Genomic DNA, 115,343 nt, shown 5'->3' with positions numbered 1-115,343 from the left:
TGAGGTAGTGCCATCTTATAAGTTTTACTGGCAGATAGCTTTTCTCCTTTAATGTACCAGCCATCATTTCTCTTTTCTGCGTTGGCTAACTGTAAATAGCCGCCAATACCAATATTCGTAATTGTTCCTGTTTCCAATACTCTTTCAACTACATCTCCTTGCAGGTCTACTAATGAAATTCCACCACCAAACGGGAAAGATCGGAGAATGTCATATTCGGTAATGGTTCCAGTCAGAATATCGTCCAAGCGAATAGATCCTGAATTGAAAATGGCTAAGTCTGCCTCTGGCGCCACAAAAAGGAAAGATTCTGCAGTCATTATTGGGTAGTTGGTTGGCTTGTAGCGAATGCTACTTTCACGGCCGTCCAGAGTGTCTTTAGTAACCATCACTATTTCATCTGGTTGGTAGCCCATATTAGCCATGCTCTCGTTGCTGATGTTTACCCATTTGTCTACTACTTTTTTTACAGTAGGGTCTTCAGCTATGGTCTCATCAATACTTACCAATTCTGATTGGATGGTTGTTTTACCTGTAGCCTTATTGTAGCTCACTCTGTGTACATAAACGGTTTTTGCATTAGCATCGGCTTTGGTCATTATCACATCTCCGTACTGATGCTTCATGTTTACATGGTCATGGCCTCCTAAAATTAGGTCTAGCTCAGGTACGAAATAGGTGGCTAATGAGTCGTCCATGTCTTCCTCTAAATGAGTTATGCCAATGAATACTTCCGCTTCGTCTTTTAGCTTTTCATAAGTGGCTTTTACAGATTCATATTTGTCTGTGTAACTCACATATTCTTTTTTATTGAAGGGAACCGTAGAGCCAAAAAAGGCGATGTCAACACCATCTATTGAATAAATTACATGGTCAGGAAAGGGCTTTCCATTCTGTTCCCAAGGCACAATTTTTCCGTCTACCTTATGAAAGCAGTTTGTTGTAATCCACTGGAAATCTGATTCAGCAATTCTTTTCAGATGTTCATCTTCCTTAATGTCATATTCGTGATTACCAGGAACTACATAGTCTACGCCAAGGGCATTCATTACTTCAACCATCTGCTTTCCTGCAATTTTCTCTCCTTGGTAAGTGAGTGTGCCGATTAACGAAGGGCTTACAAAATCGCCAGAAAGGGTGGTGATTACATGCGGATTTTCTTCGAGAAGCCGATTTCTCAGTGTGGCTACACGTGCCATTCCGCCAGCTTTGCCGCCTTCTACAGGGGCTATTTCATATACATCGTTCATTTGTAGAATAATGAATTCTACGGGTTCATTTTGCTTGCATGAGAAAATGAAAAGAACAAGAAAACTAAGGCTTAATATCTTTTTCATAAGAGAGGTGTTTATGGCTGGAAAGTTAAGAAAGAAGGGCGGAAAAGCACTTCACAATGTCTTAACCATTTCAAAATATACTTGAGACAGTGCCGCATATCTCCATTATCTATCTTCGTAAAGTATTCTCTTTCGATCACTTTTTATTTTTAGAACCATGCCTCTTTCGTTTAGAAAGCTCTTTTTTACTGTTTTGCTAATTGCTCCGCTGTGTGCCTTTGCACAGAAAAAACCAACATTTTTGGTCTATCCGTTTCTACAAGATGCTCAACCAAACAGCATTGTTATCAAATGGGAAACATCGTTTGGTGAAGAGAGTGTGGTGGAATGGGGCGAGACCAACCGTTTAGGAAATAAAGCCAAGGGCAAGGCTGAAAGCATAAATTTTGGCGAGTCGAGAATTCATGAGGTGCAGCTTACTGGGCTTGAAAGGCTGACTACCTATTACTACCGAGTAATTACCGATGGGCTGAGATCAGATATTTATCAGTTCAAAACGCCTCCTTTTCCTAAAGACGATATTTCGTTCAATATGGTGGCTATGAGCGACATGCAAAGAGACCATAATGAGCCAGAAAAGTTTGCTGAAATGGTGAATGAAGGAGTGCTCAAATACATGAAAGATACTTATGGAGGTGAGGTGCCCGAGAATTTAGCCTTAGTTATGATTCCGGGCGATTTAGTGGTTACAGGTTCTGTTTATTCTCAGTGGCAAGAGCATTTTTTTAAACCTGCGAAAGATTTATTTACTCAAGTTCCAGTTTATCCGGTTTTGGGTAATCACGAACAGAACTCACTGTTTTACTTCAAGTATTTCAGCTTACCAGAAAATGGAACTGGGGCCTATGCTGAACATTGGTGGTTTAAAGATTACGGAAACACCAGAATTATTGGTTTAGATTCTAACGATGGTTACCGCGATATTGGTCAGCAATTGAGTTGGCTGAAAAATGTGCTGGCAGAAACAGCTAAGAATGACGACATCGATTTTGTTTTTGCTCAAATGCATCACCCACATAAGTCTGAGTTGTGGATTCCGGGCGAAACTGATTTCTCCGGAAAAATTGTAAAGATGCTAGAAGATTTTTCTACCGCAACAGGTAAGCCGAGTGTGCATTTCTTTGGTCATACTCATGGCTATTCTAGAGGGCAATCTAGAGACCATAAACACCTTTGGATAAATGTTGCTACTGCTGGTGGAGCTATTGATAATTGGGGCGAATTTGAAGGAAGGGACTACGATGAATTTACAGTTACAGAAGATGAATATGGTTTTGTAATGGTAGAGGTTGAAGGAAATGCAGACAATCCAAAATTCACAGTTAAGAGAATTAGCCGAGGTAATCAGGAAAATCCAAAAGACAATGTGCTCACAGATAGTGTAACTGTTTTTAGGTTGAGCGTTAAACCTCAGCAGCCTTCATTAAACTTCCCTTCTGAAAGCTCAAGTGTAAATCCACTTAATTTAACTTTGAAGGCTTCTCAATTCCAAAGCGATATGAGCGAAGCATTCCATGCGGCTAGTAATTGGCAAATTGCTGAGAATACAGGCTTTGAAAGAGTGGTTTTCGATAGTTGGAAGCAGCATGAAAACTGGTACTACAAAGAGAATAGACAAGAAGGGGATGATCTAACCGATGAAAAGGTAACTGAGAGATTAAAACCTAATACTACTTACTACGTGCGAGTTCGATACAGAGATCAAAACTTAAACTGGAGCGACTGGTCTGAAGTGGTGAGTTTTAAGACTTCAGAAACTAGCTCGAAACGCCCATAGTTGCATGCCTGGCTTCGGTGGCAAGCCTTGGGTCGTGAATGTACTGCAGCTTTCGCATGGCTGTAATTTCCATGCTGAGGAAGTCGAATTCTTCCACAATTTTTCCTTTGAGCTCATAAATACCCTTTCCTCTAAAAGGATACTTAGCAGCTATTGGGGGGAAATGAGTGGTGTCTATAAAATGCCCTTCTCGGTCTAGCCAAGTACCAAACTGCATACGCTTGCCGCCAGAAGTGTTGGTGTTTTTAATGTGGATGAGGTAACCAACCATTGTTACTTCCTTGTTTTTATGTAGCCCCATTTCTCGAACCATTACTTCTTCTTCAGGCCGATCTTTAAGCATATCGAAAGGGTTACCAAGCGGAAAACCAAGGAGTTCAATCTGATCGAAAGCGTCTTCTAGGTGGTCATAGCTGAGTTCGGGAATTTGGAAGCGCTTCACCCCAAAGTCGAAAAGCATTTTCTCAGGGCGTGATTTTTTGCCATTCCCCAACCTAAAGTGAGCGTCCCAAAGCAGCTCTTTTTTGCCAATGCCCGTAAAGCGAAAGGCATTGATGCGTATTAGTAGGCTGAGCTGATCTAGAGAAATGGGTACTCGTTTCATAAAGTTATCGAAGCTCATGAATACACCATTTTCAGAACGCTCTTCAAGTATAGCCTCCATGGTGCTGTGCTCTAATTCGCTAATAAAGGCAAAGCCCATAAATATGCTTTTGCCATAAATAGTGCAAAGCTGTTCGCTTTGGTTTACGCAAGGTGCCTGTATGTCGGCTCCATGCATAAAAGCTTCGTGAGCATAGAGTTCTACCCTATAAAATCCACCGCCATTATTAATAGTGGCTACCATATATTCTAGCGGATAATAGGCTTTGAGGTAGAGGCTTTGGTAGCTTTCTACGGCATAGCTGGCTGAGTGCCCCTTGGCAAAAGCATAGCCAGCAAAGCTTTCAATTTGTCGCCAAATGTCTTTTGCTAGCTCAAGTGAGTAGCCTTTTTTCTGGCAGTTGACAAAGTACTTTTCCTGAACCTTTTGAAACTCTGCGCGCGACCTGTATTTGCCAGACATGCCTCTTCTCAATACATCGGCTTCGGCTAGAGTGAGGTCGGCAAACATGTGGGCAACTTTTATTACATCTTCCTGATAAACCATTACGCCATAAGTTTCTGGCATAATTTCGCGCAGCTTAGGGTGAGCTTCGTTTCTTCTTTCAGGTTCGCGAAAGCGGAGAATATATTGGCGCATCATGCCCGATTTTGCTACTCCGGGCCTAATCACCGAACTGGCTGCCACTAAGCCCAAATACTCATCTACTCGGAGTTTTTTCAGCAACATCCGCATGGCGGGCGACTCCACATAAAAACAACCAATGGCTTTCCCTTCTTTAAGCATGGTTTTTACGCGTTCGTCTTTCTTGAATTTGGCGATGTTATGTATATCTATCGCTTCATCTTCAGGGTGGTTTCTAGCGATAATGTCTAGACTGTCTTTGATTTTGCCCAAGCCTCGTTGACTCAGAATATCGAACTTATAAAGGCCAATATCTTCAGCAATAATCATATCGAAATGGGTGGTAGGGAAACCCTTCGGGGGAAGATCTGTGGCGGTGTAATAATGAATGGGTTTCTCGGAAATGAGAATGCCTCCGGCATGAATGCTGAGGTGGCTAGGGAAGCCCTCGATGTACTTTCCGTAGCGAAGCACCAGCTTTTGGGTTTCGTCTAGCTGATTGTAGCTGGTGGCCTGAATATGTTCAATTTCATGGGCGGGTAGGCCAAGTACTTTTCCTAGTTCGCGGATAACTGCCCTAAACTGAAAAGTACTATAGGTAGCAAGGAGCGATACATTTCCGCCTTCTCCATGCTGAAATTCTTTAAAGATGAACTGCGTAATATCTTCTCGGTCTTTCCATGAGAAATCTATGTCGAAATCGGGTGGGTTTTGGCGATAGAGGTTGATGAATCGCTCGAAATACAAATCGAGCTCAATTGGGTCTACATCGGTAATGCGTAATAGGTAGGCGACAATGCTATTAGCGCCACTGCCTCGGCCAACGTAGAAATAGCCTTTCTCTCGAGCATATTTGCAGAGTTTCCAGTTAATGAGAAAGTAAGACATAAAGCCCTGCCGCCTGATTACATCCAACTCCGTTTTAATTCGGGTTCTAATTTTTTCAGATGGATTAGGGTATCGGTAGGGAAGCCCTTCTTCACAGAGCTTCTCCAGTTCTTGGTAGTCTTTCTCTGGCGATTCGGTAAAAGACTTGAGGTTCTTATTTAGGTTCTCTCCTTCAAAGTCGAAGTGAATGTGGCATTGACTAAGTAGCTCTTCCGTATTCTCAAGCATATAGAGGTGGGCGGAATAAACCTCCTTCAACTCCTCAGTCGGGTAGATGAAATCTCCCGGGTCGGCCTCTTCGGTTTTGGGTAGTTTACTCAACAAGGTGTTCTTGTCGATGGCCCTTAGCAGACGATGGGCATTGAAGTCGCGTTTCATAACTACACGTTCTCCTGTCTCCTTATCTATTTTACTGCGAAAAGTAGCAGTGGGCATGGCTACCAATTTCTGTTTATCCATTTGGTGAGGCGGGTAAACCAACTTGGGTAGGTCTTTGGGTTTTACTCCAATGAACTCTAATTTTTTTAGCTCAAAGCCTGTGTACTTGCTAAAAGGATAAACCACAAAAGCATGCTGAAATGCTGGAGCTCTCGGAGGAATTTCTTCCTTGCTGTGCAGATATTTCGACAAGTAATCATTCAGTTCTTTGAAGCCTTCATTGTTCTGCGCAATAGCTACAAAAAGCTGATCTGCCCCATTTCTAAAGTCTATTCCTAAAACCGGCTTAATCCCAAACCTAGGAGCTAGTCGGACAAAGTTGATGCTAGCGGCAGTGCTGTTAATATCGGTAAGGGCAAAAGTATTTACCTCTGCTTGCTGCATAATTTCAAGCAGTGATTTGGTATTTATAGTGCCGTATTTAAAGCTGTAATATGAGTGGGTGTTGAGGTACATAATCAATAAACTACAGCCCAATCTTCATTCTTAAGAGGTAAGTATAAGCTCTCATAATGGGAGTCACCTATTTGACTGTACAGAATGGCAATGTCGTTTACTCTAAATTTTTTAGAATAGACCTGTCTTTCAAATTCATAATATGCTTCCGAAAACTGCCTATGGCTAAGAGTTCTTCCTATAGTCATATGAGGAGAAAAGCGATAGCGACCTAGATATGAAATCGGTTTAATCATCTTAAGCTGTGTTGTGATGAGCCGTTGAAGGTTTGCTAAGTGAGAACTCTCTTCTATAGAGACAAAGAATGTGTTGCTCTCGAAAAAGAAATCATAATTGTTAAGGTGTAAGTCGAACGTGTAATAAGTAGAGAGTTCTTCTTTTAAGCGGTTTATAAATTTCTTGAGTTCTTTACCATCTAAAAACTCACGATTTAAAGTGATGTGAGCTGTTGATCCATAGCCCCCATACTCTCCATGCTTAAGCTTAAAACTTCTTTTAATAGCCTTAATGTCTTGACAAATCTGATTTTCAGGATTAATGACAATCAGGCAATAGTATATGGATGAATTCGAAATCAAAGCGCGTAAATTTTTATCTAAATTACTAATAAAAATAGTAAACTAAAATAATTAGATTTGGGTTCTAATTCTGTAACAACCTAAGCAGTGGAGAATACGATTTTACATCTGGATCTCGACACATTCTTTGTGTCGGTTGAGCGGTTATATGATAACCGTTTGGTAGGGAAGCCTATACTTATTGGTGGAAGTTCCGACAGGGGAGTTGTGGCTTCATGTAGCTATGAAGCACGAGCTTATGGTGTGCATTCTGCAATGCCCATGAAGCGAGCTAAGGAGCTGTGCCCCGATGCTATACAAATTAGAGGGAATTCGGGTGCTTACACTAAGCATTCTGAAGCCGTTACAGAAATTATTAAAGAAACTGTGCCTCTTTATGAAAAGACCTCCATTGATGAGTTTTATGCAGACCTTACGGGTTTAGATAAATTTTTCAGTAGCTATCAGATGGCTAAAGAGCTTAGGGTGCGAATAAAAAAGGAAACGGGTCTTCCTATATCTTTTGGTCTTTCTAGGAATAAAACGGTTTCGAAGGTGGCGACTGGAGAAGCAAAGCCCGATAATGAAATTAGGGTAGACAATGGCTTGGAAAAGCCCTTTTTAGCTCCCCTTTCTATTAGTAAAATTCCTATGGTGGGGCAAAAGACCCAACTGACTCTTTACAGTCTTGGTGTTAAAAAGATACAAACCATTCAGGAGATGCCTGTTGAGCTGATGGAAAAGGTGTTAGGTAAAAATGGTGTGAGCATCTGGAGAAAGGCTAATGGACTAGATAATTCTCCTGTTATACCATACAGCGAGCGTAAATCTATTTCTACAGAAAGAACTTTTGATAAAGATACTATTGATGTTCATAAACTGAAGGGTATTCTGTTGGCTATGGCAGAAAACTTAGCTTTTCAGTTGAGGAGGGGGCTTAAACTTACGGCTTGCGTAACGGTGAAGGTTCGTTATTCCGATTTCAATACTTACACCTTGCAATCGCGCATTCCTTACACTTCTGCAGACCATGTACTGATTCCTAAAACATTGGAACTCTTCAATAAGCTTTATAATAAGCGATTGTTGGTGCGCTTAATTGGGGTGCGCTTTAGTCATTTGGTGGAAGGAGGTTTGCAGATTAACCTTTTCGAAGACAATGAAGAGATTATCAACCTTTACCATGCCATGGATAAAATCCGTGACAAACATGGTGACCGGAGTGTGCTTAGGGCCTATGGTATGGAGGCAAAAACCATCAGCCGATTTAACCCTTTTAATGGAGAGCCGCCACCGTTGTTGGCGAATAGAAGGCGGTAAGATTAATCTACCTCAATGTAATCTTTAAAAACCTCTTGAACGTATTGAATATTAAGGGTAGTATTTTGGGTGTTTAGCAAAAAGTAGCCGCTAATATTTTCATCTGTATAGTGCTCCCAGTCAATAGGGTTATAGTGTCTTGCTGCGTAGAGGAGGTAGACCAGAAACCGCTTGGTTCTGTACCTAGGCTCCCCAATCCTAGGCTCTCCTAGAAAACCAAATGATGCTCGAGGGGATAGATTCAGTATGTGACCAGCAATTGATATGCATGTGTCAAGCACTCTTTTGGCATCAAAATCATTAGCCATTAGTCTAAATCTATTCTTGGAGTGTCTGTGGTTCTTTAAAAAGAATTTGACAATGAACATTTCACTGTCAAATTCATCTGCGTAAACAATATAGGTTCTATTGTATTTAGTTTTGAAACTAAACTGATGCCGGACGAACTGTTTTTCCTTCCGTTTTCCTGTGTGTGTAAATTCGTAAGGGTAAAGCAAGTATTAGAATGTATAAGGATAAGCCGAACTTCTATTGGCCTCTACTTCTCTTTGTGTGAGTTTTTTTAGAGTAAAAGTCTTAGAGTTCTTTGAAGCCTTGCTTGATGGGCTGTTTGTTCTACTAGATTTTTTACTCGTTACTGTTTTCATGGTAAACTGCTGTGCTATTTATAGTTACGCAAAGATAGTGTAATTGTTTGAATAAGGGGATGTTACTACTTCCACTTAATATTGCAGCCCAAGCTTGGGATTTGCGGAGCGGAAACTTCTTTGCCTTCCAATATTTCATCTAAAGCGGCTCGCAGGTCTTTGCCTGTAACTGGCTTGTCATTGCCAGGACGTGAATCATCTAACTGACCACGGTAAGCACATTTTAAATCTTTGTCGAATACGTAGAAATCTGGAGTACAGGCAGCATCATAAGCTTTGGCTACTTCTTGGGTTTCATCGTAAAGGTAAGGGAAGGTATAACCCACTTTTTCCGCTTCTTCCTTCATTAACTCAGGAGAGTCTTGCGGATAGTTCTCCACATCGTTTGAGCTGATGGCAATAACAGAAACTCCCTTGGCTTGATAATCTTTAGTTAGCGATACAATGGCCTCATCTACATGCTTTACAAAAGGGCAGTGATTGCAGATAAACATAATCACCGTTGCTTTGTCAGACTTCAGTTCATCCAGACTCACCGTTTTGCCAGAAACAGTATCAAGAAGAGTGAAATCAGGTGCCAGAGTGCCCAGCGGTAGCATATTAGAAGGAGTACGTGCCATGGGTTAGTTAATTTGGTAGTTGGTTGATTAGTTAATCAGTTAATGATGTGTATGGTTCAAGCGTTTTTAAAAAAAGTGGCTCAGGCAATGGGTTGTACCCATACTGTCAAGGTTCTTCTGAAGAATCGGATATTATTTTAAATATTAGGCAAAATTAATGAAGATGCAGTTGCTTACAACAATTGTATCGGATGGATAAACGCTCTAATCATGAGTACTAGTTTTTAATGATGTATTGAGTATTCATAAAATAGTATATTTGTATACTCATGTAATCATTATTGTTATGAAGACTCCAGTGTTAACACCTAAACTTGAAAGACTATTAGAGGGTGTTGGTGAACAGATAAAACTTGCCAGGCTTAGAAGAAAGCTAAGTAGTGAACAGGTAGCAGAGCGTGCCGGAATTAATAGAGGAACACTTGCTAAAATTGAGAATGGGTATCCTGGGACTTTAATTGGTAATCTTTTGAATGTACTCAAAGCTTTGGGATTAGAAAGTGACATTCTACACTTAGCAAGTGATGATGAATTGGGTAGAAAAATTCAAGATGCTAATCTTAATGTAAAAAACAGAGCCCCAAAACGATAAAAATGCCAGCTTCCACATACCATAGAGAAATTTTGGTTTATGCCGATTGGGAACCCTTGGGAGAGCCTCAATTCATGGGGGTATTGAGCTCTGATCGGGTACGGGGCAATGAAGTATTTTCATTTAGTTATCATCAAAACTGGCTGAGCAACCCGTATGCTCAGGTGATTGATCCTGACCTACAGCTTTTTGCAGGCCGGCAATACCTAGCAGAAGGTACTAAACCCAACTTTGGGGTATTTACAGATTCGTCACCGGATCGTTGGGGGCGCGTATTAATGCGCAGGAAGGAGGCGGCTATCGCCAGACAGGAGAAAAGGCCTTTCCAAACGCTCTTTGAAACGGATTATTTACTAGGGGTGTATGATGAGCATAGGATGGGAGCTTTGCGATTTAAGCTGTTAGATGATGGCCCTTTTTTAAGCGATGATAGAAATCTGGCATCTCCTCCATGGACTTCCATTCGACAATTAGAAGAGATCAGCTTAAAACTGGAAGAGGATGATGCGGTTGATGACCCTGATTATCTTAATTGGTTAAATATGCTGATAGCACCTGGTTCTTCCTTGGGGGGTGCCAGACCTAAGGCTAGTGTAGTCGATCCAAATGGACATTTGTGGATAGCTAAATTCCCCAGTAAATATGATGATGAGAATACGGGTGCATGGGAATGGGTAACCTATCAATTAGCAATTGAATCAGGGATCAACATGGCAGAAGCTCAGGCCAGAACATTTTCATCGCAGCATCATACATTCTTGGCCAAGAGGTTCGACAGAACAGGTCAGGGACAGAGACTGCACTTTGCTTCCGCCATGACTATGTTGGGGTATGCAGACGGGGCATCTCACCAAGAAGGGGTTAGCTACCTTGAATTGGTAGATTTTATTACTGCTTCAGGGGCAAAGGTTAAAGAAGATCTGGCGGAATTATGGAGAAGGATTGTTTTTAGTATTTGTGTTTCCAATACTGACGATCATCTGAGAAATCATGGTTTTATGTTGACAAATTCTGGCTGGATTTTATCTCCGGCCTATGATATCAACCCAGTAGAAACGGGCACCGGACTAAAATTGAACATCACTGAATACGATAATGCCCTAGATCTGGATTTGGCTATGGAAGTGATCCCTTATTTTAGGCTGAAGGAGAATGAGGCCAAGAAAATTATTGATCAAATCAAAGGGGCAGTAAGTAATTGGCGACTAAGGGCTGAAGAAATTGGCATATCGAGAAATGAAATTGAATTAAAGGCTAACGCCTTTAGGTTAGTGAACTAATAAAAATCATTGAGCAATATTTACTAAAGTTTCTGTTCCTTATTTTACTTCCTAAGAAACTCCCTTGGCTTGATAATCTTTAGCTAGTGATACAATGACCTCATCTACATGCTTTACAAAAGGGCAGTGATTGCAGATAAACATAATCACCGTTGCTTTGTCTGACTTCAGTTCGTCTAGACTCACCGTTTTACCGGAAACAGCATCAGGAAGTTTGAAATCGGGTGCCTGAGTGCCCAGCGGTAGCATATTTGAAGGAGTACGTGCCATGGGTTAGTTAATTGGGTAATTGGTTGATTAATTAATGGTCTGTTATACCAAATAGTTCGGATTTATATTCAAACATCAGATAAGACTGGTTCCCTAATTACTCTTATCCAAGTCCAAATCTTCGGGGTAGACAATATATTTTGAGGTTTCATTTTCCTTTTTCCAGACCCTCATTGATAGACCTGCTGACTTACCTTTCGAAGTGATTACTTTATCATCAACTAAGCCTAGTGATTTAATCTTTTGGTCAAAATCAGACTTAGAGATCCCAAGCTTCTTGGAAAGCTTTGTTGCAGATAGCTTGCCAGTAGGTAGGTTGTCTTCAATAATTACCCCATTCTCTTTTTTAAACTCTGGTTTCGAGATTCTAAACAAATGTGGCAACTCTTTGAATGGGTCGACTCCAATTTTAGTTTTACCTAAGAGCTTTCTTGAAATTAAATCTGCAGTATCCGTTGCTATTTCACCTAAACTCTCAATAGGGTTTCCAATGATTCCCTTATTATTATAGCCAATCTTAACTCCAAATTCAATATTATGAAGTATAGAATGAGAGTATAGATTCATGCTAGTTATAAGTATATCGAAATCATTTACATAAACTTTCGCATGAAGATTTTCATTGGATCTAATTTCAATATTGGGTAGTTCACAAAATAATTTCTGACTTTTTAGAGCGAAGTCTTTTTCCTGTACTGACCTACACAAAACCTTAACTTTCCAGTTACTTGAGTCTATTCGCTTTCTTAGGGCGTATTCAAATCTCTGATTAAGGTTTATATATGGTGTAAATAACCACAATTCCTTTTTTGACTCAATAATTAGTTTCTCTAGTTCATTCACTAGTTCATTTTGTGTGAAAAAGAAAACATCATCCCTTGCCATTCTAATACTTTTAGGTTTAAAATAACTCAAGCATAAATTAGCACTTTTGTCAGGTGAATCCTTTTACGTGCTCACTACTAATGTCAATTTAATTCCCTCACACCAAATAGTTCATCGCTGCACCGGCAAATGTTAGGGCTAGGAAGAAGCCTAGCATATCGGTAATAGTGGTTAGAATTGGACCTGAGGCTAAGGCAGGGTCGGTATTCATCTTCTTTAAGAAGAGAGGAATTGTACCCCCAATACTAACTGCGACAACGGTGTTAATTGCTAAAGCTCCTCCAACTACCAGGCCGAGATAAGCATTGCCCATGTAAATGTAAGCCGCTATACCAATCAAAATACCGAGCACGGTTCCGTTAATTAGTCCCACTTTAACTTCTTGCCAGAGTACACGAGCTAGTTCATAAGGCTTTACCAAGCCCAGCGAAAGCTCTCGCAAACTCACTGCTACGGCCTGATTTCCTGAGCAGCCACTCATGTCTGAGATTACTGGAAGGAAAACAGCTAATGCAATTACTTCTTCCAAAGTATCTTGATAAAAGGCGATAACACTGGCAGCTATAATATTGAGTAAGATGTTTACCGAAAGCCACGAAAGTCTCCTTTTCGACCTCAGCAAAACAGGCATAGAACGCAGCTCTTCACCACCAACAATACCTTGGGTTTCTAGTAATTCTAAGTTCGATCTTTCAGATTCGGCCTCTCTTAGATCTTTCCTAAGTACTATTCCTAAAAGCTGATCTTCACCATCTACAATGGGCACGCCAAAAAAGTCGTACTTATCGAAGAAGCTAATGAGGTCTTCCAAGCTTGCTTCAGGAGGCATAGAAAAGGCATTTCTAATCACAATGCTAGAAAGCTTGGTATTAGGGCGAGAGAGCAGTAAATCTCTCATTTGAAGCACACCTGCAAACCTGTTGTTATTAGTTACATAGATGTATTGCACATGATAGTCTTCATATTCTTCGGCTTTTTCTTGCAGGTGCTTAACGGTTTGTCCAACCGTCATGTCAGACTCAAAGGCCAGATACTCAGTGACCATTAACCCACCAGCAGACTCAGGATCATACTGAATCAGTCGCCTTACGTTTTCCGCTTCTGCCGGAAGCATTTCATCCAGGATGGCCTCCGCATCTGTAGAATCTAGCTCGGCAAGAATATCTACTTGGTCGTCACTATAAAGCTCATTTAGGATGGAAGCTGCTGTTTCAACTTCTGCGTTTTCAATGGCTTCAACTGCCTGGTTCTGTGGGATTCTCTCAAGGAGAGTGGCGGCATCTTCAGGGCTCAAAAGGTTGATTAAGGAGGCCTGGTCATCTTTTGAAAACCTATTGTAGGCATACACCAAGTCTTCAGTTTTTAGACGCTCTATTAAGTCGTGTAAGGCTGCTTCATTCTTGTCTTTAATGAGACCTAACAAATCTTCTAAAAGTGTCGCTTCCTTTTCCATCCTTCGTATTATTTTTTTCGCTTCCTGCTTTTTGTCTCGATTCTATGAGTCAAAAAAGCACATCCCTTTCAACCTAATGATTATTTGTTAACTCCTATGTGCATAATAGCATCGCCCTGATGCACAATTGGATTGTTGTTGAGCCCGATGACATAGCCGTTTGCGGGACTCTTAACTTTATGCTTGAACGAACCAAATGGCTCCGCTACGTAGCCGATGATTTGATTCTTTTCTATTAGCTCTCCCGATTTTACTTGAGATAAAAAGATACCTGAGTATTTAGCCCTTACCCAAGAGGAATGATATATAACTTGTGTTTTGTGCAGAGGTTCAGGAGCTCTTTCGCGCATGCCTAAATGTTTCATTACTCGCATAGCACCATTAACTCCTACCTGAATGGCATGTTCATCGAATCGGGTAGATTCACCTCCTTCGTATACCAAAATGTGCTTACCCATTCTAGCGGCTGTTTGCCTTAACGATTTTGATCTAAATGGTGAATTCAGAATAAATGGAGGCTCAAATGCTTCTGCAATCGCTCTGTTCTTAGGGTCCTTCATTACACACCTAATCTGCGGATAGTTAGTCCTTTCAGCACCACCTGTATGAAAATCTATACCCACATCTATTTTAGGAATGATGTTATTAGTGAGGTAATGGGCAACTCTGGCGGCCAAAGAGCCATTCTTGTTTCCAGGAAATGAGCGGTTTACGTCTTTTCCATCGGGCACGTATCGGCTAAAGTTGATGAAGCCAAACATGTTGATGATGGGGATGCAGATTACTGTTCCGATTTTAGGCTTGTGCTGATCTTTTTCAATGATTCGCCTTACAATTTCTACTCCATTTATCTCATCTCCATGAAGCCCACCGCTGAGCAATAAAGTTGGGCCATCTTCTACGGCTCGGGCTACAGTAATTTTCAAATTGATATCTGAATGGGAAGGTAAACGTGCAATATTCACATTGATTACTGCTTCTTCGCCAGGCATAACTGGCTTCCCGCTTATGATAAATGGTGCTCTCAATATTTATGGTAATAGTTCGGGATAAATCTACGCACAAAGCGCGAATGCGCTTAGTCCAATTTAACATTTCCTGCCTTTAGCTACTCGCAAACCATTGCATAGAGCGATTGAACTAGCAAGGAAAGGGGGAGTAGGTCAGATGTTTAATAGCTGTTTTTATCTGCTTGAAAATTTATTTGAAGATGGGGGTGGGGTTATTCCAAGTGAGCCGGATTTAAAGACAAACCCAGCGGTCTTAATGGCTTAATTTCTGTTGATTATGAGGAAAAACCGACCAAAGAAGGAGCGTTTATGCTAATTCTTAGTTACTCAGTTAACAATAATAAATGCGGTAAGATCTGTGGGTTTTAGTCAAAGTAGAACTAAAACTTATGTGGATGAGAAAGAAATGGATAATAATGCTTTTGGCCAGCGCATCAATGTTTGCTTGTCAGCAAGAAGGTGAAGATCTTGATCTAGATAGTGATTTTTCAGAGGTGATCAGCTTACCAGATGAGCCCTACAACTACTCCAATATAGACTTGCCAGCTCATTTTGTAACTAATGAGGTTAGAGCGATTGATAATACTCCTGTCGATAATCTGGTAACAGACGCTGGTGCTACCTTAGGGAGAGTGCTTTTTTATGATAAGGCTTTGAGTGCAAATAATACTGTAAGCTGTGCGTCTTGTCATGTTCAGTCTAGCGGATTTTCGGATAATAGAACCTTAAGTCTAGGCTTTGAAGGTGGAGAAACAGGAAGAAACAGCATGGGCTTAGCCAATGCGAGGTTCTATGATAACGGCCATTTTTTCTGGGACGAAAGAGCTGGTAGTTTGGAAGAACAAGTTTTGATGCCTATTCAAGATGAAGTAGAAATGGGACTGACTTTAGATGAACTGGTTTCGAAAATTCAAGATCAGACATTTTATGAGCCTCTTTTCCTGGAGGCTTTTGGAAGCGAATCGGTAACCACCGGCCGAGTTGCCAATGCGCTCGCTCAATTTGTTCGCTCCATGGTGTCATATCAATCTCAGTTTGACGAAGGTTTGGTCGCTGTAAATGGCAATGAAGAGATTGACTTTCCAAACTTTACGGAATTAGAAAACCTGGGCAAAGACCTTTTCTTTAGTGGGAGAACACAGTGTTCTGCTTGCCATGAAACAGTTACGTTTAGCGGAGATGAAGCACGTAACAACGGCCTAGATGCAATGAATATTGATTTAGGCTTGGGCGCTGTTACTGGCATTGTGCGCGACAATGGAAAGTTTAAAGTTAACTCTCTCAGGAACATTGCACTCACTGCTCCTTATATGCATGATGGAAGGTTTGAAACTTTAGAGGAGGTCCTCGGGTTTTATGACCGTGGAATTCAAGACAATCCCAACCTAGACCAAAGATTAAGGGTCAATAATGGTAATGTAAGGCGAATGAATTTGAACCCTCAAGAAAGAGCTGCTCTTGTAGCGTTTCTTAGAACACTTACTGATGTAGAATTTATCACTGATGTGAAGTTTTCAGATCCATTTAATGAAGAATGAATTTATAGTTAAATACTATATATTTTGGTTGAAGAATGAGGGCTCATAAGGAGTCCTCATCGTTTTTTGAGCATAAAAAAAGCCACGTCCGAAGTACGAACATGGCTCTGTATATCTGTGAAATAGGCTGCTATTCTGCAGAACCTTCTTCCTCTTCTTTCTTCTTAGAAGACTTTCTCTTTTTCTTGATCTTGATAGTCAGCTCTGTGGCATCTTTCGTGTGATCTGCCAAAAGTGTATCGCCTTCATTGATATCTCCTTTCAGAATCTCTTCAGCAATTTGGTCTTCCAAATATTTCTGAATGGCCCTGTTCAAAGGCCTTGCACCATACTGCGGGTCGAAACCTTTGTCTGCCAAGAAGTCTTTTGCAGCTTCAGTCAACTTAATTTCGTAACCCATTGCTTCAATTCTGCTCAATAGCTTCTTCAAAGAGATATCGATAATCTTATGAATATCTTCTCTAGAAAGTGAATTGAAGATGATTACATCATCAAGTCTGTTAAGGAACTCAGGGCTGAAGGTTTTCTTCAAGGCCTTCTGAATGGTGTCCTTAATCATAGCATCCTCATTGTCACGCTTCAGCTGTGTTGAGAACCCGATTCCTGTTCCGAAATCTTTCAGATCTCTTACACCAATATTTGAAGTCATGATAATGATGGTGTTTCTGAAGTCTACTCTTCTTCCAAGGCCATCGGTCAAAATACCATCATCCAAAACTTGGAGAAGTATGTTGAATACATCTGGGTGAGCTTTTTCAATCTCATCAAGAAGCACTACAGAGTAAGGCTTGCGTCTTACTTTTTCAGTAAGCTGACCGCCCTCTTCGTAACCAACATAGCCTGGAGGCGCTCCAACCAATCTCGATACCGAGAATTTCTCCATGTACTCACTCATATCAATTCTCACTAAAGAATCTTCTTTGTCGAATAGATAAGTAGCAAGCACTTTGGCTAATTCAGTTTTACCAACACCAGTCGGTCCAAGGAACACAAATGTTCCAATTGGCTTAGCTGGGTCTTTCAAACCAACTCTAGTTCGTTGAATGGCTTTGGTAAGTTTCTTAATCGCCTCTTCTTGGCCAATCACTTTACCGCTCAATTGCTCAGACATGCCTACCAACTTGGCTTGCTCTTTCTGAGCAACGCGTTTAGTAGGAATACCCGTCATCATAGCAATTACCTCAGCAACATTGTCTTCATCGACAACATATCGCTTCGATTTGCTTTCTTCTTCCCAACGAGCTTTCGCTTTGTCTAGCTGATCGATTAGCTTCTTCTCTTTATCTCTAAGTTGTGCAGCCTCTTCATACTTCTGACTCTTCACAACTCTGTTCTTTTCTTTCTTAATGTCCTCGATAGACTCTTCGAGCTTCACAATTTCTTCAGGAACGTGAATGTTGTTGATGTGAACTCTGGCTCCAGCCTCATCCAGAACATCAATAGCCTTATCTGGTAAGAATCTATCAGATATATATCTGTCAGATAAAGAAACACACGCTTTGATGGCCTCCTCAGTGTAATTTACATGGTGGTGGTCCTCATAACGCTCCTTAATGTTATCGAGAATCTGAATAGTTTCCTCAGGAGTGGTAGGGTCTACCATTACCTGCTGAAACCTTCTGGCCAAAGCACCATCTTTCTCAATGTACTGACGATACTCATCTAGGGTAGTAGCACCAATACATTGAATTTCGCCCCTAGCTAATGCTGGTTTGAACATATTAGAGGCGTCTAAAGAGCCTGATGCTCCGCCTGCTCCAACAATGGTGTGTAGCTCATCAATAAAGAGAATCACTTCTGGAGATTTTTCTAGCTCGTTCATTACGGCCTTCATTCTCTCTTCAAACTGACCTCTGTATTTTGTTCCTGCTACAAGCGAAGCTAAATCAAGAGTTACTACTCTCTTATTGAAGAGAACTCTAGATACCTTCTTCTGAATGATTCTCAGGGCAAGACCTTCAGCAATGGCTGACTTACCTACACCTGGTTCACCGATTAGAATAGGGTTGTTTTTCTTTCTTCTCGAAAGAATTTGGCCCACTCTCTCAATTTCTTTTTCACGACCTACAATTGGGTCGAGTTTATCTTCTTCTGCATACTTGGTAAGGTCTCTACCAAAGTTATCTAGTACAGGAGTTCTAGATTTCTCTGAACCTTTACCAGAAGATCTTTCAGAAGAACCTCCTCCAGAACCACCGCTGCTGAACATTCTTGAAGAATCATCATCAGGGTCTTCTGTATCTGAAGAAGCTATTGGGTTGTCAGTCTGATATTCCAACATTTCTTTCACTACTTCATAATTCACATCGAATTTCTCAAGAATCTGAGTGGCAATATTGTCTTCATCTCTTAAGATTGAAAGCAATAGGTGCTCAGTTCCGATTAATTGACTTTTGAAAATTTTAGCTTCTAGGTAAGTGATTTTCAAGACCTTTTCAGATTGTCTTGTCAGTGGAATGTTGGCCAAGTTTTTAACATTATGATTGGCCGTTCCTTTTGTAGCACGCTCAACTGCTTCTCTCAACTCCTCTAAAGAAGTTCCGAGTTTCTTGAGTATGCTCACTGCTACTCCTTCACCCTCACGTATCATCCCCAAAAGCAAGTGCTCTGTTCCTATATAGTCGTGGCCTAAGCGCAAGGCTTCTTCCCGACTCAAGGAGATCACTTCCTTTACTCTATTAGAAAATTTTGCTTCCATTTAACGCCTTTCTATTGGTCTAATGTTTGGCTATTAAACCTCAAATCAATATAACAAGATAAGCCCGAGATTTAATAGAAAACGCTTTCAAAAACCTATTGTTTCTTAGAATACACCTGATTTCTTTAAAACCACTAGGGAATCGGGTCCCATGCAAAACAATAAATCCAGAATGCTCATGTTAGGTACAAAGTCTTTGCCAAAAACCTGATAGTACGTTTCTGGCCGAAACCATGCCAGCTGTTCAGTTTCCTTTTTAGGATGAATAACCGACCTGTAATCAAAAATGTCTTTTGCTGGAGTTAAATCATACTTTTCAGTAAAATTTAATTTGTTCTGCAGCCCGAGCATTTTAAGACATAATGTCAGAAGCCTCTGATTTAGTTCAAAAATGGTTTCTGAGGGTTTGAATAATTCTTGGTGAATATAATCGGAATAGTAGTCAAAGAAGGGTGCCTTTCCATAGGCCGATTGAATGGACCGCCAATGATTGTTCACCCATTTTTGCCTATGGTCTATTCTCATTTTTTGAATTGGCAACCCACTATTGGCCAAGTAAAGTGGAACCGAAAGACGCTGAATGTTATTCGCTCCCAAAATCTCACACCTATTGCGGTAAGTCTGTTTTTCAAAACTCTCATGTGCCTCAATCCATACCTGTTCGGAATGTACTAAAAGAGTAAAATATGCCACTGATGGCAGGTATTGAGATTCAATCAGAATATCCATTACATGTAGGCTTCAATGTCTCCCAAACCTTCGCGAAGTACTTCAAAGTAATCGCCAGAACAGTCCACGACCGTAGAAGGCACATTACCGCCATATCCACCATCAATGACAATATCCACTAGATTTTCATACTTCTCGTAGATCAATTCAGGATCAGTAGAATATTCGATCACCTCATCTTCATCTCTAATTGAAGTGGTAATAATTGGTTTGCCGAGCCTCCTTACTAACTCTCTGGGGATATTGTTGTCTGGCACCCTAATACCAACGGTTTTTTTCTTAGCGTTCAAGGTTTTAGGAATGTTGCTATTAGCCTCCAAAATAAAAGTAAACGGCCCCGGGAGCGCCTTTTTCATCACCTTAAAAACAGGAGTATTCAGGTGTTTTGTGTATTCTGAGATTTCGCTCAGGTCATAGCAGATAATTGAAAGCGAATTCGGCTTAGTGTTTTTAATCTGGCAAACCCGCTGAACAGCTTTGGAATTACTAAAATCACAACCAATACCATATACAGTATCGGTAGGGTAGATGATTACACCTCCATCTTCCAGAACCTTTACAATTTGGTCTAGTTTATGTGATTCAGGGTTTTCCGGATACAGTCTTATGTACTCTGCAGACATGAATTCTAAATAAAACCGAAGTTAGGACAAATTCACTATTTTTGTGCCCTTATGAAGAAAAGAAAGCGTTTTGTGCTGGGTATGGTCATCTTTTCTGTGTTGTTGACCTCGTTTTCATTTTATTTCTATCAACTCTTTTACGGAGCTAATATTCTTACTGAATCTGAGCCTAGAGAGATTTTGGTAGACTATGATGATAACTTTGATTCGCTAAGAAACTACTTATATAATGAAGGGGTAATTGAAGATGCTCTTTCATTCAGTTTTGTTGCGAAGGTCCTAAAATACCCAGACCTTATTAAGCCCGGTGTTTACCGTTTGGAGTCTCAAATGACAAACCTTGAGGCTATTAGAAAACTTAGATCTGGTGATCAGACTCCGGTAAACATCACTTTCAATAATGTAAGGTTTAAAACCGATTTGACCGAGAAAATCACAACAGGTATCGGCCTTAAATCTGAGGAATTCGAGGCCCTGTTGAACGATGATGATTTTCTGGAAAAGTATGGTTTCAACAGTGACAATGTCATGGCTATGTTCATACCGAACACCTACGAAGTGTATTGGACAGTTTCTGCAGAATCACTTTTCGAAAGAATGAATAAGGAATACACTTCATTTTGGACCCCTGAAAGAAAGGCCAAAGCGGAGGAAATTGGTTTGACACCAGTAGAAGTATCCGCCTTGGCTTCCATTGTTCAAGACGAGAGCATAAAAAGTGAGGAAAAGCCCACAATCGCAGGACTGTACATCAACAGGCTAAATAAGAATATGCTGTTACAGGCAGATCCCACAGTAAAATATGCTCTTGGTGACTTCACAATTCAAAGAATCCTAACTGCAGATACCAAAGTGGATAGCCCTTATAATACATACCGTTACAGAGGGCTGCCTCCTGGGCCAATCAACCTGCCGTCAATAAGTTCTTTGAATGCAGTTCTCAATTATGAAGACCATTCTTATATTTATATGTGCGCCAAAGAGGACTTTTCTGGTTTTCACCGTTTTGCCAAAACTTTGTCAGAACACAACCGAAATGCACGGCTTTTTCAACAAGCCTTGAACAACAGAAGAATTTACAGATAGTATGTATGTAGCCGAAACTCAAGTTCGAGTTAGATATGCTGAAACCGATCAGATGGGGTATGCATATTATGGCAACTATGCTACCTATTATGAGGTAGGTAGGGTTGAAGCGCTGCGTCAGCTGGGTTTTCAGTATAAGGAGATGGAAGAAAATGGCATTATGATGCCTGTTACTGACCTGAAGTGTAAGTTTCTTAAGCCTGCCAGATATGATGAGCTTATAACTATTCGCGTAATCATCAAAGCCCTTCCTTCGGTAAGGATGTATTTCTACTATGAAGTTTTAGATGCTGATGGTAATAAGCTGAATGAAGGCGAGACAACATTAGTGTTTGTCAATATGTCTAGCAATAGACCTTGTAAAGCCCCAGAGTATCTGCTTGAGAAGCTGAGCCCTTATTTTGAATGAAGCATCGAATAATCAAATATGTAACGAGTCACCCTATCTTTTTAAGATTAGTGTCTTTTCTGCAGAAGATTAAGCTGGGAAAAGAAAAGGTAGGGCTATATGATGCAACGGTCATTTTTATTCAAAAGATAGGTGACGATGAAATTCTAGGTAGAGCAAATGCAGTAGCCTTTAGTTTTACAATGGCTATTTTCCCTGCTATAATATTTCTCTTCACTTTGGTGCCATACATTCAGATGTTCTTCCCCGATATCACAAATGAAGAGATAATTGGGTTCATGGAGAATTTGCTGCCTGCCAACCTTTACGCTGCTGCAGATACAACCATTCATGACATCATTAACAAACAAAGAGGGGGCTTACTTTCTTTTGGTTTTATTCTTACGCTCATACTCTCTACCAATGGTATGAGTTCGCTAATGGATGCTTTCAATGCGTGTTATAAGACGAAAGAAACGCGTGGGTTTCTGAAAATGCGTTTTATAGCCACTATGCTCATTGTTATTCTATCGCTCTCAGTGATAGTGTCTATAGCGCTATTGGTGGTGGGGCAGCAATTATTGCAGGATAATAAGGTAAGAGAATTCATTCAGGATGTTATTTCTTTAGATCTAATCATTGTTTTACGGTTTGTAGTACTGTATTTGGTTTTCCAGATAGCAATTTCATTTATTTATTATTTCGCACCAGCAGTTCATGAGCGCTGGCATTTTTTTAGTGCTGGTTCTATTTTTTCTACTCTGGCTTGTTTGGCTGCTTTCTTCGGTTTTTCATTCTATATCAACAATTTCGGCACATATAATAAGCTTTATGGGTCCATCGGGGCGCTAATTGTGCTCATGCTTTTGTTATTCATTCTGTCGCTTATTTTGCTAGTGGGCTTCGAGATGAATGCTGCTTTGGATAAGGCCAAATTCGAAAAATTAAAAACTGAAGATAATATTTGAGCGAACTTGCTTGCAAATAAAAAAGTTACACTTACCTTTGCAATCCCAAACGGGAGATCACATCCAGAGGAGTGGCAGAGTGGTCGAATGCGGCGGTCTTGAAAACCGTTGTACCGCGAGGTACCGGGGGTTCGAATCCCTCCTCCTCTGCAATATCTGGTCCGTTCGTCTAGGGGTTAGGACGCCAGGTTTTCATCCTGGTAACAGGGGTTCGATTCCCCTACGGACTACGAAAAGCTCAGCAGTTTTGCTGGGCTTTTTTCGTTTATAGCTTTTTCAAAGCTTGTCTTTCTTCAATCGATTGCATGTGATTCGGGCTGATTGACTCTGCTACATCTAAGGGAATAGAGTAATTTTGGCTATACTTAACCAACTATGGCAACTGAGATTAAGAAAATTGGAGTCCTAACCAGTGGGGGAGATGCCCCAGGAATGAATGCCGCGGTTAGAGCTGTTGTTAGAGCTTCTATCTATTACGGAATCGATGTTTTTGGAATTTATAAAGGCTATGATGGCCTAATTAACGGAAACATGGAGCAGCTGTATGTAAGGTCAGTTTCAAATATCTTAAGCCGTGGAGGTACTTTCTTGCTTTCGGCTAGAAGCAAGGAGTTTAGAACGAAGGAAGGCCGAGCTAAGGCCTACGAAAACTTCAAAGCTAACGGCTTAGATGCTCTAGTGGTGATTGGTGGAGACGGTTCATTTACTGGTGCAGATATCTTCAGTCAAGAGTTTGATGTGCCGGTTATCGGTATTCCAGGTACAATTGACAACGACCTTTCTGGAACAGATTTTACCATTGGTTACGATACTGCCTGCAATACAGCCAGAGAAGCCATTGATAAAATTAGAGACACTGCTTCTTCACATGAGAGGCTTTTCTTTGTAGAGGTGATGGGCCGAGATGCTGGGTTTATTGCACTCAATTCTGCTATTGGTGGGGGTGCTGTGGCCATGATTGTTCCTGAGCATAACTGGAGTATTGATGCTTTAATTAGTAGGTTGAAGAAAGGTGCGGCCAACCAGAAGGCTTCCAATGTTGTGATAGTTGCTGAAGGCTGTCACTTAGGTAGTTCTTATGATATTGCTGAAAAGGTAAAAGAACATATTCCGCATTATGATATACGAGTAAGTGTTCTTGGGCACTTGCAACGTGGAGGTTCTCCAACTACTCTTGATAGAGTATTGGCCAGTAGAATGGGTGTCGCGGCCGTTGAGGGGCTTCGAGAAGGTCAATCTAAAGTAATGGTTGGGGTAATTAACAATAAGATTTCCTACACTCCGATTGGCGAGGCTATTAAGACTATTAAGCGATTGGATGATGATGAATTTAGAATAGCTAAAATTCTTTCAATCTAAGTTTTTTGGTCAATCTCCAGCGCCTCAAATAGTAGGGCACTCATTTTATCGAACTCTATTTCTTGAGGCTTCTTAAAGATCTTTGTTCTTACATACTTTCTTTTTCCAGTTTCCAAATAACCATCATGAGATAGTAGGTGACCTTGAATAAAACCGAACTGAACACCTTTAAAAGTTCCTCCCCATGGAACTGAACCTGGCCAAATGAAGCAGATGTTCCTTTTCAACCTAAAGAACGGAACATTATAACTTAGTTTTTCCTGAACTTCAGGAATACAATCATAAACTAGATTTCTAAGCACTTTGACTAGTTGCAGTTCTTCGTCTGGTATAAACTCAAAAAGATCGTCTAAGTCCTGAAAACCGATAGGCTGAAAACGGTTCATGGTTTAGCTATTAGCATCGTAGGCCTTTTGTAGCCATTCCTGAACTCCTTCTAGGTCTTCGAGTTGAGTAGCTTTTACTCTATGAGAAACCATTGAGTTCCAACTGCCCGCTGCTTCTACTTTTCCTTCGGGTTCCACACCCTTCAGGTTCAATCCAATATCTACTCTAGTTTTGGTGCTTGGCTGTAATAAAGCGAATTGCTTCCTTGGTGTGCGTAAACTGATATAAGTCTTTTTATAAGAGAATTCAACATCACCATCTATCGCTTCAAACATGGCTTTGGCTTTTTTGAATACCGGCATCATGTCCTCTTTTCCCTTAAGTAATTCATCATCTAAAGAGTCTTCAGATGAAGTCTTTGGAGCCATTAGTTCTGGCTTCAGGTATAGTTGAGCGATAGTGTTGGCGAAACCATGACTTACCCCATGGTCGCCTTTTAACACTTTCATGAGCTCTCCGTGCTTTTTAAAACCGGTAGCTTTTAAAGCAATGTGCCATTCTTCTAAAGACTTTCCAGTTTTTTCTGGCATGTTACTAATCATAGTTTTTAGTATTTCTTCTGGTGTGGCCATAGTGCTCTAATATTTGGATTGAATTTGAAGATAGTGAAGTGGTGTGCAACTCTCCACTTTCAGTGAGAAAATTAACTATCTTTCAAGCGTGAGAGTGCCATACTTAGATTTAAAAATCATACATGAATCGCTTCAAACGGAGCTTCAGACTATTTATTCGCAGGTAATAGATGAGTCTTATTTTGTCTATGGCAAGCAGGTGACTGAGTTTGAAAATCTTTTCTCAAATAAGCTCGGTATAAAATACTGTTACTCCACTGGCAACTGCACCGATGCACTTTTTATAGTGCTAAAGATGCTTGGGGTTGGTCCCGATGACGAGGTGATTGTTCCCGCTATGACATGGATAACAGATGCTGAAGTGGTTTCTAATTTGGGTGCTAAACCAGTTTTTGTAGATGTAGATTCAACAACTTATTGCTTAGATCCGAAGGCATTTGAACAAGCAATAACTCCACGCACAAAGGCTGTAATTCCTGTGCATCTTTATGGCCAATTGGCTGATATGGAGGCTATTTCGGAAATAGCAACTAGGCATAATTTTAAAGTGGTAGAAGATTGTGCTCAGGCACACTTTGCTAGTCATAAAGGAAGGTTTGCCGGTAGCTTTGGTGATGCCGCGGTTTTCAGTTTTTATCCCACCAAGAACTTAGGAGCACTTGGCGATGCTGGTGCTCTTGTTACCGACAATAAGGAACTTTATAAGGCCTGTAGAAAAATGGCCAACCATGGAGCTGCAGATAAGCACACGCATGAATTTCCTGGAATGAATAGCAGAATGGATACGCTTCAGGCAGCTGTACTTTCTTTAAAATTGAATTTCATTGACGAATGGAATGGGCAGAGAAACGAAATTGCTAAGAAGTACTCGGAGTCTTTGTCGGGCTGTGGCGATCTAGTTCTACCGAAAACAGCTGGGGGTAACAATCACGTTTTTCACATTTATAATGTGTTGACTTCAAGAAGAGATGAGTTGAAAAGCTTTCTCAATGAAAATGGCATTCAAACCCAAATTCACTACCCGAAGGCTCTTCCTTTTACTAAGGCTTATTTAGACTTCGGCCTTGAACCAACAGATTTTCCTGTTTCATTTAAACTTCAAGAAGAGGGACTTTCATTACCGATTTTCCCCGGAATGACTGATGATCAGCAGGAGTATGTGATTGATAAGGTAAGAACTTTTTTCGCTCGTTAATGAAATCTGCGAGCTTAACAGAGGTTTCCGTCAAGCTCGCAAAAGTACATTGGCTCCTACAAATCATACATGACTGTAAAAAGCCAGTAACGTTTCTGAATAAAGTATTCATAAGTGCTAATCAGACTTTCAGAAAACGAATCTCTTCTAATGCCTGTGGTGTTGAACAGGTTCATTCCTTCAACTTTGAACTCCCATGCTGAACCCTCTTTTCTATATCTTAACTCTGCATCCATCAAATCGAACTGTTGCGTAGGGTTTGTTTGAGATACATAGCTGTTGTATTCATAGTCTACTTCTAAAGAGAAGCCTTTCAGGAAGTTAAATTCTAGATTGGCAAAAGGTTGATGATTTTCAAATTTGCTGGAAGTGTTATTTCCTTCATAATTACTCAGAGAAACAGAGTAGCCGAAATCTAAGAATAGCTTTTTAAACAAGGTAGTACTGAGTTTGGCTTTGTAACTCTCCACAAAATTGATGTTCTCATTAGGGGTGTCGCTAATGATATTGTTGCTAATGCTTCTGCTCCAATTTGCATTAAGACTTGCTCTAAAGTCGTCAAAGCGCTTTTCTATATTGGCGTAGCCTGTTACGGCTTCGTTGGTAGTGTTAATATTGGTTGGGGTGTTTACTCTTTCTAGGTTATTGAATTCTACAATATTGGTAACATCATCTAGCCTTTTTGCATAGTTCAGCCCTCCATAAATATTGAGGAAGTTGTACATGTTAAAGTTGAAGTAGTTGATGTTTACTGTATGGTAAAGGCTATTCATCACGTTCACGTTTCCTCTAAAAAGTGAGTTGTAACTTCTTACAATAAGACCTTCGGCATAGTTCTGAATGTCGGTAAACTGAGCAGCTACATCGTAATTAAGTGTAAGTGAATGAGAGCTTCTGAAGTTATACTTTGCGTTTAGAGCAGGCAAAAGCATAGTTTTATCGAAGCCACCAATAAAGTTGTTTTGATCTGCATTTACCTGATACCTGTGTAGGTTTAGTGATGGAGTAAGTACAAGATCGTTGAACTTCGTTTTGTATAATAAGCCCACGTAGTAATCTTCAAACGTGTAGTCTACCATATTCATTAAATCAGTCTGATTGAATGTATTGGTAGTTCCATCGGCCAATCTTTCGAACATGCTTGAGGTCAGGCTCTGGCTAGAATATGTGTTTCCGACCTTCAGGTTGATGTGATTGGTCTTATTCAGTACACGATAGTAGTTGAGGGCAGCTTCTTGTTTATTGGTGGTTACCTCTTTTAGTTGAGTAAGGTCATACGGACTATTTCCTGTCATTGGAATAATTGAGGAGAAAGGCTGACCAGAATTAATAAGGTTATAAGTCGGGTCTTGAACCTCTCTCTGGTATGATCCTTCGAATGAAAAAATATTCTTCTCATTCTGTGCCCAAAATGCCCTCAGTTGTTGTTCAATGGAGTAGGGTTCCTGAGTGGTGTTTCCTTCAATGTCATTTGATTGATTGCCGAATGTAGAGTTCTGAGAACTGTAGTTTTGAATGTCTGCTATTCGGCCGAAGGCATTATAATCTACCTGCAAATTGGGGCTTGGAGTGTATTTTACCCCAGCTTTAAAGAGTCCGGAAGAGCTTTTTACTCTTTGCTCTGAGGTTAACACCTCTTGGTTGGCGTTAGGTTGAAGAATATAGGTTCTGTTGGAAATTGACCCCATGGTGTTATCTACACTAGACCCTATAGCAAAGCCAGAAATGTTCCATTTATTGCTTGGGGCGAAATTGTAATTAAGGGCAGCGAGCTCGTTTTTTAAACTTTGTGCATTGTTTCTTTCAGCCATAGGAATGCCTAATGAGTTGCTAGAAACCTGAAATGATGAGCCAGCTCCTCTAGCAAAACTTCCAAAGCCACCAGTAAACCTGAAATAGTCATTCATGGTAAATGCCAGTTGACCAACATTGTTGGCATCGGCAATCAGGTTGATGTTGGTTTTAGCATTATAAAAGAATGAATTAATGTGGCCTAAATACCTTTCTTCTGGGCCAGCGCCAGCTCTTATATCTCCAAAAAGTATGTTTTTCTTGTCTTCTTTAAGTTGAATGTTCAGTGCCAATTGCTCGCTGTTGTTTACACTGCTTAATGGACTGATGTTGTTGTAGTTTTGCAGTACTTGTACCTTGTCTACCACATTGGCTGGGAGGTTTTTAGTGGCTAGTTTTGTATCGCCTTCAAAGAACTCTTTGCCATCTACCAGCACCTTGTTAACTGATTTGCCTTGAATTTTTACACCACCATCTTCATCTACTTCAAAGCCTGGTAAGTCCTCCAAAACATCGCCTAGCTTGCGCTCATTGCCTTGGGTAAAAACCTCTGTTTTGTAAGTAATAGTGTCACCCTGAATGAGTACTGGCATTTCACTGACCACTTCCACATCTCCGAGGTTTTGGCTGTCTGCTGAAAGCTGAATGGAGAAAGGAACGGTATTGGTTTCTTTAGCTTCATAGAGTTGTTCAAAAGGCAGAAAGCCTACAAAGCTGACCTTGATGTTGTAGACTTTTCCCTTTTCTAATGGTATTCTAAAGCCTCCTTGTGGATTAGTTACGCTGAATCCGGCCATTTTTTTACTTAGGGTGTCAATGGCTAAGACATTGGCGTATTCTAAAACTGCGCCTTCTGAATCTCTGACTTCACCGCTAAAAATTACTTTTTCTTGAGCTAAACTCATGGTAGAGAAAGCAAGGCAAAGTGTTAAGAGTAGTATAAACCTTTTCATGTTGTGAGTTTTTGACCTTTGGACTAATTAATTGCCTCCTACTTTAATGCTGATGCCTCCTTTTCCATTGCTGAATTTTTCAGTCATTTCTGCGGTTTTGGCATCAATTTCTTCTCTCAATTCAGTACGGGTTACTTTCTTTCCTTTGGAAGGCCTTTTGATTTTTACCTCTTCTTCTGGGTTTAAAATTACCTTGGTGCAGGCGTAACTCATTTTGCCATCACTAACCTCAAGAATTAAACCTGGAAGTCCCCAGTATTCATCTGGTCCTTGAGAAACAGGAATTTGAGGGGTGTACCAAGCTTCTATTTTTATAGTGTCCATTTTAACCTCTGGCACCACTTCTTCATCGGTTTTCTCACCATCACTTTGGCTGTTGAATGAGATAGTTCGGCTTTCTCTCACATCTGTGAAAACTGCTTTGTAGGCTTGGTAATTGCCTATGGTTTTTTTTTCGTCTGTAAGCTCCCACTCTCTTTTACTTAGTGTGTCGTTTACTAAAAAAGGCTTGCTGAAAACCTCGGTTTCCTTCAGATAGAGATTCTCAGATGTGTTTTTGTAGGTGGTACTTCCTCCCCCTGCCATTCTTATTACTAAACCTCCTGCCGAAGCTGTTGCAGGTCCTCCATCTAGACTCTCAACTTCCGACCAAATAGATTCCTTAAGGTTGAATTTTAACTCATACTCTTTCTGGAATTGCTTTTTCATTTGCTCCTCTATTTGTGCTTGCATGGCGGGAGTCATCTGGTCGCTCTTAATAGAAAAGCCATTCATTTTCCTTGATGATTGATAGGTGGCAATACCCTGAAAGTTTTGGGCTGTTACGGAAATAAGGGTGGCTATCATTATTCCGATAGCTAGAACGAGTTGTCTTTTGAGATTTTTCATTGGAGTGATTTTAATACCCTACAAATCTGAATTGAATAGAGAAAACAATGAGTTAACCAGTGTTAACGTGTGTTAAGCTGCCAATCAACTGATGTTGAAGTCCGTATATTTGAAGCGTGAATGCATTGAAATTCAAGCGAATAATTTATGTGATAGCTGCTACCGCCATAGTTACTATTGGGGCGCAGGTGTACAGAAGTATTCAGAATTACCAGCTGAATAAGGAGCGTTTTGTTAATGATATGCAGCAGTCTTTAGATGTAAGCTTGGAGGCCTATTTTGCTGAAATAACCAAAGATCAACTGGGGCTTAAAGTGCAGAGACTAACTGGTAATACCGGGTCAAATCTTATGATTAGAGGTGCTTGGTCTACCAACAATGGAGCTCAAGATGTAGATAAAGTTGTGCATTATCTTAACAATAGAGATTCTATAAGAGGAGCTGTTCAAAAGATGGTAGACTCTAAATCTGTATTTGCTTTTGATACAGCCTTGAACCCCTCAATGATTGAGTCTATAAGCATTTCTAGTGTGGTGTCAGACTCCAGTTCTTTACCAGAAAACCATACATATTCCAAAAGCATGGAGATTGGCTTTACAGACTCTCTGAAAAGCCTAAAAGGCTTTGCTCAGAAAATAGTACTGTCTTTATCTGGCAAGGATATTAAGCTAGATACGCTAAACAACCTTCTAGAAGAGGAATTAGATAGACGGGATATGAAGGTGAGGCATGTATTGGTGTTGTTTACCAATAAACTCGGGCCGCTGGAGGTGAAGGTAGGGTTTGACGGTAATCAAATTATGGCTTTTAAAGAGGAGAGAGATACCGTCTATTCCGAACCAAACTTTAATAGCTCTGACTATCCGCTTACGGTTGAATCTAACAATACTTTTCTTTCGAAAGATCAGCGGATAGAACTCAGATTTGAGAATGCCTCACTCAATATTCTTAAACGAGGAGGGGTAGATTTACTCATTTCATTAATAATTACCATTGTGGTGATTGGGACCATGATGTATCTGTATGGAATTATAACTGAACAGAAACAATTGGCTGAGATTAAGAATGATTTAATCAGCAACATCACGCATGAATTCAAAACGCCAATAGCCACAATTTCAACGGCTATGGAGGGAATCTCCAACTTCAACCAAATGAATGATCCTGAAAAAACTGCTAAATATGTTGGAATCTCGCAGGGGCAATTGAAAAAGTTGAACGGAATGGTTGAAAAGCTGTTAGAAACAGCTTCACTAGATTCTAACGAGCTAGAAATAGCCAAAGAAGACGTAGAAGTAGTTGGCTTTACGCGTCAGATATTTGAGAAGTTTCATGTGATTAAGGGGAGTAAAAAACTCTCTTTTCAAACCGATTTAACAGAGCATTGGCTTGAGATAGATCCATTTCACATGGAAAATGCCATTGGTAACTTGGTAGATAATGCCATTAAATATGGAGGTGATGAAGTGCTCATTAGCTTGTCTAAAACCAAAGGGCAGTTAGTTTGGCAAGTAAAAGACAGTGGAGGTAAGATTGGTAAGCAGGAGCAGCAGCGCATTTTCGACAAGTTCTATCGAATACCTACCGGTAATGTGCATGATGTGAAAGGTTTTGGCATTGGCCTTTATTACACCAAAACTTTGGTAGAAAAGCACGGTGGTAAAGTTGGGCTTTCTGTGGAGCCTAATTCAACTCTTTTTTCAATTGAATTTAACGATGACAAAGCATAAAATTCTGTTGGCTGAAGATGAATTGGCCTTAGGGACTATTGTTAAGGAAAGTCTGGAGACCCGGGGCTTCGAGGTAGTTTTCTGTGCCGATGGAGAAGAGGCAAAGCTAAAGTACGAAGAGGAAGAACCAGAAATTTTGGTGCTCGATGTAATGATGCCAAAAAAAGATGGGTTCTCCTTGGTTAAAGAGATTAGAAGGAAAGATGATCGTATTCCTATCATCTTTCTGACGGCCAAAAGCCGTACTGAAGACGTTGTAGAAGGGTTCGGCTATGGGGCTAATGATTACCTCAAAAAGCCCTTCTCTATGGAAGAGCTCATTGTTCGTATCAAAGCATTAATTGACCGGAAAGGAACAAACGGAGCTTCTGAAACGGTGGGAATCGGGAAATACTCATTCAATTACTCTAGGCAGGTTTTGAGCTTCAATGGTACTGAAGAGTCTCTTACTCATCGTGAGGCACAATTACTGAATGAGCTTTACCTACATAAAAACGACCTTACAGAACGTACGCTCATTTTAAATACGCTCTGGGGAAGTGACGATTTCTTCAATGCCAGAAGTATGGACGTATTCATTACAAAGCTGAGAAAGAAGCTATCGAAAGATGATGCCATTCAGATACTTAATGTTCGGGGCTATGGCTATAAATTGGTCTGTTAAAAGGGTGCTTTAAATAATTCTTTCCGCAGGTTAAAGCAATAAACCTCCACCTGTCAGAGCAGTTGTAATTTATTGAACAGATGTTTTTACATTCGTAATGTTCCAAGATGAAGCAACGCTCGCGTAAAATATCATCCTTTCTTTTGCTAATGTGTTTTATAGCACCATTGGGGTTTACTTTTACCATTCTAAAAGTGAAACAATGGCAAGTAAGAGAGCAGATAGAGCGCGAAATTCTACAAGGAATGGACAAAGGTGAGCTTGTTCAGTTTACCTTCTCCAAAGCAGAGGCCGAGGCCCTAGACTGGGAGCATGAGCGGGAGTTTATGTACAACGGCCAGAGTTACGATGTTGTGGAGCAAGAAGAGGTTGGAGATTCTGTTACCTATTATGTTTGGTGGGATAAGGTTGAGACAAAAATCAAGAATAAACTGGCAGAGTTAGTAGCTATGGCAATGAACCAAGATGCCGATCAGCAACAAAATCAAAACCAACTCGAAAAACTTTTAAAATCGCTGCATTACAATGGTGGTGCCCCAGAAGAGCAACCTTTTATTTTTATAGAAAATAACTCGTTCAACGAGTATATCAATTCATATACATCTCTTCGTTGGGCTCCTCCAGTTCCTCCTCCATTATTTGTTTAAACATATTCTTACTACGTGTCTCTCAGTTCTTCTGAGTAGGCTCAAACACGTATTTTTTAATGTTTAAATAGATAATCTTAAATGAAGAAATTAATTTTTCTGCTCCTGTTTCTCATGAGTTTTTTCATGGCTCAGGCGCAGGTAATCACTGTTCTTGATCAAGAAAATGAAGCCCCATTAGAGTTGGTCATGATTGTCAGTGATAGAGATAATGTGGTGCTTACCACCAACGCTCGAGGTCAGGCCGATATCTCAGAATTTGGTGGCGCAGACTCCATTCAGATTCGAATGATTGGTTATGCCACCGTTACCATGAGTTACTATGAGCTAGAGAATCAAGGCTTTCAGGTTTACCTAGTGCCAAATTCTTTAGAGCTAGATCAATTTGTGGTTTCGGCTACAAAGTGGAATCAATCTAGTGCTGAGGTTCCGCAGAAAGTGATTTCAATTACTCCGAAAGACGTGGCATTCATGAACCCGCAGACTACCGCAGACTTACTTAGCGTATCCGGTCAGGTATATGTCCAAAAAAGTCAGCAGGGTGGAGGAAGTCCTATGATTCGCGGCTTTGCAACAAACCGGCTGCTTTACACTGTAGATGGTGTGCGCATGAATACCGCCATTTTCAGAGGAGGGAACATCCAAAACGTGATTTCTCTAGATGCTTTTGCTATTGAAAGCACCGAGATATCTTTTGGTCCGGGCTCCGTAATCTATGGAAGTGATGCCATTGGCGGTGTTATGAGTTTTCAAACGTTGAAGCCAAAACTCTCAGTTACCGATCAGTTAGAGGTAACTGGTAAGGCTAATATGCGCTATGCTACAGCCAATAAGGAGAAAACTGTTCATGCAGATTTTAACATTGGGTTAGACAAGTGGGCATTCGTAACCAGTTTTAGCGGGAATATTTTTGACGACTTACGCCAGGGCAGCAATGGCCCAGAAGATTACCTGAAGCCTTACGTAGTACAAAGGGGTGGGGGTGAGGATTTGGTGTTGGAAAATGAAGATCCGCGAGTACAGAATCCTAGTGGCTACACTCAATATAATATTATGCAGAAGGTTCGCTTTAAGCCGAACGAGAATTGGGATTTTCAGTATGGGTTCCACTATTCTCAAACTTCTAGTTACGGTAGGTATGATAGGCATAATAGAATGAGAAATGGACAGCCAAGGTATGGCGAATGGAGTTATGGCCCTCAGATTTGGATGATGAACAACCTTAATGTTTCTCATAACTCCAGTTCGGTCTTATTCGATGAGATGACTATAAGACTAGCTCAGCAACATTTTGAGGAAAGCCGCAGAGATAGAAGCCTTAATAGTACAGAAAGGGCAGTGAGGACAGAAGAGGTAGAGGCCTACTCAGCCAATCTAGATTTTATCAAATCGCTTAGCGCTAGAAGTAAACTGTTCTATGGTTTAGAATGGGTGTTGAACGATGTTACCTCAACAGGGATAGATCAAAACATCAGTACCGGAACATCGCAGCCTGGTCCTTCTAGATATCCGCAAGCAGATTGGGCGTCATACGCAGCCTATGTTACTCAAGAGTATAAAGCTTCTGAGATTTTGACATTGCAGGCTGGGCTCAGGTACAATCAGTTTACGTTAGATGCATCTTTCGACACTAGTTTTTACCCCTTTCCTTTTGAAACGGCAAACCTTAATGAAGGTGCACTAACAGGAAGTTTTGGAGCAGTATTAATGCCTTCTTCTTCGTGGGTGATCAATGCCAATTTAGCTACGGGGTTTAGGTCGCCAAATGTTGATGATGTAGGGAAGGTATTCGATTCTGAACCTGGTTCAGTGGTGGTGCCAAACCCTGACTTGGAAGCTGAAACGGCTTACAATGCAGACTTTGGAATAGCTAAGGTGTTTTCTGATGTGCTAAAGGTTGAGCTGACAGGCTTTTATACCTACTTGAATAACGCAATGGTAAGAAGAGACTTTCAGTTGAATGGCATGGATGAGATAATGTATGATGGTGAGCTCAGTAGAGTTCAGGCTATTCAGAATGCAGCAAATGCCACAGTTTATGGCTTTCAAGTGGGGGCAGAATTGAAATTGCCTGCTGGTTTTAGTTTTTCAACCATGTATAATTATCAACATGGTGAGGAAGAGCTAGACAATGGAGATAAAAGCCCGATGAGGCATGCAGCACCTGCTTTTGGTGTTAGTAGGCTAAATTATTCTGCTTACAAATGGAGGCTTAGCTTATATGCAGATTATCATGCGGAGGTATCTTTTGAAGATTTGCCAGAAGATGAAAAGGGGAAAACCGAGATTTATGCAGCCGATGCCAATGGAAATCCGTATGCTCCTTCGTGGTATACTTTAAACTTTAAAGCCCAATATTTACTGAGTAACACTTTTACGGTAACTACTGGCGTTGAGAATATAACAGATCAAAGGTATAGGCCATATACTTCAGGTATTTCTGGAGCAGGGGTCAATTTTATAATAGCATTAAAGGCTAATTTCTAGTCAATTCTGAGCTCATCTGGACGTTGTTCGGGTGGGCTCTCTTTTTTTCAAAAAAATGCTCTGTTTTACACGTAGTTCAGAGGCATAATTTTGAATCTGACCACAGATTTTGAGTTCAAAATTCTTCGGGTTGTCAAGTTTTTTGACAGCAGCTATGTGTTTTTAAATACATGAATAAGTAAGTTCTTACTAAAAATTGTCCGTTTGCACTTAAAATGCTCGGAATTACAATAAAATCGCCTCTTATCCATTAGGATGTTTTCTTACATTCTATTTATATTTGGATACCTAACACCAGAAGAACTAACTTATTTTGACTACGTGTAGCCCCAGACATAGGAGGTCATTCTCCTTTATGGTTAGCGCTAGCTGTATACTTCTTTGTCTGATATTTGCTCAAGCTAAAATTCAGGCGCAAGAAATTGCAGCGAGTGGGCTCACTCTCCAATTTATCAAATCCCAAACTAGTGGTTCTGTAGATGAGGTTGCCTCCAACGTTCTGAAGGTGGTTAATCGCACAGGTCGCAGATCGGTCTTTAAGATAGAAATAGCTACTCCTCCCAATTGGTCTAGAGTTCGTGCAGAAGATAGAATGTACAATGTGGCCAATAACGATAGCCTCTTTATTCCCATAAGAGTAGTGCCAGAGAAATCGGCAACAGGAAATGTCAATTATTTTATTAATGCTACTGCCTTAACAGGAAATGGAGTTCCGTTGGCTTCAACTCCATGGTCTATGCAAGTGGTTAAGGTGTCTAGGTGGTACGCTTCGCTGGTTAAATCGGAAGTTTATTTTCCGGCAGACAAAAAGGAGGCTCAATTTCAGCTTAAGTTGAGAAATGATGGGAATTCGGCCGAAGACGTTGTGGTTTTGTTCAACCCGAATGTGAAGGTCAAAATTTTAGACAATCAAGGCAATCCATTTGCAGACAATGCATTGCCTCTTAAGCTTCCCGTAGATATAGATACTACGCTAACTTTTACCGCTCAGCTTGACGAAGAGGCTAAGAAGGAAAATTTCTTTACTGCAGGGGCTATTGATTCAGAAGAAACAAATCAATCCGAATACAAAGTAAATATTCAAGTTAAAGATGTAGCTGGACAAAGGGCTAGCTGGGGAGGAAGAGTAGATTTTAAAAGGCTAGAACAAGAGCACAAGTTTAAGTCTGAGTATGGCGAATCTAGCATTCCCATCAACGTAGAGTTTAACACATACAATGTTTTGTCTCAATTTACAAATTTCAGTCTAGATCTCAGCGGGGAGGCCGATCTTGGAGAAGATCGCTTCCTTCGCTATTACTATCAGACTATAATTTCTAGTAATAGCATTGCTGGTACGCAGTTTTTGGGCTCCTATCGCTTTGCAGAATACAGAACACCAAAGTATGCCGTATCGGCAGGAGATATTGGCCAGAATATGGAGTTGTTACTCAATGGTACTGGTGTTAAAGGCTCTTATTACTTCGATAAACTGGGAGTTTCTGCCATCTATGTAACCAGGCCGCAAAATGGCAATGTAAACAATGACTTGAGCAGTATTGGAGGTTCGGTTCGCTATAGAGTTATGCAAGGCCTAAATGCTACAGCAGAGATAGTAAACCAAGACGATGAGTTCAATCAGGTAAATAGAAACTTAGCTACCTTCAGAGCTAATTACAGGTTGCCAAACCAAAGTATTTTAGATGTTAAGCTGGGGTACTCCATGGAAGATCATCAGCCAGTGAGTGGAGATGCCTTTAAGACCCCAGGTTTTGGTGCCACAGCCCGCTATACTGGCAGAATTCAAGGGGTAAGTATTTCTGCTCAAGGCCGATATAATTCGCCAAACTACTCTTCACAGTTTAGAGGTTCAACGGACTTTAACACCAATGCACGATACAATTTAACTGATAGTAAATTCTTAGGATTAAGGGTGAATATGAACAGCCGAAACCCTGAGATATATAGTAAAGGGATACTTTTTCCGAGACGTTATTTTGCCAGAAATTCTTTTGAAGGACAATTTGGTTGGTCTACAGAAAATGGAAATTTTGTGCTTTATCCTCGCTTTCAGTACGATGAAGTATTAGATCTAAGAACCACAACAACAGGTATGGGGCTGAGCTTTGCTACCAATAAAACGCAAGAGGCCAAGCTTTATACTAGGTTCTTTTCGGGCTTTACTAAAGCGCTAGATTATGAGAACAAGCCCTACATGGTGGCGAGATGGGAAAACACTTTACGCTACAAGAACCTGAATCTTTCTGCAAGATATTATTACGGCCCTTTTAATGTATTAGACAATCTGAGGGTGGTAGAAGATGGCATTAATCCTCAATCTTTATTCCTCAGCGCTTTTGCCCAGCTTAATTTCACTAAGGCTCGTGTATCGGTTCGGCCTATGGTAACAATGGCATACGAGTCGGTTCTGGCTAGGTGGAGAATGAATATGTCTCCTCAAGTTACCTACTTCTCTAAGAATGGTCTTGAGTTTAACATGACGGTAGAATACTTCAGTATAAAACAAGGGGAGAGTCCGTTGGCTAGTGTCAATGAGTTTGGTACTCAAGCGTTCAACCCTTTCAACCAGAGCAATGCGTTTCTGCGCTTAGGGCTTAAAAAGCAGTTCAACATTAAAAAGCCTGGTAAGAAGTCGCACGACTTGGAGGTGGTGGTCTTTAAAGACTTGAATGGAAACAATAAGAGAGATCAGGGAGAGGAGTTTGAGAAAAATGTAATTGTTAGAGTGAATGGGCAGGCGCTGATGACAAACGAGGAAGGTGTGGTTTACTTCAGAAACCTTCCGGAAGGCAAGTACTTGGTAGAAAATGAATTGTTAACCAATGCTGAAGGCTGGTTTAAGTCTAAGGGCATTGAGGTTGACATGAACTCTGACCAAGCAGTTTATATCCCGCTGAAGAGAGGCGTGCAGATTGTTGGAAATATACTACTGCAGAAGGCACAATATTCAGCTTTAGGAGAAGGAGGGATGAAGCTGAATGGTATTCGTGTAACGGCTACTGATGGTAGTGGAGAAACTTATACCAGCTTGACAGATCTCTCTGGTCAGTTCAGGCTCTATGTTCCTTTCGGTACTTACACCATAAGAGTAAATGAGCAGGCTATAGATAGTCAGTTTGAGTTTGCCCAGTCGTCTTACACCTTAGATGTAAATAATTTAGGAGGAAACTACCAGTTGGCTTTCTACCTGATTGAAAAGAGAAGGCAGCTGAATATCAAGAAGTTTGATAACAACAACGATAATAAGTAATAACGATCAACATAAGAATGAAAATTAATTATCAACACAATCGAACGAGGGGGGCAGCAGTAATTGTACTGCTGATGTTCCTATCATTTTTTGATGCTTTCGGTCAGAAAATCTCCACTTCGCCAACACGGTTGAACTACAAGGTAAGCCCGGGTGGGTCCTCGACTGGACTGATTACGGTGACGAACAATGCCGAACGTAGACAAACCTTTACGGTAGACTTTGGAGACTTTGATGCTTCACGTGCAGGTAAGAGTAAATTCCTTTCTAAAGGAGAGATGGCTCGATCTTGTGCAGATTGGTTAAGTGCCACACCGGCTTTATTTGAATTAGATCCGGGAGAGTCGCAACAAATTAGAGTTGTGATGGATGTTCCCCAAGATTCTACTGCTTTAATGGCTCGCTGGGCTGTAGCCTATATTAGGCTTAGCGAAGAGAGACAAGGGCAGCAAGAAACTGGTGATGGTCTAATTGTAAATTTAAATCAGGCGTATCGTTTTGGCGTTTATGTTTTCCAAACGCCTCCCAATGCTGTATATGCAAAAGGAGAGTTGATAGACTTCAAGCAAGACGAAGATCAGCTGATACTTAGGCTTAGAAATGTAGGAGAAACATTCTTGAAATGTAATTCTTACGCTGAGTTTACCAATCTGCAAACAGGCGAGATTAGCCGTCTTAAACCGAGAAACTTTACCGTGTTACCTGCTAGTAATCGCGATGTCACCTTTTTAATTCCTAAAGATTATCCACCGGGCAAATATTCTGTTCTGGGTGTGTTGGATTATGGAAATAGGGATGAAGTGGCGGCTGCGGAAATAGAAATAGAAATTAAAGAAAAAAGTAAAGAATAGATGGGCGCACTTGAATTTCTCATATGGCAGTTTTCAATACTACTCACTAAAAAAGGAGACGAAAAAACTGAGAAATTTCTAAGTGATATTTGTATATATGAATATAAGTCCATATATTCACATGTCTAAACTTTTAACCTAAACATTAATACTCATGAAAAGATTACTAAACATTAAGGCGTTTGCCGTAGCGGCAGTTCTTGCCCTAGTTTTATCGAACAGTGCAAACGCACAAGTTTTACCAGACGATAACGAATTCGTTTATGTAGCTATGGATCTTCAAGGTGTGTTGGATCTAACATTGGCTACAGACCCTAACGTTGAATTCACTTTCAACACTATTCCTAGCTATGTAAATGGTATCATTAAGCCAAACGTAACTGAACTAAGAGTAGAGTCTACTGTGCCTTGGGATCTTTACGTTCAGGCTGAGACTGCTAACTGGGCTCAGTTGCAAGCATTCTCAAGTGCTGGTACTTCTACAGTTCCTTCTACTTTGTTAGAAGTAAGAGTAATTGATGGTGCAGGTACTTCTGCTCTTCCAAACTTTACTGCTCTTACTGATACAAGATTGGATATTGTAGGTACTGTTGCTGCTGGTGACGGTGTTGCTGCTGGTTCTTACCTTACAACTCCTGATTCTCACTTCTTCAGAGTAGACTACAGAATTATCCCTACTTTGACTGCACAATATCAGGCTGGTTACTACGGTTTGAACGTGATTTACACGCTAGCTGAAGACCTTTAAGAATTTTAAGAAATACAGATTTACTAAGACGTAGTAAATAAGTTAGTTCGATTTATGTTGATTGGTAAAAGGGATAGCATCAAATGTTATCCCTTTTTATATATTTATATTGCTTAATTTCGCATATGATCAGAAGGTTGCTCCTTCTTACTGTCTTTCACCTTTTTGCCTCTTATTGTTTTGCCCAGTCATTGGACATTTCTATTACAAGAGGTACTGACTTAGACTTTACCTTTACCACAATACGCCAATATACCAATGGTGTTATTAGGCCAAATGCCACAGAGTTTAGAGTTGAGTCTTCTGCTGAGTGGGACCTTTACGTTGGTGCTCAAACTACCACCCCAGGTCAGTGGGATCTACTCACGGCTTATTCAAGCGCAGGTTCTTCAACCGTACCGGTTTCTATTTTGGAAATAAGAGCGGTAAGCCCTGGCGGAACCTCACAACAAAATAACTTCTTTCAACTCAGGGATGTATCTAACCCGGTTTACCTCATTGGTTCTGGAGCCGATGATGCACTGGTTAATTCGGGTGTAGGAACCAATGCCCCTGGTGATGGCTCTAATAATCCTTTCACCCACCGATTTAGAATTGATTACAAACTAACCCCTGGAATGGGCTATCAGCCAGGTGTCTATTCTCTGACTGTAGTCTTCACTATAGCTGAAGATTTGTAGTTCCCTCTTTCAAACACCTTTTACAAGCTTTATATTCGGCCATAAATCTAGAAGGAAGAAAAATCTCTGGATTGTATTTAAACCATAAAGTTGTTTTCATTGCTATAGGTTTCAACCCTAACCCTAAAGGGAAACCCAAGCCTATTGAATTGCCCCCTTTAGGGAATAGAAGGGTTGCTGCTTTCAACTTTATGGTTCGAATTTGTTGAATAGAACTTAATTGCATTAAAACTATGGCCATTAATATCTCTTTGTTAAAACGAATCTGTGAAGTTGCCGGTGCTCCGGGTTATGAAAAACGTGTTCGTGATTTGGTGATTCAGGAAGTGAAAGATCATGTAGATGAACTTCGTGTCGATAATCTGGGTAATGTAATTACCATTAAAAGAGGTAATAACAACCCTGAAGGAAAGAAAGCCATGGTGGCCGCACACATGGATGAGATTGGCTTTATTGTGACCCATATCGATGATAAAGGCTTCGTACGATTCCATACGCTAGGTGGCTTCGACCCGAAAACCCTAACCGCTCAACGAGTGATCATTCACGGTAAAGAAGATGTAATAGGTGTAATGGGTAGTAAGCCCATTCACGTAATGAGCCAAGAAGAGCGCCAAAAGGTAGCGAAGACCTCAGACTACTTCATAGACCTTGGAATGTCTAAAGAAGAGGTAGAGGCTGTTATTTCTATTGGCGATCCAATAACTCGCGAGAGAGAGCTAATTGAAATGGGTAATTGTGTGAACTGTAAGTCTATAGATAATAGGGTTTCTGTCTTCATACTCATTGAGGCACTGAAGAACCTTCAAGATCAGCCTTACGATGTTTATGGTGTATTCACTGTTCAGGAAGAAGTGGGAATAAGAGGGGCAAATGTTTCTGCTCACAGTATTAATCCTGATTTCGGTTTTGGTCTAGATACCACCATTGCTTTCGACTTGCCAGGAGCTCAGCCTCATGAAATGGTGACCAAATTAGGTGAAGGTGTAGCAGTGAAGATCATGGATGCTTCTACTATTTGCGATTACCGCATGGTAGATTTTATGAAGAAGACAGCGGATAAGAGAAATATTCAATGGCAGCCGGAGATTCTTACTGCAGGTGGTACAGACACTGCGGGGGTTCAAAGAATGGGCAAAGATGGAGCCATTTCAGGCGCTATTTCTATTCCAACACGCCACTTGCACCAAGTAATAGAAATGGCCGATAAAGATGATATTCAAGGAGCTATTGATCTACTGATTGCTTGTCTACAGGAGTTGGATGGGTATGATTGGAGTCATTAGTTTTTAATCAACTCAAGAATATCGTCTGTAGTTGAGTTCAAGTAATGTTGGATAGTAAGTAAATTATTCAGGATAAGTTCAGATATATTCTGAGTGGTGAGGTTTCCTGTATTCAGATAAATGACTTTGGGAGGTGTCCCATAAAGAGCATTCAAGTCCACAAAATCCGAATCGAATGTAACTACAGCAAAACCATTTCTTTTTGCATGTTCAAAGATTTTTAAGTCTGATGAATCTTCCAATCCTACAAATCTTACTTGAGTGCATTCCGAGAAATCGTTAGGGAGTTTCTTAAGGATTTTTGGTGATATGTTTTGATCAAAAAGGAGCTTCACTTAACCGAGATCAGTCTTCTTTCTTTATCTGCAGCGTAAGCCAGACATGCATCTATCATTTTGTCACTGATCTCTTCAAAATCAGACTTGATGTCTTCTCGGCTCATTCCATTGGATAACCAGTTGAGTACATCATAAACCGATATTCGAGTGCCCTTTATAGTGGGTTTACCAAATCGCTTATCTGCTCTGATTTCTAAAAACTCTTGATAGTTCATGTTAGTGAAAATACGAAATCTAATCTTAGAAGTTAATATAAAGTATAGATAACCTTGCTGTTAGGTTGCCTGCCTGTAGGAGTTGGATCAGTATAATTGGAGTCATTAAGATTTCCCCAACTTCAAGCCCAAATAAGCTAATCCCATTCCTACCATTACACTTAGTCCGATGTAGAGAATAGCTTGTATTGGTTTTTGCTCAAGTAGTAGGTTGTTGCCTTGCATGGCGAAAGTAGAGAAGGTGGTAAAGCCACCGCAAAAGCCTGAGATAAGGAGTAGATTGGTGCTTTCGGTCAGGTACTTTTCGCCCTGAGCCCAGCCCATAAATAGGCCAATAAGAAAACAGCCAAGCATGTTAACTGCAAAAGTGCCGTAAGGAGAAAAGTTGAGAATTTGCTTATGAAGTGCTTCTTGAACGAGAAACCTTAAAGCGCTGCCAAGTCCACCGCCAAGAGCCACTAAAAGCACATTCTTGATCATTCTTTTACCTCTAATTTAGGCGCTTTCTTCTTAATGTATTTATACACTTTATCGTAATCACTGTTTTCTTGGTTAGTGATTTTCACAAAGCCTTTGTTCTTGAAAACAAGCTTCAACTCTTTGAACTGAGTCTTGTTGGTTTCGATAATTACTTCTTGCCAGGCTCCAAGTTCTTTAATACCCTGAACCGACTTATAGAATCTGAAAGGATAATAAACATGGACCTGATCGTGACTGATCTTTAATACTTTATAGTTGAATAGCAGTTTGTAAAGTAAGACAGATGTACCTAATAGTAGAACGCCAAGCACAATGTACTTCCATGTGGCTGGTTCTTCTAGTACATGACGCATTAAATAAACGGAGCCCATTCCGCAGATAAGTGTGCTGGTTATTAAGGCGAAAATGGTTTGGCGTTTAGGGCGCGAGATAATCATAGCTTCGAAATAATTAAATCTTCCCTGAATTGGGAAATATGCGGCTGAATTTCATCAAAGAACTGCTTAAACTCTGCTTCGAACTCATCGTAGTGAGCCACTAAGTCTTGAATGGCCATTTCAAGGTTAGACTTGAATTTGGTCCTTCTCGATAGTCCAGTAAGCGCTCTGTGAAGACCTTCCTTTTTGGCGTAATTCGTCAACCAGTCTCCCCTAATCATGTAGGGGAGCATGTTCTGGCCACGTGGAGGAATTAAGTCCCAGTGGTTTTGCAGAAGCGCATACTTCTGTTGAGCAAACTCATTCAGCTTAAGAGAGTGATATTTATTGAAGTTGATAGCCAGAAAATGATCGTAGTACATGTCTACAATTACCCCAGCATAATGCCTGTATTTTTCGCGAAGCTTGTCTTTGCTTTTAAGTACTATGGGGTGGCTATCCGTATAGCTATCTATTTCTCTGTGAAGAATCACCCCTTTGGCTACCAATTCAGGTAGATAGTCTAACTGACTGCCTTTAACAAAGTCACCCATAAAGTTGCCTACGGTGAGTTCTTTATGGTTGTCTGATAAATAGAGGTGAGCTAAAAAATTAATATCTGAGTCTTTTGTTGATTAAGATTTTCGGAACACGTTCCTGATCTTAAGATAGTCAACAAAGTACACCATTCTTACAGTTATTGTATCAAAGTTTGATGCTGAAAATGTATTGCTGAAATTATTGAAGAAATCTAAATGAGTGTTTAGGTCGTCTGTGCCAATGGCTCTCTTCCAGATTACTCGAATTTCACTTCCTGGAAGAAACTGCCAATTATACTCCATATCTATATTAAACTGATTGAAGTTTCTGTTGTGCAAAGGATCTCCTGTTGTGGCATCAATTCCAGTATACTCAATGTCTCTAAGTTCATCATCTTCCGTGATTTCTAAGAAGTCGTTATACTCCACTCGGCTCCAATAGTGTCTCAAGCGGAAGGTTAGGCCCATTCTGTTGGTGAAAATATAGCTAGAAGAAAGTGTGTTGGTTAAGTTCCTAACATCTCTTACACCAATGACTACATTTTCAAGATTGCCACTATTATCGTATAAACGAGTTACGTAACCTCTTTCATTAGCACGGTTAGAGAATTCTATGTTGTGGTCTATCTCTGCTCTTGTTCCAATTCTTACTCTGCCTGAAATATTTCCGAATTGATCTGTTTGGTTCCAGTCTGGACGGTTCCAGTATCTATATCTGGTAGAGATCCGTACATTTTTACGACTGTCTGTGCTCAATCTGCCTCCTACTGAAAAGCTCTCTGGTCTTTCAAATACATAGCCCTCTTGTCTTGCTTCAAAGAAATCATAAGAAGTAGTTGGGGTAGTATTAGCATCTAAAGACACGCTCCAGAAGTTTTTAAACGTACCATTGAAACCACTGCTTATTTGGAATTCGGCAAACTGACTTGGGTTATATAGCCTGTTATGTTCAAACCTTAAGCTGTAGCTATAATTATTGAAAGCCCCTTTTGGCTCAAATTGAGTGTAAGAAAGCCTGGCATTATGTTCTAGTCTATTCGCTCTTCTTAAAAAACCTAGGTCATTAATGTCATAATCGTCTGTCTCTAGGTTTCTGCTTATGTTGAATTGAAAGTTGCCTCTTGTCTTTGAGAACTGTAGGTTGTATTTATAGCCAGTTTTGCTGGAGGTTGCACCGGTTTCTAACCCGTAAGAATTAATATGACTATAGGCATAGAAACCTCTAAGCCTCCATGTAAGTGTTTTGTCATTAAGGTTAAGGTTCACGCCAGTTACATTCGCATCATCAGCATTTTTGCCTCTCATTACGTTAGTATTAGTCAGCGTTACACTAGAGTTGTTCTTAAGGTTCTGGTCTAGAACAATCACATTAAAGTTGGTAAGTGGGTCGGCTTCAACTTCTCTAGTTTCGCCAGTCTCATTATTTTCAACCGTAACATAGGTTCTGTCTGAAATGGCATTGAAGAAGCCAATACCTAGTCCACCATTTGTTCGACCTGTAATTTTCGAGGCATTGATTAGTTGTGCTGCTTGAGGACGACTAATAATTGATTCGTTATCGTCAATCTTTTCCGTGATGTTACGAAAGGTACTTCCTATTCTTCTAGAATAGAATAGCCCCGCCTTGTTGAAGAGCTCTACTCCCTCTGTGAAGAACTGGCGGTTTTCATTGAAGCGTACTTCGAAGGGAGAAAGGTTCAGTACTTGGTTGTCTGATCTTACACCGCTAAAGTCTGGAATCAATGTAGCATCTAGAGTGAATGCATCATTAATGCCGTACTTAATATCCATTCCACCATTTAGTTGTGGGTCTACAAAACCTGTTTCAGAAGTTCTGCTGAACACTGTAGATACATATGGATAAAAGAATAGACGAGTTGGAGTTTCTATGTTCTTAAGGTTAGTAACTGAACCAGCTTGATTTAGGTAGCCATCAATCTGAGGGTCGATAGGGTTCCAAAATGAGTCTTCATTTAAGAAGGTAGATTTTCTCATGAAATTAATTCCCCATTGCTGGATTTCATCTGAGTTGAATCGAAGAACTGCATAAGGTATTTTGAACTCAGCTGTCCAGTGGTCGTCATTAATTTGGGTATTCGAAAGCCAAACGGCATTCCAGTCATTATCATTTCCCCAGACTCTTTCATTTCCACCGTTAGAGTAAAGTGCATCATATTGTACACCAGCAACGGTTACAAATAAACCCACACCGTTAAGTCCTGCCTGAAAGGGGTCTATGGTTACCCCAAAATAGTCTGAGTTACCGATGTTGTCTCTATTGGTTAGGAGGTTGAAGACTTGGTCGCGCTCCTCATATATTTTAGCTGCTATGTAAAGAGCTTCATCATCGTAAAGCAATCTTACTTCTGTTTTTCTTTCAGAAGGCTGGCCAGGGTTTGGTCTTCTTTGAATAAAGTCTCCAAGTATCGGAGCTTCGGCCCATGCAGCCTCATCAAATACCCCGTCTATTTTAATGTTGTCGGTCGTTCTTACCGCTTCAAAGGTCTTTTTTACCTGCTGGGCAGTGGCCTCTAAAACACTTAGACAAACAGCAATTAGTATTAGTAGTTTTTTCATTTTTCGTTCAGCGCATCCTATCAAGTAACAGGCAAAAAACGTATTTGTTGATTGCGCACAGAATTACATTTATCCAAATCGGTCAATTTACGGTTTGAATGGTTGCCGTTCATGTAAGTGTCTGTTATACTGATAATTAAGATTTAGCAGATGTGAGTTGCTTAATTCAGTTGAATCGATTGCAAATTGTACTTTTCCTTTTCTTATCACTGGACTCTTTTATTTAGTGCCGAATATTGTTTGGGCTGAAGAGCAAGGAAAAAATCAATACTTTTGCCCAATATTTATGATGGACGTTTACAGCAAAGCTCTGGCAGATTTTTACGCTGGAAAAACAGAAGATGGTTTATGGCTCAATACTTCTTATGGAGACCCAGAAGAAATGCCTTTGTGGTATTTTTTTAGATCTTATGAGGAAATGCCAGACTTAGAAAAAATGGCGCTTTCGGTTTGTGAAGGTAGAATTTTGGATGTTGGGGCTGGTACGGGCTGCCATTCTTTGGTGCTTCAGCATTTTGATAATGAGGTAACAGCTATTGATACAGCTGCTCATGCGGTGTCAGTAATGAAAGAGTCCGGTCTTAAGAATGTATTGCATCAAGATTTTTTTGAACTAGAAAATCAGAAGTTCGATACGTTGCTCTGTTTGATGAATGGACTAGGTTTTATAGGGAAGTTAGATAGGCTTGAGTCTTTCCTAAATAAAGCTGAAGAGCTGCTCTCCGAAGAGGGACAGGTTATTTTAGATAGTAGCGATATTTCTTATCTCTATGAAAATGCTCAAAAACCATCGGATAGATATTATGGTGAGGTAAGCTTTCAGTATGAATATAAAGGAGAAAAGGGAGAGTGGTTTGATTGGCTCTATTTAGACCAAAATACGTTAGTTGATAAAGCCGATAAGTTGGGCTGGCATACCTATATACTTCACCAAGATAACGACCAGTATTTAGCTAGATTAATAAAGAAATAGCGATTTCATTCATTTAGTGAAATCGCTAAATATCTATTTTACAGTGTGTTAAAAATCCTGTGGAGGTGTTCTGCTTAGGCGTTCTCCTCTTGCTTTAACTGTTTTTCGTAAAGCTCTTTGTACACCCCTCCTTTAGCTAATAAGGATTCATTGGTGCCATGCTCAATGATTTTACCTTCATCTAAAACGATAATTTTATCGGCAAGCTTAGCAGAGGAAACACGATGGGAAATAATTACCGTTGTTCTGCCCTTCATTATTCTAGATAAGCTATTCAGAATAGTGTTTTCGGTATTTGTGTCTACTGCAGAAAGTGCATCATCTAGAATAAGCACCTTTGGATTTCTAACAATAGCTCTGGCTATGGAGGCTCGTTGCTTTTGTCCGCCAGAAAGTGTTATCCCTCTTTCTCCCAAAATGGTTTGTAGCCCCTTAGGGAAATCAGTTATGTTGTCATAGAGGTCTGCATCTTTGGCGGCTTGTTCCACATCTGCCAAACTAATGTTGTCACTTCCAAAAGCAATGTTGTTCTGTATAGTGTCTGAGAATAAGAAGACTTCTTGCGGTACATAACCCATCTGACTTCTCATGCTTGAAATATCGAAGGCCTTAATGTCTTCTCCATCTACTGTAATAGAGCCAGATGTTGTGTCATACAGCCTTAACATTAGGTTGGCTATTGTGCTCTTGCCCGACCCAGTAGTTCCAATAATGGCAATTGATTCTCCAGCCTTTACACTAAAGGAGATTCCATCTAATGCTCTAATGCCAGAATCAGGATAGTCGAAAGATACATTGTTGAAGGCTACATCTCCTTTTAAGTCTCTTTCTAAGTTCTGAGTGCTCTCAATGTGATTCTTTTCTTTTAAGAACTGATTGATTCTTTTTTGAGAGGCTGCCGCTCTTTGGTTAATACTGGTTATCCATCCTAGGGCAGTCACAGGCCAAGTGAGCATGTTTACGTAAATCACAAATTCGGCAATGTTTCCATAGGTGATTTCTCCTTTTATCACTTGGCTACCGCCTACATATATGGTTAAGAGAATGCTTAGTCCTATTAGCGCCATTATTAGAGGAAAGAACAGCGAGTTCACAAAGGTGAGCCTTAATGATCTGTATTTGTACTTTTCACTTTCGGTAGTAAACTTTTCGGCAGAGTCTTTTTCACGAACAAAGGCTTTTAATACTCTTATGCCCGAGAATGCTTCCTGAACGTATGTTGAAAGATCAGACAAGCTCTCTTGAATTTTTTCAGATCTTTTGTTGATTACATTATTTACAAAATAGATACTGAGTGAAAGTATAGGCAGTGGAAGTAAAGCATATATGGTTAGCTCTACATTTACCTTCAACATTTCATAAATAACCATGGGGAACAACACCAATAGGTTAATGCCGTACATGATTCCTGGGCCTAAGTACATTCTTACCTGACTTACGTCTTCAGAAATTCTGTTCATCAAGTCGCCCGTATTGTTCTTTCTGTAGAAGCTCAGCGGAAGGTTTTGATATTGTTCGAAAATCTCATTTTTCAGATCATATTCTACCTTTCTACTCATTACAATAATGGTCTGGCGAACTAAAAACAGAAAGAATCCCCTTAAAAATGCCATCAATATCATAATGGCTCCCAGAATGAGAACACCAACTTCTAGCCTTTCAAAGACAGATTCACTTAAGCTTGTGCCTTCGTATAATCGATAAACTCTGTAGCTATCGGTAACATAGTCAATGGCGTAGCGCACCACTTTGGCAGGCCAAACTCCAAAATAGTTGGAGATAACCAGAAAAATAAAGCCCAGAATGAGTAGGTGCTTGTATTTGTAAAGGTACTTATTAAGGTGTCTGAGTTCTTTCACGATATTCTTAACAGCAGTGTTCCGTTAAAGGTTGCCTCGAATCAATATCCTTAGAAGATGTTAATCTTTTGGTTACTTTTGCGGCTGTGGCTAAAAACCGTAGCCGCGGCAAATATAAAGTAAACTATGTTATGAATGTAATGGAAGAAATTAAGGCCGAGGAGCAAGTCCGAAGTGTCTCAATTTTCAAAGAGGCAGCTAGTTTAGGGCACGAACAATTAGTGTTCTGTAACGATGAAGCTACTGGATTGAAGGCTATCATTGGTGTTCACAATACCGTTTTAGGACCAGCTTTGGGAGGAACAAGGTTCTGGAATTACGCATCTGAAGAAGAGGCTGTGATAGATGTATTGAGGCTTTCTAGAGGAATGACTTACAAGGCAGCGGTATCGGGTCTTAACCTTGGAGGAGGTAAGGCTGTGATTATTGGCGACCCTAAGAAGCTTAAGAATGAAGCTTTCTTGAGAAGGTTCGGAAAGTTTGTAAATAACCTGAATGGTAAATACATCACGGCAGAAGACATGAACATGAGTACCAATGACATGGAGTATATTGGTATGGAAACTAAGCATGTTACAGGTTTGCCAGTAGAAATAGGCGGAAGTGGAGACCCTTCTCCTGTTACAGCATATGGTGTTTACATGGGTATGAAGGCCGCAGCTAAAAAGGCATTTGGTTCAGACTCTTTAACAGGTAAGAAAATCTCTGTTCAAGGAGTGGGCCAAGTAGGAATGCACTTGGTAGAATACTTGGCTAAAGAAAATGCTCAGGTGTTCATTACAGATATTAATGAAGAAAGACTAGCCAAAGTGTCTAAAGATCATGGCGCTACAGTAGTAGGTATGGATGAAATCTACGATTTAGATGTAGATATTTATGCGCCATGCGCTATGGGAGCCACCATCAATGATGATACATTGAATAGAATAAAGGCTCAGGTGATTGCAGGAGCTGCCAACAACCAGTTAAAAGATGAAAATATTCATGGAAAAATGTTGGTTGAAAAAGGTATGGTATATGCGCCTGACTTTGTAATCAATGCGGGTGGAATTATTAACATCTCTTCGGAGCTGAAGGGAAGTTACAATAAGCCACAAGCGTATAGTTGGACCGAAAAAATATATGATACAACTCTCAACATCTTCAGAGTTTCTGAAGAAGAGGGAGTTCCAACTCAGCAAGCGGCAATGAAAATTGCAGAAAAACGCATCGCTGATGTCGGAAACGTAAAACTTTCCATTTAAATAACAGTGAGTGGTTGGAAAAACCACTCACTGCTGTTTATTTTAACATTCAGACACCTTGAAATGCTCAACCGGAGATCTCTTAGAGTAAAAGTAATGCAGACCTTGTTCGCACTCAGTCAGTGCAAAGAGGCAAATTTTAATATCGGACTGGCCGAAATTGAAGAGGCTTTTCAGCCCGATCTTAATTCAATGGAGCCACAAGACAAGGTTCAATTAAAGGCAGATAGCAAGCAGGCCAAAAGCATCCTTAATCATAGGGTGAATGGAGCTCCTCTTAAAGATTCAGAAGAGGTTTCTCCTAAAGTGGAGGCCGCTGCAGCACTTGCCTACAAGAATTATATTGAGAATTCTAAAAAAGATCTTGAAAGACTCAAGAAGGACATGTTCCTAGATGCGGAGTCTTTGATAGATTATTTTCTTTGGGTGATTGGCCTTGTTATCACTTGGTCCGACCAAAGCAAAATTGAAGCAGACAAAAAGCAAAAGCTTTCTCCAGAAAGATTGCTAAGCGGAGATTTCAATCTATCCAAAAACAGAGTTATAGACTTCTTCAGAAAAAGCTCCAAGGTTCAAGTAGCCATGGTTAAAAAGAATATTAGCTGGGAAGAGGAAGAAGATAATTATAAAAATTGGTACAAAGAGGTAGTTAAGAAAGACGAGACCTTTAGTGCTTACCGTAGAATTGCTAACCCTTCATTTGAAGAGGATAAGGAGTTGGTAGAGTACTTGGTGAAAGATCTGATTTTCAAGACAGAGGTTATTCTTTCTTTCTTTGAGGAGAAAGACATTCATTGGAAGGAAAACAAACCAATTGTAAGGAGTTTGGCAGCAAGATCTATCAGAGATGTTGAGGCAGACTCTGATCATAAAGATTTTGAGCTTCCAGACTTCTCCAACAACTGGGACGAAGACAAAGACTTCTTCGAAAAGATACTCGACAGCACTGTAGAAAGTGATAAAGAGTTTTCGCAGATGATAGCTGCCAAAACCAAAAACTGGGAAGTAGATAGGTTGGCAAATACCGATCAGATTATACTGAAAATGGCCATTGCAGAGATGTTGAATTTCAGGAATATCCCTGTTAAGGTCACCATTAATGAGTATATTGAGCTCTCAAAGAATTATAGTACCCCAAAGAGTAAACAATTCGTTAATGGTATTCTAGATGTTATTTCGGCAGAGCTGAAAGAGAAAGGGGAACTTAAAAAGACAGGAAGAGGACTCATAGATAATAAGTAATATGAACAGAGGTTCTAGCAATTTATTGGCGTTTGTTCTTGGTGCAGCAACAGGTGCCGTTATAGGTATTTTGTACGCTCCAGACAAAGGGTCGAATACGAGAGATAAGCTTAGCTATCAGTTAGATAAGTATAAAAAACAACTCGAAGATTTATTAGAAGACTTAGTGAATGGTAAAATCGAGGTTTCATCTATGGCAAAAGAAGAAAGCCAAAAGGTGGTAACTGATGCCAGAAAGAAAGCTGAGCAGTTGTTGACTGACGTAGATGACCTAATAGGCCAAATTAAATCAGGTGAAAAAGCATAAACTTTTATAAGATGAAAACTAAAATTTCTATTCTAAGCTTGGTAGCATTTGTATTAATGCTTTCTGGTTGTGGTAATGCAGAAATGGACAAAAGATTGGCTAACCTAGAAAGAAGAGTTAACCAATTGGAAAATGGAAACGTAGCCAGAGGAACTGTTTCTACTCCATCAACTACAGCTTCATCTCAAGCAGTTGAAAGCAACTTAACTTCAAACGCTTCATTTCAGTGGGAATCTACAGTACATAACTTTGGTACTATTGCCCAAGGAGAAGTTGTGAATTACACTTTCAAATTCACAAACAATGGAACTGAAGATTTAAGAATCCAGAGTACTTCTGCTTCATGTGGATGTACCGTTCCTAACCACACTAAAGAGCCTGTACCTCCAGGGGGAACTGGTGAAATTGTTGTTAGGTTCGATAGTAAAGGTAAGTCGGGTCAGCAGAGCCCTGTAATTACTGTAGTGGCCAACACAAATCCTAAGCAAGTAAGGTTAAGCTTAAGAGGTTTTGTTCAAACCAACGCAGTACCTCAACCATAATTTTTAATGATTTATAGCATACTTGTACAGTCACAGACACCACAAGGTGGGGGTTGGGTGCAGCAGTTGGTTTTATTTGGTGGAATTGCTCTTGTATTCTATTTCTTCATGATTCGTCCGCAACAGAAAAAGCAGAAGGATCAGAAGAACTTTATCAATGAGATTAAAAAGGGAGACAGTGTAGTAACCATTGGTGGTATGCACGGAAAAGTGTTTGCTCTTACTGACGATACTGTAACAGTGGAGGTAGATAAAGGAGTGAAGCTTACGTTTGAGAAGTCTTCCATTTCATTAGAAGCTAGTAAAAGGGCCAATGAGAAGGCATAGTCTTGAGCAAGGCTGAAGAAATACTAGAAAAACTTAAAAGGTCTTTCAATACACCAAGTAAGAAAGACGAAAGATTGAAGGTGGTATTGATATGTGTTTTCATATCTACCACCTTTTGGTTTTTTAATGCGCTCAATAAGAGCGACTATGTTACTCGCATTAATTATCCGATATCAATAGAGTTTGATGAGGATAGTTACGTGGCTACAGCACCACTACCTACAAAAATTCCTGTTGAAGTTACAGGCGGAGGTTGGGATCTAATGGCCCGTTATTTTGGGTTAAAAATGAATGCGTTAGAGGTTAGGGTAGAAAGACCAAGCGAGAGCAGTTACGTTTTGGCTTCTAGTATACGTCCTGAAATTGCACCTAACTTGGAGCCTATTGTCATCAATTACTTCCTTCAAGATAGTATCAAATTTCAAATAGAAAGAAAGGTTACCAGAGAAGTTGTACTGGCATATGATACTGCTCAAATCTCGTTAGATGAAGATTTGGTTATGGCATCTAAGGTAGAGCTGTCTCCTCCAACAGTTGAGCTTACTGGGCCAGAATCTATGCTTAATGACTTAGGAGATACTTTATTCATTCAAGAAGAGATAAGCGATGTGTCAGAAGATTTTCAACGTTCTGTGAATTTGCCAGAATTACCAGAGCTAGTGTCTACTTCTTTGAGTTCAGTGGAGGCTAGCTTCTTGGTGGTACAGTTACTTTCTATAGATGTCTCTATTCCTTTAGAAAAGAGAAACTTCCCTAATAACTGGGAGTTATTACCCACTAGAGCTCAGGTTTATTACAAAGTTCCAGAAACTAGTTTCGATGTAGCCGATACCACAGGGGTTCGGGTTTTTGCTAATTTCCGTCAGATGGAAGCAGATTCAACCATTGCAATAGAATTTCAGGTGCTAAATAAAGAGTTTCGAGAGGTTCGTGTATTCCCTAAAACGGTTAAAGTAAAGAAGAATGAGTAAACCTGTTTTAGTAGGGATTACCGGAGGTATTGGCTCAGGGAAATCAATATGCAGCCATTTGTTTCAGTTATTGGGAGTGCCTGTATATAATTCAGATAATCAAGGCAAAAGGCTAATGGTAGAAGATACCCAGCTGATTGACTCTATTAAGGCTGAGTTTGGCTCAGAAAGTTATTTCGATGACGGATCTTTAAATCGAGAGTATTTGGCTGCGGAGGTTTTTCCCAATAAAGAGCGATTAGAAGTGCTGAATGCACTGGTGCACCCTGCTGTAGGGAGAGACTTCGAATATTGGATTAGTCAGAACTTAGGCCATCCTTATTTGCTTAAAGAAGCAGCACTGCTTTATGAAACAGGCATTTATCAGAAGTTGGATAAGAATGTTTGTGTACTAGCTTCAAAAGAAGTTAGGATGGAAAGGGTGCTTCTCCGCGATGAACAGCGAGGTAAAGAGCAGGTAGAGAACATTATGGGAAAGCAGGTTTCAGATAATCAAAGAAAGAAATTGAGCGACTTTTTAATCCAAAACTCTGGCGAGGAACTCTTAATACCCCAAGTACTCAAAATTCATCAGTCTTTATTAGACTTTTCTTCTAAGAGAGCTTAGGCTGATTTGATCTGCATAGAATTTCATTCTTGAATGGCCGTAGTCCAACGGTTGAATGGTCTCTATTTTATCTAGTTTGTGATTGTAGAAGACCTCAATGAGCTGATCTTCCATTAAGTAAAGGTTTACTTTATACCCGTAGTAACGAATGGCCAACTGAAAGGTGCCATTTCTGTAAAGAGTCTGAATCTGTTCAGAGAGTGGTAGTTGGAAGAAATGATTAAGCCCCTTATTCATGCAATCGAAGATAAGGAAAACTGTAGAGGCTTAGAAGTGTAGTGTATGATAAAAGAGGTTTTTAGGAGGGCAAGGTGCTTTGTAAGTGAAAATGTAAGCGCCCTTTCCACAATATTCGTTTAGGGTAGATTTGAATATAAACGGATACTTAGTGAGCTTCATTACTAAACCCATCGAATGCTTGAAGGAATCGGTTCTCCAATACTTGAAGTGTTTGCATTCATAATCGTTTCTAACCTTGCCTGCAACTTTTACTATGTCTTCACTCGTGGCAATTCCTACTTTCCATATGTACTTCTGATCCATCACTAACATATTGGAATCAATCCACTGCTTGATTTCATCCAATAGGTTTTTATCGGTCAGGTTATAATCAAGTACATGTGACAAAGCATGAGTTGTCTTCATTAAGTCAGTCAGATTAAAATGAGTCAAATAAATTTTACAGGCGGCTACTTTAAAAGCAACTCTCACGAAAGAAAGATTTAACGCGCACAAAATCAAGTATATACATGCTTAATTTGAAGAAAGTTTAAACACTTTTACGAGCGGTGAGTTTGCAGTGCTCATGAAATCGGTTGCAATAAATACCAAGTTTTAGGTATTGAGAAAATTTTAATCCGTAACTATCTATGCATTTGTAGTTATAGAGGAGTGATATCAATGCTTAGGTCAACCGGTTATAAACAGCTTATTAGAATATTGAAAGGGGAAGATCTTGAATTCAGGATTACTCAATATGCTATTAAGGTGTCTGGTGTGGTGGTGCTTGAAGATATGGTATTTCCTCATGCGCTGACCTTTCGCAATTGCCAATTCGATCAGGTTGAATTTAGAAACTGTAAGTTCCTTGGTGATATTTCCTTCAAGGGTTCTAGGCTCAACCGTTTAACCTTTTCTGGCTGCCAGTTGAAAGATGTGGATGTAGAGAAGTGTCATACCCAGAAGATTAGCTTGGTAAATTCAGTTCAGGTTCAAAAATTTCATATTGGAGCATCTGATATCAACCATATAGAAATAACAGGTAACCCCGCTTTTGAAGCTTTTGAAGTAGCTTGTGAAAACAATATTCTTACGGCACTGATAGAGAATAATGGTCAATCTTCAAAAAACAGTTTTAAGTCTACTATATATATATGCCCAGAGAGGTTTGATCAGATGACCTTAAAAAACAACAGGTCGGAGATTCTTCATGTTGGTACCATTGGGCAGTTTTCTTCTTTCGAAATTGATGGCTATAACGCCAATCTAGTATTGTTTTCTAATTGCAATGGAAATAATGCCAATGTTCATTTTCAAGGCCTACAGCCGATAGATGTAGATTCGGCCTCTGTGTGCATTGTAAATTCAGATAGGGTTTTGGAGCTAAGGCAGTCAGGTGTTTTCAATAGCTTTAGAAACATTAAGAATTACGAACAGCCACTTCAGCATCGCAATTACGCTCGTATAGCTGGTTAATTACTTTTGTCGCTATACCAATTCCGCTATTCTTTATTAGAGCCTAATCAAGAACTCAAAATGTAGCTTTGCAATCTGCTCGAGTATCTTGCCATTCGGATATTTATCCATGGACTGATGGATAATCATCCTATATTTGATGAATAGCTATTCCAAAATACTGAAACGCGCAACATGTTCTGGATAGGATACGACATTGGTAGCTCCTCTATCAAGGCAGCTCTCGTAGATGCTGGCACGGGTAAAGTTCATAAGACTGTTCAATATCCCGAACAGGAAATGGTTATCCATTCGCCAAAAAATGGTTGGGCAGAACAAGACCCTGAGTCTTGGTGGTTCAACCTATGTCAGGCTACAAAGAAATTACTGAACGAGTCAGAGGTCAGCGGTACATCTATTAAAGGAGTAGGTATTTCTTACCAGATGCATGGTTTGGTTTTGGTAGATAAGCAAATGGAAGTTTTACGGCCTTCAATCATTTGGTGTGATAGTCGGGCGGTTAAAACAGGTCATGAGCTGCTTCAATCCTGTGGGGAAGAAAAGTGCATTAATCGTCTTTTGAATTCTCCCGGAAATTTCACGCTTTCTAAACTGAAGTGGGTTAAAGATAATGAACCAGAGGTATTCGAGCGGGTGCATAAATTCATGTTGCCTGGAGACTTTATAGCATTAAAGTTAACAGGTACTTGTTCTACTACTATTTCAGGGCTGAGTGAAGGTATTGTGTGGGACTTTAAGGAAGAAGTGCCTGCCAATTGGCTATTAGATGTTGCCGGCATTGACAGGAGTTTAATTCCAGAGCTTGTAGATACTTTTTCAGACCAAGGTAAACTTAGCGAACAAGCGGCTAAAGCCACGGGGCTCCCTATGGGTATTCCTGTAATGTATAGAGCTGGTGATCAGCCAAACAATGCAATGGCACTCAATGTAATGCAGCCTGGCGAAATTGCCGCTACGGGAGGCACATCAGGAGTTGTATATGCTATTACTGACCAAGCTACTACCAGGGAAGGCGAAAGAATCAATTGCTTTGCACACGTCAATCATAGCAAAGCTGAAAAGAGAATTGGTAAAATGCTGTGCATTAATGGTACAGGAATTCAGTATAGTTGGATGCGTAAACAAGTTGCGGCAAATAGCTCTTATCAGGAGCTAAACGCAATGGCTGAGTCTATTGGTATTGGCTCAGAAGGCTTAAGAATTCTGCCTTTTGGCAACGGTGCTGAAAGAATGCTTTACAATGAAAACCGAGGAGCAAGAGTGCTTAATCTCAATTTTAATTTGCACACAAAGCAACATTTGCTCAGAGCATCTCTTGAAGGGATAGCCTTTAGCTTTGTGTATGGCCTAGAAATATTGAAAGAAGATGGCGTAGCATTATCTTCTATTAAAGCAGGAAATGATAATCTTTTTCAGTCTAGCTTATTCTCAAATACTATTTCGACACTAACAGGAACTTCTATCAAAATAATGGAAACTACTGGTGCTGTTGGTGCAGCAAGAGCTGCTGCAACAGCGTTTGGTGACTTTTCATCATTAGAAGAATCTGTACAAACAGACAAGCAGTGTGGGGTTTATGAACCTATTGCAAACGAGCAAGAGTATTTAGAAGCTTACCATCTCTGGAAAAGAGACTTAAACGAATATATCAACTAAACTTCTAGAAAATGACTTTGATAGGAAACGCGGAATATTTCAAAGGAATTGACAAGATTCAGTTTGAGGGAAGGGAGTCAGATAATCCTTTGGCCTTCAAATACTATGATGAAAATAAAGTGGTAGCAGGAAAAACCATGAAGGAGCACTTCAGGTTTGCTATTTCTTATTGGCACACATTTACTGGCGTAGGAGGAGACCCTTTCGGAGCACCTACCCAAAACTTTCCATGGCTTCAGAATACAGATCCATTGCAGCAGGCCAAAGATAAAATGGATGCTGCCTTTGAGTTTATCACCAAAATTGGTGCTCCATTCTATTGCTTTCACGACTTTGATCTAATTGCCGAAGGATCAAATTACGCAGAGTCTACTAAGAGACTAGAGTTGATTACTGATTATGCACTAGAAAAACAGAAGGCTTCAGGAGTAAAATTGCTTTGGGGTACAGCTAACTGTTTTAGCCATCCCAGATATATGAATGGTGCGGCCACTAATCCTGATTTTGATGTGGTAGCTATCGCTGGCGCACAAGTAAAGAATGCGCTAGATGCTACTATTAAATTGGACGGAGAAAATTATGTGTTCTGGGGTGGAAGAGAAGGTTATATGTCTCTTTTAAATACTGATATGGGTAGAGAGCAAGACCATATGGCGCGCTTTTTACATATGGCAAAAGATTACGCCAGAAAGCAGGGTTTTAAAGGGACTTTCTTCATTGAGCCTAAGCCTATGGAGCCATCTAAACACCAGTATGACTTTGATGCAGCCACAGTTTTAGGTTTCCTGACTAAATATGATTTGTTGAGCGATTTTAAGTTAAATATTGAGGTGAATCATGCTACGCTTGCTCAGCACACCTTTGAACATGAGCTTCAAGTGGCTGCAGATAATGGACTACTTGGAAGCATTGATGCTAACAGAGGAGATTATCAAAATGGGTGGGATACAGACCAATTTCCTGTAGATGTGTATGAGCTTACACAGGCCATGTTAGTTATTCTTCAAGCCGGAGGCTTTCAAGGAGGAGGTGTCAATTTCGATGCTAAAATCAGAAGAAACTCTACCGAACTAATAGACATTTTTCATGCACATATTGGTGGAATGGATGCTTTTGCCAGAGCCCTGCTCACCGCAGATGCTGTCTTGGAAAAATCACCTTACAAGAAAATGAGAGCTGATCGATATGCTTCGTTCGATTCAGGGACGGGTAAAGATTTTGAAGCAGGAAAGCTTACGCTAGAAGATTTGGTAAGTCATGCTTCGGCCAATCAGAACATTCCTGCCAGAAGTGGTCAGCAGGAGCTATATGAAAATATAATTAATCAATACATTTAAGGGAACGCTCAATAGAAGTGCAGATTTTTGGTGTCTGTGCTCTATAACATATCATAAAAAGATCTTTCGAACTAAACCTCGACTATTTTGAAAACTGAAGAAAAAGTAAATAATCTCTACGTTATCGGACTAACACTGGTAGCCACACTTGGTGGTTTCCTTTTCGGGTTCGATAGTGGAGTAATTAATGGAACGGTAAAAGGGTTGGAGTCAGCCTTTAATGCCGAAGATATTGGCAGTGGGTTCAACGTGGCCTCAATGCTATTAGGTTGTGCTGTAGGTGCCTTTTTTGCGGGGCGCTTGGCCGATTTGTACGGGCGTAGATCCATGCTCATTGTTTCGTCTGTCTTCTTTATTATTTCCGCCTATGGATCTGGAATTGCAGGTTCTTCAGGTGAGTTTATAATTTATAGAATTCTTGGTGGTTTGGCTGTTGGTGCCGCTTCAGTAATGGCTCCTGCATACATTGCAGAGATTGCTCCAGCTAAGTATCGTGGTGCTTTAGCAACTATTCAGCAGGTAGCCATCATTATTGGTTTATTCCTTTCTTTCTTGAGTAATTATCAGCTCGCGAATATTTCTGGCTCGGCCGAAAACCCTCTTTGGTGGGATTTTGAAACTTGGAGATGGATGTTCTGGATGGAAATAATTCCAGCTGCTATCTTCTTCATAAGCTTATTATTCATACCAGAAAGCCCTCGATTCTTAGTGGCTAAACAAAAGCAGACCAAAGCAGAAAAGGTTTTGTCTAAGCTTTATGGAACTGTGGTTGGTAAGCGTAAAGTCACTGAAATTGATGCTTCACTGGCAAAAGATAAGCATAAGCCAAAGTTCTCAGACTTGTACGACAAGGTGAAGGGAAGAGTAAGGCCAATTGTCTGGATTGGAATTGGTTTGGCGGTATTTCAACAGTTTGTAGGCATTAATGTAGTGTTCTACTATGGTGCGGTGCTTTGGCAAGCTGTAGGGTTTGGTGAAAGCGATGCCTTATTAATTAATGTTGTTTCTGGGGCATTAAGTATTGGGGCAGTGGCTGCAGCACTAGTGTTGGTAGATAGAATAGGGAGAAAGCCACTATTGGTTATTGGTTCAATAGGAATGAGTATCACATTGGCCCTTGTGGTTGTTGCTTTTGCTACAGGCTCTTTAGTGGCAGATCCGGTCACTGGAGAGGAGACTCTTCAACTTAGCGATGCCATGGGTATGATGGCCCTAATTGCTGCCAATGCTTATGTGGTGTTTTTTAATGCTTCTTGGGGGCCTGTTATGTGGGTTATGCTAGGAGAAATGTTCCCGAATCAGATTCGTGGTTTAGGCCTTGCAGTAGCTGGTCTAGCACAATGGGGCGCTAACTTCTTGGTTACCTTAACTTTCCCAATCCTCTTGGGTTCAGCTGGTTTGGCATTCGCCTACAGTTTGTACACTATTGGTGCGGTAGTTTCTATCTTCTTTGTAATAAAGTATGTATACGAAACCAAAGGAAAAGAACTAGAAGAGATGACTGCTTAAGCCTAAAGTGGTTAACCGTATAGAGAAGGTCTCCCTGAAAAGGAGGCCTTCTTTTTTGTAATGAACTACCGAAGAGATCAATCTTTTTTAGGCAAGTGTATTTAATGAATGATGAATACCTTAAATCTGTATATTTAGAGTTGACCTTTTTTTACAAAACATGAAACGCAAATGAATTCAGTATTAGAAACAGCTGACTGGGTTGTGCTCGGGCTATACTTCCTCGCATTGATAGGGGTAGCCGTTTGGGTAATAGTCCAGAAGAATAAAAACACGGAAGACTACTTTTTGGCAGGTAGGAACGTTGGGTGGTTTGTTATTGGTGCATCCATTTTTGCCTCCAATATCGGATCTGAACACGTAGTTGGCTTGGCAGGAACTGGGGCCGAGTCCGGAATGCCAATGGCACATTATGAACTGCATGCATGGATTGTGCTCCTGCTTGGCTGGCTATTTTTGCCTTTTTACTTCAGAAGTAATGCCTTTACAATGCCAGAGTTTTTGGAAAAGAGATACGATAGCCGTTCTCGATGGTTCCTTTCTATCTTCTCTCTTGTAGGCTATGTTATCACCAAGGTTTCAGTAACCATTTATGCAGGAGGTATCGTGGTGTCGGAGTTATTGGGTATTCCTTTTTGGTACGGTGCCATTGGAGTGGTGTTGTTCACTGGATTATATACCGTGATTGGCGGAATGAAAGCAGTGATCTATACGGAAACACTACAAACGGTTGTGCTTATTTTAGGCTCTGTAGTAATTACTGTTTTAGGTATGCAAGCCGTGGGTGGCTGGGATGAATTACAAGCAACAGTTCGTGCTACAAGCCCTGATCATTTTAATATGTGGAGGTCAGCTTCTGATCCTGATTTTCCTTGGACGGGTCTGCTCATTGGCGGAACAATAGTTGGGGTGTGGTATTGGTGTACCGATCAGTACATTGTTCAGCGTACGCTGGCTGCCAATAATATTAAAATAGGACGAAGAGGTGCTATTTTCGGAGCTTACCTTAAAATACTTCCAATCTTTATCTTTCTTATCCCAGGTATTATTGCTTATGCTTTAAACCAGAAAGGGTTGATTGAACTAGGTAGAGCAGATGAGGCTTTTCCAACCCTAGTAAAGGCATTGTTACCTGTTGGGTTGAAGGGCTTAGTAGCTGGTGGTTTAATGGCTGCTCTAATGAGTTCGTTGGCGTCTGTTTTTAACTCATGTTCAACCATTTTTACAATAGATATTTACAAGAAACTCAAGCCTCAAGAGTCAGAGAAGAGATTGCTTACAGTAGGTAGGTATGCCACAGGTATAGTGGTTGTTTTAGGTATAGTGTGGATTCCTATTATGGATAAAATTGGCGGTGGGGTTATGTACCAGTACCTTCAAAGTGTACAGTCTTATATAGCTCCACCAATTGCAGCGGTATTTGTTTTAGGTATTCTTTGGAAACGAATGAATTCTAAGGGTGCAATTATTACGCTATTTGCAGGTTTAGTGGTGGCTATATTAAGAATTGCTTCGGAGTTAATTTATTCAGACCAAATAGCTCAGTTCAAAGAAACGGGTGTTCATGTAGCATCTGGAATGCTTTATCATTATGCTCGAATCAATTTTGCGAACATGGCTATTTTTATGTTCTTGTTTTCAGCAATTGTACTTATTGTGTCGAGCTTGGCCACTGCCAGCCCGAATTACGCCAATATTCAGGGGTTAGCTTTTGGCACGCTTTCCGATGAGCAGAAACAGCTCAAAAAGGGGAGTTTTACATGGGTGGATATACTTTTTTCAGTACTTCTTGTTATTGTTGTAATATCGATATTAACCTATTTTACTGGTTGATTACTGTAATTAGTTATAAAGTAAAAGGCTGTCTTCCTCAGACAGCCTTTTTTGTTATAAACAAGTAATTGTTATGCTTCAACTAATTGAATATTCAACTGAAGCTTCACATTATCCCCAACTACAACTCCTCCAGCTTCAGTAACCATGCTCCAAGTGAGTCCGAATTCTTTTCTGTTGATAGAACCTGAGATTTCGAATCCTGCCTTGTTTTGTCCGTAGCCATCTACCATGGTTCCTCCATGTTCTACATTTAACTCAACTTCTTTTGTTGTGTCCTTAATAGTTAAAGGGCCAACTAGCTTATACCCGTCATCCGATACCTTTTTTAGATTACCCTTGAAAGAAATGTTAGGGTGGTTTTCTGAGTCAAAGAAATCTCCGCTCTGTAAGTGAGCATCTCTGTCTTGTTGGTTAGTGTCAACACTAGCTGTTTCAATGGTAAAAGATGCTTCTGCACCATCAAAATCTTCTGAGGTGGACTCTAGTGAGCCATCGAATTTATTGAATGAGCCAGTTACTGTTGAAATAACCAAGTGCTTTACTTTGAATTGAACCTCGCTGTGCGTTGGGTCAACCTTCCATAGTGTTTTAGTTGTTGCTTCCATGTCGATAATTTTTAACTGTTGATTTATTATGCCTGTAAAACTGTATGTATGTACATATAGTTCAGTCGTTGAGGAAATTTTTCTGAATGGAACTACATTATCCTGAGTTAGATGCTTATTTTTCAATGATCTAACTGACTGAACCTTAAAGCGTAGACATAGTTAGAATTACGTATCTTTCAATTTGATCATCAGATACACATGAAAAAACCAGATATTCCACATAATGAAAAAGCAAGACTGAGCGCGTTGAAGAGTTACCAAGTGCTAGACACTTTGCCTGAGTCTGAGTTTGATGATATTACCCAAATAGCATCAGAAATATGTGGAACTCCCATTGCTTTAATCAGCCTGATCGATGAAAAAAGACAATGGTTTAAGTCGAGAGTGGGGCTAGATGCAGTCGAAACACCCAGAGAAATCAGTTTTTGTGGTCACGCTATTAATGAGCCTGATCGCATTTTTGAGATTCAGGACAGCAGAGAAGATGATAGGTTTAAAGACAACCCCTTAGTAGAAGATGAACCTAATGTGATTTTCTATGCGGGGTCTCCACTAGTAGATCCTAGCGGTCATGTGTTAGGAACATTGTGTGTTATCGATCATGAGCCCAATAACCTTAATGATGGTCAGAAGAGAGCACTTAAGTCTTTAGGCAGGCAGGTGGTTAAACAATTGGTTTTAAGAAAAGAGCTTGCTGAAGTTGAGAAGAATAAATCGCTTTTCCAGACCATGATTGAAGATGCTGGAGATTATGTATTCGAAACTAACCACAATGGAGTTTTCACCTATTGTAATCCTTTAATCTCTAGAGATACTGGCTACTCCGAAAAGGAGTTAATGAGCATGAGCTATCTAGACTTGGTTCATCCCGATGATATTGACAGGGTGCGAGGTTTTTATTTGAATGAGATTAAAAGTGGCAAGAGCGAGTCTTACATTGAATTTCGGATTCGCTTGAAGAAAGAATCCGATTTAGGCGGTCTAATTGTTGGTCAAAAATCTCAGATTAAGTATTCAGGCAAAAAAATGGCCAGTGTAAGAGCCATTGCCAGAAACATAACCGAAAAGCGTGAGCTTCAAGAAAAGCTCAACGAGAAGTCTAATTTACTTCAGATTATAACAGATACTTCCCAAGATATTGTTTGTCTACATGACTTGAGGGGACGCTATACTTATGTGTCTCCTTCCATTTATGAAAATTTAGGCTACAGTGCTGATGAAATTATAGGTAAAACGCCTTATGATCTTATGCACCCCGATGATAAAGGGCGAGCCATGGAAGAAGCGCATAGACCATTGTTAAAAGGGGATAGGCGTAATTACTTGGAGTACAGGTTAAGGCATAAGAACGGAGATTATATCTGGTTTGAGTCTATTTCTACAGCTATAGAGAATAGTGAGGGGAAAGTGACAGCCATCCGCTCCGCTACAAGAAACATTCAAATCAGAAAGCAACAAGAAGATATTATTAGCGATCAGAATTCGCAATTACAATCTTTCGTTTTGGCCACACCAGCGCCAGTTGCCATGTTCGATAATGATGTGAAGTACTTGGCCCATAGTAGAGAATGGCTTAAAACTTATGGGCTTGAAGGGCGAAAAGTAATAGGTGTGAGTCATTACGAGATTTTCCCTGAGATAGGAGAAGAATGGAAAAAGATTCATGAGGAGTGTCTTTCAGGGGTGACTCATAAGAAAGATGAGGATCCTTTTGAGAGAGAAGATGGAAGTATTCAATGGCTTAGATGGGAAGTGAAGCCATGGTACTTAGAGAATGGCGGTATTGGAGGGATTATAATGCTTACTGAAGATATTACAGAAAGTAAGCGTCAAGAAATTGAGCTGCGCGATGCCAAGGAGAGGGCAGAAGTGGCTTCACAGGCTAAAGCCAATTTCATGTCTGTAATGTCTCATGAAATTCGCACCCCACTTAACGCGGTAATTGGCATGTCTCATTTGCTAATGCAAGAAAACCCGAGAGAAGATCAGTTGCCTGGGTTAAAGATCATCAGGTTTTCTGGAGAAAATCTATTGAGTTTAGTCAATGACATTCTGGATTACAATAAGATAGAAGCGGGTAAGGTGGAGTTAGAAGAAATCAGCTTCAATCTGGAAGAGCTCATCAATAATATTAAACAGGCTCATTCATTCAGAGCAGAAGAACGGGCAGTAGATCTCAAACTGTTCTTCGATAGCGACTTGCCTAAAGTGGTTATGGGTGACCCTGCAAGACTCTCACAAGTAATTAATAACCTGCTCAGTAACGCAGTGAAGTTTACCAAAGAAGGAAGCGTTAGAATAACCATAGAGCAGACCAAAAGAAGAGATAATAAAGTAGAGGTCTACTTTGAGTTTAAAGATACTGGTATAGGAATTTCTGAGGCTAACCTGCAGAAGATATTCGATCGTTTTGTGCAGGCGGAATCTAACATTACCAGAAATTTTGGTGGCACCGGCTTAGGGTTATCTATTACCAAGAGACTATTAGAAGCAATGGGTGGAGAAATATCTGTGAATAGCAGGCTAAATAAGGGATCAACTTTCTACTTTAGCCTGATTTTTCCCATCAGTGAAGAATCTTCCATAGACTCAGAATTTAATATGCTTGGTGTGAATACCTCTGACTTACCTAAAATTGAAGGCCATGTGTTGCTTGTTGAAGACAATGCGGCTAATCAACTGGTAGCCTCAAAATTCCTCAATAACTGGGGTGTAGAGGTAGATATTGCCGCTAATGGTAATGAAGCCATTGAAGAGGTGACCAAAAAGAAGTACGACCTTATTCTAATGGATTTGCAGATGCCAGAAAAAGATGGGCTTACGGCATGCGGAGAGATTAGAGCCATGGATGGATCATATTACCGAGAAATCCCAATATTGGCTTTAACGGCATCTTCAGATAATAGTACCTTGGCTCGAATTCGTGATTTTGGAATGAATGATGTAATTATTAAGCCATTTAACCCGAGTGAACTCCATGCCAAAATCAAAAAGTTTATTTCCGGAATTCATGAGTTAAAGGCACAAGGTGTGCCTGCTTTAAACGATAGTTTGCCTGATAAAGAGAAGGTAAAGATGAACTTGGTGGCCATTGGTCAAGATGACTACGAGTTTATGGTTAGCTTACTTGATAACCTACTTGAGAATTTCGAAGAATTTATGGAGAAGTTTCCCAAGTTTATTGAGTCAAAAGATCCATCCGCAAGTCATTTGCTGATACACAAAATGAAGGTGACCTTTAGAACCTGTGACGCAGATAGCCTTTTAGATAGTGCAAACTTCTGTGTTCAAACACTAGACCATGAAGAACAAAGCCCAGTTTTGCCGAAGATCATGAGTACGTGTGAAACTTGTGTAAATGTGCTGAAAGAGTTGAGAAGCGACTTTCAGGCAAGTATAAAGAACTAATTATACTCTTGGCGTCTAGGCTCTAAGGCTTGACCTAACCATTCCGCTAAAAACTGGACAAAGTCCTTTTGCTTATCGCTAAACACTTGCTCTCTAGGTGGTACGCTAGAGAAATTAATGGTGCCTTTGATGTCATTTTCGATTCGGTAAACGTCTCCTATGTAAGATTCAATTTTGAAGCTTTTATAACAAGGGTGAAGTTTGTGTTCAGACCTAGACATGTGGTCTATGGTTACTAGCTCACCTTTTTTATAGGTCAAATCGCAATAAGTGTTGCCCAGCTCAAAAACCGTTTCTATTTCTAGCCCAATGTCTATGGGGTGAACAGATTTTACGGTGTAAGTTTCGCCTTTTATATTACTAATAATTCCAACATCGGTTTCGGTAACTTGGCAACCTAGCTTCAAGGCTAAATTCAGTTTGTCTTCTAATGAGCCAGACGACTCTAGTAGACTTTGTTTCAATGAAAAAATATTCTCCATAACAGAGTTAGTACTGGTTGAGGTTGATAAAAAAGTAGGCTCAGAAGCTTGATACTACTCCTGATTAACAGGTAGGCGTACTACAAATTCAGAGCCTTTACCAAGTTCCGAATTTATTTTTACTTTGCCACCTAGGGCGTCCAAACATCTCTTCATAATCGACATGCCAATGCCTGTTCCTTCTATAGAACCAACGTTTTCACCACGATAGAACCGGTAGAATATTTGTTCTATATCACTTTCAGACATCCCAATTCCCTTGTCTTTGAAAGACATAATTAGACTGTCCATTTCTCGGTGTACAGAAATTAAGACTTCATCTTGGGAGTATTTACAAGCATTCGAAACAATGTTTGAGATTATCAGACGGAAGAGCCTAGGGTCCGTTTCAATAAGCTCATCATCCAATTGTATATCAATATCAATTGTTCGCCCTTGGCATACCCCTAGCTTAAGCTCAGAGACTGTTGCTTTGAGAACTTCAGTAACATTTACCTGTTCAATGACCACGTTGTAAACTTCGTTTACGTTTTCTTCAACCATTAATATTCTGGTGAGCAGCTCTGCTAAATGATCTACAGCATCTTCAATACGTTTAGAATGCTTCACGTTCATTTTGTCGAATCGCTCTCTTTCAATTAGCGTTGTAAGGAATTGAGCAGAAGATCTAATGGTGCTCAGTGGGGTTTTAAACTCGTGAGATAGGTTGGAAATTATGCTCGACTTCAGTTTGCCGAACTTCTTCTCTTTGTTTAGCGACTCTTCTAATTGCCGCTGTACTTTCTCACGCTGAGCCATTTCTTTTACCAGCTCGCGAACAGTTTCATTCAGCTCTTTTGTTCTTTCTTTAACCTTTTTGTCTAGGCTACTTAGAAGCTCGTTGAGCTCATTTTCCTTTTTGTTTTTATAGAAAGCTAACTCTAATACAGCCCGAAGTTCTCGTTGTTCAAAAGGCTTCTGAATGTAAGCATCAGGCTTGGCATCCATTATCTTCTGGAGGCTTTCTTCATCTTCAGCAGAAGTAATGAATATGTTTGAGGTTCGCTTTATTTCGGCCAGTGCTAGAGATAGATCTCCCCCATCTAAATCTCCCTGTATATTGAAGTCCATGATGATAACATCTGGCAGCTCCTTCTTGAAAATTTCTATGGCATCGTGCCCATTTTGCACATTGCCAACAACCTCGTAGCCCAAACGTTCTACGGTTCTTTGAAGCACTGTGGCGCTGAAGCGTTCATCTTCAACAATCATTAACCTGCCTTTTGCCATCAAATCAGTATTTTGGGTTAACTTTTTTTATAACTTACTAAAGTATAAGTAGGGTTTAAATTTCAGTATGAAAAAAATACTTGTAATCGAGGATAATGAAGCTCTTAGAGACAATATAGAGGAAATTCTTGAATTGGAGGGTTTCGATGTCATCGCAGCGAGAAATGGAGAGGAGGGAGTACACAAGGCACAGGAGTTTCTTCCCGATTTAATTGTAAGCGATGTTAATATGCCTTTAATGGATGGCTTTGAGGTTTTGGCTGCCCTGAGAGACGATTCGTCACCTAAAACTAAAACCATCCCATTTATATTTCTGACAGTTAAAAAGACGCTTCAAGACATTCGAACTGGGATGAAACTTGGAGCCGATGACTATTTGCCCAAACCGTTTAATAACTCAGAACTAGTAGAAGCAGTAAATAAGCGCTTGAAAATGCGTCATGATATTGTCGCGGAAGAAACGGAGAAATACGATGAGTTGAAGAACGTAGTAGGCCTGCCAATAACCGAGGTTATTGATGAGCCACTAAAAAATATTGAGCGCCTTGCGAACCTGTTGAGCGGAGATACCGCAGAGATTATTCTCTCTGATGTGGCTGAAATTGCCAAGCTCATAGAGAATGATGCTCATAAGCTTAGAAAAAACATAATTAAGATCATTTACTTCTACAGGGTAGAGGCCCTTAAGAAAAATGAAGAAGAGTTGGCAACCCTTCGCGAACTGAAAACTGAAGAGCCAGCCAATCAAATAAAACTCATAAGTGAAGAGTTGGCTACCGATTTTGGGAGAAATACGGATTTGTATGTACATGCTGATAGCTCTACACTTCTTTTTCCGGAAGAGTTTTTAAGGTTCTGTATTAAAGAACTGGTAGAAAATGCCTTTAAGTACTCTGCCAGAAATTGCCCAGTAAAAGTAATGGGTTCAGTAGATAACGGGTTTTACAACATTACCGTGCAAGATCAGGGAATTGGTTTCGCCAGTTCGTCTATGGATCAGATTAGGCCTTATGCCAAGCTTTCTAAAAGTAAGTATGTAAGCGAAGGTCTTGGTTTAGGGTTGTACAATATAAAATGCCTAGTAGAGCTGTTCGATGGTTCCATTGAAATGGAAACTGAAAGTGGTGCTGGTACAGCCATATCCATATTGTTGAAAACAGCTTAAACAAAGCTTTATAGTTTACCGTGTTTCAGGGCTTTGTCAGAAGTTTTGGCAGGGTTCCATGCGTCTTTGTAAGACGAGTAAAAGTACATTTCTTTGATGTACGCCATCAGTCTCACTATCCTCATAAAATAGCCACTATAGATAGATTTAAGCGGAATGTAAAGTAGAAGCTTGGTCTCTTGCTTCCATCGCTCGGAAATGGCCAGTAGTGAGAAGAACTGCAAGAAATTGATGGCTGTATAAATAATGAGCTTAATGATAATGATGAAGACAATGGTTTCCGGAAAATGTATGATAATATCTATCATGTAGAATAGCCATAAGAAGGCAAATACTACATTGAAAAGAACATTTTCTAGAGAGGAGAAGAAGTTGAGCCAAGTGAAACTTTGGGTAGGTAAAAACACATCGATGTGTTTTCTGAGCCTAAACCTAATGATCGACTTACTCCATCTTAACCGTTGTTTTGCCAGCTTACTGAACTTTGTTGGTACGTTAGTCAGGCAAATGGCTCGGTCTTCAAAGACTACTTTATACCCCATTTTCCTGAATTTTTGGGTTACATCTCCGTCTAAACCAGGGCCTATATCCCAGCCTCCAATTCTTTTTAATGCATCGGTTTTAAAAGCACCAAAAGCACCAGAAATTATTCTATAAATACCCAAATAGGAGGTGATGATTCTACCAACAGATATGGACATAAGATACTCTATGGCTTGCATGGTAGCGGCCAAACTTTCATCGCTGTTTCTAACTTTCAGATTGCCACCTACACAGCCTATTTTATCGTCTAAATAAAAACGAGTGATTATTCGTTCGATGGCGTTTCTATCTAAAGAGCTGTCTGCATCTAGGTGTAAGATATACTTACCTTTAGCGTAACGTAGAGCAAGGTTGGCAGCGCTGGCTTTGCCACCTCTTACATGGTTTCTGATGAATAGGTCTATGAGTCCGGCTTTCTCTAGTGACCTGCCAATTATTGGGGTGTCGTCATCAGACCCATCATCCACAATAATAATTTCGTAGTTCTGATAAGTTTGCGCTTCGAGAGACTTTACAAGCTTATAGAGGTTTTTACCTTCGTTTTTTCCAGGGGCGAGTATGCTTACTAAGGGTTGGTCTACCCAAAACCTGTTTTTTGCTTCTCTATATACCTTTCTATCTGAAAACCGCCTCAAATAGAACATTATGAGAATGAAATAATCGAAAAGAAGATACCTCGGTACCTCTATAAAGAAGACATACCAATAAATTCTAATGAATTCATTAACTGATAGTTGGTCGAAATATTGGTAAATCTCTGACCACATTAGAAAATGTTCAGTCGCTCGTTAATCTGTTGTAGCACTGAGCTACCATCCTTGCTGCTATCTAACTCAAAGGTTTCCGAAATAATTTTGTCTTTTTTGCTTCCTTCAAAATTAGACTTCACCCAAATGAGTAAGGCTTGTTTGATCTCATTTATGCGCTGACTTACGGCTTCTTGGCCCTCTTCTGGAGAAATAACTAAGAAGCTATCGTCATTAATGAAGGTTACCACTTCGGTTGGCTTCAATTGAGACTTAAACACCCTTGCAATTTCTCTGCTAAACTCGTTGAAGTTTTCACTGTTCTGTTTTAAGGTAGATGGTGCCAACATTAAGTTTACATAAGTGACGGCACTTGTTTTATTGCTAAGTGACTGTCTCTGGATTTCCATTTGTAGGAAAGTCTTGAATACACTGAGCGACACAAAACCTTCTAGCTCTGTTGGTTCTTTTGTAACCTCTTTGGCTTTACCACTTACCGCAAGATTGGCCCCAGAAGCGGTAAGATTATATTCATTGATGGTGTGGCTTTTAAGTTCGTCTATTGCGCTTACTTGGTGGCAGTTAAAGCAATAGGCTTCCACATTGGGCTCTTGAAATACGTGGCCATTTTCGCACTCGGTAATAAGAGATGGTTTATCATAATCAACTCCTATGTGTCTGAGTTGACGATCGCACTTCGGGCAAGTGAGTTTGTTATTGTCCATAAAGTCCGACTCTGGCCCCACGTAGCCACATACAAAGTGGTGAATGGTGTGCTGAGATTTATGCTTACGCGAGCCGCATTTAGGGCAAACCTCTCTGTAGTTAAGAAAGCCACCATTACAATTTCCGCAAAGGTGAACTTTGTCCATAAAGTCGGCTTTCAACATCCCTTTCTCTTCGCCTACATCTAGAAGGTCAAATATCTCTTGATACTCGAAATACATAATGTTGGCTTCTAAAAATGGGTAAGAGTAACCAGTGTGAGCATTTCTGGTAGCCACTGGAGTTAGTGGTTTGTCTCTAGTGTATAAATAGCGAATGAGTTTAAGTAAAACTTTTCTTCCTGAGAAGTCTGACTTAACTCCTATAATCTCACTAATTCTAGTAAGAATTTGCTCAATCAGAGAAAAGTGAGAAATGACAGAAGGTTCTTTCAGTGCACCGTCAGACAAGGCCAAGTCTCTTGGACGGGCTTCTTTTTCATAGGTGAGTAAAAAACAAGGCATTAAGTACACCTCTTCATAAACGGATGCTCTGATGGCGCTGAGTAACTCAAACGCCCTCTGCTCAGCGTTGTAGTCTATCATAACTACATCGTAGGCAGCTAAGCTCGGTATTTTCACATCCTCATAGTTTTTAACGATGAGGATGTCTAGGCCTTGTTCGCGAAGCACAGCGTTTTGTCTTCTGTCAAAAGCTTTACTTACTTGAAAAACCCCTCCACCAGCTTCAGTGCCCTTCGGTTCAATTGATGTAGAACTATTGTCCATTAGAAAAACCTTCGTTTACGAATTTCAACATTCAGTTTGTCGTTAACCTTCCATTTTTTCTCTTGCTCATTATCTAGAGGTCTAACAATGGCTAGTAATGATCTAACGGAAGCTCGGGTGTCATCTTGATATTCTGGCGGTAGTTTTTCTAATCCGCTGTAAATTTTTTCGATAACTCCTTTGCCTTTTGTTCTGTCTGGGAACACAATAGTGACCAAGTCACCTTCGAAAATGGATCCGTACTCTTTTTGAGGAATATAAGCCCTGATGTAAGTTTCATCTAGTTCAATATTCAGTATGGTTTCGCCCTTATACACCAAATCGTACTTCCTGTAATTAATGTTGGCAATAACTCCAGAAATGGGGGCTTTAAAGGAGGTGAGGCCTCCGCTTTGGCCCATTTGTTCTAATAATGAGCTTTGATACTCCTGTCTGTATTGTGGAAGTTGAGCAAGGTAGCCTCTCCAGTATTTGATTTCTTCACGCAGTACATTGTTTTCGGCTTCTAACCTAATTAGCTCAGATTCATGACTGTCTATTCTACTGGCGTTAGAAACATCGAGAATTACCATGAGCTCTAGTTGCTCAATTTTGCCTCTAATAATCTCTTTTCTTTTCTCGTTTTCTGCTATTTCTATGGTTTTAACCTGAATATTCCGGTTGGCAGTAAAGCGCTCACGGGTTATCCATTCATCAATGGAGCGTGTGGAGTTGGCAAGGGTATTATCAGCTATTCTGAAATCTCTCTCAAAGGTTAATAGAGGTTGTCCTGCTTTTACTTCTTGGTCTTCTTTTACAAAAACATCATCGAGCCTAATGTCATAAGGAAAGAGAACTACATAGCTTTCTTTTACCACCTGGCCAGGGGCTGTTACGAAATAGAAATTTCTAATGAGGTAGAAGACTAGGCTACCCAATACAAAAAAGAGTATTGCCAAGTATACCAGCCTATCCCAGTTGATTCTTTTCTTCCGGATTGGTTCCTCTTCTTGGGCTATGTATTTCTCTTTTTTATTAAAGTCTATCTTTCTCAAAGCGTTGATTATTTACCGAGAATAGTTTTTTGATCTAGTTTAATCAGTGAATTCAAATCATGTACTACTACATTATTTATTCCTGTTCCATTAATTACTTCATTTAAGAAGTCTTCTAATTCCAAACGGTCATTAAACTCTTGGGTTCTTAAGGCTAAGCTTAGTTTTGGCCCAAGAATTTTTACTTCTTCCTGAATTGCATTTACGATTGACTCTAAGTTTTTACGCTCATAAGCCATTAGAACAACTTCATCTACCAGAGGTTCCAATTTGCTAAGAAAGTCTTCTGGGTAGAATACAGGAAGTGAAATTGAAACCTTCAAATACCCGTCTGCGGCTTGTTCGAAGGTCTGTAGAACCTGAATTATATTATTCAAGTAAACGTCTTTTTGACTGTCCCAATCATTGAAAGTGTGTGGTTCAATATCAAATTGGACTCCATCGAAACCTTGGAGAATAATGGTCTCTGCTAGTTCTTTTACACCGTCAGGGTCTGGATTCTCCGCTAGGGAATTTTTGCCAACTAAACGATATACAGAAGCTCCTTCTCTTTGGTAATTCTTGACGGCCTGTAGCACTACTTCATTACTTAATTGACCTTGAGAAAGGAATAGGCGGTCGAATTCATTATTCAACGCATACTTAATCAGAAATTCGGTCTCATAATTCTGCAGGCTTTCCGACCATACATAAACGGCTCTATTGCCGGCCATTTTATCGAATAAATGACTGAATTGAATTGGCTCAGAGATGTCTCTAATATCGGTTGCATCTAAAAGTGAGTATATTTTAAGTAGCTTTAAATAGAGTTTTTGCTTTAAATCTAGTAGCTCGTAATCTATGGCGTAGAGCTCATCTAGATAAGTGACAGTGTTTAATGGGGTGAAGTTGGGGTCGTTTAGGTAGTCTTTGGTGAGCTCTCGCCTCAGTTTTTCTTGTGCTAGCTCCTTTTTTCCTAAAAAGTCAATGTATTGTTTTAGTGTGTATTCGTACTCATAATAATGATTCATTAGCTCATTATTAATAGTAGTCACCTGTTCTTGCATTTCAGATTTAATCACAGCTAGCTCCTTTTCTTGCAGTTCCTCTCTTCTTTTTTCCTTGAATAAAGGAGCGGTAAATGTGGCGCCAACCGAACCGAAAGTTCTTATGGTTGCATCGTCAGAGTCGAATAAGTTATACCTAGCATATGTTCTTAGGTTAAAGTCTTTGTTCTTTCTGTAGTTTAATTCTAGTCTTTGTTGTTCCAGCTCAAGAGTTCTGTCTTGTAGACTATCCATCGATACTCCAGAGAACACCTTGCTAGGGTCAATTTCCATAACAGGTAAGTAATTGGCATTTAAACTTCTGTCGAAGTTGAGCTCTACATAAGCACTATCAAAACCCTGATTGTAGTTGTTCAGGTTCTTCAGCATACTTTCAAGGCTTGCCCTCTTGCTCTTTAGCTCCAGTATTCTTTCCCACGGCATGGCTCTTACTAAATACAGGTCGGAAGCAAGATCTAGAAAGTTATCTATGAGTTGTTTCCTTCGTTCTAAATGGACAATCTGAGCTTTGTTGAAGAGGTAAATAATGTAGTTGAATGTATAAACGTAATTGCTAGATTTGGCATCTTTCTGCTGCAGTAGCTCATTGAGTTCGTTCTCAATTTCAATTTGCTTAACAGCATCCTTATTGGCTCTTAAGCCACTTCCCAAAAGTCTCCAGTCTAAACCAATACTAGCTCTGTTTCTAAAGAATAAGTCTTCGCCATCGAACACCCCAGGCCTAAAGTTGTAAGTGTATGCTGAGTAGAACCCAAGACCTATATCACTTTTCAAGGCAGATGCGCGGCTGTCATTAAACTGCTTAATTAGCTCGTATTTGGAAGTTTTTGTATAGTTCCCTTCAAAAACACGGGCTACACTCTCAAAGCCTGTGGTATCCGTTTTCTTTGGAAGGCGCACAACGGATTCATAGTAAAGTGCTTCTGCATTTTCTACCATTCGCTCTAGTCTCTGAAGGTAATCTGGGACTTTGTTTGGTAGAGGGGTATTCATTTCTTCGTTTAGCTTGTAGCCAACAAAAAGATTTTGTCCCGTACGAATAGCGTTTGAATTGAGGTTATTTAATTCCCTTAGTTTGGAAACTGGTATATCGTATTTTAATGAAATACGGTATAGGTTTTCACCTAGCTCTACTTTGTGAACAAGGCGCACAGAATCTGTCTGCCCCAAAACGAATTGAAATGAGGAGGCAAGTAGCAGTGTTAAAAAAAACGTCTTTCTATTCAATAAAAACTAGGTTTCGGAATATCTGAATAATTATAAATATACGCTTAGTTTTTCAATGTGTTTGAATACACCTTTGTTCAAAAAACTTGAAAATTCTCCCAAGAGTACTTTTTGCAGAAGGCTACATCGCCTCATTTCTGTCCGAAAATATGAAAAGCCAAGCTGTAAAAAGTAAGAAAGCTGTAAAAAGCAAAATTTATGCTCTAACAGAATTCTTCTTTGGTTTGGGTAACGAATAAATGACTTTAAATTGTGTTTGAAGGGGCTTTTTGCCCCAATTACTAAGAAAGAATATACCGCTTTATTGGTTAGATTCACGTCTCACATTTAATACTTTAGTCTCAAATTGGGAGGAGTTGCTGAACTAAACCCTTGATTGCCAGCGTTGGGTGACATGGTGTGATTTATGTACACTTAAAATCATTGAATTAGACATATGAATAAAAAGATTATAGCTGCTGTTTTAGTGTTTGTTGGTATAGTGGGGTGCGATTCGCCTGAAGATGATATCAACGTAGGTGAGGAGATTAAGGTAGGAGAGGCTGTAGAAAGCAATAGAATTGTTTTGCTCAATGAGAAAATCAACATTGCTAACGGAGATGGCGCTTCTGTAGGAGGGTTTGTCAATGGCAATTATGCTTTTGCTAGTGCTGCAAATCAGGATTACGACTGTGATAGAACTATATCATCTAATACTAATGGAACTACTATTGATAAGAATGAAGTAGTTTGTGTTGATGCTGGTGTTACACTCTCTGGTAACATCAATATGAAAGGAGGGACTCTGGTTGTTTATGGTACGGCCAACTTAAGCAATATCAACGGTAATAAAGGAACGTTAGTGATTGCTGAAAGCGGTAGTTTCAGTATAAATAACCTCAATATTAATAATCAATTCTTGGTTATTAATCACAGCCATAATTTTAACACGAGTAATCTGAATGTTTCCGGAGATATGGAGAACTACGGAGATATTCAGCTGAACCAGATAAATATTAATGGGAATGGTTCTTTCTCTAACCATGGTGCACTTATTATCAATAACAGCCTACAGGTAAACAAAGACTTTTACAATTATGCTTCTTTGACTGTAAATGGCGACCTAACTATAAATGGAGGCGCTGAGTTTGTGAATGACTGTAAGGTGATAATCCAAAGGAACTTTACAGTGAATAAGGATATTGAAACTAGCGGTTACATAGAGGTTGGTAACACACTTACCGTAAATGGTGGTGGAGTAATTACAATGGCAGAGTCGGCTTACATTAAAACCACAGACTTAATGCTAAACAATATCATTGAAGGGTCCAATGCAGGTTTCGCTAGAGTAGATGTGGCAAATAGAACTACAATAAACGGTGGAGGACGCCTCAAAAATAGAATAGACTTTAACGATGCTAATGGAATTGAAGTAAATACTGGTCAGATTGAGTCAGCCGTAACATTGAATCAAGATATCTACTTGGCACCAACAGCTTGTAACCCAGGAACCGCTGGTGTACTTGCTGAGCCAGAATATACTTTAGTGGCAGATATCAGTGTGCCGCAAGTAAAGGGAGTTAATTTGAGTGCGACTGATGTTACTTATGCCGATGGTCTAGCATTCATTAGCTATCACTTAAACGGAAATCAGTATGCGGGTGCTATTGATGTGCTCAATTTGGCAAATGTAAATGCTCCTTCGTTCACGGTAAATTATACCAGTGAATCTCGAGAGTTTAATGCCTTAAATATTTATGACGATCAGTTGGTGTTGGCAGGTCAACGCAGTAAAGAAGAGTCTGGTTATACGGCAAATTCTACCAATGGTGCCTTGCTCTATGTAGTAGATGTTGTAAGTGGCGATCAATTAGAAAATTCAATTGATTGGCAAGAAATACCTATGCCAAGTTTCAGCGGCAATAGTGTAGATAAAATTGATAACAATACATTGCTCTTTGCCTCGGGAGCTTCGGGAGGTGGATTCTTCGAAGTGAATTTACAGTCGGGGTCAATTACTGCTTCTGAGGGAGAGAATTACGCCAAGTATGTGGAGGTAGTTGATGGAGTCAAATACAAACTAGTAGGCGGCAATGGAAATGCATCGTTAATTATTGAAGGAAATAGTGGTGTGACTACCATAGACCTTGGAGCTTCAGCAATGCCGGTTGATGGAAAGAATGTAATAGCGGTTTATGACAATAAGGCCTACGTTACTTTAGGTGAAAATGGTCTAGTGATAGTTAGTCTAGCCACTAACGAAGTAGTGGGGACGTACAACTATGATGGTCCAGGGCTTGCCAATGGAGTAGCGGTTGATGAAGATTTCATTTATTTGGCAAATGGTCAGTCAGGTTTAATCTTGTTAAGAAGGAGAAGCTTAAAGTACTACGGTCAATATAAGTATGATGGTAGTGCCAACCTGGTAGACGTTACAGATAATGTAATTCTTATTGCAAACGGTATTGGAGGAGTAAAGCTTTTGCTGAGAAATCAGTAAGCTAAAGTATAAAGATGGTATAAAGCCGGTTGCACTCGTAACTGGCTTTTTTATTCTAGGAGCACTTTAGAGGCAAAACAACTAGCCTCCAAAGGACATAAAAAAAGCCCTTCAAATGAAGAGCTTTTTAAAGGGTGGAAGATGGGACTCGAACCCACGACCTCCTGAACCACAATCAGTATCAGTTGAGTTTCATTGTAATCAATATGGCCTTATTTGCGGTAAATAAGGCTTTTTTCTTTTTATTTGATCCCAGTGAAAGGCGATGAAACTCAAAAAAGCACGCCGAAAGCACGCCGAAAATAGAAAGGAGTATCTATGGCCAAAGTAAAAGTAACCTTGGACAAAAGAGAGGATCATCGTCACAAAGACGGGAGGTGTCCTTTGGTTTTGAGAATATCTCACAAGCGTAAAACAAGAGATATCCCCTTTGATATCTATGTCTTGGAATCCCAGTTTAATCCTGACAAAAGAGAGATAAAAGGTGTAGTCAATGCTGTTCGAAACTCAAAACGTATCCAGAAAGCTTATAGTGATATTGATTTATGGCTCGATGAGAATAAGGCTGAAATAAAGCTTTGGGATATTACTAAGCTCAAAGATCAAATAGAGCGTAAATTCTTCAAGAAGCAATCCGAACTCAATCTATTCGAACATGCGGCTGATCTATTCACACGATTTCGTATGAAGGGAAAATACTCCACCATATCTTCCTATGAAGATGCTCTTAAGATTGTTGTGAAACATGGCATGAAGGCAAAAAGAAAGAAGGATACAGTTATCATCAAAACACTCTTTTCATGGAATGAGAAGGACGAAAAATATGAGGTGTTGAGTGAATACAGTATCTACGACAAACCAATAAAGGCTATTGATAAGAGTTTTGCCAAAAAGTTAGAAGCCTATATGAGCTCTCGGTTTAACTCGAAAAACACTGTGTTTATTCATCTAAGAAGTCTTCAGTCAATCATTAGTGATGCCGTTGATTCCTATGATGAGCTTAAGGGCCACAAGCCTTTTGAAGGTATTAAAAAAGTTAGTGTCCCGAATAAACCTGTGGTCTTGACCAGAAGCGAAATTGATAAGATCAGAAAGCTTAGACATGAGTTTGATAAAGCAAACCCGAAATACCATGTGATCAATTACTTTCTTTTCATGTTCAATAACATGGGTATGAACTTCGCTGATCTGGCACTGGCAAAAGTAAAATCATTCGATGGAGAGCGCTTCAACTACACTAGAAAAAAGACAGAAGAAGAAGGAGATCATTTCTCAATTCTTCAAAATGAAGAAAACCTTGAAATCATCAAGTTCTATAAGGGTAAGAAAAAGGGAGATGAGTATTTATTTCCTATCATCTCATTAGACACAATTGAGGAACGTATTTTTCGAGTAAGAAAGCAAAAAACCAAATGGTTTAATGATCATTTCAATGAAATAGCCTCTAAGCTGGAAATTGAGAAGAATATAACCACATACACCGCAAGAGATACTTGGACGAATATGGGGCTAAGCATGGGTATTGATATTCGTAAAATCTCTAAAGGTCTAGGTCATGCCAATGTAGAGACAACAGAAAAGCACTATCAACAAAGCATGCAGTTTAAACTACTTGATGAGATGAATGCCTGGATAACCGGAGATAAACAGCCCTAGCCTATCTTAAGGTGATAGGTAAATATGGTGGCATGAACCATGTAAGTTCATATCGTAACTTATTCATAATGTCATCTGGGCACTCTGTGTTTAAATCTACGAGGATACTGTAAGGTGCTATAAAACGCTCTTGGGATAAAAGACCAAAATTAGGTTGTGCCTCAGGCACGAATTCCTTAATGAATTTTACAACAAGAGATTTAACATACTCTGGGAAAAACTTAGGATTAGGTTCACCAATCGAAATCTTATCACTATTTGATTTCTCTGCTTCAAATGGGCTCTCAGGCTTTACGGATAGTGCATCCAAATATTCCTGAATTGTGTTTGGAGCACCACCAAGCTCTGAAAACTCTTTATACGCCCATACTGCACCGAAACGGACTGTAGCTTCAGGAGGCTTATTATTGTTGTCGTCAGGTCTTAATATTGCGAGCCCTAGTTCGTTTTCAAAAGCATGATTGATGATTTTTATAAACTCAACCTCTGAAATTGATTGATCATTTTTGGGAAGTAACTCCAAAACTTGATAGTGGTTATTATTGCATCCAAAAATCCTATTAGGATTGAATTTTACTTTCGGCAATGTTTTTAGGAAACTAAATTCCCATGCCGTGTTGCGGCTTTCTTCTGGTATATCAAGTAGTGCATTTAAATGATCTTCTGGTATTTCATGATCTCTTTTGAGTTCAGTGATGAGAGCCTCATCCCTAGAAACTTTGTGATATTTAACTCCTGATTCCTCAACGGACTTTACATCATGGCCACCAATTTGGAGTTTTCCATCCTTGATTGAGAATACCATATGCGCTCATTTCGCTTTTTGTATGAGTTGAATTTCACTCTTTTGGCTCTTTTACATTTAGTTGACGATTTTTCGACCTAAGGGTATGTCCAACCAAGTAGTTCTCCTGTTTTAGGATCAAACCTATATTCTCTCTCATTATACCCTGATGCCCAATAATTTCCATCTTCAAGATACAGGGCATGAAAACCTGAAGCTCTATAACCGCTTATTCTCCATATTACATTCCCATGGGTATCTACTTTAAGAATGTTGTCTTCTTGTAGCTTCATGCCTTTTGCCCATCCAAGTTCCTCAATTTTTCCTTCTCCGTCATAGATGAAAATAAACCCTTCATCATGTTCATGACCATAGATTATTTCTCCAGGTGCTTCGTAGATGACTGAGTTATTTGAGATAATAGAATTTCCATCAATTTTGAACATCTAATTGCCTCCAAAGGCTTTTTCTTTTTTTGGTTTTTCTTTTAGGAGTTCATTCAGTTGTTTTCTGAAGGATAGCCCCAACCTAGTGTTTTTCCCGTTTCAGGATCGAAAATGTGTTTTCTGTCATCGAATCCTGCAGCATAGAATTTTTTGTTCTTAATGTAGATGGCCCAAAATCCATAAGCTTTTTCACAATCGCTTATCTTCCAAATTTCTTTACCAGAACTACTAACTCTTAAAACATTGTGGTTTCTGATTTCAAGTCCAATAGCTTTCTCGTAATTATCGAAAACATCTTTCACATCATAAACCAGAATCAGGTCTTCATTATATAATATGTAATCTAACACTCTTCCAGGAGCTTCGTAGATTATCACACTGTCAAAAAGAACTTGATAGTCATCAATTTGGTACATTGCGTCTCCTATTAGAGGCCGTTGATTTCTAGCTGACTTAAAATAGAATAAGCACTTCTGTTTAGTTTAACAAACCTATTTATTGAGTGTTTCTTAATCGTTGATCTATAAGTAATCATTTTATAGATCAATTAATAATGGTATAATGATTTATATATGGTATATTTATAGATCACTATTAAGCCATTTAGTGATTAATAAAGGTGGAGATATAAATCATGACTTGGAATTGGCAAAATAAGAATTGGCCTCAATTCATTTATAACGAGGATGATTTCAAAGAATATGAACTCAAATTCTTCGAAAATGCAGGAGTGCTATACGGTAGCCTTCAACATGTTGATGAAGGTGAGCAAGAGGCTTTAAAAGTCAATCTAATCAGTGATGAAGCCTATAAGACCTCAGAAATTGAGGGTGAAATTCTGAATAGAGATTCTATTCATTCCTCTATCAGACGGCAATTAGGTTTACAGGTTGATCATCGTAGAGTGCAACCAGCAGAACAAGGTATTGCCGAAATGATGGTTGATCTTTATCGGAATTATAAAACTCCTTTAGATCAAAATGGTCTTTGCCTCTGGCATAAAATGCTCACAAATGGGAGGAGAGACCTGCAAGATATTGGGCGATATCGAACCCATGACGATCCCATGCAAATTGTATCAGGCCCAATAGGTCGGTCGATTATTCATTTTGAAGCCCCACCCTCAAAGGACGTATCTAAACAAATGACGAACTATATCAATTGGTTTAATAGCACCAATAAGGGCAATGCTAATGAATTACCTCTCCTCATTCGTTCTGCTATTGCTCACATATATTTTGAATCTATACATCCTTTTGAAGATGGTAATGGACGTATAGGTAGAGCGATTTCAGAAAAATCACTGTCTCAAAGTTTGGGAAAGCCAACATTGATTGCTCTTTCGCATACCATACAAGATCATAAAAAAGACTATTATGAGGCACTTGAAAAGAACAATAGAGATTTAAAGATATCAGACTGGATTGCTTATTTCTGTGAAATGGTATTGAAAGCTCAAAGCTTCACTCAAAAGACAATTAATTTTGTGATCGAAAAAGGTAAGTTTTATAAACGATTTGAAGATCAAATTAATGAACGCCAAGCCAAAGTCATTGAAAGAATCTTTCAAGAAGGGATCAAAGGGTTTGATGGCGGGTTAAGTGCCAAGAATTACCAAACTATCTCGGGTGCTCCAAGTGCCACAGCCACTCGTGATTTAACACGGTTAGTTGAGATTGGAGCCTTTACTAAAACAGGAGAGCTCAAAGGCACACGTTATCATTTGAACTTCAAGGCGTAAAATAAAGGTGCCAGCTTAATTTCTTTTCTTAAAAGAAGTTCCATTCTTCGATAGCTGAATACGGTATTAATTGAGATTTTTTACGTGTGTATCGATTTCTTGACTATCGTTCTTCAACAAGTCAGCACTTTAAAGTAAGGGTAAGAGATCTATTTTGCACAGCCTGAATTTGAGAACCTAGCCACTGGTAGTATATATAGCTTTCTTTGTTTATTAAGAGTGTTGTTTTTGTTGCAACGACATAGCTATAAGAAATACCCTTCTTCTAAGGCGAATTGATCGAGTATGACTAATATCGCTTTATAATTCTATTAAAGCATGCCCCGAGAGATTCCCTTTTCTTATTATTCCTTATTCACACAGCTTAATATTTCATATACTTATTATAAAACTAAGATCAATTCTTTAAGTTCAATCTCAATAGCTGTGCATTAGCCGCACAGACAATGGTACTTAAGCTCATCAATGCGGCACCGATTGCTGGGTTGATCATGATGCCTTGATAAAACAAGACTCCTGCAGCAAGTGGTATCGCCACAACATTATAACCAGTCGCCCAAACCAGATTTTGCACCATTTTCTTATAAGTTGCTCTTCCGAACAAGATCAAATTGGCTATATCAGATGGGCTACTCTCGGTCAAAATAATATCGGCTGTTTCAGCAGCTACATCCGTTCCTGAACCGACTGCAATTCCAATGTCTGCTTTGGCCAATGCGGGAGCATCATTCACACCGTCTCCAGTCATAGCTACAAACTCTCCCTCACCTTGAAGCTTCTCAATCAGTTCAGACTTCTCATGCGGTAGCACATGGCTGTAGTAACCATCCAGTTTGAGTTCGTCTGCCACCGCTTTGGCGGTTTGTTCATTATCACCAGTGGCCATGAGCACCTTAATTCCTTTATCCTTCAAAGTAGAAATAGCATCCTTACTTTCACCTCTGATTTGATCTGATAAAGCAATGAACCCGATCAATTTGCCTTCCTTCAAAATGAAGACCACCGTTTCAGCTTTGTCAGTATTAGCTCCTTCCGGTGGGTCAATTCCTTCTTCTTTGAGATAACCAGGGCTTACAATCTGATACTGGGAACCATCTACTTTTGCGCTTACTCCTTTACCTTTGGTAGAGCTAAAATCAGAAGCTGAAGGAAATTTAAGATCACGCTTTTTGGCTTCATTCACTATACCCCTCGCAATAGGGTGTTCTGAGCTTTGCTCAACCGCTCCGGCCAAAGCCAATAATTGATCTACCGAACTGTCATCAAGAGATTCGATACGGTTCACACCAAAGTTACCTTCTGTGAGTGTACCTGTTTTATCGAATACAATAGCAGAAATTTTTCGACTGTTTTCAAACGCTGTACGGTTTCTTATGAGCAATCCATTCTTGGCTGACAAGGCAGTTGATATGGCGACAACCAATGGCACGGCTAAACCCAGAGCATGCGGGCAAGTAATAATCATCACCGTTACCATTCGCTCTAGGGCAAAGTCCATCCCCTGAGAACTAAAAAAGGCCCAGGCGATAAATGTGATAAGACCGACTCCAATAGCAATATAAGCCAACCAGCCAGCCGCTTTGTTGGCGAGGTTCTGAGTCTTAGACTTAGTCTGTTGTGCCTCCTCTACCAGCTTGATAACCTTATTGAGATAGCTATCTTCACCAGAAGATTTCACTTCGACTTTTATACTTCCATCACCATTGATCGCCCCTCCAATGACTTCATCACCTTTAGTTTTCTCTACTGGCTTACTCTCACCAGTCAATGCACTTTCATTCAGATCACTATCACCTTCTACAATCTTACCATCTGCAGGTACTTTCTCACCTGGCTTGATAAGGATAATATCGCCTTTCTTAAGCTCACTGATCTTAACGTCATGAATGTCATCACCATCTACTTTGTGCGCCTCAGAAGGCATTAATTCTGCTAATTTCTCTAAGGCCTTTGATGCGCCCATAATGGATCGCATCTCTAGCCAATGGCCTAAGAGCATGATGTCTATTAAAGTCACCAACTCCCAATAGAACACCTTTCCGTCCAGCCCCAATACAACAGCACTGCTATATGCCCAAGCTACTGTTATCGCTATGGCAATCAGTGTCATCATGCCTGGACCACCTTCTGAAAGCTCGTCTTTCAAGCCCTTTAGAAACGGCCAACCCCCATAGATGAAGATGAAAGTGGCTAACGCAGCAGCCACGTATCCTATACCGGGAAAGCTAAATGAAAAGCCGAGGAAGCCTTGGATCATTTCTGAGAAAGCTAATACAGGGATAGAAAACGCAGTATTGATGTAGAAACGCTTTTTAAAATCCTCGATCATGTGGGCATGATGGTCGTGATGACCACCCGAATGATTACTATGATTATGGTGATTTTCTGAATGTTTGTGATGATCCATGAGAATTATAGAATTATGAATTTTAAAATCAAACCAGTTGAGAGCCACAGATAGCAGGCAATCGCTATGTATTTCAATATGGCTTCAAGTAAAGGACTCTTTGGAGCCATTTCACGATGGTGTTTCACATCTTTTCCTTTAAAAAATCCGAAATAGATTAGAATGCCTGAAATGACTATAAAGGCGATATTCAACCAGAAAGTATAATCAATCTTAAAGTGTTCTTTTTGAGTAATACTCACCGAAGAAGCATCAGGTAACATCCCCAATAGGTCTAATCCATAGTGAAGACTTAGTGCCGTACCGATCAGAGAGGTGAAGAGGAGGAACAGTATAAATAATGACATTTTCCATCCATAGTATTTGGCATTTATTCTCAGTACTGGAAACACCACTAAGTCACTAAAAATGAATGCCATGACCCCTGCAAAGCTTACACCTTTGGTAAATAAGAGAGCCGCTAATGGAATATTACCCATAGAACCGATAAAGGTTAAAAAGGCAGCGACAGGCCCCACTATGACATGCTCTAATAGCTCTAAGAAGGTAAAGGATTCTACATCTGTTCCTGAATTGATAAATAGAGTTTGAAAAAAGGAATCTGGGACAAACGCTGATGTAATCCCTGCTATAGTAAAACCAATCGTAACGTCCTTCCATACCATCTTCCATTCCATAGCATATTGCTTACCCACTTTCGCCCAACTTTGATAAGATTTGATTTTATCTGAAAAACTTTCGTCTGATTCCTCATCAGAGCTTGCTTCTCCTAGATTCTTCCTTGCTTGCTCTATAAGTTTTCTAGGTCTAATTATTTTTATGAGTAGCCAGCTAAAGAATATGAGCATTAAGCCCCCAACATATTCACCGACTACAAATTGCCACCCAAGGAAGATAGAAATGATAATTCCCAACTCCACCACCAGATTGGTAGATGCAAGCATGAATGCAATGGATGAAACAAAACTTGCACCTTTTTGAAAAAGAGACTTGGTGGTTGCTAATGCTGAAAAACTGCAAGAACTAGAGATAAATCCAAAAAACGTACCCAGAGAAATGCTTTTCCACCCCTCGTCTCCCATTGTTTGCTGCATTCGTTTCTGGGTCACAAAAATTTGGATCATGCCGCTAACAGCATAACCTAGAATAAAGGCCCATAAGGCCATCCAAAAAAAACCAGTAGAGGTATAAGCAGCTTCGCTCCATTGATTCAAGAATTCAATCATAGCCGTTTCCTTATGCGTTTTTGACAGTAAAAGAGACACTCACATCATCCCATGAAATGACAATTGTTCCTGTTTTAGCATCTTCGGCTATCACTTCATAGGTCAGAGATTCTACTGGTTCTTCGAGTTTTTCAGGAGTGACCTTGAGTCTGACTATATCTTCTGCTTCATTATATTCATCAACTAAGTGTTGATCCCAATTTTTGTTAATAATGACAGTCCATTCGTCCTCTCTAGGAATAGTGAACAATGCGTACTTGCCTTCAGGGATTTCAATTCCACCTATTTCCACATCCTTTGAAAAGCGGATAGATGTAGCATTGTGCGCTCCTGTGACCCATACCTCTCCATAGGCAACTAGTCCGCCAAATATTTGACGGTCTCTTTTGCTTGGCGAATGATATTCTATGTGTACATGGTTTTCACCGATAATGCTCATTGCTTGACTGGCTGGACTTTTTGACTTTGGTTGCTCTTTGCCTTCAGCCATATGAGCGGAATGATCTACTTCGTCTGACTTCTCTTCTGTTTGCTTATCGCCAGAAGCAGAACAAGCGGTCAAAAGCAAGGCTAGCATGATTGCATATATGTATTTCATAGTTTTAATATTAGGTTCTAAGTCTTCTTCTTTTCCTTCTTGTAGTGATAAAGAATAGGGTAAATCCAGATGCTACGGTGAATAACCCGAACAATGAAAATGCCCGTAGTAGAAGGTTATTGAAGTCATCCCTTCCCTGATAATCCATGGTATGAGACATCCATAGGAAATCGAAATAACGCCAAGATTGATGCCTTACGCGTTGGAAGCTACCATCACGTTCTGATATATATGCTATCAGCTTATCAGAACTATCAAATTTTACCGCCCAGGCTGGTAATGGTCTTCCCCTGTATTCATGGTGAGCATTAACTTCAGTGAGCAGTGAGCTTGATACGATTTCAAAATCATCCCTCACAAATTTTCTTGCAATTCGTTCTGCTTCATTTTTTGTAACACCTTGTTTTTGTATTCCAGTCTCTGAGTTGATGAGTAAGGAATCATTTACCCATAAGTAAGCTTTGCCATCAATCATTCGGAGAGCCAGTTCACTCACCATTAGTGAGTCAGGAATGTTGAGTGCTTCTAATTTTACCGACTCACTAACGGGTTCCAAAAAATGATCACCATGGATTTTGTCTATGTCTGTCCAACTAAAGTAAAGTCCACTTATCGTCCAAAACATGAATTGAATGCCAATGATTACACCCAACCATCGATGTGTCTTCCTAATATAGTATTGATTGTTTTTTCTCATTGGAAAATTTAATTCATAGCTCTTGAAGAACTGTGCGTTTTAATGATTTTCCAGTTGCCATCGATCTTTTTTAGCACGGACGTTGCAGTTGCTTTTCTTTCAACTTTTCTAGCTTCTTCCTTTAGGACAATGTTGTAGATATACGATTCAGTGGTGAATGCATACGGCATGTCCACGATAACACTGATCTCATAATCGCTGAATGTAAAGGATTCGAAGTGTCCTAATTCCGGGCCGATGTGATTTGCAATATAATCACGATAGGTACCTTCAATTTTACCTTGCTCTAGTACTTCCGAGTTTTCAGTAAAAAGTGCATAGGACTTGGTTACATCGAGGCTTTCAAGCGTTTCCTTGTAGGTCTTCATCACTTTTTTAACAGCGCTTTCTTCTGCTACCTGATCAACAATTACTTCGTTCTTCGCCTCATCTTTTGTCTCTAAACTTGAAGTTGAACAAGAGGTAAGGGCTATAATGGTTAGTAGGTATAATATCTTTTTCATGGCGTAAGGTTGTTTTAATTATTGGGTATTGAGATTTTCAAAAAAATCAATTAGCCGCGCAGTTTCTGCTAGTGACAATTTGGCCTCAGAATGCATCCAGAGATATTCTTCCAGAGGCATTTTACCATCTCTCAACTGAGATATCACAGAGCGAATTTTCTCTCTCTGCATACGCCCTGAGTATTCCTGAAAGGTTGAAAAATTCAAGTCATCTTTTCCTTCTCGGATGTGCTTTTGGAGAAACCAAACGAATGGACGTACACGACCGTACCATGGATAATTTGTGTTGTTGCTATGACAATCATAGCAAGAGGATTCAACCATCGTCTGGATATTGATCGGAGCCTCAATGTGTTGAAAGAAATCGGTTTTAAGAACTTCATCATTCTGATTAGTGGGTACTGGGACGAATTGAATCCCAATACCCACAACTAAAATGACTAAAAGCGTCTTTTTGAGCATAATTATAACTTAATCACTTCTTCGACCCGTCCACATTTAAGCATTGACGAACCAAAAAGTGGATTTCGGACTTCCTCATTCGCACTAAGCCACATACCACCTTTGTTGCCGTCATACATGGGGCAAAACTGGTGATAAAGCGTACGATCCGTGCCTATAATTCCGGCCAGATCCTTAATATCCTTGCTCAAAGCTTCAAAATGTTCTCTCTGATGTCCGATCTCGCTCTCAGAAATATGCTCACCGTGGTTTTTCGCCACTTCAACAATATCTTTCAGTTCTTTCTGCTGACCAGCCGGAAATGCTGATAAATCAAGTGATCCTAAAGCTACTGCTAATGTTCCACCTGCTTTGGCAGCACCTTCCTGATTATCATTAACCAATGCATCTTTTACATCCAGGTAGGCATCAAGTACTGGGGTTAATGCGTTTCCATTCGGATTTTCAACGGCAGCCGCTTTGCTAGATTTAGCTACTGGTTCAGCCTTCTTTTCGGATGTTGTTTCATCTTTTTTTGTTGATCCACAGCTCACGATTAGGGCCGCAAATCCCATTGCGAATAGTACTCTTTTCATTTTTCTAAAGGTTAAATTTTATGTTTTGTTTAATTAAGGTCTTCGGTTACTTCTCCACATGTAAGCATCGCGTCACCGAAATAGGGGTTCATTATTTTTTCTGAATTGCTCAGCCAAAATGCTCCTTGATTGTTTTTTGCCATTGGGCAGAATTGGCGATACCCTTCAATTTTCACTTTAAATTTCTTTAGTGAATGATAGAGTTGGTCACTCAATGGGGAGAGCATCATTCGAGCCTTTTCAATATCCGATTCACGAACTATGCCTTCTGTAGCTTCCTGGAGCACTTCCAGATCTTTCATCCATTCGATATGTCCTTCTCCTTTGACGAACTTCATATTTACCTTGTCAATTGTGGCTTGGAGATTCTCTGCTTCTTGACTCGCTGTTTTTGCATCACTTTGGATGAGTGCATCTTTTACAGGTAAATAGGCATTGAAGACGGCTTGCAATTGGCCTTGAAACTTCGGATCGCTGGCATAGGTCTGATCAAATTTATTGACCTTTAATTGCTCACTCATTAGAGGTTTAGAGTGATCCATCTGCGATGAACTTTGGTTCAATTCTCCATGATTATGACCTATCATTGCGGCTCCACCTTCGGGAGCCATCATTGAAGGCTTACCAGAAAGCTGAGCAGCCGCATCAATTGAGAATGCTCCACTAACGGCAATCTCTTCTCCTGCCATTAAGCCACTTTCCACGATGTAAGAATCTTCTAAAGATGGACCCAAGACGACCTCTCGCATCTTAAAATGAAGCCCTTTACCTTCTGATGTTTTAACGTAAACCACTGAGCGTTTACCTGTCCATAGCACTGATGATTCAGGTATGATAAGCTGATCTTTGCGCTTTTCTAACTCGGCTTTAATAAGCCCAGATGCAAACATTTCAGGCTTTAGGTTTTTGTCAATATTTTTGACTACTACACGAGCCTGTGCTACTCGGGTTTGAGGATTAATAACAGGGTCGATAAAATCCAGTTTTCCTTCATAGGTTTTTCCAGGAAGTGAGGCCACTGTGAAATAGACAGAATCTCCTTTGCTAACCCAAGGGAGGTCACTTTCGTAAACATCAAATAGTATCCATACCTGAGACAGGTCAGCAATCTCGTAGATGGCCTGCCCAGCCTTCACATGATCTCCGAGGTTGATATTTTTTGCAATGACATACCCTGAATGATCGGCATTAATAGGAAATTCATCCTTGGCCTCGCCAGTATTAATCACTGCATCTATTTGGGCTTCTTCAAGTTTCCAGTTTTTCAGCTTTTCACGAGCAGCCTTATATAGATTGGGTTGTTTCTCTCTGATCTTATAGGCCTCAAAAAGTTCTTCTTGTGCTGTGACCAATTCAGGGGAATAGAGGTAAGCAATAGGTTGGCCTTTTTTCACATATTCTCCTGTAAAATTGACCATCAGTTTTTCAATCCGACCTGGGAAATGAGAGGTTTGAGAATAAACCAGTCGTTCATCTTCTTGAACTTTCCCATTTAATTGGATATTCTTGACAGGCCTTAAACTTCCTGCTTGGGCTGTGGCGACACTGGCAAGCTGCATTGCGGTTGGTGACATCGATATGGCCATTGGATCAATCCCATCACCCTCGTCCTCTTCAAGTGGAATAAGGTCCATCCCACATATTGGGCACTGGCCAGACTCACCCTGTCTTATTTGAGGGTGCATGGAGCATGTCCAAACGGTTTCCCCATTAATAACCTCAGTATGGGAATGATCATCAGCCGAAAGATTTTTAACAGAAGTACTTCCGCTAAAAATAAACCACCCGATTAATAGCCCCGCACTCAGAATCACAAGGCCTATTACTATTAATTTTTGAACAGATATTTTCATGATTAAAACTTCTTTGCTGTTAAGTACTGGAGCTTTGCCAGAGAAATATGATACTTCATAAGTGCTGTAGCTTTCATTTTTTGATATTTTAGAAGCTGCTGTTGCACACGCAGCACTTCTTCGAATTCTTTACCTGAATTACCGTAAGCGGTGAGCAAAAGGTTTAATACTTGCTTGGTTTGATCAATTTGCTCATGGTAAAGAGCTACTAATTGGCTTTGTTGTGATAATTCAAAAATACCCATCTCATATCCAGATGTAAGGGTGTTGATGGTATTTACCCTTTGGAGTGTGTAGGCCTGCTGCTTTAATTGCGCTTCTTTCTTTGCAGCTCTGTATTTTCCTCTGTAAAGAGGGATACTAAATGAGACCATCGGCATTAAGGCGTCCTGACCATCATCGGCTATACTTGTGCCAGAGGCTAGATCATCTCTTGTACCAACGATCATATAGTCCAACCCCAGGCCAAGCTTCGGTAGCCCTTGCTTTTCAGCTAGAATTTCTTGGGCTTTACTAGCATTGATCTTATACTCTAATTCCTGAATAACAGGATTGTTTTTGTAGACTGAATCTTTTGGATAGACTTCAGGATCATCAGGAATCAAAAGTGAATCTGGTGTTTCAACAGGTTCAAATTCATCTCTGTTGAGCAATTGATTAAAGAGACTAAGAAGTGGTAGTTTCTTCTCCTCTAAAATTTCAATATTGGTTTGCGAATCCTTCAACATCAAATCGACACGAAGTGCATCTACCAATGAGCCTTCAGTATTCTTAAATTTTGTGGTAGCTATCCTTTTATAAGACTCCAAAATCTCAGCATTTTCTCGTTCCAGTTCCAGCCATCTGTTTAGCTCATATAGAGGGTAGAAGGCAGCAGCGACCTTATAGTAAAGCTTGTTTCGTTCATCAAGAAACGACTGATATTGTGCATCAGCATTTAATGCAGCAACGTCCCCGCTTGCTTTAAGTGTCCCAAACCACGGAAACATTTGGTTAAATGATAACCTTGCTCGCTGTGGCCCAACACGGGTTTCAACCGGAGATATGAAATATCCAAAAGATAGTGTTGGGTCTGGTAAACTGTTAACCTGAGGTATTTTTTCCAGCAATGCTTCAAATGATTTGTATTTGGCCTGAAGACTAGGATTATTTTTTGCGGCTTGGACAAAATATTCCTCTAGTGTTTGAGCTTGAACTTGCAAACTCAAAAGCATGATAAGGCCTGATAAGCATATGATCTTCTTCATGATTCTTTCCTAAGTTTTCGTTCTTCTCTTAAACAGTATAGCACAGGGACAATGAAATACGTGATTGCTGCTACTAGCATGCCCCCGAAGGCTGGTATGGCCATTGGTATCATTATATCTGATCCTCTACCCGTAGATGTTAGGATCGGGAGCAAGGCAATTACTGTGGTGGCAGAAGTCATTACGGCTGGTCTGATCCTGCGTAAACCTGCCTCAATAACTGCCTCACGTATTTGCGGTACTGTTTTGGTTTTGTTTCTGGCAAAGCTTTGGTCGAGATAGGTGCCCATTAGTACCCCGTCATCAGTGGCAATTCCAAAAAGGGCGATAAAGCCTACCCAGACCGCCACACTTAAATTAATTGTCTTCATTTGGAAGAGATCACGCATGTTTGCTCCTAATAGCTCGAAATTGGCAAACCATCCTTGCCCGTAGAGCCAGATCATGATGAAGCCGCCTGTAAAGGCCATCGCAATTCCAGTGAAGATCATCAATGAGGTACTTACCGATCGGAATTGGAAATAGAGGATCAGAAAAACTATTCCTAGAACAACAGGTACAATGATGGATAACCGCTTTTCGGCTCTCACCTGATTTTCATAGCTACCAGAGAATTTGTAACTAATACCGGCAGGAACATTTAGATTTCCAGCACTTATCTGATCTTTAATAGCGGCTTGAGCGTCATTGACAACATCTACCTCCGCATAACCTTCTCTCTTATCAAACAGTACATAACCTACTAGGAAGGTCTCTTCACTTTTTATGGCTTGTGGCCCTCTTACATATTCTATGTCGACTACTTGTCCGAGTGGAATCTGTGCGCCTGTAGGTGTGGGAAGGAGAATGTTCGATAAAGTATTTGGATTATCCCTTAACTCCCTAGGATAACGTACCCGAACAGGAAAGCGCTCTCTACCTTCCACGGTAGTGGTGATTTTCATGCCACCAACGGCCGTTTCGATAGTCTGCTGTACATCTTCAATTGTAAGGCCATACCTTGATATCTCATCACGATTGATGTTCAAATGCATATAAGGCTTGCCCACGATCCGATCCGCAAAAACGGCTTCTGTCTTAACAGAGGGCACATTTTTCAATATATCTTCTAGTTGAATACCAAAGTCTTGGATGGTTTTCAGATCGGGGCCATACACTTTGATTCCCATAGGTGCTCTCATTCCTGTTTGCAGCATGACCAGCCGTGTTTCTATAGGCTGAAGTTTTGGAGCGGAGGTTACACCGGGGATTTTGGTAACCTTTATAATCTCATTCCAGATGTCGTCTGGCGATTGGACATGAGGCCGCCAGTTTCGGAAGTACGCACCATTGTTGTCTTCTATAAGATCAGATGAAGTTATTCCTTGCAGCAACGCTTCGTCATTAGTGATTTTATCACCTGAAGCAAGAACAAAATGACCATCTTTATCAGTTTTAAAGCGTTGGCGATGACCTTTTTTATTGGTAGCATATTCGGGCTTATAATTGATAACGTTTTCATACATGGAAATAGGAGCAGGATCGAGTGCAGATTCCACTCTACCTAGTTTACCGACTGTAAGGGATACTTCAGGGATGTTGGTGAGCAGCATATCTAGTTGACCAACTACCCTTCGATTATATTCAACACCGGAATGCGGCATAGAAGTCGGCATTAATAAAAAGCTCCCTTCATCAAGTGAGGGCATAAACTCTTTTCCTATCCCAGGAAAGGCATGAGTCAAAGATGACCAGACTTTGTTGGTTTGAATTTCGACACCCACTTTGTCAAAGCCTTTCTCCACAAAACCAAAAACCGCATTGAAACCCAGCCATATATTAATACCGAACAGAATTAGAAAAAATGGGATGATTAAGAATTTCCATTTATTGGCCAAACACCATTTAAGAATAGGACGGTAGTAATGTTCTAGTGCGTTGAATACGATCAGTATTGCCCCAACCAACAAGGCAACAAACAATACATTGGTCAATAGGCTCTCACTAGCACCGAGAGGTAGCCAATATTTGGCCAATAGCCAAACCACACCTAAAACCACAATGATAAGATCAAGGTGAGCTATTATACCTGAATACCATTGCTTAGGCCTATCTTCTTTCTCATACCAACTTTTGAAAAAGGAGCTGAGGGCAAATAGAATGAGCATAATTCCAGCCCACCAAGACGATAGCCACAAAGCCACAATACCTAAACATACAAGCCCTAGATTCGCAAGTTTGACTATGCGTCTGCTCTTAATCTTAAAACCAAAAAACCAGTGTGCCAATGTAGGTAAAATCAAAAGTGAAACAACCAATGCGGCCACTAAGGCGAAGGTCTTAGTAAATGCCAACGGCCCAAAAAGTTTGCCTTCTGCCGCTTGCATAGTAAAAACGGGCACAAAGCTTACAATGGTGGTAGAAACAGCAGTAAGAATTGCATTAGATACCTCAGCCGATCCTTGATATATTGTTTTAATAAGCTTCTGCTCATCAGGAGCTTCTTCTATATGTTTAATGATGTTTTCAGAGAGGATGATCCCTAAATCTACAATGGTACCAATGGCTATCGCTATCCCTGAGAGTGCAACGATATTGGCATCTACCCCAAAATACCGCATGGCAACAAAGACCATTAAGACAGTGATAGGCAATATGCTGGCGATAAGTAGCGAGGCTCTTAGGTTATAAACCATTATCACCACTACCAGTATTGAAATCAGTACTTGCAAGGAGATAGCCTCTTCTAAGGTGCCAAGTGTTTCATAGATCAACTGCGAGCGATCATAAAAAGGTACAATCGTCAACTGGCTAACAGTTCCATTACTTAAGGTTTTCTTGGGTAGTCCTGGAGCGATTTCCTTGATCTTATCCTTTACATTGTTGATCACCTGAAGTGGGTTAGCTCCATAGCGGGCAACCACTACACCACCGACCACTTCAGCACCATCTTTGTCCAACAAGCCTCTTCTGGTGGCAGGACCAAGTGACACTTTTCCAATGTCTTGAATTCTTATTGGTACATTTGCATTGACCGCGACTACTGATTTTTCTATGTCCTCAACCTTCTTAATGTAGCCCAATCCACGCACCAGGTATTCTGCCTGATTGATCTCAATTGTCTTTGCACCAACATCCTTGTTTGATTTTTGGACAGCCTGCATTACGCGGTGTAAGGGAATATTATAGGCTTTTAGGGCGTCAGGGTTAACATCTATTTGGTACTCTTGTACGAAGCCACCAATAGAAGCTACTTCTGAAACGCCTTCAGTCGCATTGAGACCATATTTGACATAGAAATCCTGTACGGTTCTAATTTCATGCAAATCCCAGCCACCAGTAGGATTACCATCAGGATCTCTTCCTTCTATTGTATACCAATACACTTGACCCAGAGCAGTGGCATCTGGACCTAAGGTCGGTTGAACACCACCCGGTAATAACCCCGATGGAATAGAATTGAGTTTTTCCAAAATTCGAGACCGACTCCAGTAAAATTCAATGTCTTCATTGAAGATGATGTAGATACTTGAAAAGCCGAATATGGATGAACTACGGATAGACTTAACCCCAGGAATACCCAGTAGATAAGTTGTTAGCGGATAAGAGATTTGATCTTCAATATCCTGTGGGGAACGTCCTTGCCATTGTGTGAAAACAATCTGCTGATTTTCTCCAATATCAGGGATAGCGTCAACTGGAACAGGATCAGAGGGTAAAGCACCAACCTGCCAGCCAAAAGGAGCTGTCACAATACCCCAGGTTATAAGGCCTAATAGAAGGAGTACAGTAACTAGTTTATTCTCTAAGAAAAATTTTATTATTCGATTTAACATGTATTTCGTTTTGATGACAAATCACACAGAGTGTTGGTGTATGCTTAAAAAAGACACACCTTCTTAGTTCTGGTTTGCGTAAAAGCAACCAGTTCTAGCTTATCATCAAAAGATCAAATGCGAAATACCTGATAGAGCACAGCAATATCCCGTTCTATCGGAGGGGCGGAATAATTTGTGTTATAAGAAGAAAAGTTATTAGAAGAAATCGTCCAGCCTAAAAAGGAGTGAACAAAAGCAACTACAAAGTCTAAATTGATACCACTGACAACAGATCGCTCAAAGTTTTCCTCTAATTCCAGAAACTGGTATTCATTAACACAGCAATCTTGCTTTGCTATTTCCTGAGTGTGGGAAGGTTTTGACTTACACGGTTTCTGATCCATGTCAGACATACCACAGTCTAGCTCACCTTGTTGTAAAGTCAATTTAAAGTCTACAGCCAAGCCGGCACAATAGTGAGTCACTACAGCAAAGCCCATATTGCTTGAGAGCAATAAAAATGCAAGGCATATGGAGACAATTCTCTTCATCAATATTCAAAATAACGAATATTTTTTCAATTAGTTCAATGCGAGTCTTTAAAATTGAGGGAGAGTGGTATCTCACCACACTCCACTCACATTTGCTAGTCTTCTATCAATTGAGCCTTGAAACCCACTTTACCCACAATTTTTTGTACTTCTTCGGCACTTAAATCGTTGGTTTCTACCGTTAAGGTACGGTCGTCATGCTCCAGGTTTACATCCCATTGCTGAATCGCTTTTTCATCGTTCATCACAGGAGTCACTTTAGATAGGCATCCTGTACAATTGATATTGGATTTGAATTTTAATGTATTCATTTTGATCTAATTTATTTGAATTAAAAATTGATTAAAGTTTTGCCGCTCTCAGTCTCAAACTATTCGCCACTACCGATACTGAACTGAAAGCCATTGCAGCTCCGGCAATCATCGGATCGAGCAGGAATCCATTGTAGGCATATAAAACACCAGCAGCGATTGGAATACCGATTACATTATAGATAAATGCCCAGAATAGATTTTGCCTAATGCCCTGAACGGTTCTTCTAGACAGCTTCAACGCCTTTGGAATGGCTTGTAAGTCTGAAGTGATGAGTGTCATCTTAGCCACATCCATTGCTATATCTGAGCCTTTGCCCATAGCTATACTTACATCTGCTTGAGCAAGCGCATGAGAGTCGTTGATCCCATCACCCACCATCGCCACCACTTTGCCTTTCGATTGCAATTCCTTTACGAAATCAGCTTTATCGGACGGCATTACTTCGGCCTTAAAGTGATCGATACCCACCTGGTCAGCCACGGCTTTTGCCGTTTGCTCATTGTCTCCTGTAAGCATGTATACTTCAATGCTTCGACCTTGCAGCGTTTTGATAGCAGCAGCAGAGCTTTGCTTCAGTTCGTCAGCTATCGCTAGTATAGCAAGAGCTTTTGCTTGGTTCGCAAAAAGGATGACGGTTTTACCCTCGTTTCTCCACTGATCGGATTGTGTTATCAATGAGGCCGAAATATTGATGCCTTTGCTGTCCAGTAAGCGCTGATTACCGATATAAAACTTTTCCCCATCCGGTGACTGAGCTCGTGCGCCCATGCCTGTAATGCTTTCAAAGCTGGTAATATCCTCTGGTTTAAAACCTTTTTCTTTCAATCTGGCTACTACGGCATCTGCCAGAGGATGTTCAGATTGTGATTCTATGGCTAATAGCACTTGCTTGTAATAGTCATTATCATTCTCCCATTGCCAGTCCGTAACAGTCGGTTTACCTTTTGTTATCGTTCCAGTTTTGTCCAGTACGATAGCATTTGTTTTGTGACCAAGCTCTAAGCTTTCCGCATCCTTGATAAGAATATTGTTTTCAGCACCTTTGCCAATACCCACCATAATGGCGGTAGGGGTTGCCAGACCGAGAGCACAGGGACAGGCGATAACCAGGACTGCTACCGATGTAAGCAGTGCATGAGTAAAAGCATCATCACCACCGATTAGCATCCAGGTAATGAAAGTTACAATAGCAATTACGATCACTATTGGAACGAAAATCCCTGCAATTTTATCGACCAGTTTCTGCACCGGGGCTTTGCTTCCCTGAGCTTCTTGTACCATTTTAATGATCTGAGAGAGCAAGGTTTCACCACCTACTTTTTTAGCTAAGAATTGGAAGCTTCCTTTTTGATTGACTGTACCAGCAAAGACTTCCGTACCTTTCGTTTTCTCTACAGGCACAGGTTCCCCTGTAATCATGCTTTCATCCACAAAAGAATTTCCTTCAGAGACTTCACCGTCTACAGGTATTTTTTCTCCCGGTCTTACAACAATGGTATATCCTTTTTGAACAGATGAAATAGGCATTTCCACTTCCTCGCCATTTTGGATTACTTTAAGTGTTTTGGGTTGTAATCCCATCAATTTCTTAATGGCTGAAGAAGTATTGGACTTGGCTTTTTCTTCTAATAGCTTACCTAAAGAAATGAAGGTGATAATAACTGTAGCTGCTTCGTAATACACATGTGGGTGGATTCCTCTTGCATGCCAGAAATCAGGAAAGAGGGTATTGAATACACTGAAAATAAAAGCGATACCTGTACTGAGGGCAACCAATGTGTCCATATTAGCTTTGCCATGTTTGGCTTGCTTCCAGGCATTGATGTAAAAGCTTCGGCCAAACCAGAACAGAATAGGAATACTAAGCACCATTGAAATCCACCTGCCGGGAACCCAATCCATGTAGAACATGCCGAGTATGAATACCGGAAGTGTAAGAATAGCTGACCAAATCGTGCGTTGCTTTACATCTTCGTAGTGTTGTTTTTGCAGGGTTTCCTGGGCTTCCGAGGGGTCTTCGGCATCAACGATCAAATCATAACCTACTGATCGCAAGGCATTTTGCAGATCAGAAGGTTCTAAGGCTGTATCATACTCTACCAGTACAGAAGAAGAAGCAAAATTAACATTGGCATTCGTTACTCCCTCTGTATGCGATAGAATAGATTCTACACTACCCGCACAAGCAGCACAGGTCATACCCGTTACTGGAAATGACTGTTTTGTTATTCTCGATTTAATTTTATGTGTTTCTCTATCTGTAGTCTCCATATTCTCCTCCTCATTTTCGGATACTACAAAGAACGGAAGACTACCAGAGCTAAGTTTTACAGAATCTTGGGTAAGATTTACATGATTCTGGTTAGTTATATAGAGTCGATAGATTTGCGGTTAGGTCGTGTCTTTTTGAATAGGCTTGGAGTCATGCCCGTTTCCTTTTTAAACTGAGCAGATAAATGAGCAACACTGCTATAGCCTAACTGATAGGCTATTTGAGACAGGCTCATTTCATTGTAAAAAAGTAGCTCTTTTACTTTTTCTACCTTTTGTTGGAGGATGTATTTCTCAATAGTAACTCCCTCGACTGATGAAAAAAGTTTACTCAAAGAGCTATATTCCTGAGCCAGCTTGTCGCTGATCAAGGTTGAGAAGTTGGTATCAATTGGTTTTACGCTGTGATGAACTTGCTCGACAATAATGGCCTTGATTTGACTGATTTGCTTTGACTTTTGATCTTCTAAAAGCTCAAAGCCTCTGACTTTTAGCTGTTCAGCTAGTTCCTCTTTTTTAGATAAAGTCAAATCAGTATCAAGTATCACCTCACCCAATTCTATTCGCTTAGATTGCAGATCAAGTTGATCAAACACATGCTTAACCATCTCAATACATCGTGGGCAAACCATGTTTTTTATATAAATCATTTGCTGTCCTTTCGAAGGTTCAAGTGGTCAATTTTAATTACATTATAAAATCTATTAGCTTATAAAGCGAAATTAAGAAATGTTTTGATGTCTGCCTTCATGCAGGGCACTCACCTTTGTGCAATAACTGGCTCTATGCCTAGCTTCATTTTAGGTCAACCAATTTCTTCTCCCTTAAGGCAAAGCTAGCCCCGCACAATTGAACATCAAGAGACTACGGCATAAAGCCTGCCCTACAAGCCCTTCTTGTTTATTCCGTTTCCTCTTGCCTTATCACTTGTGCTTAGCAATTAGCGGCCTAAGGAAAGAAAATGGGATGCTGTGATTGATTGGTATTTATATCCGTCACCTACTCTTCCAAAGCTCTTTGAATAATTCAATATGTTCTTTCTTGGCTGTTTTTGCTTTTCCATTCTTGCCGAGGATGCGATAGATGATCCCTGAAGTGAGCCCTATCTCTTTAGCTTTTGTATTGCCTTTCAAGGCTCTTTGAGGCCCTAGACCTGTTCTGTCTATTTCTGATTGAATGAAGTCTCTTAATTCTTGGCTAATGGGTACAAAATCATCATCTGATTGAAGGTCATCATAGATACGGACCTTTTTAGGAGGTTCATAGCTCTCAAGGAATTGCATGACGCCTTTAAAATGGCTTTCCTTGGCTGTTTTTATATCCCCTGATAACCATGTTTTGAGAATACTAACGTTGAAGCCTTCATACCTGGCGAATGATTTCGATATCTCTGCTTTTGGGATATTCTTATCAGCAATAAGCTGTTTGATTTTATCAATTTTTGGTTTGGTTAGTTTAACCCTTTTCTCATTCGGAAAAAGAGCGTATCGAGACATAATAAAGTCATATTCTTCCTGACTGATGTTTTTAATCAAACCATATAGGATGTTAGTGACGCGCGTTTTGCTGAGTCCCTTAGGAAGGCTACTATACTCCAAAATGGACTCAACACCCTTTCCAGTTCGAAGTCTTTCGCTCTTAATATCTTCCAAATAGTCTTGAGATTTAGAGGTCATATGTTCTTTAGCGTTCAATTCTACCGAGAGCTAGTTCTAGACAAGCCGTCATTTATTATGGTAATATCCGATGATGAGCTGGAGATCCTACAAGACATTATTAAAGCCTATTTTTAAGGCTATTTCAAAGCCCGGTATAGGTAATCCACATACGCCTTACGAAGCTGAGCTCATGGCTATTGGAGCAAAGCCGGTGGCAATAATGAGCCCCTCCGATATCACCCCTGATCTTCAACTTGCAATTGATAAAGGAGATGTTGTTAAAACAGGAGAAAAGCTGTTTAGGGAACATTTTCGCATCTACCACAGAAATGATCAAAATGCTGAAGCTGCTCTCATTTCCAATATCCTTTCTCATGCATGGAATAATCATGAGGACTTGAATGAACAACAAGCCGAGCAAGTTGTCGCATTCTTTGCCCTTGATAGCACTAAAGGTAACTCTGATTGGAACGTCCTTTTACATGCTGAAATGAGTGAGCATCTTAACTCACTCAAAAACTCAGATCGTTATTTAAAGGCAGGTTTGTTACTTGAGGGACATATGAAGGGACTTGCGCCTCTCAGAATTGATGAAGGCTACCCGGAAAATAGACGACTAGAAGAATCGGTTCAATCGAGGCGCATTTCTGCTTTAGACTTCAATACAGAAAGCTGCGTTCAAGTCTATGCTCAAGCAGCTAAGGTAGAAGATGGGAGAGAGTTATTTGCTAGATATTATAGTGAAGGAGTAGAAGATTATACAGAATTAGACAATTTCGAGAGCCATAAGCGCGTAGCGCACTTATTAGGATTTACAGAAAATGATTTTGCCTGGTTTTGGGGAACCAAGTATCAAAACCCCGTGATCAAAAGATTGATGTATTCAACTAATCAAATCAGAGCAAAGGCACGTAGGGAGTATATGAAATCAAACATCAGCCATGATCTATCCTGTGAATAGGACAAGGGTCTTTTAATCACCAATGCCCTTGCTCGTTACAATAAAGCTGCCCTTTCCGTCACAGTCTGGGCATTTCACACCAAAAGAAGCCGTACCCGTTCCTGAACAATAGTAACAAGAAACCAGCTTTTCTTTTGAGTTATCAAGCATTTCTGATTTGATTTCAGATTTCTCTCTTTTGGGTTCAAGAGGTATCGGATTTTTTTTACGGTTCTTTCGCTCAATCTTTCTATCTAATGCTGCTTGAATGGCTGGAACTGAAGTAAGATCGGGATGCTTTTTGAGTAGTTTTTCAATTCCCCTAAAAGAATATTCCTCTCCCTTATCCAAAACATGCCATAGTCGCCCTACTTGCTCATACCAAACTTTTTTGCCTTTATATTCGTGGATCTTTTTTCCCCTCATTGCTGCTCATGTGTTCGGTTTTAATATACGAAAATAGGAACAGTTAGCTTTTACCATGTTTGGAACTTTGATCAGTTCTGCTTCACAGATAGACTCCAGATAATCAAGCCATGATTTGGGAATGATGCTTTGATTGCCTGACAATATTTCTAATAAACGCTTTGTGTTAAGTCTCTCTGGTAAATCATCTTGAATATCAGGCAATTTTCTGATTGTCAGGTTCGTAGCACGTATTTTAAGCTTAAGATGCTTTCGTATTTTTCAGGCAATATCAGATTGCCATGAGTATCTTGAGCCATACTATTGTTTCCCGCCCCTACTCCAAAAAATTAGGCATATCTCTACTGCCGTGAAGTACACGGACAACTCTTATGTGATCATCCATAATGTGATAAAAAACAACATGGGCATTCTTCACCATGCTGCGCAGGTCTTGCTTGATTTCGTTGCGCTCCCTTCCCAATTCAGGATTGGCTAAAAGCTGAATGAACAACTCCTCTAACTCGATCAAATACTCAACGGCCTGCTTTTCTCCGAACTCTTGTTTTGTATAATCAAAGATATCTTCCAAGTCTTGATCAGCAGGAACTGATAAGACATAGCGCTTTAAACTCATTGCCTAGTGCCCACTCTTTGCTTTAATTATATCCTGCATAGAGCGGTGGCTATCTGGTGCATTCCAGCCTTTTTCAATTTCTATTTTGAGGTCTTGAATAACTTTATCACGATATAATTGATGCAGGCGCAAAGCATCGCGCACCAACTCACTAGCATTCTGATAGTCTCCAGTTCCTATTTGTGAGGCGATGTATTCCTGTTGTTTGTCTGTAAGGCTAACATTCATAATGACTCCTTTGTCTATACTTCAATATACTAAATATGTCCAAAATTAGCAAATATGGATATGGCTGAAAACTTGAAAATGGATTCATAAGAAAAATCAGAGCCTTGCCTTATGCCTAACTCATGCTGAGGATTAGATAAAATTTTAGACAAATACCTTGGTTTAATAACCTTTTGTAAACCATTGAAAACTATATACAATTTTATCTAAAGTTAAACCCGTATTTACCCTGTTTTGATACTCTTATTGTGTCCTTAATGGACATTTAGGGGGCAATAAGGGGTAAAACCGTGTCAGATCAAGACTATAGAAAGCTCGATAACGATTTAGCTATCAAAACCCAATCAATGGGTGTTGATGCGGCTAAAAAATATGGGCGCATTGGAACTAGCACACAAGAGACCGCCATGGGCGAGGATGCTCTGGATGATGCTGGTAGAAAGAAAAAAGACAAGGAATTTGAAATGCTTCTATTCCTTGACGAGATACAACGCCTGGAAGATGAGGCGCGCAGACACTTGGATCAAATGCGTGAGATTCAAAGCAAGATGGATACCCTCCTCGATGATATCGACCAAGATATTGACCTCGCCAAGGATCAAGCCAATAAGATCACGAATTATTTAGATGCCATGAAGCATAAAGATGTCGACCAAATGACTGAGTTTATGCTGATTTCAGGGCTCTATGAGATGGATGAACTTGATGCGATGAAAGAGAATGGCTCTTTCCTACATGAGTATGAGCAATTCGTTGAAAATGCCATTTCTGAGTATGATCAAATCCTTAATCGGTTAAATGATGGCCAACAGAAGTTTGAACAGCTTCAGGCAGACTATAATAACGAGAAGACTGAGCTACAGGCTAAAATAGAGCTCGCTCAGGCCGCAGGAAATGATGAGTTAGCAAGTAATCTTCAAGAAGAGCTGGATCAATCTACTGATCGCTTTAACGAACAAGCATCACGGCTTGCGGAACAGGCTTTGGATATTAACGGTCTCGGTAATTCCGAAGTATTCAGAAAAGCTCTAGGTGAATTTAGAGAAATGAATAAAAATGATCCTGACTGGGCAAAGTCAATTGAGAAATCTTTGGATACTCTCGATCAGAATAATTTAAGCGGAGATTTAAAGATTAGTGAAATCTATAATGCTGCTTCTTCAGGAATTGATTCTAATAAACCTGAAATTAAGGAAGAGTTAGAAGTAACATCAGTACCATCGGTTGCACCCAATATGGGTGGTCCTGCTTGGTAATTTAAAGCTCGTTGGATGCCACTAAAACAGGATCAACCGTTGCTGGGATAATCTTATCCTTCCCATGCTCTTTCACATAATCGGCCATAACCAAGGGAATAAGCTTCCAAGCATCATTGGGAGTGAATAAATCATGACCCTTATAATCCCACTGCTCACCATCAATAAATATTTTCACATATGTCTGGCTAGCATCCGACTGTTTATAGAAGGATGAAATATAGATCGGGTTTCCGCCTGTTTTATCACTTTGAGTAAAAGCATTGGCAAGCCCTTTGGCATATCGATGACCACTGATCGTATCACTCTTTGCTTGATGTACAATAAGACCAATATTGCCTTCAAAAGAAGCGGAAGCGGCATCATATGAAGATTCAGCTTCTTTAACCACTGGTGCAGTCAGGTTTGACTTTTTAGCAGCAGTCTCAGTTTTTGCACCAGAAGCCGTATTGAATGCCAATTGATTGTCATTCGAAACCTTCTGTGCATTGGCATTAAGGGAGAATATAAGCCCTAATGCGGCTACTCCTGTTGCTATCTTTTTTGCTGTATTCATGGTCTATACCTTTATTAACCTTCTATTTGTACCATTTAAGGGTGCATTGCGCAATGAAATCATTAAATTCCCTTAAAATCTTAACCATTATTGTGTGTGCTATTTAAGAGATGGGGGAGTCACATTTGTGGCTCTCTTTTTCTCCACCTGAACTCTCAAGAACATTGGGGAACAGTAACTACAAGAATCACAATTGCGATAACCCAGCCCCCAGAAATTGCTTTCTTTCTTTTTGCGGTAAACCCTGCCTATCTCTTCACACTTTGTCAGAATCATTAATCTAATTGTAATTGACTGTCTTTGCTTTTCTGACTAAAAGTGTCTGAAAGGTGTTGGTATACAGTGGCTTATGGTAATCTGTCCGAAAATTAGATATAGTAGGTCAGAATAATTTTTTTAGGAAATAAGCTTCCCTCGAAGAACTAAGGTTTATATAAAAGGAGGTAAAAGTTTTATGAAAATATGTCTAAGCCCACTTTTAGCATCAATTCTTGCTCATAAATATGAATGAAGAATTATAGAAATGCTCTAAGTTTTCTCGCTGCAGAGAAAGGTAGACACTTTTCAAAGTTATAAGTAATTCTGGGTAAAAACGCTTTAGGGCATATGGAATAAGCAGATTGGAGGTCGAATTGAAAAGGACTATTCTAAAGTGTGCCAGTACATGAAACTTTAGAAGGTGCTCTAGTCTAGGTAGTATCATTTCGCAAGTTTCAGTATTCTTTTTGCTCCTTGTATCACAAGTGCGAATACAATTATTCCTATAATCAAATCAGGTTTGTTTGAGTTCAACCAGTTCACTAAAACCCCAGCTATAATCACGCCCAAATTGATAATTATGTCATTGGAGGTGAAAATCATTGATGCCTTCATGTGCGCTTCTTCATGGTTCTTCGATTGTTGAAGTAAATACAAACAAACCCCATTCGCAATCAATGCAAAAATGGAAATGATAATCATAGTGGTGAAGTTCGGAAGCTCTCCTGATCCAAAGAATCGTCTAAGGACCTCTATAAAACCAAGAACCGCTAAAGCTATTTGAAAGTATCCTGCAAGCTTGGCAATTCTTTTTTTCCGTGCAAGTGTTCCTCCAACTGCAAAAATACTAACTCCGTATACGAATGAATCTGCGAGCATATCCAAACTATCCGCAATAAGGCCCATTGACTTTGAGATTAATCCAGTTGTCACTTCAATAGCGAAGAAAGCAAAGTTGACACATAAAACTGTCCAAAGTAGTTTCTTCTGGTTAGCGTCGACCTCAAATTGGGTTTTTTCTGTAGGCTCAGTCGATACTTTGGTCCCTCCGAGTTTAAGCTCAAGTATTGATTTTTCAATTTGCTCAGTTTGCCCCTTATGAAAGACAGTTAACTTGCGATTTTGTATGTCGAACTCTAAATGGGCAATTCCGGTTATACCATCCAAATTCGCACGAATAAGGGTTTCCTCAGAAGGGCAATCCATTTTTACGATCTTAAAAACTGTCTTTTCCATTCTTCTTTTGTGAGGCTGTGCTGGTTGATTTGTGATTCAGCTAGCCAGAAATTGATTTAAGAAAATATGTTGTTTAGCGTTTCGATTACGAACGTTTTTTTTCATAAAGGTCTCATTTTTTCTTGATTCTTTGTCCGAGAATATCTAATAATCGGACAACTATATTGCAGGAGTAAGAACCATGCAAGATCATTCAATGACGCTGTACACGAAAAACGGACAGCGAAAATATTTGAATCAGATAGAGAGGCTGAGCTTCTTAGCAGAAGCCAAAAATCAACCTATAGAAGTCAAACTCTTCTGTGAATTATTGTTCTATACTGGAGCTCGAATTGCGGAAATTCACAACCTTACTTTCCAGAATGTTGATTTAGGTAATGGAACAGTCATTATTGAAAGCTTAAAAAAACGAAGGAGGGGTGTTTATAGAGAAATACCTATTCCGGACTTTTTGCTTGAGGATATTGATTTTTTTGCACAAAAAATGCAGCTTAAACCGAGACAACCTCTTTGGTCTTTTTCCCTTCGAACTGCCTCTAGAATTATAAAAAAAGTCATGACCTTAGCCCAAATTCATGGAATTCGCTGTTCAGCGAAAAGTCTACGCCATGGGTTTGCTGTACATGCGGTTACAATTGCTCCACTCACTATGGTGAAGAAGTGGTTAGGTCATAGTAAACTTGAAACAACGGAAATATACTTAAATATAGTAGGTGAGGAAGAGCGTGAAATAATGAGAAGAGTCTGGTAGCACAGTAGTAGAGTTTCTATAGTTTTTGATCCAATTAATTTATTCTTTTTTCAGTCACCCTAAAATATTCTGGCTCAATTAAGTATTTAGACAATATTCTTGCTATGGTATATAAAAAGAACATATCATGAACTTTTTCCTTGACGACTTTTTTATCCTTTGATAAATACCATGACTATACCTGCCTTAGGATTATTTTCCTATTAAGGTATTACTATATAACTCATGTGTGGAAAGGATTTTAAGGATGAGTAATACAAAACTTTATTATGGTGAAATAGTGGCAAGGATTTCTGGAAAGCTCTATTCAGCAATTAACATAACAGACAGTAATATTTTCCTAAAGGAAAATGATCTGACCAATGAAGATATGATTTGCTCAATTAGTGCAGATGCTGGGCGCGTTTTTGATTGCCTGGAAGACCTATCTGGCGAGCATTTTGTTAACTGGAATCATGCCCTTGATAATTACATTAAAGTATTACATGGAGCCATTAGCGATGGTCGGACTCCTAATATGGCAGATATGATGTCCATGGCAACCACAAGCATTGATCAATCTAGAGCAATCAGGCTCAAAGAAGCGATAGACTTGCTTTAGGCCGTTCCCCCTCACGCAGGTAAGGCTTTCACGAGCTGAATAAACCGTATCCCCACTTTTCCGTGCCCTACTCGGGCGTGTGCAAAGTGGGTGATCCCCCTCGGTTCATTCAGGCCTTCCCTTTGTTCACCCCCTGTTCGCCACATGGCAGGGGTTATGGCGAGCCCATAACCCTTTTACCAAAGGGTATTTTTAACCAACTGACATAAAGGAGATAAACATGTCAAAACCACAAACAGAAGCAAAACAAGCACAACCAACGAAATCAGCCGAAGAGCTTTTTTCGGATACCAATGTGACCATGAAAACAGGTCGATTGGTCAAGGATGCTGAAACCATTTCAGATGGGAAATTTGTCCGTATTAGATTAGCTACGAACAAGCAATATTTAGATGCAAAAGGTGAATTACATTCAACAACCAATTATTTCAATGCACTTGTTTCAAGCAATCTAAGTGATGCATTTTCTATTGCTCAAGACCTTAAAAAAGGAGACTGGATTTATTTAAAAGGTGAGGATGGAAGCCAATCTTTTGACACCCCAGAAGGCTACAAGCAAACAGCCGTTACAACATTTGCCTATAAGGTTGTTCTAAAACACAAACAAGAACAATCAGATCAATCTGAGGCAAATACTCAGACTTCAGCCCCTTCCCCTTAAACCTCTAGGGAAGGCGGCTTTCGCCTTCCCTTTTTTTTCGGAGTTGAATCCATGACATATGCGAAGAATAAAATTGATATTCATGAACAAGTGACCAACCAGATCATTGATCTTCTTGATCAAGTTGATCTAGACAACTACCAGCCCCCATTTGCAAGTCTTGCCGCAAAGGGTCTACCACTAAACCCAACAACAAAAAATCATTATCAAGGGGTCAATATCCTCAATCTTTGGTTCAACCAACAAGCCAAGAAATTCAGCTCAAATCACTGGGCGAGCTTTAAACAATGGAAAGATAATGGAGCCAAAATCAAAAAGGGTGAAAAAGGAACACGCATTGTTTTTTATAAGACACTCACCAAGACTGAGGAAAATAGCTCAGGAGAGACTGAAACTCATAAAATACCAATGCTGAGATTATATACAGTCTTCAATGCCAATCAGGTCGAAAATTATAATCAAGATGCTATAAAAGTGCCCGAACAAGATAGAGTTGAACGCATCTCTTTGGTTGAAGAATTTTGCTCAAAAACAGGTGCAGATATTCGACATGGGGGAGATGAAGCATTTTTTGCTCCTGATGAAGACTTTATACAAATGCCGGAGACAAGGCTTTTCCTAGATACTGAAGAAGCTTCGGCCACTGAAAACTACTATTCAACCCTACTCCATGAACTTACACATTGGACGGGATCAAAGCATAGATTGAAGCGCGACTTGGCCCAAAACCAAAAGGAGCGCGAGAAATATGCCTTTGAAGAATTAGTAGCTGAACTTGGTGCAGCCTTCCTCTGTGCACACCATGGTATTGCACAAAATCATCCACCTAATCATGCGCTCTATATCAAAAGCTGGCTCAAGGCTTTACAAGATGACAAAACCTTCATTTTCAAAGCCTCCGCGCAAGCCGCTAAAGCTGTTGATTTTCTTGATCAACTCGTCAGGGGAGAACCCTGATTATGAGAGATTACTTCAATGAACTCACAAAACAGCTCACCCATTTAGGTCGCAGGCATGATCTTTCACGCATCTTCAACGATCTTTTGACAATAGGTGTTTGCTCATTTCACAAAACCAATATCCAAAGCCGATTAAAGGAAAAAGATGAGAGTAATGAGCAGCTCTATTTACAAACAATCAAACCCTATGAAAAACATGAAATCGAAGAATTAGGAAAAGCTTTAGGTACTATTCAGCTCAATATTTTAGATAACCCCTACTCTGATGTCCTTGGCGAGTTCTTCATGCAACATATTAGCAAAGGGCAGAATGGTCAGTATTTCACGCCTGAACCGATCTGCGATTTCATGGCTAAAATCAATCTTGAGGGGCTTAAAGGAGAAGGCAACAGGGTTTATGACCCTGCCTGTGGGAGCGGTCGCATGTTGCTCAGTGCTGCAAAGATTAATCATCGCAATTTCTTTTATGGCGTAGATAGCGCACATAGCTGCGCTCAAATGACTGCGCTTAATTTTTTCTTCAACGGATTAAAGTGTGAGGTTGCTTGGATGAATTCGCTCAGCAATGAATGGTTTGGCGGTTGGAATATCAATATGGATGGTCTCGGCATTCAGCCTATCCAAAAAGATCAATCACAAATTTGGAGAGAGGTTCCCAAAGCCAAAACCGCAGAGTTTGAAACGAGATCTAACAGCACTCCATCAAATCCATCACACCAACTCACACTTTTTTAAACTAAAACCGATAGGGAGATAAATATGAAAACATTCATCGCCAAAGCTGAGATGTGTACTTATTTACAAGTCAGGATAAGAGCCAGAACGCAAGAAGAGGCAGAAGAGAAAGCTCAAAATATGTGTGGAAGTGCATTTTCTGAAATTGACGGAACTGGGAGTTGGGAGGTTTATAATGTCGAAGAAGAATAAAACAGATGTATCAAATCAGTTTGAAGAGGTGAGTTTAGTCTACCGCAACAAAACGAGAGCTATTGATAGGCCTAAAATTGAAAGTGCGGAGTGCGCTTATAGAATATTGAAATCAACATGGGATCAAGATCAAATATCTCTAGTTGAAGAAGCGAAGGTGATGTTTCTCGATAATCAATTAAGGCTCATGTCTATATCAACCGTCTCAAAAGGAGGGATGTCGGGAACAGTTATAGATCCGAGAATTGTCTTTGCTACAGCTCTAAAGAGGCGAAGCTCGACAATCATTCTCTCACACAATCACCCTTCCGGGAATTTAAAGCCCAGCCACGCAGACCTATCTCTTACCAAGAAGTTCTATGATGCTGGAAAGCTTCTAGAGATTACCGTTGCAGATCATTTGATCATCTCAAGTGAGGGGTATTGCTCTCTAGCTAATGAAGGATATATCTAGATCGCACAACTGTAATCGTCGATTTCTAAAAATGAAAGAAACTAAGGGACTAGGTCACTTGAAGATAAGTTGGAAGGTGCAGGCGATTCTTCCTCAAACTTTTCTTCTCCTTGGTAGTATCTTGAGCCAGTAATAGAAAATAGGAAAGAAACGAATCTTTTGTGCTTCTCAAGGTTGGCAAATGATGGCGTTTTACCATCAATAAAATTGACGCCAATTTCAGGGCTATCAATCAGTTCTTTTCGAGCATCTTGCTCTTTCGTTAATTCATCAGTCATTATTACGCTCCTTTTTTTACTTTTTCCTCGAGGTAGAATAAGGTGTTCAATAGATCATAGAATACATCTGAATAGGCTTTAAGGCAATTTAAACAAATCAAGTCAGATAATCCTCCTTTCATATTATCAACAGTAAGGAAGCCTATTGTATTGTTTCCAACCATCCCATCACTTCCTTTAACAGGCTTTTGAATAGGTGTTGATATGACCGCTTTAAAAAACTTATCCCACTCTGGTATTCTATCGTGAAAATGCTTTAAATCGTTACAGTCCTCACATTGAAAACTTGTTAAACCATTTTCATTAGAAGTAATTTCTTTAAATGGGAAAAACTCCTTAGCTAAATATCGTTTTCGTTTTTTATCAATATGTTGCCTTTCTACATATGAAGTCGGATCTCTGAAAAATGTTTCGCAGTATTTATCTTGTGGGTCCGCACTCTCATCAGTCAACATTGTGATATAAATGGCACATTCATCGCCAGTATGCTTATCAAAGAAATTTTTCAAGTTTGCTGTGTAAAAAACTAAAAAGCTTTTTACATCTGTTTTAATGGAATGATAGTCACTCGTATTATCTGAGGCGATTGCAATTAATATCCTGTTTTTCAGAATTTTAAGTTCATGAGTGATTGCCTTATTTGATTTTGTTAAGGCTGTAATTGAGGCTTGCATAAAGTCAATTTGATCCCTTAAATCCTCATTATCATCTTCAAGTATTTTTAACTCAAACTTATGCTCTTTTCGAAGGTTTTCCCCCAGCCTCCTAGCATTGTCATTTCTCTTTATAAGTCTCATCAAGGCGAAAATGAGGCCTAGATTTACCACATTCACAGCAATTACTGTTGAATAAAAAGGAAGTTCACTTCCGTTAAATTCATTGCCATTTTGCATTAAGGTGACAAATACAATTAAGGACTGAATGATGGTTAAGATTGCAGCTATAATGCTTATTTCATCAGCCCTTACTTTTTTATACCACTTCTGAGAAGACAATATCCGTGTGTTTTTTTAAAATAATCGATAAAAATAGCTGTTTTGACTTTTAAACCAAATCTTATTTGTGGCTCCAAATACTCTCTAAGCGAGATTGACTCAAAAATCTACTTCACCTAAACTTAAACTTCCCACCTGTTGAAATTGCCATGGAGAATTATTCTTCATGGCAATTTTTATGGATTACAATAGCACATGATATTTTCATAACACTCAGGATGAGTCTCCTTTTGGATTAAAGATTGACTGAATACATGGCTCAAGATTTTAGGTCCAACCTCCTTAAGTTTTAATGAAATCATGATGCAACTTCGATGAGTTAATTGACGCGTTTTTGCACCTCTTGAAAAGAGATCGGATTCATCAATTTTTCTACAGACATCACGTCAGAGGAGATCAAACCCCTGAATTAAAGCCTGTGTCATGAACTCAAAGTGAACTATTTCTGAAGGAACAAAATAGGAACATACGCTTGACACAAAACTTAATTAGGATTATAGTCCTACGCCAAAAACAAGCGAGGCATTATGTTACCAGAGTTATACACACCAAAAGAAATTGCGCTAAAGTTAAAGCTGTTCAACGGAGGAAGGCCGAATGAGAGCTTTGTTAAGAGACTAGTCAATCACGGAGAGCTTGACTGTATTAAAATCTCAAAGAACAATATTCGAATCACTGAAAAATCACTGGAAGACTTTGTTAGGAGAAAGACGTGTCAAAAAGAAACAAAGGGCCGCATGTTGCCAAAAGAACAGACCGAGGTTGGTGGGGAGTTAGAGAATTTATTAACGGACAAAGACATTGGATCATTGGCGGCTGCCCAAGCGAGCAAGAGGCTCAGGATGAACTTATCGAAATCCTTATCCAAAGAAGGCAAGGAAGAACAAAGCTAAAAGACATTAGGGTCGGAGAAGTTCTTGCTTATTATCTTGATAACCATATTCCACATACAGCCAGGCCACAGCGTGGGCTAACTTATCACGATACACTTACACCCTTCTGGGCAAAATTGATGGTTCAGGAAATTAATAAAGCGAAGTGTCAGAACTACATTCAGATAAGAAGGCAGCAGTTTAAGAGCAAAAGAAATAGGGATATTTCCAATGACTCGCTTAGGGCTGAAATCGAGCATTTGAATGCTGCACTAAATTATGCCCATGACAACAATTATATCGAGGTGCTGCCAAAGCTTTGGAAGCCACCGAAGGCACCAGCAAGAGAACGATGGTTAAATAGAAATGAACTTGCGCTTCTATTAAACGCAGCCAGAAAGAGTAAGGCAAAACACTTATCACTATTCATATTACTGGCCTTATATACGGGCGCTAGGTCAGGAGCTATTCTGGATTTAAAATGGACACAGGTAGATTTGAAGAATGGAATTATAGATTTCAGGCCATCTCAGAAATCTCAAACGAAAGGATATTCTATTGTACCCATTCCGCCCAAACTCAAATTTTTTCTCGAAAGATCCAATAGACAGAGCGAGTATGTTATCCATATTCATGGTCAACCGATAAAGAGCGTGAAAACAAGTTTTGAATACATCAGAAAAGAAGCCCGTTTAGAAGGAAAAGTCACTCCTAATACCCTTCGTCACACCCATGCCTCACTTCTTAAACAAGATGGGATCGCATCTGCCTTTATCGCTGAAAATATGGGGCATTCAACACCGGATATGGTGGACAGAACCTACGGACATATGAGCAAAGTATATTTAGATATAATCAAGCAAGCACGATGGGGGAAAGCGGCTTAACTGTACCCATGACTGTACCAAGGTAGAAACTTTAAAATTGAAAATCTTTGTAAGTCTTAGTGGGTGTGGTGGGCCAGGCCGGACTTGAACCAGCGACCAATCCGTTATGAGCGTATATTATCTATTAAAAACTAAGGGTTTTTGCGAGTTTTCGAACCTCCATTTACCCAGATTTCATTCATTTCAGACCGCTTAACTGTACCATGACTGTACCAAGTAAAAATTACTCAAGGTGTTAAGAGAGCATATGTGAAATACTTTATTCATTGTAATCCTGATCCCATACCCAAGCGGTTTCTTCGAATACTTTCTCTGGCAATTTCTTACCATCAAATATGTACCCATAGGTCATTTTTCCCGTTGTTTTTCTGTAATTTTCAAAGAACTCTTTAGACTCACTAAGACTCCAGCCTCTTGTTTCACGGAGCCATTTGATAGCTGCCAAAGGAAGAGCGGGATATGACCGAATTGTTTCCTCGTCTGGGATTCTATTTTGATATTGTCTATTCATTAAGACTTAAATTTTAATAAATCTTCTTTCGTCACTCTTTCTGTAAATCGCAACGTGATTTGCCCATAATCCTTGGCCATACGTGCATACAAATTAATATCCAAGCGATCAGCGCTTTCATAAAGCACATCATGGTAGACCCCCTGATTTTTGTATCCACGTAAGTCTTCCAATTCTTTAATACTGACATAGCCTAGTTCAGGTCGGTCACCAGCAATCTCAATTAGCCCAAAAGCTTTATCATGATTTAAAGGGTCAACAGACGCCAAAAACCAAGCTGAAGGTGGATTGTTTGGTAGACGTAGTAAAACAATCGGAGGAACAGTTTCGTCAGAACCATTTTCAATTTTCTTCCCATTTTCGATCAGCTTTGCAAGTTGATCCTTCGATAAAAGTGACATTTCAAATTCTAGTTTGATGGATCTAAAATTTAGGAAAATTGGCTTGCAAAACCAATCTGAATGCATTGCTTGTAACTAGATAACAGACGGTATGGAAACCACTTCTCTACTATGGAATTATGGGGCATAAGAAAAGTGGTTCAAAATATGGTCGCGGGCATAAATTGGAAACCAAACTTAGATGGCTAAAAAAAATTGCTTATTGTAGGCATATAACAGATCCAAATGATTATGGACTGGACGAATTTCACTATTTAGTCATTGAAATTAAACTAATCTGAAAATGCCGTTGGCAAT

106 protein-coding genes and 2 tRNA genes (1 of these 108 only partly in view) are annotated in these 115,343 nt (G+C 39.9%); 49 read left to right on the top strand and 59 right to left on the bottom strand.

Features of this window, described 5'->3' with window-relative positions:
* Nucleotides 1-1,337, bottom strand: the 5' portion of a protein-coding gene (locus AWW68_RS00760) for a bifunctional metallophosphatase/5'-nucleotidase (RefSeq protein ID WP_084375527.1). 148 nt of this gene lie to the left of the window's left edge; the window shows 1,337 of its 1,485 coding nt (coding positions 1-1,337); it begins with the start codon at nt 1,335-1,337; its stop codon lies off the left edge, out of view.
* Nucleotides 1,338-1,494: 157 nt separating this feature from the next.
* Here AWW68_RS00760 and AWW68_RS00755 point away from each other — a divergent pair, with 157 nt between their 5' ends.
* Nucleotides 1,495-3,114: a fibronectin type III domain-containing protein gene (locus tag AWW68_RS00755; RefSeq protein WP_068215552.1), complete on the top strand. Its 1,620-nt coding sequence runs from the start codon at nt 1,495-1,497 to the stop codon at nt 3,112-3,114.
* Here the strand turns inward: AWW68_RS00755 and AWW68_RS00750 are convergent.
* Nucleotides 3,095-6,124: a DNA polymerase III subunit alpha gene (locus tag AWW68_RS00750; protein ID WP_068215551.1), complete on the bottom strand. Its 3,030-nt coding sequence runs from the start codon at nt 6,122-6,124 to the stop codon at nt 3,095-3,097. The two genes, AWW68_RS00755 and AWW68_RS00750, sit on opposite strands and share 20 nt — an antisense overlap.
* A gap of 2 nt (nt 6,125-6,126) precedes the next feature.
* Nucleotides 6,127-6,702: a 2'-5' RNA ligase family protein gene (locus AWW68_RS00745; RefSeq protein ID WP_068215549.1), complete on the bottom strand. Its 576-nt coding sequence runs from the start codon at nt 6,700-6,702 to the stop codon at nt 6,127-6,129.
* An 87-nt stretch (nt 6,703-6,789) separates the two neighbouring features.
* On the opposite strand from AWW68_RS00745, the gene dinB reads away from it, so the two are divergent.
* Nucleotides 6,790-8,001: a DNA polymerase IV gene (dinB, locus tag AWW68_RS00740; RefSeq protein ID WP_068215546.1), complete on the top strand. Its 1,212-nt coding sequence runs from the start codon at nt 6,790-6,792 to the stop codon at nt 7,999-8,001.
* Nucleotides 8,002-8,003: 2 nt separating this feature from the next.
* Here the strand turns inward: dinB and AWW68_RS00735 are convergent, their stop codons facing one another.
* Together AWW68_RS00735 and AWW68_RS00730 are read right to left on the bottom strand one after the other, a co-directional pair.
* The gene (locus AWW68_RS00735) at nt 8,004-8,309 is read right to left on the bottom strand and encodes a hypothetical protein (protein ID WP_157717466.1); all 306 of its coding nucleotides are present in this window, start codon (nt 8,307-8,309) and stop codon (nt 8,004-8,006) included.
* Nucleotides 8,310-8,713: 404 nt separating this feature from the next.
* The gene (locus tag AWW68_RS00730; RefSeq protein WP_068215540.1) at nt 8,714-9,268 is read right to left on the bottom strand and encodes a thioredoxin family protein; all 555 of its coding nucleotides are present in this window, start codon (nt 9,266-9,268) and stop codon (nt 8,714-8,716) included.
* A gap of 286 nt (nt 9,269-9,554) precedes the next feature.
* Between AWW68_RS00730 and AWW68_RS00725 the strand changes: the two genes are divergently transcribed.
* Nucleotides 9,555-9,860 carry a helix-turn-helix domain-containing protein gene (locus tag AWW68_RS00725; protein WP_068215539.1) on the top strand — a complete coding sequence of 102 codons (306 nt, stop codon included), beginning with the start codon at nt 9,555-9,557 and terminating at the stop codon, nt 9,858-9,860.
* A gap of 2 nt (nt 9,861-9,862) precedes the next feature.
* Entirely contained in the window at nt 9,863-11,140 is a 1,278-nt protein-coding gene (locus AWW68_RS00720) for a type II toxin-antitoxin system HipA family toxin (protein ID WP_068215538.1), read from the top strand.
* A 51-nt stretch (nt 11,141-11,191) separates the two neighbouring features.
* On the opposite strand, the gene AWW68_RS00715 is transcribed toward AWW68_RS00720, so the two are convergent.
* The 4 genes from AWW68_RS00715 to AWW68_RS00700 form a co-directional block, all read right to left on the bottom strand.
* Complete coding sequence (locus tag AWW68_RS00715; RefSeq protein ID WP_084375525.1) at nt 11,192-11,410, bottom strand: redoxin domain-containing protein; 219 nt, start codon at nt 11,408-11,410, stop codon at nt 11,192-11,194.
* 93 nt (nt 11,411-11,503) lie between these two features.
* Nucleotides 11,504-12,295, bottom strand: a complete 792-nt coding sequence (locus AWW68_RS00710; RefSeq protein WP_068215537.1) for a phospholipase D-like domain-containing protein — start codon at nt 12,293-12,295, stop codon at nt 11,504-11,506.
* A gap of 97 nt (nt 12,296-12,392) precedes the next feature.
* Complete coding sequence (gene mgtE / locus AWW68_RS00705) at nt 12,393-13,748, bottom strand: magnesium transporter (RefSeq protein WP_068215536.1); 1,356 nt, start codon at nt 13,746-13,748, stop codon at nt 12,393-12,395.
* 80 nt (nt 13,749-13,828) lie between these two features.
* Entirely contained in the window at nt 13,829-14,776 is a 948-nt protein-coding gene (locus tag AWW68_RS00700) for a succinylglutamate desuccinylase/aspartoacylase family protein (RefSeq protein ID WP_317038742.1), read from the bottom strand.
* Nucleotides 14,777-15,153: 377 nt separating this feature from the next.
* Here AWW68_RS00700 and AWW68_RS00695 point away from each other — a divergent pair, with 377 nt between their 5' ends.
* A complete protein-coding gene (locus AWW68_RS00695; protein ID WP_068218380.1) occupies nt 15,154-16,296 on the top strand; it encodes a cytochrome-c peroxidase in 1,143 nt (380 codons plus the stop codon).
* 130 nt (nt 16,297-16,426) lie between these two features.
* On the opposite strand, the gene AWW68_RS00690 is transcribed toward AWW68_RS00695, so the two are convergent.
* The 3 genes from AWW68_RS00690 to AWW68_RS00680 all read right to left on the bottom strand — a co-directional run bounded on the left by AWW68_RS00690 (nt 16,427) and on the right by AWW68_RS00680 (nt 20,346).
* A complete protein-coding gene (locus AWW68_RS00690) occupies nt 16,427-18,994 on the bottom strand; it encodes an ATP-dependent Clp protease ATP-binding subunit (protein ID WP_068215532.1) in 2,568 nt (855 codons plus the stop codon).
* A gap of 105 nt (nt 18,995-19,099) precedes the next feature.
* Nucleotides 19,100-19,723 (bottom strand): WbqC family protein, encoded by a 624-nt coding sequence (locus AWW68_RS00685; RefSeq protein ID WP_068215530.1) that lies wholly within the window; start codon nt 19,721-19,723, stop codon nt 19,100-19,102.
* On the bottom strand, nt 19,723-20,346 hold the full coding sequence (locus AWW68_RS00680) for an L-threonylcarbamoyladenylate synthase (protein WP_068215528.1): 624 nt from the start codon (nt 20,344-20,346) through the stop codon (nt 19,723-19,725). Before AWW68_RS00680 ends, AWW68_RS00685 begins: the two co-directional genes overlap by 1 nt.
* Nucleotides 20,347-20,397: 51 nt before the next feature.
* Here AWW68_RS00680 and mltG point away from each other — a divergent pair, with 51 nt between their 5' ends.
* The 6 genes from mltG (at nt 20,398) to pfkA (ending at nt 24,147) form a co-directional block, all read left to right on the top strand.
* Entirely contained in the window at nt 20,398-21,432 is a 1,035-nt protein-coding gene (gene mltG, locus AWW68_RS00675) for an endolytic transglycosylase MltG (protein WP_068215527.1), read from the top strand.
* Nucleotide 21,433: 1 nt separating this feature from the next.
* Nucleotides 21,434-21,841, top strand: coding sequence for an acyl-CoA thioesterase (locus AWW68_RS00670; RefSeq protein ID WP_068215525.1), 408 nt, complete (start codon nt 21,434-21,436; stop codon nt 21,839-21,841).
* Complete coding sequence (locus AWW68_RS00665) at nt 21,838-22,788, top strand: YihY/virulence factor BrkB family protein (protein ID WP_068215524.1); 951 nt, start codon at nt 21,838-21,840, stop codon at nt 22,786-22,788. The genes AWW68_RS00670 and AWW68_RS00665 overlap by 4 nt, the downstream gene beginning before the upstream one ends.
* A gap of 65 nt (nt 22,789-22,853) precedes the next feature.
* Nucleotides 22,854-22,938, top strand: a tRNA-Ser gene (locus AWW68_RS00660).
* An 8-nt stretch (nt 22,939-22,946) separates the two neighbouring features.
* A tRNA-Glu gene (locus tag AWW68_RS00655) sits at nt 22,947-23,018 on the top strand.
* 145 nt (nt 23,019-23,163) lie between these two features.
* The gene (gene pfkA / locus AWW68_RS00650) at nt 23,164-24,147 is read left to right on the top strand and encodes a 6-phosphofructokinase (RefSeq protein ID WP_068215522.1); all 984 of its coding nucleotides are present in this window, start codon (nt 23,164-23,166) and stop codon (nt 24,145-24,147) included.
* Here the strand turns inward: pfkA and AWW68_RS00645 are convergent.
* Complete coding sequence (locus AWW68_RS00645) at nt 24,144-24,533, bottom strand: DUF1801 domain-containing protein (RefSeq protein WP_068215521.1); 390 nt, start codon at nt 24,531-24,533, stop codon at nt 24,144-24,146. The genes pfkA and AWW68_RS00645 overlap by 4 nt on opposite strands.
* Nucleotides 24,534-24,536: 3 nt before the next feature.
* The gene (locus tag AWW68_RS00640) at nt 24,537-25,106 is read right to left on the bottom strand and encodes a DUF4287 domain-containing protein (protein ID WP_068215519.1); all 570 of its coding nucleotides are present in this window, start codon (nt 25,104-25,106) and stop codon (nt 24,537-24,539) included.
* A 94-nt stretch (nt 25,107-25,200) separates the two neighbouring features.
* Between AWW68_RS00640 and AWW68_RS00635 the strand changes: the two genes are divergently transcribed.
* The gene (locus AWW68_RS00635; protein ID WP_157717465.1) at nt 25,201-26,301 is read left to right on the top strand and encodes a DegT/DnrJ/EryC1/StrS family aminotransferase; all 1,101 of its coding nucleotides are present in this window, start codon (nt 25,201-25,203) and stop codon (nt 26,299-26,301) included.
* Between the two features lie 56 nt (nt 26,302-26,357).
* Here the strand turns inward: AWW68_RS00635 and AWW68_RS00630 are convergent, their stop codons facing one another.
* Together AWW68_RS00630 and AWW68_RS00625 are read right to left on the bottom strand one after the other, a co-directional pair.
* On the bottom strand, nt 26,358-29,045 hold the full coding sequence (locus AWW68_RS00630; RefSeq protein ID WP_157717464.1) for a TonB-dependent receptor: 2,688 nt from the start codon (nt 29,043-29,045) through the stop codon (nt 26,358-26,360).
* 27 nt (nt 29,046-29,072) lie between these two features.
* Entirely contained in the window at nt 29,073-29,933 is an 861-nt protein-coding gene (locus AWW68_RS00625) for a GLPGLI family protein (protein ID WP_068215514.1), read from the bottom strand.
* Between the two features lie 125 nt (nt 29,934-30,058).
* Here AWW68_RS00625 and AWW68_RS00620 point away from each other — a divergent pair, with 125 nt between their 5' ends.
* From AWW68_RS00620 to AWW68_RS00575, 9 genes are all read left to right on the top strand, one after another.
* The gene (locus AWW68_RS00620) at nt 30,059-31,663 is read left to right on the top strand and encodes a sensor histidine kinase (RefSeq protein ID WP_157717463.1); all 1,605 of its coding nucleotides are present in this window, start codon (nt 30,059-30,061) and stop codon (nt 31,661-31,663) included.
* Nucleotides 31,650-32,327 (top strand): response regulator transcription factor, encoded by a 678-nt coding sequence (locus AWW68_RS00615; RefSeq protein ID WP_068215509.1) that lies wholly within the window; start codon nt 31,650-31,652, stop codon nt 32,325-32,327. The genes AWW68_RS00620 and AWW68_RS00615 overlap by 14 nt, the downstream gene beginning before the upstream one ends.
* A gap of 107 nt (nt 32,328-32,434) precedes the next feature.
* Nucleotides 32,435-32,974 (top strand): hypothetical protein, encoded by a 540-nt coding sequence (locus AWW68_RS00610; RefSeq protein ID WP_157717462.1) that lies wholly within the window; start codon nt 32,435-32,437, stop codon nt 32,972-32,974.
* An 81-nt stretch (nt 32,975-33,055) separates the two neighbouring features.
* Entirely contained in the window at nt 33,056-35,461 is a 2,406-nt protein-coding gene (locus AWW68_RS00605) for a TonB-dependent receptor plug domain-containing protein (protein WP_068215507.1), read from the top strand.
* 505 nt (nt 35,462-35,966) lie between these two features.
* A complete protein-coding gene (locus AWW68_RS00600; protein ID WP_157717461.1) occupies nt 35,967-38,711 on the top strand; it encodes an MSCRAMM family protein in 2,745 nt (914 codons plus the stop codon).
* Between the two features lie 17 nt (nt 38,712-38,728).
* On the top strand, nt 38,729-39,562 hold the full coding sequence (locus tag AWW68_RS00595; RefSeq protein ID WP_157717460.1) for a fimbrial biogenesis chaperone: 834 nt from the start codon (nt 38,729-38,731) through the stop codon (nt 39,560-39,562).
* 154 nt (nt 39,563-39,716) lie between these two features.
* Entirely contained in the window at nt 39,717-40,310 is a 594-nt protein-coding gene (locus AWW68_RS00590) for a hypothetical protein (RefSeq protein WP_068215501.1), read from the top strand.
* 125 nt (nt 40,311-40,435) lie between these two features.
* On the top strand, nt 40,436-40,990 hold the full coding sequence (locus tag AWW68_RS00585; protein ID WP_068215499.1) for a hypothetical protein: 555 nt from the start codon (nt 40,436-40,438) through the stop codon (nt 40,988-40,990).
* 233 nt (nt 40,991-41,223) lie between these two features.
* Entirely contained in the window at nt 41,224-42,276 is a 1,053-nt protein-coding gene (locus tag AWW68_RS00575; protein WP_068215495.1) for a M42 family metallopeptidase, read from the top strand.
* Here AWW68_RS00575 and AWW68_RS00570 read toward each other — a convergent pair.
* From AWW68_RS00570 to AWW68_RS00545, 6 genes are all read right to left on the bottom strand, one after another.
* Nucleotides 42,273-42,611, bottom strand: coding sequence for a DUF5615 family PIN-like protein (locus AWW68_RS00570; protein ID WP_068215493.1), 339 nt, complete (start codon nt 42,609-42,611; stop codon nt 42,273-42,275). The two genes, AWW68_RS00575 and AWW68_RS00570, sit on opposite strands and share 4 nt — an antisense overlap.
* Nucleotides 42,608-42,829, bottom strand: a complete 222-nt coding sequence (locus AWW68_RS00565) for a DUF433 domain-containing protein (protein ID WP_068215489.1) — start codon at nt 42,827-42,829, stop codon at nt 42,608-42,610. Before AWW68_RS00565 ends, AWW68_RS00570 begins: the two co-directional genes overlap by 4 nt.
* Nucleotides 42,830-42,934: 105 nt before the next feature.
* The gene (gene crcB / locus AWW68_RS00560; RefSeq protein WP_068215488.1) at nt 42,935-43,309 is read right to left on the bottom strand and encodes a fluoride efflux transporter CrcB; all 375 of its coding nucleotides are present in this window, start codon (nt 43,307-43,309) and stop codon (nt 42,935-42,937) included.
* Nucleotides 43,306-43,746 carry a hypothetical protein gene (locus AWW68_RS00555; RefSeq protein WP_068215486.1) on the bottom strand — a complete coding sequence of 147 codons (441 nt, stop codon included), beginning with the start codon at nt 43,744-43,746 and terminating at the stop codon, nt 43,306-43,308. The genes crcB and AWW68_RS00555 overlap by 4 nt, the downstream gene beginning before the upstream one ends.
* The gene (locus AWW68_RS00550; protein ID WP_068215484.1) at nt 43,743-44,342 is read right to left on the bottom strand and encodes an acyl carrier protein phosphodiesterase; all 600 of its coding nucleotides are present in this window, start codon (nt 44,340-44,342) and stop codon (nt 43,743-43,745) included. The genes AWW68_RS00555 and AWW68_RS00550 overlap by 4 nt, the downstream gene beginning before the upstream one ends.
* A gap of 18 nt (nt 44,343-44,360) precedes the next feature.
* Nucleotides 44,361-46,841 carry a DUF5916 domain-containing protein gene (locus tag AWW68_RS00545; RefSeq protein WP_068215482.1) on the bottom strand — a complete coding sequence of 827 codons (2,481 nt, stop codon included), beginning with the start codon at nt 46,839-46,841 and terminating at the stop codon, nt 44,361-44,363.
* Between the two features lie 226 nt (nt 46,842-47,067).
* Here AWW68_RS00545 and AWW68_RS00540 point away from each other — a divergent pair, with 226 nt between their 5' ends.
* Nucleotides 47,068-47,814, top strand: coding sequence for a class I SAM-dependent methyltransferase (locus tag AWW68_RS00540; protein WP_221405958.1), 747 nt, complete (start codon nt 47,068-47,070; stop codon nt 47,812-47,814).
* A gap of 74 nt (nt 47,815-47,888) precedes the next feature.
* Here the strand turns inward: AWW68_RS00540 and AWW68_RS00535 are convergent, their stop codons facing one another.
* Nucleotides 47,889-49,673 (bottom strand): ABC transporter ATP-binding protein, encoded by a 1,785-nt coding sequence (locus tag AWW68_RS00535; RefSeq protein ID WP_068215480.1) that lies wholly within the window; start codon nt 49,671-49,673, stop codon nt 47,889-47,891.
* A 140-nt stretch (nt 49,674-49,813) separates the two neighbouring features.
* Here AWW68_RS00535 and AWW68_RS00530 point away from each other — a divergent pair, with 140 nt between their 5' ends.
* The 7 genes from AWW68_RS00530 (at nt 49,814) to coaE (ending at nt 54,913) form a co-directional block, all read left to right on the top strand.
* On the top strand, nt 49,814-50,917 hold the full coding sequence (locus tag AWW68_RS00530) for a Glu/Leu/Phe/Val family dehydrogenase (RefSeq protein ID WP_068218375.1): 1,104 nt from the start codon (nt 49,814-49,816) through the stop codon (nt 50,915-50,917).
* 63 nt (nt 50,918-50,980) lie between these two features.
* Entirely contained in the window at nt 50,981-52,159 is a 1,179-nt protein-coding gene (gene nusB / locus AWW68_RS00525) for a transcription antitermination factor NusB (protein WP_068215478.1), read from the top strand.
* Nucleotide 52,160: 1 nt separating this feature from the next.
* Complete coding sequence (locus AWW68_RS00520) at nt 52,161-52,466, top strand: YtxH domain-containing protein (protein WP_068215477.1); 306 nt, start codon at nt 52,161-52,163, stop codon at nt 52,464-52,466.
* Between the two features lie 11 nt (nt 52,467-52,477).
* Nucleotides 52,478-53,008, top strand: coding sequence for a DUF1573 domain-containing protein (locus tag AWW68_RS00515; RefSeq protein ID WP_068215475.1), 531 nt, complete (start codon nt 52,478-52,480; stop codon nt 53,006-53,008).
* 6 nt (nt 53,009-53,014) lie between these two features.
* On the top strand, nt 53,015-53,335 hold the full coding sequence (yajC, locus tag AWW68_RS00510) for a preprotein translocase subunit YajC (RefSeq protein WP_068215474.1): 321 nt from the start codon (nt 53,015-53,017) through the stop codon (nt 53,333-53,335).
* A 2-nt stretch (nt 53,336-53,337) separates the two neighbouring features.
* The gene (locus tag AWW68_RS00505; protein ID WP_068215473.1) at nt 53,338-54,306 is read left to right on the top strand and encodes a YbbR-like domain-containing protein; all 969 of its coding nucleotides are present in this window, start codon (nt 53,338-53,340) and stop codon (nt 54,304-54,306) included.
* Nucleotides 54,299-54,913 carry a dephospho-CoA kinase gene (gene coaE, locus AWW68_RS00500; RefSeq protein WP_068215472.1) on the top strand — a complete coding sequence of 205 codons (615 nt, stop codon included), beginning with the start codon at nt 54,299-54,301 and terminating at the stop codon, nt 54,911-54,913. Before AWW68_RS00505 ends, coaE begins: the two co-directional genes overlap by 8 nt.
* On the opposite strand, the gene AWW68_RS00495 is transcribed toward coaE, so the two are convergent.
* Together AWW68_RS00495 and AWW68_RS00490 are read right to left on the bottom strand one after the other, a co-directional pair.
* Complete coding sequence (locus tag AWW68_RS00495) at nt 54,887-55,150, bottom strand: hypothetical protein (protein ID WP_068215471.1); 264 nt, start codon at nt 55,148-55,150, stop codon at nt 54,887-54,889. The genes coaE and AWW68_RS00495 overlap by 27 nt on opposite strands.
* Before the next feature lie 30 nt (nt 55,151-55,180).
* Complete coding sequence (locus AWW68_RS00490) at nt 55,181-55,558, bottom strand: hypothetical protein (RefSeq protein ID WP_068215469.1); 378 nt, start codon at nt 55,556-55,558, stop codon at nt 55,181-55,183.
* Between the two features lie 255 nt (nt 55,559-55,813).
* Here AWW68_RS00490 and AWW68_RS00485 point away from each other — a divergent pair, with 255 nt between their 5' ends.
* From AWW68_RS00485 to AWW68_RS00465, 5 genes are all read left to right on the top strand, one after another.
* Nucleotides 55,814-56,608, top strand: a complete 795-nt coding sequence (locus AWW68_RS00485; protein WP_068215468.1) for a pentapeptide repeat-containing protein — start codon at nt 55,814-55,816, stop codon at nt 56,606-56,608.
* Between the two features lie 174 nt (nt 56,609-56,782).
* Nucleotides 56,783-58,264, top strand: coding sequence for a xylulokinase (locus AWW68_RS00480; protein WP_068215466.1), 1,482 nt, complete (start codon nt 56,783-56,785; stop codon nt 58,262-58,264).
* Nucleotides 58,265-58,275: 11 nt separating this feature from the next.
* Nucleotides 58,276-59,601, top strand: coding sequence for a xylose isomerase (gene xylA, locus AWW68_RS00475; protein ID WP_068215464.1), 1,326 nt, complete (start codon nt 58,276-58,278; stop codon nt 59,599-59,601).
* An 87-nt stretch (nt 59,602-59,688) separates the two neighbouring features.
* Complete coding sequence (locus tag AWW68_RS00470) at nt 59,689-61,110, top strand: sugar porter family MFS transporter (RefSeq protein WP_089082256.1); 1,422 nt, start codon at nt 59,689-59,691, stop codon at nt 61,108-61,110.
* Between the two features lie 171 nt (nt 61,111-61,281).
* On the top strand, nt 61,282-62,943 hold the full coding sequence (locus tag AWW68_RS00465) for a sodium:solute symporter (RefSeq protein WP_068215461.1): 1,662 nt from the start codon (nt 61,282-61,284) through the stop codon (nt 62,941-62,943).
* Nucleotides 62,944-63,014: 71 nt separating this feature from the next.
* On the opposite strand, the gene AWW68_RS00460 is transcribed toward AWW68_RS00465, so the two are convergent.
* Complete coding sequence (locus AWW68_RS00460) at nt 63,015-63,551, bottom strand: YceI family protein (RefSeq protein ID WP_068215459.1); 537 nt, start codon at nt 63,549-63,551, stop codon at nt 63,015-63,017.
* Between the two features lie 201 nt (nt 63,552-63,752).
* Between AWW68_RS00460 and AWW68_RS00455 the strand changes: the two genes are divergently transcribed.
* Nucleotides 63,753-66,962 carry a PAS domain S-box protein gene (locus AWW68_RS00455; protein ID WP_068215457.1) on the top strand — a complete coding sequence of 1,070 codons (3,210 nt, stop codon included), beginning with the start codon at nt 63,753-63,755 and terminating at the stop codon, nt 66,960-66,962.
* Here the strand turns inward: AWW68_RS00455 and AWW68_RS00450 are convergent.
* Together AWW68_RS00450 and AWW68_RS00445 are read right to left on the bottom strand one after the other, a co-directional pair.
* Complete coding sequence (locus AWW68_RS00450; protein WP_068215455.1) at nt 66,959-67,444, bottom strand: GAF domain-containing protein; 486 nt, start codon at nt 67,442-67,444, stop codon at nt 66,959-66,961. The genes AWW68_RS00455 and AWW68_RS00450 overlap by 4 nt on opposite strands.
* A gap of 54 nt (nt 67,445-67,498) precedes the next feature.
* Nucleotides 67,499-68,713, bottom strand: coding sequence for a hybrid sensor histidine kinase/response regulator (locus AWW68_RS00445; RefSeq protein WP_157717459.1), 1,215 nt, complete (start codon nt 68,711-68,713; stop codon nt 67,499-67,501).
* 67 nt (nt 68,714-68,780) lie between these two features.
* Here AWW68_RS00445 and AWW68_RS00440 point away from each other — a divergent pair, with 67 nt between their 5' ends.
* Nucleotides 68,781-69,878: a response regulator gene (locus AWW68_RS00440; RefSeq protein WP_068215451.1), complete on the top strand. Its 1,098-nt coding sequence runs from the start codon at nt 68,781-68,783 to the stop codon at nt 69,876-69,878.
* Nucleotides 69,879-69,886: 8 nt separating this feature from the next.
* On the opposite strand, the gene AWW68_RS00435 is transcribed toward AWW68_RS00440, so the two are convergent.
* From AWW68_RS00435 to AWW68_RS00420, 4 genes are read right to left on the bottom strand one after another with little or no spacing between them, the layout of a single operon-like run.
* Nucleotides 69,887-71,188, bottom strand: a complete 1,302-nt coding sequence (locus AWW68_RS00435) for a glycosyltransferase family 2 protein (protein ID WP_068215448.1) — start codon at nt 71,186-71,188, stop codon at nt 69,887-69,889.
* Nucleotides 71,188-72,660, bottom strand: coding sequence for a TackOD1 domain-containing metal-binding protein (locus AWW68_RS00430; RefSeq protein ID WP_068215444.1), 1,473 nt, complete (start codon nt 72,658-72,660; stop codon nt 71,188-71,190). The genes AWW68_RS00435 and AWW68_RS00430 overlap by 1 nt, the downstream gene beginning before the upstream one ends.
* On the bottom strand, nt 72,660-73,694 hold the full coding sequence (locus AWW68_RS00425; protein WP_068215442.1) for an HlyD family secretion protein: 1,035 nt from the start codon (nt 73,692-73,694) through the stop codon (nt 72,660-72,662). The genes AWW68_RS00430 and AWW68_RS00425 overlap by 1 nt, the downstream gene beginning before the upstream one ends.
* 8 nt (nt 73,695-73,702) lie before the next feature.
* Nucleotides 73,703-75,892, bottom strand: coding sequence for a LysM peptidoglycan-binding domain-containing protein (locus tag AWW68_RS00420; protein ID WP_221405957.1), 2,190 nt, complete (start codon nt 75,890-75,892; stop codon nt 73,703-73,705).
* A 511-nt stretch (nt 75,893-76,403) separates the two neighbouring features.
* Between AWW68_RS00420 and AWW68_RS00415 the strand changes: the two genes are divergently transcribed.
* Together AWW68_RS00415 and AWW68_RS00410 are read left to right on the top strand one after the other, a co-directional pair.
* Nucleotides 76,404-78,446: an LVIVD repeat-containing protein gene (locus tag AWW68_RS00415; protein WP_068215439.1), complete on the top strand. Its 2,043-nt coding sequence runs from the start codon at nt 76,404-76,406 to the stop codon at nt 78,444-78,446.
* Between the two features lie 318 nt (nt 78,447-78,764).
* A complete protein-coding gene (locus AWW68_RS00410) occupies nt 78,765-80,102 on the top strand; it encodes a tyrosine-type recombinase/integrase (protein WP_084375521.1) in 1,338 nt (445 codons plus the stop codon).
* A 1-nt stretch (nt 80,103) separates the two neighbouring features.
* On the opposite strand, the gene AWW68_RS00405 is transcribed toward AWW68_RS00410, so the two are convergent.
* The 3 genes from AWW68_RS00405 to AWW68_RS00395 form a co-directional block, all read right to left on the bottom strand.
* Nucleotides 80,104-80,907, bottom strand: a complete 804-nt coding sequence (locus AWW68_RS00405; protein ID WP_068215435.1) for a hypothetical protein — start codon at nt 80,905-80,907, stop codon at nt 80,104-80,106.
* Nucleotides 80,908-80,984: 77 nt separating this feature from the next.
* Entirely contained in the window at nt 80,985-81,332 is a 348-nt protein-coding gene (locus tag AWW68_RS00400; RefSeq protein ID WP_068215433.1) for a hypothetical protein, read from the bottom strand.
* Between the two features lie 53 nt (nt 81,333-81,385).
* The gene (locus tag AWW68_RS00395; RefSeq protein WP_068215431.1) at nt 81,386-81,748 is read right to left on the bottom strand and encodes a hypothetical protein; all 363 of its coding nucleotides are present in this window, start codon (nt 81,746-81,748) and stop codon (nt 81,386-81,388) included.
* 218 nt (nt 81,749-81,966) lie between these two features.
* Here AWW68_RS00395 and AWW68_RS00390 point away from each other — a divergent pair, with 218 nt between their 5' ends.
* On the top strand, nt 81,967-83,073 hold the full coding sequence (locus AWW68_RS00390) for a Fic family protein (protein WP_068215429.1): 1,107 nt from the start codon (nt 81,967-81,969) through the stop codon (nt 83,071-83,073).
* Nucleotides 83,074-83,470: 397 nt separating this feature from the next.
* Here AWW68_RS00390 and AWW68_RS00385 read toward each other — a convergent pair whose 3' ends face one another.
* From AWW68_RS00385 to AWW68_RS00315, 15 genes are all read right to left on the bottom strand, one after another.
* Nucleotides 83,471-85,480 carry a copper-translocating P-type ATPase gene (locus AWW68_RS00385; RefSeq protein ID WP_068215427.1) on the bottom strand — a complete coding sequence of 670 codons (2,010 nt, stop codon included), beginning with the start codon at nt 85,478-85,480 and terminating at the stop codon, nt 83,471-83,473.
* Between the two features lie 5 nt (nt 85,481-85,485).
* Nucleotides 85,486-86,706 (bottom strand): permease, encoded by a 1,221-nt coding sequence (locus tag AWW68_RS00380; RefSeq protein ID WP_068215426.1) that lies wholly within the window; start codon nt 86,704-86,706, stop codon nt 85,486-85,488.
* Between the two features lie 10 nt (nt 86,707-86,716).
* Nucleotides 86,717-87,304 (bottom strand): DUF2911 domain-containing protein, encoded by a 588-nt coding sequence (locus AWW68_RS00375; protein WP_089082255.1) that lies wholly within the window; start codon nt 87,302-87,304, stop codon nt 86,717-86,719.
* A gap of 10 nt (nt 87,305-87,314) precedes the next feature.
* Nucleotides 87,315-88,001 (bottom strand): hypothetical protein, encoded by a 687-nt coding sequence (locus tag AWW68_RS00370; protein WP_068215424.1) that lies wholly within the window; start codon nt 87,999-88,001, stop codon nt 87,315-87,317.
* Nucleotides 88,002-88,009: 8 nt separating this feature from the next.
* Complete coding sequence (locus tag AWW68_RS00365; protein WP_068215423.1) at nt 88,010-88,504, bottom strand: YybH family protein; 495 nt, start codon at nt 88,502-88,504, stop codon at nt 88,010-88,012.
* An 18-nt stretch (nt 88,505-88,522) separates the two neighbouring features.
* Nucleotides 88,523-88,966: a heme-binding domain-containing protein gene (locus AWW68_RS00360; protein ID WP_068215421.1), complete on the bottom strand. Its 444-nt coding sequence runs from the start codon at nt 88,964-88,966 to the stop codon at nt 88,523-88,525.
* 2 nt (nt 88,967-88,968) lie between these two features.
* Entirely contained in the window at nt 88,969-89,541 is a 573-nt protein-coding gene (locus AWW68_RS00355) for a DUF3347 domain-containing protein (protein ID WP_068215416.1), read from the bottom strand.
* A 29-nt stretch (nt 89,542-89,570) separates the two neighbouring features.
* Nucleotides 89,571-91,394: an efflux RND transporter periplasmic adaptor subunit gene (locus tag AWW68_RS00350; protein ID WP_068215414.1), complete on the bottom strand. Its 1,824-nt coding sequence runs from the start codon at nt 91,392-91,394 to the stop codon at nt 89,571-89,573.
* 2 nt (nt 91,395-91,396) lie between these two features.
* Nucleotides 91,397-92,641: a TolC family protein gene (locus tag AWW68_RS00345; RefSeq protein ID WP_068215412.1), complete on the bottom strand. Its 1,245-nt coding sequence runs from the start codon at nt 92,639-92,641 to the stop codon at nt 91,397-91,399.
* Nucleotides 92,638-96,456, bottom strand: a complete 3,819-nt coding sequence (locus AWW68_RS00340; protein ID WP_068215410.1) for an efflux RND transporter permease subunit — start codon at nt 96,454-96,456, stop codon at nt 92,638-92,640. Before AWW68_RS00340 ends, AWW68_RS00345 begins: the two co-directional genes overlap by 4 nt.
* A gap of 113 nt (nt 96,457-96,569) precedes the next feature.
* Complete coding sequence (locus tag AWW68_RS00335; RefSeq protein WP_273515764.1) at nt 96,570-96,989, bottom strand: HYC_CC_PP family protein; 420 nt, start codon at nt 96,987-96,989, stop codon at nt 96,570-96,572.
* 95 nt (nt 96,990-97,084) lie between these two features.
* On the bottom strand, nt 97,085-97,300 hold the full coding sequence (locus tag AWW68_RS00330) for a heavy-metal-associated domain-containing protein (protein WP_068215407.1): 216 nt from the start codon (nt 97,298-97,300) through the stop codon (nt 97,085-97,087).
* Nucleotides 97,301-97,331: 31 nt separating this feature from the next.
* Nucleotides 97,332-99,575 (bottom strand): heavy metal translocating P-type ATPase, encoded by a 2,244-nt coding sequence (locus AWW68_RS00325; RefSeq protein ID WP_068215406.1) that lies wholly within the window; start codon nt 99,573-99,575, stop codon nt 97,332-97,334.
* A 95-nt stretch (nt 99,576-99,670) separates the two neighbouring features.
* Nucleotides 99,671-100,225, bottom strand: a complete 555-nt coding sequence (locus AWW68_RS00320; RefSeq protein WP_068215405.1) for a helix-turn-helix domain-containing protein — start codon at nt 100,223-100,225, stop codon at nt 99,671-99,673.
* Nucleotides 100,226-100,570: 345 nt separating this feature from the next.
* Nucleotides 100,571-101,269, bottom strand: a complete 699-nt coding sequence (locus AWW68_RS00315; protein WP_221405956.1) for a hypothetical protein — start codon at nt 101,267-101,269, stop codon at nt 100,571-100,573.
* A 154-nt stretch (nt 101,270-101,423) separates the two neighbouring features.
* Between AWW68_RS00315 and AWW68_RS00310 the strand changes: the two genes are divergently transcribed.
* Nucleotides 101,424-102,194 carry a hypothetical protein gene (locus AWW68_RS00310; protein ID WP_157717457.1) on the top strand — a complete coding sequence of 257 codons (771 nt, stop codon included), beginning with the start codon at nt 101,424-101,426 and terminating at the stop codon, nt 102,192-102,194.
* A 12-nt stretch (nt 102,195-102,206) separates the two neighbouring features.
* Here the strand turns inward: AWW68_RS00310 and AWW68_RS00305 are convergent, their stop codons facing one another.
* From AWW68_RS00305 to AWW68_RS00295, 3 genes are all read right to left on the bottom strand, one after another.
* Nucleotides 102,207-102,599: a hypothetical protein gene (locus AWW68_RS00305; protein WP_068215401.1), complete on the bottom strand. Its 393-nt coding sequence runs from the start codon at nt 102,597-102,599 to the stop codon at nt 102,207-102,209.
* Between the two features lie 316 nt (nt 102,600-102,915).
* Nucleotides 102,916-103,215 (bottom strand): type II toxin-antitoxin system RelE/ParE family toxin, encoded by a 300-nt coding sequence (locus AWW68_RS00300; RefSeq protein ID WP_068215399.1) that lies wholly within the window; start codon nt 103,213-103,215, stop codon nt 102,916-102,918.
* Nucleotides 103,216-103,218: 3 nt separating this feature from the next.
* Nucleotides 103,219-103,443 (bottom strand): type II toxin-antitoxin system ParD family antitoxin, encoded by a 225-nt coding sequence (locus AWW68_RS00295; RefSeq protein WP_068215397.1) that lies wholly within the window; start codon nt 103,441-103,443, stop codon nt 103,219-103,221.
* Between the two features lie 290 nt (nt 103,444-103,733).
* Here AWW68_RS00295 and AWW68_RS00290 point away from each other — a divergent pair, with 290 nt between their 5' ends.
* On the top strand, nt 103,734-104,699 hold the full coding sequence (locus AWW68_RS00290; RefSeq protein WP_068215396.1) for a hypothetical protein: 966 nt from the start codon (nt 103,734-103,736) through the stop codon (nt 104,697-104,699).
* A 1-nt stretch (nt 104,700) separates the two neighbouring features.
* On the opposite strand, the gene AWW68_RS00285 is transcribed toward AWW68_RS00290, so the two are convergent.
* On the bottom strand, nt 104,701-105,255 hold the full coding sequence (locus AWW68_RS00285) for a hypothetical protein (RefSeq protein WP_068215394.1): 555 nt from the start codon (nt 105,253-105,255) through the stop codon (nt 104,701-104,703).
* Nucleotides 105,256-105,954: 699 nt separating this feature from the next.
* The gene (locus AWW68_RS00275) at nt 105,955-106,749 is read right to left on the bottom strand and encodes a cation diffusion facilitator family transporter (protein ID WP_068215389.1); all 795 of its coding nucleotides are present in this window, start codon (nt 106,747-106,749) and stop codon (nt 105,955-105,957) included.
* Nucleotides 106,750-106,930: 181 nt separating this feature from the next.
* On the opposite strand from AWW68_RS00275, the gene AWW68_RS00270 reads away from it, so the two are divergent.
* The 7 genes from AWW68_RS00270 to AWW68_RS00245 all read left to right on the top strand — a co-directional run bounded on the left by AWW68_RS00270 (nt 106,931) and on the right by AWW68_RS00245 (nt 111,102).
* Nucleotides 106,931-107,500, top strand: coding sequence for a tyrosine-type recombinase/integrase (locus AWW68_RS00270; RefSeq protein ID WP_084375520.1), 570 nt, complete (start codon nt 106,931-106,933; stop codon nt 107,498-107,500).
* A 247-nt stretch (nt 107,501-107,747) separates the two neighbouring features.
* Nucleotides 107,748-108,101, top strand: a complete 354-nt coding sequence (locus AWW68_RS00265) for a hypothetical protein (protein WP_068215387.1) — start codon at nt 107,748-107,750, stop codon at nt 108,099-108,101.
* 220 nt (nt 108,102-108,321) lie between these two features.
* The gene (locus AWW68_RS00260) at nt 108,322-108,762 is read left to right on the top strand and encodes a single-stranded DNA-binding protein (protein ID WP_068215385.1); all 441 of its coding nucleotides are present in this window, start codon (nt 108,322-108,324) and stop codon (nt 108,760-108,762) included.
* 51 nt (nt 108,763-108,813) lie between these two features.
* Nucleotides 108,814-109,719, top strand: coding sequence for an ArdC family protein (locus AWW68_RS00255; protein WP_068215384.1), 906 nt, complete (start codon nt 108,814-108,816; stop codon nt 109,717-109,719).
* Between the two features lie 2 nt (nt 109,720-109,721).
* Nucleotides 109,722-110,456 carry an N-6 DNA methylase gene (locus AWW68_RS00250; protein WP_068215382.1) on the top strand — a complete coding sequence of 245 codons (735 nt, stop codon included), beginning with the start codon at nt 109,722-109,724 and terminating at the stop codon, nt 110,454-110,456.
* 24 nt (nt 110,457-110,480) lie between these two features.
* Nucleotides 110,481-110,648: a hypothetical protein gene (locus tag AWW68_RS20010; protein ID WP_157717456.1), complete on the top strand. Its 168-nt coding sequence runs from the start codon at nt 110,481-110,483 to the stop codon at nt 110,646-110,648.
* The gene (locus tag AWW68_RS00245) at nt 110,632-111,102 is read left to right on the top strand and encodes a JAB domain-containing protein (protein WP_068215380.1); all 471 of its coding nucleotides are present in this window, start codon (nt 110,632-110,634) and stop codon (nt 111,100-111,102) included. The genes AWW68_RS20010 and AWW68_RS00245 overlap by 17 nt, the downstream gene beginning before the upstream one ends.
* Nucleotides 111,103-111,143: 41 nt before the next feature.
* Here AWW68_RS00245 and AWW68_RS00240 read toward each other — a convergent pair whose 3' ends face one another.
* A complete protein-coding gene (locus tag AWW68_RS00240; RefSeq protein WP_068215378.1) occupies nt 111,144-111,380 on the bottom strand; it encodes a hypothetical protein in 237 nt (78 codons plus the stop codon).
* Nucleotides 111,381-111,382: 2 nt separating this feature from the next.
* Nucleotides 111,383-112,375 (bottom strand): hypothetical protein, encoded by a 993-nt coding sequence (locus AWW68_RS00235; RefSeq protein WP_068215376.1) that lies wholly within the window; start codon nt 112,373-112,375, stop codon nt 111,383-111,385.
* A 712-nt stretch (nt 112,376-113,087) separates the two neighbouring features.
* On the opposite strand from AWW68_RS00235, the gene AWW68_RS00230 reads away from it, so the two are divergent.
* Nucleotides 113,088-114,134 (top strand): tyrosine-type recombinase/integrase, encoded by a 1,047-nt coding sequence (locus tag AWW68_RS00230; RefSeq protein ID WP_068215375.1) that lies wholly within the window; start codon nt 113,088-113,090, stop codon nt 114,132-114,134.
* A 259-nt stretch (nt 114,135-114,393) separates the two neighbouring features.
* Here AWW68_RS00230 and AWW68_RS00225 read toward each other — a convergent pair whose 3' ends face one another.
* Both AWW68_RS00225 and AWW68_RS00220 read right to left on the bottom strand, forming a co-directional pair.
* Nucleotides 114,394-114,645: a hypothetical protein gene (locus AWW68_RS00225; RefSeq protein ID WP_068215373.1), complete on the bottom strand. Its 252-nt coding sequence runs from the start codon at nt 114,643-114,645 to the stop codon at nt 114,394-114,396.
* The gene (locus AWW68_RS00220) at nt 114,645-115,046 is read right to left on the bottom strand and encodes a DUF2958 domain-containing protein (RefSeq protein WP_068215371.1); all 402 of its coding nucleotides are present in this window, start codon (nt 115,044-115,046) and stop codon (nt 114,645-114,647) included. Before AWW68_RS00220 ends, AWW68_RS00225 begins: the two co-directional genes overlap by 1 nt.
* Nucleotides 115,047-115,343 lie beyond the last annotated feature (297 nt).

It is taken from the genome of Roseivirga spongicola (assembly GCF_001592965.1).
Taxonomy (GTDB): domain Bacteria; phylum Bacteroidota; class Bacteroidia; order Cytophagales; family Cyclobacteriaceae; genus Roseivirga; species Roseivirga spongicola.
This window is presented reverse-complemented; position numbering and strand designations above follow the sequence as displayed.

Excerpts from the sequence above, each read along its gene's own strand:
- AWW68_RS00755 (WP_068215552.1), top strand. The coding sequence starts at position 1,495 with ATGCCTCTTTCGTTTAGAAAGCTCTTTTTTACTGTTTTGCTAATTGCT.
- AWW68_RS00750 (WP_068215551.1), bottom strand. The coding sequence starts at position 6,124 with ATGTACCTCAACACCCACTCATATTACAGCTTTAAATACGGCACTATA.
- AWW68_RS00735 (WP_157717466.1), bottom strand. The coding sequence starts at position 8,309 with ATGGCTAATGATTTTGATGCCAAAAGAGTGCTTGACACATGCATATCA.
- AWW68_RS00730 (WP_068215540.1), bottom strand. The coding sequence starts at position 9,268 with ATGGCACGTACTCCTTCTAATATGCTACCGCTGGGCACTCTGGCACCT.
- AWW68_RS00725 (WP_068215539.1), top strand. The coding sequence starts at position 9,555 with ATGAAGACTCCAGTGTTAACACCTAAACTTGAAAGACTATTAGAGGGT.
- AWW68_RS00720 (WP_068215538.1), top strand. The coding sequence starts at position 9,863 with ATGCCAGCTTCCACATACCATAGAGAAATTTTGGTTTATGCCGATTGG.
- AWW68_RS00715 (WP_084375525.1), bottom strand. The coding sequence starts at position 11,410 with ATGGCACGTACTCCTTCAAATATGCTACCGCTGGGCACTCAGGCACCC.
- AWW68_RS00710 (WP_068215537.1), bottom strand. The coding sequence starts at position 12,295 with ATGGCAAGGGATGATGTTTTCTTTTTCACACAAAATGAACTAGTGAAT.
- mgtE (WP_068215536.1), bottom strand. The coding sequence starts at position 13,748 with ATGGAAAAGGAAGCGACACTTTTAGAAGATTTGTTAGGTCTCATTAAA.
- AWW68_RS00695 (WP_068218380.1), top strand. The coding sequence starts at position 15,154 with ATGAGAAAGAAATGGATAATAATGCTTTTGGCCAGCGCATCAATGTTT.
- AWW68_RS00690 (WP_068215532.1), bottom strand. The coding sequence starts at position 18,994 with ATGGAAGCAAAATTTTCTAATAGAGTAAAGGAAGTGATCTCCTTGAGT.
- AWW68_RS00685 (WP_068215530.1), bottom strand. The coding sequence starts at position 19,723 with ATGGATATTCTGATTGAATCTCAATACCTGCCATCAGTGGCATATTTT.
- AWW68_RS00680 (WP_068215528.1), bottom strand. The coding sequence starts at position 20,346 with ATGTCTGCAGAGTACATAAGACTGTATCCGGAAAACCCTGAATCACAT.
- mltG (WP_068215527.1), top strand. The coding sequence starts at position 20,398 with ATGAAGAAAAGAAAGCGTTTTGTGCTGGGTATGGTCATCTTTTCTGTG.
- AWW68_RS00670 (WP_068215525.1), top strand. The coding sequence starts at position 21,434 with ATGTATGTAGCCGAAACTCAAGTTCGAGTTAGATATGCTGAAACCGAT.
- AWW68_RS00665 (WP_068215524.1), top strand. The coding sequence starts at position 21,838 with ATGAAGCATCGAATAATCAAATATGTAACGAGTCACCCTATCTTTTTA.
- pfkA (WP_068215522.1), top strand. The coding sequence starts at position 23,164 with ATGGCAACTGAGATTAAGAAAATTGGAGTCCTAACCAGTGGGGGAGAT.
- AWW68_RS00645 (WP_068215521.1), bottom strand. The coding sequence starts at position 24,533 with ATGAACCGTTTTCAGCCTATCGGTTTTCAGGACTTAGACGATCTTTTT.
- AWW68_RS00640 (WP_068215519.1), bottom strand. The coding sequence starts at position 25,106 with ATGGCCACACCAGAAGAAATACTAAAAACTATGATTAGTAACATGCCA.
- AWW68_RS00630 (WP_157717464.1), bottom strand. The coding sequence starts at position 29,045 with ATGAAAAGGTTTATACTACTCTTAACACTTTGCCTTGCTTTCTCTACC.
- AWW68_RS00625 (WP_068215514.1), bottom strand. The coding sequence starts at position 29,933 with ATGAAAAATCTCAAAAGACAACTCGTTCTAGCTATCGGAATAATGATA.
- AWW68_RS00615 (WP_068215509.1), top strand. The coding sequence starts at position 31,650 with ATGACAAAGCATAAAATTCTGTTGGCTGAAGATGAATTGGCCTTAGGG.
- AWW68_RS00610 (WP_157717462.1), top strand. The coding sequence starts at position 32,435 with ATGAAGCAACGCTCGCGTAAAATATCATCCTTTCTTTTGCTAATGTGT.
- AWW68_RS00605 (WP_068215507.1), top strand. The coding sequence starts at position 33,056 with ATGAAGAAATTAATTTTTCTGCTCCTGTTTCTCATGAGTTTTTTCATG.
- AWW68_RS00595 (WP_157717460.1), top strand. The coding sequence starts at position 38,729 with ATGAAAATTAATTATCAACACAATCGAACGAGGGGGGCAGCAGTAATT.
- AWW68_RS00590 (WP_068215501.1), top strand. The coding sequence starts at position 39,717 with ATGAAAAGATTACTAAACATTAAGGCGTTTGCCGTAGCGGCAGTTCTT.
- AWW68_RS00585 (WP_068215499.1), top strand. The coding sequence starts at position 40,436 with ATGATCAGAAGGTTGCTCCTTCTTACTGTCTTTCACCTTTTTGCCTCT.
- AWW68_RS00575 (WP_068215495.1), top strand. The coding sequence starts at position 41,224 with ATGGCCATTAATATCTCTTTGTTAAAACGAATCTGTGAAGTTGCCGGT.
- AWW68_RS00565 (WP_068215489.1), bottom strand. The coding sequence starts at position 42,829 with ATGAACTATCAAGAGTTTTTAGAAATCAGAGCAGATAAGCGATTTGGT.
- crcB (WP_068215488.1), bottom strand. The coding sequence starts at position 43,309 with ATGATCAAGAATGTGCTTTTAGTGGCTCTTGGCGGTGGACTTGGCAGC.
- AWW68_RS00555 (WP_068215486.1), bottom strand. The coding sequence starts at position 43,746 with ATGATTATCTCGCGCCCTAAACGCCAAACCATTTTCGCCTTAATAACC.
- AWW68_RS00545 (WP_068215482.1), bottom strand. The coding sequence starts at position 46,841 with ATGAAAAAACTACTAATACTAATTGCTGTTTGTCTAAGTGTTTTAGAG.
- AWW68_RS00530 (WP_068218375.1), top strand. The coding sequence starts at position 49,814 with ATGGAAGAAATTAAGGCCGAGGAGCAAGTCCGAAGTGTCTCAATTTTC.
- nusB (WP_068215478.1), top strand. The coding sequence starts at position 50,981 with ATGCTCAACCGGAGATCTCTTAGAGTAAAAGTAATGCAGACCTTGTTC.
- AWW68_RS00520 (WP_068215477.1), top strand. The coding sequence starts at position 52,161 with ATGAACAGAGGTTCTAGCAATTTATTGGCGTTTGTTCTTGGTGCAGCA.
- AWW68_RS00515 (WP_068215475.1), top strand. The coding sequence starts at position 52,478 with ATGAAAACTAAAATTTCTATTCTAAGCTTGGTAGCATTTGTATTAATG.
- yajC (WP_068215474.1), top strand. The coding sequence starts at position 53,015 with ATGATTTATAGCATACTTGTACAGTCACAGACACCACAAGGTGGGGGT.
- coaE (WP_068215472.1), top strand. The coding sequence starts at position 54,299 with ATGAGTAAACCTGTTTTAGTAGGGATTACCGGAGGTATTGGCTCAGGG.
- AWW68_RS00495 (WP_068215471.1), bottom strand. The coding sequence starts at position 55,150 with ATGAATAAGGGGCTTAATCATTTCTTCCAACTACCACTCTCTGAACAG.
- AWW68_RS00490 (WP_068215469.1), bottom strand. The coding sequence starts at position 55,558 with ATGAAGACAACTCATGCTTTGTCACATGTACTTGATTATAACCTGACC.
- AWW68_RS00485 (WP_068215468.1), top strand. The coding sequence starts at position 55,814 with ATGCTTAGGTCAACCGGTTATAAACAGCTTATTAGAATATTGAAAGGG.
- AWW68_RS00480 (WP_068215466.1), top strand. The coding sequence starts at position 56,783 with ATGTTCTGGATAGGATACGACATTGGTAGCTCCTCTATCAAGGCAGCT.
- xylA (WP_068215464.1), top strand. The coding sequence starts at position 58,276 with ATGACTTTGATAGGAAACGCGGAATATTTCAAAGGAATTGACAAGATT.
- AWW68_RS00465 (WP_068215461.1), top strand. The coding sequence starts at position 61,282 with ATGAATTCAGTATTAGAAACAGCTGACTGGGTTGTGCTCGGGCTATAC.
- AWW68_RS00460 (WP_068215459.1), bottom strand. The coding sequence starts at position 63,551 with ATGGAAGCAACAACTAAAACACTATGGAAGGTTGACCCAACGCACAGC.
- AWW68_RS00455 (WP_068215457.1), top strand. The coding sequence starts at position 63,753 with ATGAAAAAACCAGATATTCCACATAATGAAAAAGCAAGACTGAGCGCG.
- AWW68_RS00450 (WP_068215455.1), bottom strand. The coding sequence starts at position 67,444 with ATGGAGAATATTTTTTCATTGAAACAAAGTCTACTAGAGTCGTCTGGC.
- AWW68_RS00445 (WP_157717459.1), bottom strand. The coding sequence starts at position 68,713 with ATGGCAAAAGGCAGGTTAATGATTGTTGAAGATGAACGCTTCAGCGCC.
- AWW68_RS00440 (WP_068215451.1), top strand. The coding sequence starts at position 68,781 with ATGAAAAAAATACTTGTAATCGAGGATAATGAAGCTCTTAGAGACAAT.
- AWW68_RS00435 (WP_068215448.1), bottom strand. The coding sequence starts at position 71,188 with ATGTGGTCAGAGATTTACCAATATTTCGACCAACTATCAGTTAATGAA.
- AWW68_RS00430 (WP_068215444.1), bottom strand. The coding sequence starts at position 72,660 with ATGGACAATAGTTCTACATCAATTGAACCGAAGGGCACTGAAGCTGGT.
- AWW68_RS00415 (WP_068215439.1), top strand. The coding sequence starts at position 76,404 with ATGAATAAAAAGATTATAGCTGCTGTTTTAGTGTTTGTTGGTATAGTG.
- AWW68_RS00410 (WP_084375521.1), top strand. The coding sequence starts at position 78,765 with ATGGCCAAAGTAAAAGTAACCTTGGACAAAAGAGAGGATCATCGTCAC.
- AWW68_RS00405 (WP_068215435.1), bottom strand. The coding sequence starts at position 80,907 with ATGGTATTCTCAATCAAGGATGGAAAACTCCAAATTGGTGGCCATGAT.
- AWW68_RS00400 (WP_068215433.1), bottom strand. The coding sequence starts at position 81,332 with ATGTTCAAAATTGATGGAAATTCTATTATCTCAAATAACTCAGTCATC.
- AWW68_RS00395 (WP_068215431.1), bottom strand. The coding sequence starts at position 81,748 with ATGTACCAAATTGATGACTATCAAGTTCTTTTTGACAGTGTGATAATC.
- AWW68_RS00390 (WP_068215429.1), top strand. The coding sequence starts at position 81,967 with ATGACTTGGAATTGGCAAAATAAGAATTGGCCTCAATTCATTTATAAC.
- AWW68_RS00385 (WP_068215427.1), bottom strand. The coding sequence starts at position 85,480 with ATGGATCATCACAAACATTCAGAAAATCACCATAATCATAGTAATCAT.
- AWW68_RS00380 (WP_068215426.1), bottom strand. The coding sequence starts at position 86,706 with ATGATTGAATTCTTGAATCAATGGAGCGAAGCTGCTTATACCTCTACT.
- AWW68_RS00375 (WP_089082255.1), bottom strand. The coding sequence starts at position 87,304 with ATGAAATACATATATGCAATCATGCTAGCCTTGCTTTTGACCGCTTGT.
- AWW68_RS00370 (WP_068215424.1), bottom strand. The coding sequence starts at position 88,001 with ATGAGAAAAAACAATCAATACTATATTAGGAAGACACATCGATGGTTG.
- AWW68_RS00365 (WP_068215423.1), bottom strand. The coding sequence starts at position 88,504 with ATGAAAAAGATATTATACCTACTAACCATTATAGCCCTTACCTCTTGT.
- AWW68_RS00360 (WP_068215421.1), bottom strand. The coding sequence starts at position 88,966 with ATGCTCAAAAAGACGCTTTTAGTCATTTTAGTTGTGGGTATTGGGATT.
- AWW68_RS00355 (WP_068215416.1), bottom strand. The coding sequence starts at position 89,541 with ATGAAAAGAGTACTATTCGCAATGGGATTTGCGGCCCTAATCGTGAGC.
- AWW68_RS00350 (WP_068215414.1), bottom strand. The coding sequence starts at position 91,394 with ATGAAAATATCTGTTCAAAAATTAATAGTAATAGGCCTTGTGATTCTG.
- AWW68_RS00345 (WP_068215412.1), bottom strand. The coding sequence starts at position 92,641 with ATGAAGAAGATCATATGCTTATCAGGCCTTATCATGCTTTTGAGTTTG.
- AWW68_RS00340 (WP_068215410.1), bottom strand. The coding sequence starts at position 96,456 with ATGTTAAATCGAATAATAAAATTTTTCTTAGAGAATAAACTAGTTACT.
- AWW68_RS00335 (WP_273515764.1), bottom strand. The coding sequence starts at position 96,989 with ATGAAGAGAATTGTCTCCATATGCCTTGCATTTTTATTGCTCTCAAGC.
- AWW68_RS00330 (WP_068215407.1), bottom strand. The coding sequence starts at position 97,300 with ATGAATACATTAAAATTCAAATCCAATATCAATTGTACAGGATGCCTA.
- AWW68_RS00325 (WP_068215406.1), bottom strand. The coding sequence starts at position 99,575 with ATGGAGACTACAGATAGAGAAACACATAAAATTAAATCGAGAATAACA.
- AWW68_RS00320 (WP_068215405.1), bottom strand. The coding sequence starts at position 100,225 with ATGATTTATATAAAAAACATGGTTTGCCCACGATGTATTGAGATGGTT.
- AWW68_RS00310 (WP_157717457.1), top strand. The coding sequence starts at position 101,424 with ATGGCTATTGGAGCAAAGCCGGTGGCAATAATGAGCCCCTCCGATATC.
- AWW68_RS00305 (WP_068215401.1), bottom strand. The coding sequence starts at position 102,599 with ATGAGGGGAAAAAAGATCCACGAATATAAAGGCAAAAAAGTTTGGTAT.
- AWW68_RS00300 (WP_068215399.1), bottom strand. The coding sequence starts at position 103,215 with ATGAGTTTAAAGCGCTATGTCTTATCAGTTCCTGCTGATCAAGACTTG.
- AWW68_RS00295 (WP_068215397.1), bottom strand. The coding sequence starts at position 103,443 with ATGAATGTTAGCCTTACAGACAAACAACAGGAATACATCGCCTCACAA.
- AWW68_RS00285 (WP_068215394.1), bottom strand. The coding sequence starts at position 105,255 with ATGAATACAGCAAAAAAGATAGCAACAGGAGTAGCCGCATTAGGGCTT.
- AWW68_RS00275 (WP_068215389.1), bottom strand. The coding sequence starts at position 106,749 with ATGGAAAAGACAGTTTTTAAGATCGTAAAAATGGATTGCCCTTCTGAG.
- AWW68_RS00270 (WP_084375520.1), top strand. The coding sequence starts at position 106,931 with ATGCAAGATCATTCAATGACGCTGTACACGAAAAACGGACAGCGAAAA.
- AWW68_RS00265 (WP_068215387.1), top strand. The coding sequence starts at position 107,748 with ATGAGTAATACAAAACTTTATTATGGTGAAATAGTGGCAAGGATTTCT.
- AWW68_RS00260 (WP_068215385.1), top strand. The coding sequence starts at position 108,322 with ATGTCAAAACCACAAACAGAAGCAAAACAAGCACAACCAACGAAATCA.
- AWW68_RS00255 (WP_068215384.1), top strand. The coding sequence starts at position 108,814 with ATGACATATGCGAAGAATAAAATTGATATTCATGAACAAGTGACCAAC.
- AWW68_RS00250 (WP_068215382.1), top strand. The coding sequence starts at position 109,722 with ATGAGAGATTACTTCAATGAACTCACAAAACAGCTCACCCATTTAGGT.
- AWW68_RS20010 (WP_157717456.1), top strand. The coding sequence starts at position 110,481 with ATGAAAACATTCATCGCCAAAGCTGAGATGTGTACTTATTTACAAGTC.
- AWW68_RS00245 (WP_068215380.1), top strand. The coding sequence starts at position 110,632 with ATGTCGAAGAAGAATAAAACAGATGTATCAAATCAGTTTGAAGAGGTG.
- AWW68_RS00240 (WP_068215378.1), bottom strand. The coding sequence starts at position 111,380 with ATGACTGATGAATTAACGAAAGAGCAAGATGCTCGAAAAGAACTGATT.
- AWW68_RS00225 (WP_068215373.1), bottom strand. The coding sequence starts at position 114,645 with ATGAATAGACAATATCAAAATAGAATCCCAGACGAGGAAACAATTCGG.
- AWW68_RS00220 (WP_068215371.1), bottom strand. The coding sequence starts at position 115,046 with ATGTCACTTTTATCGAAGGATCAACTTGCAAAGCTGATCGAAAATGGG.